This is a genomic window from Pseudomonas sp. S3_A09, assembly GCF_054668065.1.
In genome coordinates this window covers 1942501-2057179 of record NZ_CP162752.1, presented here as the reverse complement: position 1 = coordinate 2057179, position 114679 = coordinate 1942501, and the positions used below count along the sequence as shown (strand labels likewise).

Sequence of the window (114679 nt, the reverse complement as noted above, 5' to 3'; positions counted from 1 at the left end):
AGATCGCCGCGTTGCTCGGCGAGCCGGAAGTGGACTGCGCCGTCGACTGCGTAGGTTTTGAAGCCCGCGGCCACGGCCACGACGGCGTCAAGGCCGAAGCACCGGCCACCGTGCTCAATTCATTGATGGGCGTGGTGCGCGTGGCCGGCAAGATCGGTATCCCTGGCTTGTACGTCACCGAAGATCCAGGTGCTGTCGATGCCGCCGCGAAAATGGGCAGCCTGAGCATTCGTTTCGGCCTGGGCTGGGCCAAATCCCACAGCTTCCACACTGGGCAGACGCCAGTGATGAAGTACAACCGCCAGCTGATGCAGGCGATCATGTGGGACCGTATCAACATTGCCGAGATCGTCGGCGTGCAGGTGATCAGCCTGGATGACGCGCCACGTGGGTATGGCGAGTTTGATGCGGGTGTGCCGAAGAAATTTGTGATCGATCCGCATAAGTTGTTCAGCGCGGCATAAACCCCAGGCTATCGAAGATCCACCTGTGGGAGGGGGGCAAGCGCTCTCCCGCAGGGTTTTGTGGTATTTGAAGTATCAGCGGTAGGCCAGTGCGCCTTGGTACACCGTCGGGCCGGTGGGCTGCTTGCTCAACGACCCACCCTTAGTTTCCGAACTCACCATCAATTCCACCGGCTTGCGAATGCTGGCCTGCTGGCGCGGGTTCAATCCAATGATGCCCTTGCCATCCTCCGGTAACAGCCCCAGGGAAACCGGCGCGCTGCCTTCTGGCATGGCCCACAGTTCCAGGCTGCGGTCGGGTTCAGGTGCCGCCGTGGCAATGGGGTCGACTTCGAGGTAATCCTTGTGCGCCATGATCTGCGCTGCCGGCTGCTGGGTGGTGGTCACCAGGGTCGCGGCGGATTTGACGCTGTCCTGGGTATAAAGCGCACCGCCGAGCCCGGCGACGATGGCCACGCAGACGCCGATGAACACGCGCGGGCGGCTCCAGAATAGGGTTTTTTGTTCAATTACTGGGGGGCGGCTGGCACTCATAAGGCTGTTCCTGGCAAGTCTTGAAGTCATTTCATGGACCCTGGTATGCCGATTGGGTTCCTCGACCGACCCGGAACAATGTGCCGGATGCCCAGTCAAACGCCTGCTTTCACCCCTATACCCAGAGGTTGTTTCGATGAAGATTTCACGCGGTTTCGCCCTTTCCTGCCTGATGACCCTGGCAGCCGGCCCGGTGTTTGCCGCAGGCTTCAGCCTTGGTGACGCGGCCAATGCCATTTCCGGCATGCAGGGTGGCAACAACAAGGCCGCAGCTGCCGCACCGTCGTCCGAGACGGCTGGCTTGTTGAGCGCACTGACCTCACAACTGAACATCACCCCTGAACAAGCCGTCGGCGGCACGGGCGCGATGCTGGGCCTGGCCAAGAACAAGCTGAGCGGTAACGATTATTCGCAACTGGGCAATAGCGTGCCGGGCCTCGACCAATTGTCGGGCAACAACGCATTGGGCAGCCTCGGGGCCTTGAGCGGGATGCTCGGCCAGACCGGTGGCAGCAAGACCAGCGGCCTGGACGGCCTTTTGGGCAACGTGAAGAACACCAACGACCTGAACACTGCCTTCAGCGCTTTGGGCATGGACAGTGGCATGATTGGCCAATTTGCCCCGGTGATCCTGCAATACCTGGGCGGCCAGGGCGCCAGCAGCTCGGTGCTGGGCAAGCTGGCCCAGGCCTGGGGCACCGGCAGTTAAGAACGCTCTGCGCGCAGTTGCTCGATGCGTGCGTCCTTCTCCGTCCAGAGCTGGTTCACCCAGCTCTGGACGGTCTGGCGAAACGCCGGATCATTCTCGTAATCCCCTTGCCACAACGCCGGATCCAGCTCACGGGTGCGGATATCAATGATCACCTCTGGCACCGCGCCACTGATCAAATCCCAGAACCCTGGAATCTGCTGCTGCGGATAGACCACGGTCACGTCGAGCACGGCATCCAGCTGTTCACCCATCGCTGCCAGCACGAACGCCACGCCGCCCGCCTTGGGCTTGAGCAAGCGGGTAAAGGGTGAATCCTGCTGCTTGCGCTTGGTCTCGTTGAACCGCGTGCCTTCCAGGTAATTGACCACCGTCACCGGCTGGCGCTTGAACAGCTCACAGGCTTCCTTGGTGATCTTCAAGTCCTGCCCCGCAAGTTCCGGGTGCTTGGTCAAGAAGGCCTTGGTGTAGCGCTTCATGAAGGGGTAATCCAGTGCCCACCAGGCCAGGCCGAGGAAGGGCACCCAGATCAGCTCTTTTTTCAGGAAGAATTTGAAGAACGGTGTGCGGCGGTTGAGGGCCTGGATCAGCGCCGGGATATCCACCCAGGATTGGTGATTGCTGATCACCAGGTAGGACGTATCGCTGCGCAGGTCTTCACCGCCGCGAATGTCCCACCGGGTTGGGATGCACAGCGAGAAGATCAGCTTGTCGATCTCGGCCCAGGTCTCGGCGATCCACATCACCGCCCACGACATGTAGTCACGCAAGCGGCCCGGCGCCGCCAGCTTGAGCAGCGCGAACACCATCAACGGGCCGATCAGAATCAGCGTATTGAGCAATAGCAGCAGTGAAACAAAACAGCCGGTGAGCAGGCGGCGCATAAGCAACTCTTGGGATCTGGTGGGCGGGCCATGATAAGCAAGCTGAGTCTAGAGGCCAAATCACAAAGCGTCGGACGAATGTTTCACAATGTGCCTGCTAGGGTTGAACGCTAACTAAAGACGGCTTTTGCGGTCTAGAATCCGCCTACTTCTTTCCGAGGAAATCACTTCGTGAAACTGCTCCTTGCCTCTCTCGCCCTGGCTGCCCTGCCTGTCATGGCCGCCGAACCGACCCTCTACGGTCGCTACGAATACATCCAGTTGCCGGAGATCGGTGAAACCTTCAAGGCCAAGATGGACACCGGTGCGCTGACGGCTTCGCTGTCGGCCCGTGACATCGAGACCTTTACCCGTGACGGCGACGACTGGGTGCGCTTCCGCCTTGGCGGCAAGGATGCTTCCAACAAAGTCTACGAACACAAGGTGTCGCGCATCAGCAAGATCAAAAGCCGCGCCGACGAAGACGACGACAAGGATGAAGCCTCCGTGGCCAAACGCCCGGTGATCGACCTGGAAATGTGCCTGGGTAACGTCAAGCGCACCGTCGAGGTCAACCTCACCGACCGCAGCAGCTTTAACTACCCGCTGCTGATCGGCGCCAAGGCCTTGCGTGAATTCGGTGCAGCGGTGAACCCGGCGCGTCGTTACACTGCCGACAAACCGGACTGCTGACGGACCACCATGCCGCATATCCTGATTGTCGAAGACGAAGCGGCGATAGCCGACACGCTGATCTTCGCCCTGCAAGGGAGGGCTTCACCACCACCTGGCTGACCCTCGGTCAGGCGGCGCTTGAGCATCAGCGCCAGACGCCCGCCGACCTGATCATCCTCGACATCGGCCTGCCCGATATCACGGGTTTTGAAACCTGCAAGCAATTGCGCAGGTTCAGTGAAGTGCCGGTGATGTTCCTCAGTGCGCGGGATGGCGAGATCGACCGCGTGGTGGGGCTGGAGATCGGCGCCGACGATTATGTGGTCAAGCCCTTCAGCCCACGGGAAGTGACGGCGCGGGTCCGGGCGATCCTTAAACGCATTGGCCCAGGTGCTGCGCCGGCAGTGTTTCAGGTTGATCTGGAGCGCATGCAAATTGCATATCGCGGCCAGCCCTTGAGCCTGACGCGCCATGAGTTCCGCCTGCTGCAAAGCCTGCTGGAACAACCCGAGCGTGTGTTCAGTCGCGAGCAATTGCTGGATGCCGTCGGTGTGGCGGCGGATGCCGGCTACGAGCGCAATATCGATAGCCACATCAAAAGCCTGCGCAGCAAGTTGCGCAGCGTGGCCGCCGATGCCGAGCCGATCCAGACCCATCGCGGCCTCGGCTACAGCTACAGCCCGGGCAACAGCTGATGCGCCTGGGGCTGCGGATCTTCCTGGTGTATGCGCTGTTCATCGGCCTGACCGGCTACTTTGTGCTCAGCACGGTCATGAAGGAAATCCGTCCCGGTGTGCGTCAATCCACCGAAGAAACCCTGGTAGACACCGCCAACCTGCTGGCCGAGATCGTGCGTAATGACGTGAAGAACGGCACCCTCGGCCAAAGCCACTGGCCGGAACTGCTCAAGGCCTACGGCAACCGTCAGCCGGGGGCGACCATTTGGGGGTTGCCGAAGAATCAGGTCAACCACCGCATCTACGTGACTGATGCCAAGGGCACCGTGCTGCTCGACTCCACGGGCGAGGCGGTGGGGCAAGACTATTCCAAATGGAATGACGTGTACCTGACCCTGCGCGGTGAATACGGTGCGCGTTCCACCCGTAGCGAGCTGGATGACCCGACTTCGTCGGTGATGCACGTGGGCGCGCCGATCCGTGACAATGGCCAGATCATCGGCGTGGTCACCGTGGCCAAGCCGAACAGTTCATTGCAACCGTATGTGGACCGCACCGAGCGCCGCCTGCTGTGGTACGGCGCGGGCTTGGTGATTCTGGGCCTGCTGCTGGGTGCGCTGCTGTCGTGGTGGCTGAGCGTTGCGCTGCGCCGGCTGACCGCCTACGCCGAGGCCGTCAGCGAGGGGCGGCGTGCCGAGTTGCCCCATTACCGCGGGGGTGAACTCAAGCAACTGTCCTCCGCCGTGGAGCACATGCGCACGCAGTTGGAAGGCAAGGCCTACGTCGAACATTACGTACACACCCTGACCCACGAACTGAAAAGCCCATTGGCCGCGATTCGCGGCGCGGCGGAGCTGTTGCAGGGTGATATGAGCCGCGAGCAACAGCAGCGCTTCGTCGGCAATATCGACAGCGAAAGTGCGCGGCTGCAGCAGTTGATCGAACGCCTGCTGAACCTGGCGCAGGTCGAACAGCGCCAGGGCCTGGAAGAGCAGGCGAGTATCTCGTTGGCGGCCATGGTCGATGAGGTACTCAAGGCCCAATGCGCGCGGATCGAAGGCGCCGGGTTGCAGGTCGAGCAGTCGATTGCGGCGCAGGTGAAGGTGTACGGTGAACCCTTCCTGTTGCGTCAGGCCCTGGGCAACCTGCTGGAGAACGCCCTGGACTTCACGCCGCCTGGCGGCCTGTTGAGGTTCAGCGCGCAGACGCGACACAACGATGTGCAAGTATGCCTGTTCAACCAGGCCGCACCGATTCCCGACTACGCCCTGCCACGCCTGAGTGAGCGCTTTTACTCGCTGCCACGTCCGGCCAGTGGGCGCAAAAGCACCGGCCTGGGCCTCAACTTTGTCGAGGAGGTTGTGAAGTTGCACGGCGGCGCGTTGCAGATCGGCAATGTCGACGGCGGCGTGCTGGTGGTGCTGCATCTCCACACAGTCTCCACATTGCCCACATAAATCCCCCACACAGGCTGCCCAGACTCTTCCCATCAAAACAGGGAGAGACCCATGAACCGCAGCCTGCTTTTCAAACTTGGCGCGATTGCGCTGCTGATGCTGTTATTGCTCATTCCGTTGCTGATGATCAACGGCATCATTGCCGATCGCCAGTTCACTCGCGATAACGTCCTGGACGACATTGCTCGCAGTTCCAGCTACAGCCAGCGCCTCACCGGCCCGGTGATGGTGGTGCCGTATCGCAAGACCGTCCGCGAGTGGAAGCTCAATGAAAAGCTCAACAAACGTTACGAAGTCACCCGTGAAGAACGCGGTCGTCTGTATTTCCTGCCGGATCGATTTGAGCTCGACGGTAAGGTGCAGACCGAACTGCGCGCACGGGGCATTTACCAGGCGCGGTTGTTCCACGCCGACAACCGCATCAGCGGGCGTTTCGAGTTACCTGCGCAGTTGGGCATTGCTGAGAACTTTGCCGATTACCGTTTTGAGCCGGCGTTTCTGGCGGTGGGCATCAGCGATATTCGCGGCATCGAAAACGCGCTGAAACTGGAGCTGGGCAGCCAACAACTGGAGTTCGAACCGGGCTCCCAGGTGGACTGGCTGGGTGAAGGCGTGCACGTGACACTGCCGGAGCAGGACAGCAAAAAGCCCAACGTCGTGGACTTCGCTTTCGACCTGCGTCTGCAAGGCACCGAGCAACTGCAAGTGGTGCCGGTGGGCAAGACCAGCCAGGTATCGTTGGCTTCCAACTGGCCACACCCCAGCTTCATTGGCAACTTCCTGCCGGCACAACGCGAGATTACCGACACGGGTTTTACCGCCAACTGGCAGACGTCGTTCTTCTCCACCAACCTCGAACAAGCCCTGCAAACCTGCCTGGACAAACAGGGCTGTGATGATTTCAACAACCGCAGCTTCGGGGTGAACTTCATCGACCCGGTGGACCAGTACCTCAAGAGCGACCGTGCGATCAAATACGCACTGCTGTTCATTGCCCTGACCTTTGCCGGCTTCTTCCTGTTCGAGGTGCTCAAGAGTCTGGCGGTGCACCCGATCCAATACGCGTTGGTGGGGTTTGCGCTGGCGTTTTTCTACCTGTTGTTGCTGTCGTTGTCCGAGCACATAGGCTTCGCCCTGGCTTACCTCATCTCTGCCAGTGCCTGTGTGTTGTTGATTGGCTTCTATGTGTGCCATGTGCTGCGCAGCATCATCCACGGCCTGGGCTTCTCGGCGGGGTTGGCAGCATTGTATGGCTTGTTGTACGGGCTGTTGAGTGCCGAGGATTACGCGTTGCTGATGGGCTCGTTGCTGCTATTTGGACTGTTGGGCACGGTGATGGTGCTGACACGTAAGTTGGACTGGTATGGCGTGGGCAAGCGCAAGGCGGCCGAGCCTTTGGCATTTGACCTGGAGGCGGTGCAATGATCGGGTTGCGTGAGGATCAGCAGATCAAGGCGCGGTTGGTGGCAAGGATTAACCAACTGTTCCCGCTCTCCATAGGGGACCGTGTTACAGCCAGTCAAGCCGGTGGTTGTGTTTCCAGCATCGAAGGGCGCTGGCTGACGTCGGCGTACCAGGCGGCAAGCTGCGGATTATCCACGCGCCATTGCAGATCCGGATGACGGAAGTCGAGGTAACCCAAGGCGCAGGCCACGCTGATGGCGGCGATGTCGAAGTGGCTGGTCAGCTCGGCAATCGCGTCAGTCTCTAATTCAGCCAGGCTGCGGCGGATCTTTTTGCGCTGTTCGTCGAGCCACTGGTCCCACTGTTTTTCGACTGGACGCAGGGCGGTTTCGTAGCGCACCAATACGGCGGCATCCATGATGCCGTCGGCCATCGAAGCCAGGGTCAGGCGGCGCCAGCGGGCTGAGCCGTCGCGAGGGATCAGCGGGTTGCCGACGTGCTGGTGGTCGAAGTAATCGAGGATCACCCGGCTGTCGTGCAACACCGTGCCATCGGCCAGGCGCAGGGCCGGGATCTTGCCCACGGGGTTGCCTTGCACCACCTGCGCATCCGGGTTGACCGGGGTCGGCATGCAGCCATGCAGGGCTACGCGGCCCTGCTGGCCGGTTTCAGCCAGCAGCACGCGAACCTTACGAACGAACGGTGAAGCGGGGTTGTGAAACAAGGTCATGTTGGGAGCGGACATGGGCATTCCTCGGAAAGGGCTGTAGGGCCTGTGTTCAGTTGTTTTCTTGCGGGATGGCTTTCAAGTAGTTGTAAACCGTCGCTCGGGAGATCTCGAAGTACTCGCCGAAATAATCGACGAAGTTGCGGATGTCCAGCAGCCCATTGGCTCGCGCTTGTATGAGGACAAGCATGATTTCGGTGCGCCCGAAATCACCTCGCCGCACGCAGTGTTCGACGGAGATCTTTTCGACGATGTCGTTGAGTGTTTCCCGCCAGTCAGCGCTAAACAAGGGGGCGGGGCGCGCCTGGGGCTGCAGGCCCACAGCGAAACCACTCAGTAGCTTTTGCACCTGCGATAACGCCGTGACATCGAAGTTCAGGCACAGGAGTGCAACGATTTCGCCGCTCTCCGAGCGGGCAACGATAGAAATCGAACGTAGCGTACGGTTGTTGGGGCCGGCTTTCTCATACGGCCCGAGGACATCCAGCCCTGGGGCCAGGTCCGGAAGGTCACAAATCAGCGATGCGTCACCGACCTTGCGCTTGGAGAAACCATTGGCGATGTGCACGATCAAGCCGCTGCGGACATCGTGAACCACCGCTTCCAGGTCGGGGAAAAGCAGAGCAGCGATGCCGTCTGCCGCTGCGTTCATGAAGGCGATACTGGCCATGGCGATCCAAGCACAGGTAGGTGGAGGCAACGATTGTACGGAGTCGGCCACACCTTTGACAGGTGCGTTGGCGCGGCCCTCAGTGGTGGATCTGCGCCAGGAAAGCTTGAGCCCTGTCGCTCTTGGGGGCGGTAAAGAATTGCTCCGGGGGCAGGTCTTCGACAATACGTCCCGCATCGAGGAACAACACTCGCTCGGCAACCTGGCGCGCGAAGCCCATTTCGTGGGTAACGCACAGCATTGTCATGCCGGTGTCGGCCAACGTGACGATGACGTCCAGCACTTCCTTGACCATTTCCGGATCGAGTGCCGAGGTGGGTTCGTCGAACAGCATGATTTTTGGCTCCATGCACAACGCCCGGGCGATGGCCACGCGCTGCTGCTGCCCGCCTGAAAGTTGACTGGGGTACTTGTTCGCCTGGTTTTCGATACCGACCTTGTCCAGAAAGTGCCGTGCGTGCGCTTCAGCACGCTTGCGTGAGAAACGGCGAACCGACATCGGGGCCAGTGTGCAGTTTTGCAGGACCGTCATGTGAGGGAACAGGTTGAAGTTCTGGAACACCATGCCAATCTCGCGCAGCGCTTTATGTCGGGCTGGCGATGGTTTTCCGAGGTCGGCGTCCAAGGCGCGGATAACCCCGCTATCTGCGACTTCAAGGCGGCTGATGCAGCGAATCAAGGTCGATTTTCCTGAGCCGGATGGCCCGCACAGGACGATGCGTTCACCTTGGCTGACGGTGAGGTCAATGGCGTGAAGTACCTGGAAGTTGCCATACCATTTGTTCAATCCACTGATTTGCACCACGGACTCTCGCGTTGGCAGGGCTGGAACGCAGAGACTGTCTGGAGCGGTGATGCTCGAATTCATTGGCTTACCCTCTGGACCGCAGTGTTGGGAATGTTGAAGCCTGACTACCCGATGTGCTTGCTCAGTGACCGTTCAAGGCGTTTGAGCGTGCGTCTGACGACCTCGACGATCGCCAGGTACAACACCGCCGCCCAAAGGTAGATCTGGAAGTCGAAGCTGCGTGAGAACGCCAGTTTGGCCACGCCCATCAGGTCGTAGAGGGTCACCAGCGAGGCAATGGAACTGGCCTTGATCATCAGGATCAGCTCGTTGCCCAGCGGCCCGATGGCCACCAGTAACGACTGCGGCAGGATGACCTTTTGCAAGGTGGCCCAACGCGAAAGGCCAAGCATTTGCGCCGCTTCGCGTTGGCCTGGTGCGACGGCTGTCAGGGCGCCGCGCATGATCTCGGCTTGATAGGCTGCGGTATTGAGGGTGAAGGCCAGCAGCGTGCAGAGCCAGGCGTCGCGGAAGAACCACCAGAGGCCCACGTCTTGCCAGAAGCTTTTGAATGACCCCAGGCCGTAATACAGCATGAACAGTTGGGCGAGCAGCGGGGAGCCGCGAAAGAAGTACATATAGGTGCCAGTGAGGCCGCGCAGCCAACGGTTGCTCGACAATCGGCCCAGGGCAAGCAGCAGGCCCAAGAGTGCGCCGAGGCTAAAGGAGATGGCCACCAGTTTTGCGGTGACCAGCAAGCCGTCGATAAAACGCGGGGCGTAACGTTCGAACAGTTCCAGGTTGAGCAGCGCACTCAACAGGCTCTCGATATTCATGGCTTGGCACTCAGTTGGTGGCGGCTGAAATATCGTTCGAGAAAATTGAACACGCGGCCGGACAACGCCGAGAAAAACAGATAGCCGAAACAGGCCACGGCGTAGAACAGCATCGGTTCTTTGGTCACGCTGACCGCCAGGCTGGTCTGACGCATCAGGTCGACCAGGGAGATGGTTGAAACCAGGGACGTGTCCTTGAGCAGCGACAGCCAGTTATTCGACAGGCCGGGCAAGGCAATGCGCGTCAGTTGTGGCAGGACCACCTTGCGAAGGGTCGTACCCTTGGGCAAGCCCAGCATTGTCGCGGCCTCGAATTGCCCCTTGGACAGGGACTTGAAGGCACTCAACCAGACCTCGCTGGAAAACGCGGCAAACACCAGGCTGAAGGCAATCATGGCCGCGACGAAGGTGTTGATCGTGACTTCGCCTTGGTAGCCCATGGCTGCGAGCATGCTTTGTGCGGCAATCTGGCAGCCGTAATAAGTGATCAACAAGGTCAGTAGTTCGGGCAGCCCACGGAACACTGTGGAAAATACCGTCGCCCCCGTCCGTAGCCAGCGTCGCTTGGACCTCGCCGCCAGGGCTACTAACAGGCCCAATGGTAAACCGAGCGGGATGCAGGCGAGTGCCAGGGTGATGGTGACCAAGGCTCCGGCCAGAAGCGCCGAGCCCCAGCCGCCGTTGGCGAAAGATAACAGTGACAGTTGTTCGAGCATGCCAGAACCCTCTCGCGAAATTTGGCCTGCACGTGGGCCCGAAGCCAGCGCCCGGGCCCCGCAGGTCAATAGATATCGAAGGCGAAGTAGCGTCTGGAGATGTTCTTATAGGTGCCATCGGCGACGATTTCGTCCAGCGCCTTGTTTAGCCGCTCACGCAACTCGACGTCGCCCTGGCGCACCGCGATGGCCGCGTCAGTATTGGTACCGTCGATGTCCCCGAGAAATGTGCAGCAGTCCTTGCCTGCGCCTGCGACCCAGGCGAGCAAGGGGTATTTGTCGGCGATGACGCCGTCCAGGCGCCCGGCTGCCAAGTCACTGGCGGCCTCGTCCTGGGAGGGGTAGAGCTTCACCGTGGCGCCGGCCGCGGCGTAATGTTCTTCGGCGTAGATGGCTTGTGTCGAATAAGACTGGGCACCCACTGTCAGGCCTTTGAAGTTGGTCTGGGCGTCGCTGATGCCTGAGTCATTGGCCACGGCGACCGACAGCGGTGTGCGGTAGTAGCGGTTGGTGAAGGCGATCTTCTTTTTGCGCTCTTCGGTGACATTCATCGAGGCAACGATCGCATCGTATTTTTTCGCCAGCAGGGCGGGAATCATGCCCTCCCAGTCCTGGGTGACAAAGGTGCAGTTGACCTTCATTCGCTCACACAGGGCGTTGGCAATGTCGATATCGAAGCCGTGCAGCCTGTTGTTTGAATCCACGTAATTGAACGGCGGATAAGCCCCTTCACTGGCAATGCGCAGTGTTTCTGCGTGTGCCGCGCCCGCGACAGTGCAGAGCAGCCAGAGCGTGGCTGTGGTGATCGTACTCGTCAGCTTTTTCATGTGAATACCTACCCTATTGTTATTGTTTGTTCAGGCGTTGATTCGGACTGGTTGCAGGTAGCGGTGCTCGCATCGCCAGGCTTCATGGCCTGGACCAACCCGACCGCCAGGGTGGCGATGGCAATGTCCTGTGCGGCAAGGCCGGTCAGGTCGGCGACGGTGATGTCGTCAGCACCGAGGCGCCCCGGGAGGTTGCCGGCCAGCACTTGCCCCAGCGAGATGTCGGCGGTGTTGGCGATCAACCCGGCGCGAAGGGCATGGGCCAGTTCACCGCGTTCGGCGCATTGGCGGTGGTCGTCGGTCATGATGACCCGAGCCAAGGAGAGGATTTGCGGGTCAAGTTCCTGTTTGCCCAGGCTGTCCGAGCCCAGGGCGACGATGTGGGTTCCGGGTTTTACCGCAGACACTGGCACGATCGGCTGAGTGGACGGCGTGCAGGTAATGACGACATTGCAGTGCTCGAACACCTTCTCCACCGTTGCCGCCACGTAAACCGTCAAACCGTGATGCTCCAGTTTCTCTGCCAGTCGGGTGGCTCTGGTCGGGTCTCGTCCCCAGATGAATACTCGATCGGTCCCCAGCAGGTGTGCAGCCCACTGCGCCTGGTGTTCGGCCTGATGGCCGGTGCCGAGAATACCCAGTGCGGTGATGTGTGACGGTGCCCCGGCCTTCGCCGCCAAAGCCCCGGCCGCGGCGGTGCGCCAACTGGTCAACCAGCCTTGGTCGTTGAGAAGGGCAACGATCTTGCCGGTTTGTGAGCTGAAGACCAGCATTAGCCCGTTATTGGTTTCCAGCCCCTTGGAGGGGTTCTCATAGAACCCCATGGCCAGTTTGACCACGAAGGTTTGCCCTCCCCGAAAATAGCCAAGCCGGATATGGCAGTCCCCCGGAGGCTCCTGGAACATCAATTCGCCGGACTTGGCGCTGATGATGTTGTCTTGGGCATGCTGAATGCAGGCGTCGCGTACCACGCGCAGCATGTCGTCGCGCTTCAGCACCGTGCGCAACTCGGTAAGGCTATAGATGGGGAGAGTCATGGGTGTTGCCCCGCAGGTCGGCGGCACAGGATGTGTGACCTTGGGGCGAGATTAAGCCTGCTTGGACTGTTTGTGTAATTTATTATTAATGTCTAATTATTGCTGGGCACGATTTACAACGCTCACCGCTCATCGGCGCAGTACTCCCCACAGCGCAATGGCTGCCGGGATCCCAAGCCCCAGCCAACTCAGCGAATCCCACAACCCGTCTCCCAGCAACGCCGCGAACAACCCTGCCGCCGTGAACAGGCCGATCCCCAGCGGAATACCAAATACCTTCCAGAAATTCGATTGCCTAGGCTTCATGCCTTGCCCGCCTTGCGCCGCACGATCCACAAATAAACCCCGCTGCCGAGCACGATGATGGTCAGCACATCCAGCGTCGCCCACAGGATCTTCATCGGCATGCCGCCGTAGTCACCAAAGTGCAGCGGCTGGGACATGCCCATGGCGTCCATGTACCACGGTCGTTCAGCGATGGCGGTGACGGCGAGGGTGCTGGCGTCAATCAGCACGGGTGTGAGCAAGTGCGAGGTCAGGTGGGTGCTGCCCTTCATGAAGACCGCGTAATGGTGCTCACTGGAAAAGCGCGTGCCGGGGAAGGCGATAAAGTCCGGCTGCATGCCAGGTGCGGCTTTGGCGGCGATACTCAGGAGTTCGGTGGCCGGAGCGCGCTGGCTCAGGGGTGGAGCATGTTTGTACGGTTCGATCATCGCGCTGAGGCTGTCCTGGCGCCAGGCGGCGATGATCAGGTCGGCGCAGGCGCTGATCACACCGGTCACGCCGACGACCAGTGCCCAGGTCAGAGTGACCACGCCGATCAGGTTATGCAGGTCGAGCCAGCGCAGGCGGGTGGATTTGTCCTGGCGCACGGTGGCGAACTTCAAGCGACGCATGAATGGCAGGTACAGCACGGTGCCCGAGATAATCGCGACCACAAACAGAATGCCCATGAATGCCAGCAACAACTTGCCCGGCAGACCGGCAAACATGTCCACGTGCAGGCGCAGCAGAAACATCGTGAACCCGCCGTTGGCCGATGGCATCTCCACGGCTTCACCGGTGCGCGCATCGAGCATGAAGGTGTGCGACGAGTTGGGTTCGGTGCCAGCGGTGGCGGCCATGATCGCGATCACGCCGTTTTTGTCGTCTTCGTCCCAGGCCAGGTATTGCATGGCGTCGCCAGGGCGATGAGCCTGTGCGGCGCTGACCAGTTGCTCCAGGTTGAGCTGCGGCGTGTCGGCAGGCATGTGCGCCAATTCCGGCTCGTTGCCCAGCAGGTGGTCGATCTCATGGTGAAACACCAGCGGCAAGCCGGTAAGGGCGAGCAGCAGCAGGAATACCGTGCAGATCAGGCTGGTCCATGTGTGGATGAAGGACCAGCGGCGGATGGTTTTGCTTTTCATCACGGCTCCAAAGGCAAAAGGGCCGCGGTTCAGGCGGCCCTTCGTTGGCGGTTTTTACCGTCTTAGAATTTGTAATTTACGCTGGCCACCACGTTACGCTGGTCGCCGTAGTAGCAGTAGAAACCATCGCAGGTGGACAGGTAGTCCTTGTTAAAGATGTTCTTGGCGTCAACGGCTACGGTGACGCCCTTCATGGTGCTGTTCAAACGGCCAAGGTCATAATGTACCGAGGCGTCGTATACGGTATAGGAGCCCACGTGGCCCAGGTCGGTATTGGCAGCGTTGCCGTAGGTATCGCCGACGTAGCGCACACCCGCACCCACCCCGAAACCATCCAGCACGCCGCTGCGCCATGTGTAGTCGGCCCAGCCAGTGGCCTGGTTGCGCGGCAACTGGTTCATGCGATTGCCTTCTTCTCCGGTTGCGCCTTTGGTGATTTCGCTGTCGTTGTAGGTATATGAACCCACCAGCTTGAGACTTTCGGTGACGTCGGCGCTGGCTTCCAGTTCCAGGCCGCGAACGCGCACTTCACCGATTTGCCGGGTGATACTGCCTTCGGTCACCGAGGAGTTCTGCTGGGTCAGGTCGAACACAGCCGCTGTAAACAGGGCCTTGGTGCCTGCGGGCTGGTATTTGATCCCCGCCTCGTACTGTTTACCTTCGGTGGGTTTGAATGCCCCGGTGCTTCCCACTTGTGTGCCTGAGCCGGCCTGGAACGATTCGGCGTAGGACAGATAAGGCGTGATGCCATTGTCGAAGACGTAGCTCAGCGCCGCGTTGCCGCTAAAGTGCTTGTCACGCTGAGTGTTGGTGGCATCATTCAAGTTATGGAAGGTGGTGCCGGTATGCACCCAGTCTTCACGGCCACCGAGGGTCAGACGCCAGTTGTTGAGCGCCATCTGGTCCTGGATGTACAAGCCGGTTTGTTGGGTCTTTTGGGTGTAGTCGTACATGGTGAAATACTGGACGTTGGAAAAGTCCTGCCCGTATACCGGACGATTAAAGTTAATGGTGGGCACACCTGCAGAACCCCACAACCAGCGCGCATCGCTGGTGGACCGCTGATGATCGAGCCCCAGCAACAACGTGTGGCTTATCGCACCAGTCTGGAAGTCAGCCTGGAAGTTGTTATCTACGGCGAACTGACCTATGTTTTCATCGACCTTGCCGGCGGAGCGACTCACGTTGCCGTCTGCATCGACCGCAACTTCCGGACCATTCGGAAAGAATGCACCGCCAGCCGTAATGCCCTGGAACGACAGGTCGTTTTTGGTATAACGCAAGTTCTGGTGAAACTGCCACGTGTCATTCAAGCGAGTCTCGAAGGCGTAACCAAGCGCGTAGTAGGTGCGGTCGTAGAATTCCCAGTCAGGATCACCCAGATTCTTGTGGTGGGAAATTTTGCCTGCCGGAGAGCTCAGTTTGGTGCCTTGCAGCGGTAGGAACTGCCCAGTGATCCCCGTATCGTCGCGGGTAAACTGGGTGAGCAGCGTCAGCTTGGTGTCGTCGTTGATGTTCCAGGTCAAGCTTGGGGCGATGTTGTAGCGCTTGTCGGGGATGTGATCCACAGCGGTGTTGCTGTCGCGCACCACGCCGCTGACGCGATAAAGGAACTGCCCTTCGTCGTCGATCTTTCCGGTACTGTCGAAGTTGATCTGCTTGTGATTGTTACTGCCGGCCTGCACTTCGATTTCATTCGAACTTTCGGCCTGAGGACGGCGGCTGACCATGTCTAGCAAGCCGCCTGGTGGGGTTTGCCCGTAAACCGATGATGCCGGACCGCGCAGGACAGCGATGCGCTCCAGATTCCATGTGTCAATTTTCGGCGTAGCGTAGTTGCCCTTTGGCAATGGCAGGCCGTCGAGGAACTGAGTTGGTACAAAACCGCGTACCAGCAGCCAGTCACTGCGAGAATCCGAGCCGTAGCCGGAGCTCTGTACCCCGGCGGTGTAACGCAAAGCGTCATTGAGGTTGAGTACGGAGCGGTCTTCCATTTGCTCGCGGGTGATCACAGTCACCGAACGTGGCAGCTCGGCAATTGGCGTATCAGTCTTGGTGCCAGCGGCGGTGCGTGTTGCGACGTAACCGTCCACGGGCCCCCAGGCGCTTTCATAGCTGTCCTGGCCCGTGATGTTGGTGGTAGGCAATGCGAGTACCCCCTCCGGCACCGGCACCAACGAGTACGTCCCGGCACTGCTCTGCTCCAACTGCAACCCAGTCCCCCGCAACGCTTCACGCAGCGCAGCCGGCGCATCGAACTGGCCCTGGACCGGCGCCGAGGTCTTGCCTGACGCCAATGCCGGGCTGAGGGTCAGTGCCAGGCCGCCCTGGCTGGCGATCTGGTTCAGGGTGGTGGCCAGTGGTGCCGCCGGTAGGTTGTAGGTGCGCACGCTGGACGCCTGCTCGGCGGCAATCAGCGAGGTGCTGGCGAGCGGGGCGCTGAGGGCAATCGCCATGGCTAACAGGCTGGGGCGCAACAAGGTGTCTAGCGTGCGGGACATAGGGCGGCTCCTGAATGGAAATATTTCGCAATTGCCTAGGTGCCGAACGAAAAACGAAAAGTGATAGGGCCAAGTGAAAATAAATCTGTGAGTGTTCACAACTCTTCGCACTGCATGGCCCTGAAAGTTCAGGCTTGTGATGCGTTTCAGCCTTGCGCCCATTGCAGTTTCGCGGTCAAAGCGTCCGCGTAAGGTTCTGCACGGGCGATGGCCGCACGCGTCGCTTCACCGTGGCCGAAGGCATCGATCAACAGCAGGGCGTGGGGGGCCAGGAAGTCGCTCAGTCGATTGAGTTGTTCCTCCAGCGCACGGTAGCGAGTGCTGTCCATGAGGCCCTCGCTGATATACCAGGCCGCGTGTTTGTGCAGGTAGTCGAGTACGTAAAGGCCGCACAGTGCGTTCACCAGATCCTTTGCAAGCCCCGGCGGCAGGGAGTCGCCGGCCTTTACTGCGCTCTCGATGGCGAGGCGTTGGGCATGCGCTTCGCCTGCCCGTGCAACCACCATCAGCTTTGAATTCCAGACCTGCATGTCGTCCTCACCCAACGTCCGGCGTGCGGCGACATGGTCGGCCACCTCCTTGAGCAAACGGTATTCCAGGGTGCGGGCCATGCTCAGGCTGTACTCGGGATCGTCCAGTTCAGCCTGCGGGTCGGGTGGTGTGGGTTTGCTCAAGGGTTGGCCGATCAGGACCTTGGCGGCATCCAGCAGGATCATGCGGTTATTGCCGCCCGCGTCCTGGTAGATCTTGGCCATGCCTTCGTAGTCGGCGAAACGATTGAGGTTGAGCGCCCCGGCCACGCCGCAGCGCAATCGGCACTCGGTGGCCACCGCCTCGGCGGCGGGGGCGCAAAGGGCTTTGAGCAACGCCAATCTCTGGGAAATGGCGGCCCACGGTGTCCACGTCACCTCTCCCGCGCCGGTGTTGTCCAGTGATGACTGACTGGCCGTGCCCTCGATCCAGAGACACGCGCAGTCATTGGCGAAGCTTTTCATCACGTACGCGGTGGCCAGGCAGCCGAACAGTGCGCGGCGTTGGGTGCGAAAATCCAGCAGGCTTGTACCGTTGCCGATGCGTGCCTGGGTGGTGCGCCGGTTGGCATGCGTCAGGGCCAGTGTTGCACAGGCCAGCATGACGGAGCTCAAACCGGTGCCGACCATCGCCCACACGTTCTTGGGGGCGAAGAGTGAGCGGATCAGACGCCGATCGGTGTTGCCCAGTGGGTCGTGGAAGCGGTTGGAGTCATCAATGTGCGCCCCGTCACACAGCCATGCGTCAAAAGAGATGCGTACCTGATTAAAACGCAACACGCCGTAATCCAATGGCACTGCGCGAATTTCCGCTGGCGACGACATTTCAATGCCGGGGCACGGGCCCTGTGCATCACTTAATGGCAAGACAAAAGCGAAGACACCACAGCGTTGGTCCTGAACCGTCAACTCAGCAAACACTACGCCCATCTTATTCAGGTTATTGATACCGACATTGGCGAATTTCAGCGCGGCGTTGTTCGGTGTGTTCAACACAAACGTACGCGTGTCGGTATCGAATACCGCCTCCAGGCAGGGGGCCATATGCGAGTTGCTGCGGCCTATTTCAGTCAGCGCGTAGACCCCCAGGCTTTCGCCCGTTTCCAGTTCGCGCCGCCACCGGACGGCATGCGGGTGGTCCTGCTCGAACGCCAGCAGTGTGCCGATGCACAGACCCTGCTGAATCACGCATCCCATGAACAGCGATGGATCATTGATCGCCGCATGAGTGGCCACGGCCATCAACCATTCCGGTTGTTTGAACCCGTGGATGCCGTCGGGCAGTTGCTTGAGCAGATGCTGCAAGCGCCAATAGGTATGGCGGTGGCCGTCGTGGGCGCTCTGGTTGGTTTGCGAATGCAACTGCGGATCGCTGAACGTATAGGCCATGTGCGCGTGGGCTTGGGCAGAGACGGGCCCGTTGACCAGAGGGCGCAGGACGTTGAGCGTCTGTGAGTCGACCAGCAGTTGGCGAAGGGCATTGGGCGGCGCGGCCAGGGGTGTGTAGGTTTTGGCATCGCGCAGGCTTTTGAGGATGCACATCGACATGCCTCGGTTCACGCCCATGTCGATAAATAGGCGGCGGTGGTCGGGCGCTAATGTGGTGAGTGTCTTGGGCAGGTCGGTGGGGTGGGTCACGCCCCGCGTGAACAACTCGTGCAGGTCTTCCCCGTGCCGGTAGCAGCGTCTCAGCACGGTCGAATAGATGGGCATTCTGAACGGCTGTTGCTTCAGGGGCTGTAGCCGTGCATTCATCACTTCTGCGACATGCCGGTGCGCCGAGTAATGGGAGGCGTAGGCGATCGGCACCCAGCGCAATGGCGGGGTGTTGTCGCCGTAGCGTTCAAGCAGACCGTTCAGGCCGCTCATTTCGCCGCTGATGATGCATTGCTCAGGGGCATTGACCGAGCCCAACTCCAGCTTCAGTTCTGGCCACCTGTCGAGCAACGCTTGCGTCTTTTGCGGCGCCAGGTTGATCAGCAGCATGCCGCCGCGGCCCTCCTCACTGCGGTAGGCCGCATTGAGGGCGCAGACTGCAGCCACGCCCTGCTCAATGCTCAGTACGCCGGCGCATACCCGAGCGGCAATCTCACCAAAACTCTGCGCGAGAATCAGTGCCGGACGCACGCCTGCGTCGTGCAGCAACTGGTTGAGCACAACCGCAGCGCCATACAGGGCCAGTTGCATGACTCCGGAAGGCAGCGGCAGGGCATGCTGATGGGTCAGCAACACTTGAGTGACCAGGCCGGGCTGCAGGCCGGGCTCGTGCTGCGCCGCCTCGTGTTCGATGAGCGCCAGGGTGGACTCTATCGAGCCACGCAACTCCTCGGCGTGTTGGTGCAGGTCGGCCAAGGCACCGCAGGGGTCGTTGCCCTGACCGGGGAAGCAGAAGGTAAACGTGTGGCGGGTGATGTTTGGGAGCGTCGACATCGTTTCATCCTTAATAGAACAATTGAGATGTCTATTGAAGGACACGACGGTAAGGCTGAAACCTGTCAGGCATGACAGTTTTTTAGACGCGTTTGAAATGAGGGTTTGTTCATTTCTCGCTAAGTGATTCGGTGTTTTTCGCCGTGGCTTTCACCGTTACCCACCAGGGAGTGTGTTGCTCGATGTGCACCGGCAGTGTCGGCAGCAGCGCGTTGAGCGCCAGCGTGGTGTCGTGCAGTGGGAAGCTGCCGGTGATGCGCAGGTCAGCCACGTTTTTATCCACCCCCAGGTAACCGGTGCGGTAACGGCTGAGCTCCTCGACCACCTCGCCCAGGCGCGCGTTGTCGACCACCAGCATGCCGCGGGTCCAGGCATCGGTGGCGGGAGTGACGGCAAGCAGCGGGCCGAGGCCGTCGCTGCGCATCAGCACTTGTTGGCCTTCCTTGAAAACCTGTTCCTGGTGCAGCGCCTCGGGTTGGGCCGCCACGGCCGATTGCAGCACGCTCAAGCGTGTGGCGTCGTCTTCGCGCCTGACGATAAACCGTGTGCCCAGCGCCCGCAGGCTGCCATCGCGGGTTTGTACATAGAACGGGCGTTCATCGTTGTGGCCGGTTTCGACCAGGATTTCACCTTCCTGCAACACAACCAGCCGGCGTTTTTCATCGAAACGCACGTCGATGGCGCTGTGGGTATTGAGGTTGATCAGCGTACCGTCCGACAGCTTCAGCGTGCGCTGCTCACCCGTGGCGGTACGTTGGTCGGCCAGCCAATAGTGGATCGGCACATAGCGCTCACCGGCAAACAGCGCCAGGCCAATGACCAACGCGACACTTGCCAGGCCACTGCCCAGCTTGCGCACACGCTGGCGAATACCTTCACGCGATTGCAGCAATGCTGCCCGCGCCGGGCCTGAGGCTACGCTGAAACGCTGGTCGAGCATGCCCAACTGACGCCAGGCGCGGGCATGTTCTTCATCGCTGGCCAGCCATTTATCGAACTCTTCACGCTCGATTGCGCTGCCGTCACCCGAATCAAGGGACAACTGCCAGGCGATCGCCGCATCCAGCACGCGGGCCGACACCGGTCTGGAACTGATCACCGTCACTGCGGCTCGCCATACAGCGCGATGTAGCACTGGCGAATGCCTTGGGCCAGGTACTGGCGCACGCGGGGCACCGACACGCCGAGGCGCTGGGCGATTTCGGCGTGGCCCATGCCGTCGAGACGGTTATAAAGGAAGGCGGCGCGGGCCTTGCTCGACAGCTTGCCGAGCAGGCGGTCGATGGCCTTGAGGTCTTCGAGGATCAGGTGCTGTTCTTCCGGCGAAGGGTGTTCACTTTCCGGGATCAGCATCAGTTCGGTGAGGTAGGCCTGTTCCAGGGCGGCGCGACGGAAGTAATCGAACAGCAAGCCCTTGGCGATCGCCATCAGGAACGCACGGGGTTCGCGGGGCGCGCGCAACTCGTCACGGCCCAGCAGACGCATGAAGGTGTCCTGGCTCAGGTCTTCGGCGCGGCTCGGGCAGGCCACGTTGCGTCGAAGCCAGGCCAGCAGCCAGCCACGATGGTCGCGATACAACGCGCCAACAAGCTCACTGTGTGGATTCTGGATCGACGACAAGGCATCACCTGGTAAACGGGATGTTTAAACTAACGAGAATTATTCGCGATTGTGGCAGAGCCGTGGTGTAGGCGCAATTGGCGTTTGTCGGGAGATGACATTAAAACGATGGCGCGTGTTGACGCCGTTTCCATTGGCTCAAACGCTCTTGCAACGCCTGTGGCGTATCGATGTGCTGCTGGCGCGCGCGGCTGAACAGGATGAGCATCAGCTCCGCCGTGGCCAAAGCATCGGCGCTGGCGTGATGACGTTCGCCCACGTGCAGGTTGAAGTGATTGATCCAATCGTCCAGCCCGGCTTCGCGGATATGCGCCTCGGGGCACAATAGGGGAGCGATGTCTGCAACGTCGAGAAACGGATGGGTCAGGCGGTAACCCAGGCTGTCCTTGAGTGCCCGGCACAGCATGTGTTGATCGAACGGCGCATGGAAGGCGAGTAATGGGCTGTCACCGACAAAGTCCATGAAGTCCAACAACGCGTCCACCGGATCGCTGCCGGCCGCGATCGCACTGGGGCCGAGGCCGTGGATCAACACGCTGGGGCTGAGTTTGGTTTCAGCCCGTTGCAGGGTGCGTTCGAACAGTTGCGAGAAATCCACCGCACCGTCTTCGATCACGACCGCGCCGATGGACAGTACCTGATCACGATTGAGGTTGAGGCCGCTGGTTTCCAGGTCCACCACCACCCAGCGCTGGTTGCGCAGGGTGTTGTTGCCCAGTGGCGTGGGACTGCGCAGTTGCGCCAGGCGCTGTTGTTGCGCACTGTCGAGCCCCGGCTTTTTCTTACGCAGCCAGTTGAACAAACTCACAGCTGATACCGCAGCGTCAGGCTGCTTTGCAGACGTTGTGCCTGGCGCAGGGATTCACGCAGGATCCGACGGTCCAGATGGTTGAGGCTGTCAGGGTCGACACGGTTGGAGTACGGCTGGTTCTCGCGGGATTGCAACTGGTGCTGCTGCATGCGGGTCTGCTGGATAAAGTGGTAGGCCTCTTCATACGCGGCGCCGTCCAGGGGCTCAATCACCTCCTTCACCACCAGTTGGCGCAGACGCTCCAAGGTGTTGTTGGCGTGGATACCATTGGCCAGGGCCAGCAGGCGCGCGCCGTCGACGAAAGGGGTCAGGCCCTGCACCTTGAGGTCGAGGGTGGCTTTTTCGCCACCTTTACGGGTCAGTACAAATTCACGGAAACGTCCTACGGGCGGCCGCTGGCGCAACGCGTTTTCGGCCAGCATGCGTTGGAACAACCGGTTGTCCGCCACTTGGTCGAGAATGGTTTGGCGCAATTGCTCGCAGCCACGTTCATCGCCCCACACCACACGCAGATCGAAATAGATGCTGGAACCCAGCAGATTCTCCGGCGTCGCCTCGCGGATAAAAGCTGCAAACCGCCGCGCCCACTCCGCGCGCGACAGGCACAGCTCCGGGTTGCCGGCCATGATGTTGCCTTTGCACAGGCTGAACCCGCACAAGGCAAGATTCTGATTGATCTGCTGGGCGAGTGGCAGCAGCCGGCCACGGATCGCTGCTGCTTCGGCGGCGTCCTTGGCATCGAACAGAATGCCGTTGTCCTGATCGGTGTAAAGCGTCTGCTCGCGACGGCCTTCGCTGCCGAAGCACAACCAACTGAACGGTACGCCGGGGTCGCCTTTTTCGGCCAGGGTCAGCTCGATCACCCGGCACACGGTGTGATCGTTGAGCAGCGTAATGATGTGGGTGATCTGAGTGGACGAGGCCCCATGGGCCAGCATGCGTTCGACCAACTGGCCGATCTCGCCGCGAATCGCCACCAGGTTGTCCACCCGCGGTGCGTTGCGGATGGTGCGCGCCAGATGCACCAGGTCCACCCGTTGCAGTGAAAACAGGTCGCGTTCGGACACTACACCGCACAGGCGCTGGTCCTTGACCAGGCAGACGTGGGCGATATGCCGTTCGGTCATGGCGATTGCAGCGTCGAAGGCGCTGTGGTCAGGGGTCAGGAAGAAGGGCGCCTGGGTCATATGCCCTTCGATGGGTTGGCTGAAATCGCTGGTGCCATCGGCCACCACCTGGCGCAGGTCGCGCAGGGTGAAAATCCCCAGGGGCGCCTTGAGCTCATCGACGATGACGATGCTGCCCACCTGTTGCTCATGCATCAGCGTGACGGCTTCGCGCAGCGGTGTGGCTGGGCTGCACGTGACCGGATGGCGCATGGCCAATTCGCCGAGGCGCGTGTTCAGCGAGTACTGAGTGCCGAGGGTTTCCACGGCTTTTTGCTGCACTTGCTGATTGACCTGGTCCAACAGGCTGCTGACGCCACGCAGGGCAAAATCGCGAAACGGGCTGGACAGCGCGAAGAGCTTGATGAATGCCGGTTTGTTCAGTTGCAGGCAGAAGGTGTCTTCGGCGGCCTTGTGCTCGGTGCGGGTCGCCCGTTCGCCCAGCAACGCGGCCAGGGGGAAGCACTCGCCAGTGGTGATTTCGAAGGTGGTTTCGGCGCTGTCCGGTCGTTCACCCACAACCCGGCCCTGCTTGACGATATAAAAGTGTTCAACCGGCCCACCCGACGGTTTGAGGATGCTGTCGCCGGAGCCGTAAAAGCGTAACTGGCACTGTTCCACCAAAAACGCCAGGTGGGCGTTTTCCATCTGGTTGAACGGCGGGAAACGCTGCAGGAACTGCAGGGTGCCGTGAATATTCTGCAAAACAGCAGTTTTTCCCGCTTGCGCGAAAGCATCAGCTTTACTCATAACAGTGACCGCATTTTTTTGTCGTTATCGTCCTGCATGGTCGACTCCCGCGCGGCGGGTGCCCATTGGACGTAAGTCTAGGTCGATACAAACGGCACACACCTAGGGAAAAACCTTACATGACTATCGTCCAAAACCCGTAGAACGCCCACTAGGCAAACTTTCCGACGAAGTGCACATTGAACGCCCTTCCGCAGATGTCTGACGAGTGTGCTGGGAGATTGATTAGAACTGCTGAGAACCGTATGTCCGACCACGATATTTTGAGTGACGCTGAGCGCGAGGCGCTGAGCGCCGTGATGCTGGAGCCTGATTTACCGCCACAACGCGTGCTGATCGTCGACGACGACAAGGACGCACGCGAATTGCTGGCGGAAATCCTGGGACTGGACGGTATTCGCTGCATGACGGCTGACAGTGGTGAGGCGGCGTGGGATTTGTTGAAGTCGAGCAGCTCCATCGGTTTGCTGATCACCGATTTGCGCATGAACCCCGGCAACGGGCTGGAGTTGATCAAGCTAGTGCGAGATTCCACTCGCGCTGCGTTGCCCATCATCATCATGTCGGGGGACGCCGAAGCGCCAGATGTGATTGATGCGATGCACTTGAGCGTGGTGGATTTTTTGCTGAAGCCGATTGATAGCGTGAAGTTGGCGAAGATGGTCAAGCGGGAGTTGGGGATGGCGCAGTAGGGGCCGTTTGTCTGGAGTTACACCACACTGTCAATTCTGACAGTCGTTGCGGTGGGTGAAAGCATGTTCAATGGTTTGGGTGCTCTTGCCGAGCTTTTGGCCCATGACCTGAACAGGAATCTAAGTTATGCCCACTGCAGAAGATAACTGCCCTCAGGCTGACGCTGACCACGCGTTAGCGGAGTTTGAATACACCCTCAAAGGCAATCGTCTCAAATTAACCTCGCGGAGGATCATCAGGGACATTCAACGACTGATAATACCCACAGACGATGTGAACGGCTTAGGTATTAGCTTTACCTATTCTCCGAAAAGAGTCGAAGAGGGGAATAACGAATTCAACTTGTCGGAGATCTCGAAAGTAATATTTATGCTCAGTCCGTTTGAGGAATACGACCGAGCCCCCTCAGGAACGATAGAGGTCAAATATCAAATCATCCCCGAACCTACAGTAGATAGAGTCGAGCTCTCGGGCCTTGTGCGAGACGGCAAAGTCAGTAATAAAACGGGTGATGTACTTACGTTCAGCGGTACATTCAACTACGGGTTTAGTGTGCCTCTAAAGCGTTAATAAAAAGCCCTGATCTCACGATCAGGGCTTTTTCATTTACAGGCCGTTTTTATCCTTGAACTCCCGACGCCTGCGGTGCAACACCGGTTCGGTATACCCATTCGGCTGTTTGGTACCTTCAATCACCAACTCCACCGCCGCCTGGAACGCGATATTGCTGTCGAAATCCGGTGCGAGTGGGCGATACAGTTTATCCCCGGCATTTTGACGGTCCACCACTGGCGCCATGCGCTTGAGGCTTTCCATCACCTGGACTTCATTGACGATGCCGTGGCGCAGCCAGTTGGCGATGTGCTGGCTGGAGATACGCAGGGTGGCGCGGTCTTCCATCAGGCCCACATCGTTGATGTCCGGCACTTTCGAGCAGCCAACACCCTGGTCGATCCAGCGGACGACATAGCCGAGGATGCCCTGGGCGTTGTTGTCCAGCTCGTTGCGGATTTCTTCGTCGGACCAATTGGTGTTACTGGCCAAGGGAATGGTCAGAATGTCGTCCACCGACGCGCGCTCGCGCTTGGCCAGTTCGGCCTGGCGGGCGAATACGTCGACCTTGTGATAGTGCAACACGTGCAGGGCAGCCGCCGTGGGCGACGGTACCCAGGCGGTGTTGGCGCCGGCCAGTGGGTGGGCGATCTTCTGCTCGAGCATTGCGGCCATCAGGTCGGGCATGGCCCACATGCCTTTACCGATCTGCGCGCGACCTTGCAGGCCGGTGCTCAGGCCGATATCCACGTTCCAGTTCTCGTAGGCGCTGATCCATTTTTCCGCCTTCATGGCGGCCTTGCGCACCATCGCGCCGGCTTCCATGGAGGTGTGGATCTCGTCGCCGGTACGGTCGAGGAAGCCGGTGTTGATGAATACCACGCGCTCACTGGCCGCCTTGATGCAGGCCTTGAGGTTGACCGTGGTGCGGCGCTCCTCGTCCATGATCCCGACTTTGAGGGTGTTGCGCGGCAGGTTCAGCACGTCTTCGATGCGCCCGAACAGCTCATTGGTGAACGCCGCTTCTTCCGGGCCGTGCATCTTCGGTTTCACGATGTACACGGAACCCGTGCGGCTGTTTTTGCGGCTGCTGTTGCCGTTGAGGCTGTGGATCGCCGCCAGGCTGGTGATCAGCCCGTCGAGAATACCTTCCGGCACTTCGTTGCCGTCTTTGTCGAGGATCGCGTCGATGGTCATCAGGTGGCCAACGTTACGCACGAACAGCAGCGAACGGCCATGCAGGGTCACGTCCTGGCCATTCACGCCGGTGTAGACACGGTCGGCATTCATGGTGCGGGTGAAGGTCTTGCCGCCCTTGGCGACTTCTTCGGCCAGGTCGCCCTTCATCAGGCCGAGCCAGTTGCGGTAGATCACCACTTTGTCGTCGGCATCGACGGCGGCGACGGAGTCTTCGCAGTCCATGATGGTGGTCAGCGCGGCTTCCATCAGCACATCTTTGATGCCGGCGGCGTCGGTCTGGCCGACAGGGGTGCTGGCGTCGATCTGGATTTCGAAGTGCAGGCCGTTGTGTTTCAGCAGGATCGCAATCGGCTGCGCTGCAGGGCCCTGGAAACCGATCAACTGTGCGTCATCGCGCAGGCCGCTGTTGCTGCCGCCCTTGAGGCTGACGATCAGCTTGCCGTCGACGATCTTGTAGCCGGTCGAATCCACGTGGCTGCCGGCGCTGAGCGGTGCGGCCTCATCGAGGAAGGCGCGGGCGAAGGCGATGACCTTGTCGCCACGTACCTTGTTGTAGCCCTGGCCCTTTTCGGCGCCGTCGGCTTCGCTGATGGCATCGGTGCCATACAGCGCGTCATACAGAGAGCCCCAGCGCGCATTGGAGGCGTTGAGGGCGAAGCGGGCGTTCATCACCGGCACTACCAGCTGCGGGCCGGCCATGCGGGCGATCTCGTCATCGACGTTTTGGGTCGTGGCCTGGAAGTCTGCGGCTTCTGGCAGCAGGTATCCAATGTCTTGCAGGAAGGCTTTGTAAGCCACCGGGTCATGCGCCTGGCCGGCGTGGGTCTGGTGCCAGGTATCGATCCGCGTTTGGAAATCGTCGCGTTTGGCGAGTAGGGCTTTGTTCTTCGGTGCCAGGTCGTGGATGACCTTGTCGGCGCCGGCCCAGAACTGGTCGGCAGTAATGCCGGTGCCGGGAATGGCTTCGTTGTTCACGAAGTCGAACAGGACTTTGGCGACCTGCAGGCCACCGACTTGAACGTGTTCAGTCATTGCTTGCCTCACTCTGCGGAGCTTATGCGCTGTTTCAGATTTTCATTATGTAGTGCACGATTGGGCATACTACATGATGACTTGCGGTTGTGAAAATTAGACTAAATACGTCGTTTAGCGACCCACTTTGGTCGTACGGTCACAGCGGAGAACCGGATGTTCTCAAAAAACTAATGGATTGTTCCAGATAAATATAAAAATGGTACACGATTTGTTTTCAAGGGCTTGCGGGTCCACCTTGTAGATTGAATTCCAGAGGGCTTGGCCATGGACCATCTTGTACTCACAATTATCGCCGCCGACAAACCCGGGCTGGTTGAACGCATTGCGCAGAACATCGCCGCCCACGGCGGCAACTGGCTGGAAAGCCGCATGGCCCACATGGCCGGGCAGTTTGCCGGGATCCTGCGGGTCAGCGTTCCTGCAGAGCACCGTCAGGCGTTGGTCGGGGCGCTGGAGGATTTATCCACACATGGCATTCGCGTGCTGGTGGGCGAGGGCAGTAGCGGACAGGCCTCGGCCTCCAGATCGATCATGATGACGCTGGTGGGCAATGACCGTGCGGGCATTGTGCGCGAGATTACGGCGCTGCTGAGCAAGCAGAGTGTGAACCTGGAGAGCCTGAGTACCGATGTGCGCCCGGCACCCATGAGCGGCGATCCATTGTTTACCGCCGAGGCGTTGTTGCAGGTGCCAGCGGCGTTGTCCCTCGATACCTTGCAGTTATCTCTGGAAACCCTGGCCGATGACTTGATGGTGGAACTGCATCACGAGGAATAATCTGCCCACAGGGTTATGCATGGAAATCTTGCATGGGCCTGTGGATAACCTGTAGAGACCCGGCGCCAGGCCACGCCCGCCGGGCGCCTCCGTCATTTGAGCAAAAAACGAGCAATTTCAAAAGCTTGTGCACAAATGGCGGGGATCAGGTTGTGGATAACCTTGGGGTGGATGCCTGCAAGCCACGCCCGCTGTGGCTTGCAGAGGTTTGTACGTTATTTGATCAGCGTTTGCGTGCGCTGAGCCAGATATCAACGCTGTACACCACCAGGCCTGCCCAGATGAAGGCGAAGGCGGTCAGTGTGCTCGGTGCCAGGTGTTCACCGAACAGCAGCACGGCTTCCAGCAACACCAGCGTCGGTGCGACGTACTGCAAAAAGCCCAATGCGGTGTAGGGCAAATGCCGTGCGGCGGCGTTGAAACACACCAACGGGATCAGCGTCACCGGGCCGGCGGCCACCAGCCACCAGGCTTCGGACGTACTCCAGAACGCCATCTGGGCACTATGGGCGGTCGGGTTGAACAGCAACCAGGCCACTGCAATCGGCACCAGCATCCAGGTTTCCACCACAAGCCCCGGCAGCGCTTTAACGGGCGCCTGCTTGCGAATCAGCCCGTAGAAGCCAAAGGTCAACGCCAGCACCAGCGATACCCACGGCAAGCTGCCGACTTGCCACACCTGTTGCGCCACACCCACGGCGGCCAGCCCGACGGCCACCCACTGCAAGCGCCGCAGGCGTTCGCCCAGGATCAGCATGCCCAGCACCACATTCACCAGTGGGTTGATGTAGTAACCCAGGCTCGCTTCCAGCATGCGTCCGGTATTCACCGACCACACGTAAGTCAGCCAGTTGCCCGCAATCAACGAACCACTGAGGGCCAGGATCGCCAGGCGCTTGGGGTTGTCGCGCAATTCGCGGAACCAGCCGGGATGCTTCCACACCATCAACAGCAAACCGCCGAACAGCGCCGACCACAGCACGCGGTGTACGATGATCTCGGCAGCGGGTACGCTGGCGATGGCTTTGAAGTAGAGCGGGAACAGACCCCAGATGACATAGGCGCTCAGGCCCAGGATGTACCCCTTGCGGGGGTTGGCGGCTTGCATGCGGAATCCTTGCTTAGGCAGCTAACAAAGCGCAATTGTAAGGATATTTCTCAGGCAATGGGATCTGCTTTCTGTGGGAGCCGGTCTCCCACAGAACAGCCGTTAAAACAGTTTCAGGGGTTCTTCGTTCAAGGCCGAGAGTTGCTCGCGCAACGCCAGCACCTGATCGCCCCAATAACGCTCGCTGCCAAACCACGGGAAGCTGTGAGGGAACGCCGGGTCGTCCCAGCGCCGCGCCAGCCAGGCGCTGTAGTGCATCAGACGCAAGGCGCGCAGGGGTTCGATCAGCGCCAGTTCACGCGGGTCGAAGTCATGGAATTCCTGGTAGCCGTCCATCAATTCCGAGAGCTGGCCCAGACATTCCTGACGATCTCCGGCGAGCATCATCCACAGGTCCTGCACTGCCGGGCCCATGCGGCAGTCGTCCAGGTCGACGATGTGGAACATCTCGTCGCGACACATCATGTTGCCGGGGTGGCAATCGCCGTGCATGCGGATGTTCTTGTGCGGCGTGGCCTTGTACACCTCTTCCACACGCTTGAGCAGGTCGCGGGCCACGGACTCGTAGGCCGGCAGCAGGCTCTTGGGAATGAAATTGCCTTCGAGCAACGTGGTCAGGGAGTCGTGACCGAAGTTCTTCACGCCCAGGGCTTCCCGGTGTTCGAACGGGCGGGTGGAACCCACCGCATGCAAACGGCCGAGCAATTGCCCGAGGCGATACAGTTGATCGAGATTGCCCGGCTCCGGCGCGCGGCCGCCACGGCGCGGGAACAAGGTGAAGCGGAAGCCGGCGTGTTCGAACAGGCTTTCGCCGTTGTGGATCAGTGGCGCGACCATCGGGACTTCGCATTCGGCCAGTTCGAAGGTAAAGCGGTGTTCTTCGAGGATTGCTTCGTTGGTCCAACGCTGTGGACGATAGAACTTGGCGATCAGCGGTTCCGAGTCTTCGATACCCACTTGATAGACACGGTTTTCGTAGCTGTTGAGCGCCAGAACGCGAGCATCGCTGAGGAAACCGATGCTTTCGACCGCGTCGAGTACTAGGTCGGGCGTGAGTGTTTCAAACGGGTGGGCCATGCGAACTCCTGCGCGCAGCAGGGCGCCGCGTCCGGCCGGGTATGGTAACGCACACGAGCATAGATAGGTGGTGGCTGTGGGAACGCCTTCGCGAGCAAGCGCGCTCCCATATTTCACCGCGTATATCCTGTAGGAATGCGGTGGAATGTGGGAGCGGCGGTTCGACGCTTCGACTTGCTCGCGAAAGCGGTCTATCAGGCGCCGACGATACCGCCGTCATCCCGTCGAATCGCCATCACCGACGAGCGCGGCTTGCCATTCGGCAGATGCTCCGGCCAGGTCGAACCGCCGGTCTCCCCCGGATGCTGAATCCCCACAAAGAGCGTCTTCTGATCCGGCGAGAAGCTGATGCCTGTCACTTCACAGGCCACCGGCCCGACCATGAAACGGCGGATTTCCCCGGTGGCGGGGTCTGCACACAGCATCTGGTTATTGCCCATGCCTGCGAAATCTCCGGCGTTGCTGTAGTCCCCGTCTGTGAGGATCCACAAACGCCCGGCCTTGTCGAAGCCCAAGCCATCGGGGCTGTTGAACATGTTCTGCGGGTTGATGTTCGACGAGCCACCTTTTGGCGTGCCGGCGTGCACACCCGGGTTGCCGGCCACCACAAACAGGTCCCAGGTGAATGTCGAGGCACCGTGGTTATCGGCGTCGGCCTTCCAACGCAGGATCTGGCCGTAGACGTTTTTCTCACGTGGGTTGGGGCCGCCCACTGGCTGGCCCTCTTCACCCCGCTTGGCGTTATTGGTCAGGGTGCAATAGACCTGGCCATCGGTGGGGCTGACCACGATCCATTCCGGGCGGTCCATGCGTGTGGCTTTCACCACGCTGGCGGCCAGGCGGGCGTGGATCAGCACTTCGGCCTGGCTGGCAAAACCGGTGCTGGCGTCGATGCCGTTTTTGCCGTGGGTCAGCTCGACCCATTGGCCCTTGCCCTTGGGGTGGTCGGTGTTGCCGTCGCCCGCGTCGAAGATCGCCACATACAAGGTGCCGTGGTCGAGCAAGTCTTTGTTGGCCTTGGGGTTCTTGTGGTTGATCTTGTCGCGGCTGACGAACTTGTAGATGAACTCGCCGCGCTCATCGTCGCCCATGTACACCACGGCGCGGCCGTCGCGGGTTTCCGCCAAGGCCGCGTTTTCGTGCTTGAAGCGGCCCAGGGCGGTGCGTTTGGCCGGGGTGGATTGTGGGTCGAACGGGTCGATTTCCACGACCCAACCGTGGCGGTTGAGTTCGTTGGGGTTCTTGGCGATGTCGAAGCGTGGGTCGTGTTGGTGCCAGTTGATGTCTTTGCTGGCGGCGACCACGCCATAGCGTTTCTGCCCGGCGTCGAAGGTCTGTTGTGGGTTGCTGCTGCCGAAGCAGTCGGTGAAGTTCTCTTCGCACGTCAGATAAGTGCCCCACGGTGTCTTGCCGTTGGCGCAGTTCTGGAAGGTACCCAGGGCTTTTTTACCGGACTTGTCGGCGCTGGTTTTCAGCCAGTCGTGGCCGGCGGCGGGGCCGCTGAGGCGGATCGGCGAGTTGCCATGGATGCGGCGGTTGTAGCGCGAGTCCTGCACGAATTGCCAGGTGTCGCCCTTGCGGCGTACTTCGATCACTGACACACCTTCGCTGGCCTGGGCCTTGTGCACGTCTTCGGCCGACTGCGGCGCACCGCCGTGGGCGAAAAGGTAGCGATAGTTGGTGTATTCGTTGTTGATCGCCATCAGCGCGCGGTTGTCGTCACCGGGGAAGGCAAACAGGCTCATGCCGTCGTTGTTGTCGCCGAACTGTTGCTCCTGGGCCTTGGCCGTGCCGTTGCCGGACGGGTCGAAGGCCGGCGCGCTCTTGCTCAGCGGCTGGCCCCAACTGATCAGCACCGACGCGCTGTAGCCCGGCGGCAAGGTAATGGCGTCGCTGGTGGCAGCGGCGATGCTGGTGAAGCCCAGCAACGGGCTGGCGCTGGCGGCGTTGACGGCGAGAGCGCTGCGGGTCAGCAGGTTGCCGCCGAGGAACATCGCGGCGCCGCACAGGGCACCGGCACCGATGAAGCGGCGGCGGGTGAGGCCGACCATCTGCTCAAGGTCGGTGGCTTGGGTTTCTTCTAATAGGCTCATCTCAGGCTCCCTGCGGTTTTTGCAAACACCATAAGGAGCGGGCGTGACGAAATTGTTGCAGTTTAAATAGCGGGCCGCTTACACCGGTGTGCCGAGCAGCACATTGCTCGGTGCACATTGAACCCGGATCGCTTTACCTTCGGCCACGCACAGACCCTTGAGCGTGTCGGGCTGCGCCAGGGCGCATAAAACCTGGCCGTTGGGCAGGATGACACGCACTTCGCTGGGGCCGTCCTCGGCGTCGAGAATGGCGTCGACGATGCCGCTCATGCAATTGTTTCCAGTTGTTGCGAAGGCCCCGGGCGCCAGCAATTCCAGCCAGCCGGCCTTGATCAGTGCGACCACTTCCACGCCGATCTCCAGCTCTAGTCGCTGCGTGCTGTCGTGGGTGATCTGCGCAGCCAGGGTCAGCCCGCCAGCCAGTTGCAGACGGATCAGATCATTGCGGCCATGCTGCTCGATAGCGACGACCTGACCATGCAGTTGATTACGCGCGCTGGTGCGCAGCATCAAGCGGCCCAGCAGGTTGAAGTCACTGGCGGCTTCGTCAGAGCCCAGCACTTGGGCCTGCAATACTTGCAGGCGCTGATAAAGACGCAGCACGCGCTCACCTTCCGCCGTCAGCTTGGCGCCGCCGCCACCTTTCCCGCCGACGCTGCGTTCCACCAGCGGCTTTTGCGCCAGGTTGTTCAGCTCATCAATGGCATCCCACGCCGCCTTGTAACTCAACCCCGCGCTTTTCGCCGCGCGGGTGATAGAACCCTGCTCGGCGATATGCGCCAGCAGGGCAATGCGCTGGGGGCGGCGGATGATGTGTTGGCTGAGGGGCGTTGGCAGAGACATGGCAATACGCTTCGATGTGGTGGGCCGAACGTTGCGGGCAAGGTGGGACGGAGTCAAGTCAGCTGCCTGGTTTGGGCGTGCGCGCCAGGCAGTACACATCGACCTGCCGCGCCCCGGCGTTCATCAACAACCGCGCCAGGCTGTGGGCGGTGGCACCCGTGGTGAGTACGTCGTCCACCAGTACAAAGTGACGGCCTTGCACCTGGGCATCGGGCGCCAGGGCGAAAGCGCCGAGCAGGTTGCGTTTGCGGGTCTTGGCATCGAGGGCTTGTTGGGCGACGGTTTCATGGGGGCGTAACAACAAGTGTTCATCGTAGGCGATGTTTAAGGAGCTGCTGAGCCAGCGCGCCAGCATCAAGGCCTGGTTATAGCCGCGTTCACGCAGGCGCTTGCGCGCCAGGGGCACCGGTAGCAGGCAGTCGGGGCGCGTGAGTTCGGTGTTGTCGAAGCGGTGTTGCAGGTGCTGCGTCAACAACTGTGCAAGCATTTGTCCGAGGGGCCAGCGCGCCTGGTGCTTGAAGCGGCTGATCAGACAGTCGATCGGAAAGCTGTAAGTCCAGGGTGCGATCACCTGTTTGAAAGCCGGTGGATGCTGTTGGCATTGACCGCAGATCAAACCCTCCATCGGCAAGGGCAGGGCGCACAGGTTGCAGTGCGCCATCAACCAAGGCAGCTCGGTTTCGCAGGCGTTGCACACAGCATCGCAAGAGTCCGTTGCCTCATCGCAGATCAAACAGGTTTGTGTGTTTTTTGACCAGATGTAAACCTGGTGTTTGTAGTCTGGTTGACAGTGCATGAATCTTCCTTAAATATGCCGAGCATCCGTGTCGTGCCTGTGGGTATTGCCCTGCCCACAGCGCTTGCCAAAGCATAATCAAGGAATCGCCCATGAGCGCCAGCACCACCGCCACCTTGCGTCACGATTGGTCCCTCGCCGAAGTCAAAGCGCTGTTCGTGCAGCCGTTCAATGACCTGTTGTTCCAGGCGCAGACCGTGCACCGCGCGCATTTCGACGCTAACCGTGTGCAAGTGTCGACGCTGCTCTCGATCAAGACCGGGGCCTGCCCGGAAGATTGCAAATATTGTCCGCAGTCGGGCCACTACAACACGGGCCTGGAAAAAGAGAAGCTGATGGAAGTGCAGAAGGTCCTCGAAGAGGCTGCCCGCGCCAAGGCCATCGGTTCGACCCGTTTCTGCATGGGCGCCGCCTGGAAGCACCCGTCGGCCAAAGACATGCCTTACGTGCTGCAAATGGTCAAAGGCGTGAAGGCCATGGGCCTGGAAACCTGCATGACCCTCGGCCGCCTCAATCAGGACCAGACCGAGGCCCTGGCCCAGGCTGGCCTGGACTACTACAACCACAACCTTGATACGTCGCCGGAGTTTTACGGCTCGATCATCACCACCCGCACCTACAGCGAGCGTCTGCAAACCCTGGCTTACGTGCGGGAGTCGGGGATGAAGATCTGCTCGGGTGGCATCCTCGGCATGGGCGAGTCCCTTGATGACCGCGCCAATTTGCTGATCCAGCTGGCCAACCTGCCGGAGCATCCGGAGTCGGTGCCAATCAACATGTTGGTGAAGGTTGCCGGTACGCCGCTGGAAAACGCCGAAGACATCGACCCGTTCGACTTCATCCGCATGCTCGCCGTGGCGCGCATCCTGATGCCGCAGTCCCATGTACGGCTGTCGGCTGGTCGCGAGGCGATGAACGAGCAGATGCAGGCCCTGGCGTTTTTTGCCGGTGCCAACTCGATCTTCTACGGCGATAAGTTGCTGACCACTGCCAACCCGCAGGCCGACAAGGATATGCAACTGTTTTCGCGCCTGGGGATTCTGCCGGAAGCGCGCGAAGAGCATGCCGATGAAGTGCATCAGGCCGCGATCGAACAGGCGCTGGTGGAGCAAAAGAGCAGCGAGCAGTTCTATAACGCCGTTGTTTGATTGAAATGCCATCCCTGTAGGGGTGGCAAGCCAGCTCCCACATTGTTCACCTGATGTATCGAGGCCAGCATGTCTTTTGATCTCGCCGCGCGCCTCGCTGCCCGCCGTGCCGAACACCTTTATCGCCAACGCCCGCTACTGGACAGCCCCCAAGGTCCGGAAGTGGTGGTGGACGGCCAGCCGTTGCTGGCGTTCTGTAATAACGATTACCTGGGCCTGGCCAATCACCCTCAAGTGATCGAAGCCTGGCGCGCCGGTGCGTCCCGCTGGGGCGTGGGCGGTGGTGCTTCGCACCTGGTGGTCGGGCATGCGACACCGCACCATGAACTGGAACAAGCGCTGGCCGACTTCACCGGTCGCCCGCGCGCGCTGCTGTTTACCACCGGCTACATGGCTAACCTCGGCGCGGTCACGGCGTTGGTGGGGCAGGGCGATACGGTGCTGGAAGACCGACTCAACCATGCCTCGTTGCTGGATGCGGGCCTGCTATCGGGTGCGCGTTTCAATCGCTACTTGCATAACGACGCCGAAAGCCTGGCCAAGCGCCTGGAGAAAGCCACCGGCAATACGCTGGTGGTCACCGATGGCGTGTTCAGCATGGACGGCGATCTGGCGGACCTGCCAGCGCTGGCCCGTGAAACCAAAGCCAAAGGTGCCTGGCTGATGGTGGATGATGCCCACGGCTTCGGGCCATTGGGTGCCAACGGCGGAGGCATCGTCGAGCATTTCGGCCTTAGCCAGGAGGACGTGCCGGTATTGGTCGGCACCCTTGGCAAGGCGTTTGGCACGGCTGGGGCTTTTGTGGCGGGCAGTGAAGCGCTGATCGAAAGCCTGATCCAGTTCGCACGCCCGTACATCTACACCACCAGCCAACCGCCGGCCCTGGCCTGCGCCACCTTGAAAAGCCTGGAGCTGCTGCGCACCGAACATTGGCGGCGCGAGCACCTCAACAGCCTGATTCACCAGTTCCGCCAGGGCGCCGAGCAGCTTGGGCTGGACCTGATGGACAGCTTCACGCCGATCCAGCCGATCCTGATCGGTGACAGCGCCAAGGCCATGTGCCTGTCGCAGATGCTGCGCGAGCGCGGCCTGATGGTCACCGCCATTCGCCCACCCACCGTGCCGGCTGGCAGTGCCCGCTTGCGCGTGACCTTGACGGCGGCCCACACCGAGGCGCAGGTGCGGCTATTGTTAAACGCATTGGAAGCGTGTTTGCGCGTATCAAGCAGTTCGGAGCCCGACCATGCGTGACCGACTGATATTGCTGCCCGGCTGGGGCCTCGGCGTATCACCGCTGGAGCCTTTGGCTGCCGCACTGCAAGGCCTGGACGAACACCTGCAGGTGCAGATCGAGCCCTTGCCCGCGCTGGCTTCCAGCGACCTGAATGAATGGCTCGACGAACTCGATGCCACGCTGCCGGACAACGCATGGTTAGGCGGTTGGTCGTTGGGCGGCATGCTTGCCTCGGAATTGGCGGCGCGGCGCGGCGAACGCTGTTGCGGCTTGCTCACACTGGCGAGCAATCCGTGTTTTGTCGCCCATGACGGCTGGCCGAGCGCGATGCCCGCCGAGACGTTCGACGCGTTTCTCGCCGGTTGCCATGCCGACTCCCAGGTCACCCTCAAACGTTTTGGTTTGCTGTGCGCCAAAGGTGCCGAAGACCCGCGTGTGTTGTCACGCTTGCTGGTCAGTGGCGCACCGAATACGCCTTCCAGTGTGCTGATGCCCGGTCTTGAACTGCTCGCCCAACTCGACACCCGCGACGCTTTGCTGGCGTATCGCGGCCCACAGTTGCACCTGTTCGCTGGACTGGATGGGTTGGTGCCCGCCGAAGCCGCCAGCGATCTGCTGGCGCTGCTGCCCGATGTTGAAATCGGCCTGATTGAACAGGCCGGCCACGCTTTTCTTCTGGAAGACCCCCACGGTGTAGCGGGGGCCATCCAGGCTTTTTTGCATGAGTGCGTCGATGACTGATTTATCCCACGCCCCGCTGCCGGGGGCCTTGCCGGACAAGCGCCAGGTGGCGGCATCCTTTTCCCGTGCAGCCGCCAGTTACGACAGCGTTGCTGAGTTGCAGCGGGCAGTGGGCAGCCAATTGCTGATGCGCCTGCCGACCGATATCACCCCGCAACGCTGGCTGGATATGGGCTGCGGCACCGGCTATTTCAGCCGCATGCTGGGTGAGCGGCTGCCTGCCAGCCAAGGCATCGCACTGGATATCGCCGAAGGAATGCTCAACCACGCGCGCCCTTTGGGTGGCGCCGAGCAGTTCATCGCGGGTGATGCGGAGCGTTTGCCGCTTAAAGCGGACAGCGTGGAGCTGATCTTCTCCTCTCTCGCGGTGCAGTGGTGCGCGAACTTCGAAGCGGTGCTCAGCGAGGCCTATCGCGTGTTGCAACCGGGTGGTGTGCTTGCCTTTACCAGCCTCTGCGTGGGCACCCTGGAAGAACTGCGCGAAAGCTGGCGCGCGGCGGATGGCTTGGTTCACGTCAACCGCTTCCGTACTTTCGAGGGTTATCAGCAACTGTGCGCAGCCAGCGGCCTGCGGGTGGTGAGCCTGGAGCAGCGTCCCCATGTACTGCATTACCCGGATGTGCGCAGCCTTACCCATGAGTTGAAGGCCTTGGGCGCCCATAACCTCAACCCCGGCCGCCCGGGAGGGTTGACGGGGCGCGCGCGGATTGTTGCACTGGTGCAGGCGTATGAGCGGTTCCGCCAGGCCCCGGGCCTGCCGGCGACTTACCAAGTGGTGTATGCCGTACTGGAGAAACCTCTATGACCGCTGCCTACTTTATTACCGGTACCGACACCGATGTCGGCAAAACGACTGTCGCTGCCGGCCTGCTCCACGCAGCGCGACAAGCCGGCAGAAGCACCGCCGCCGGCAAGCCCGTAGCGTCCGGCTGCCAGGTTACGCCCAAAGGCTTGCGCAACGCCGATGCATTGGCGTTGTTGGCCGAATGTTCGTTGCCCTTGAGTTATGCCGAGGTCAACCCGGTGGCCTTCGAACCGGCCATTGCACCGCATCTGGCGGCGCGGGAGGCGGGTGTGTCGCTGACGGTGCAATCCTTGCTCAAGCCCATGCAGCAGATGCTGGCGCGAGAAGCGGATTTCACCTTGATCGAAGGCGCAGGCGGTTGGCGGGTGCCACTGGCTGATCAGGCGAACCTGTCGGATTTGGCCATGGCGCTCAAGCTGCCGGTGATCCTGGTGGTGGGCGTGCGCCTGGGTTGCATCAGCCATGCCTTGCTGACCGCCGAAGCCATCGCCCGCGACGGTTTGCAGTTGGCCGGGTGGGTGGCAAATATCATCGACCCCAAGACCTCCCGTCTGGAAGAAAACCTCGCCACCCTGGCCGAACGCCTGCCCGCGCCGTGCCTGGGCCGTGTGCCGAAACTCAAGCACGCCGGGGCTGAGGCCGTGGCGGAGTACCTGCAATTGGACCTGCTTGACTGATTTTGGCTATCGATAAGGCATTATGCCATTAGTGTTTTTGACGGGCGTTTTGCGGGCGACTCTGCTTCAATCAAGGTTCACGATTCTCTAAAGGCAGGCTTACGCCATGGAAATCTCTGGAAGCAGCGCGTTTTATTCGGGCCTGAGCAGCATTCAGGCCGGGCAAAACCGTGTCGACCAGGCCGCCGGTAAAATTGCCAGCGCCGCGACGACCCAGCCCTCGGATGCGCAAAGTGACCGTCTGCAAGCCAATGACCGCGCCCAGCCGTCCAACTCGGCCAGCAACATGGTCGAAATGGCCCAAGGCAAATTCCAAGTGGAGCTCGGTGCAAAAGTCGCCAAGGCTTCGGATGAAATGCTCGGCACCCTGATCGACACCTACGCTTAACCCCCTTCTGTCTTATCCGGTCACTGCAGGAGCGAGCTTGCTCGCTCCTACAAAAACTCCCCATCTCTCCTAAAGTCATGTGTGGCGACCCGCCGCAGGCTTCGCCGTGCGCGCCTTTGATTCATGTCATGACAAACGGCATCCGGACGGCGCTTGACATCCCCAGGTGGTAAACGTATGTTTCAAACACCTGTTTGACCGCCACAACACATCCACGCGGTTGTTCATTCCAGATACATCAGCAGAGGTTTATCGCTATGCCTGACTACAAGGCCCCCTTGCGTGATATTCGCTTCGTTCGTGACGAACTGCTTGGCTATGAAGCGCACTATCAGAGCCTGCCGGCTTGCCAGGACGCTACCCCGGACATGGTTGACGCCATCCTTGAAGAAGGCGCCAAGTTCTGTGAGCAAGTGCTGGCACCGCTGAACCGCGTGGGTGACATCGAAGGCTGCACCTGGAGTGAGTCGGGCGTTAAAACCCCAACCGGTTTCAAAGAAGCCTACAAACAATTCGTCGAAGGTGGCTGGCCAAGCCTGGCCCACGACGTGGAGCACGGTGGCCAAGGCCTGCCGGAATCCCTGGGCCTGGCTGTCAGCGAAATGGTCGGCGAAGCCAACTGGTCGTGGGGCATGTACCCAGGCCTGTCCCATGGCGCGATGAACACCATCTCCGAGCACGGCACCCCCGAGCAGCAAGAGGCCTACCTGACCAAGCTGGTGTCGGGCGAGTGGACCGGCACCATGTGCTTGACCGAGCCACACTGCGGCACCGACCTGGGCATGCTGCGCACCAAGGCCGAACCTCAGGCCGACGGTACCTATAAAGTTTCCGGCACCAAGATCTTCATCTCGGCCGGCGAACACGACATGGCCGATAACATCGTCCACATCGTACTGGCTCGCCTGCCGGACGCACCGGCTGGCACCAAAGGTATTTCGCTGTTTATCGTGCCGAAGTTCCTGCCGAACGCCGACGGTTCCATCGGTGCGCGCAACGCGGTGACCTGTGGTTCCCTGGAACACAAGATGGGCATCCACGGTAACGCCACCTGCGTGATGAACTTCGACGCGGCCACCGGTTTCCTGATTGGCCCGGCGAACAAAGGCCTGAACTGCATGTTCACCTTTATGAACACCGCTCGCCTGGGCACCGCGCTGCAAGGCCTGGCCCACGCTGAAATCGGCTTCCAGGGCGGCCTGAAATATGCGCGTGACCGCCTGCAAATGCGTTCCCTGACCGGCCCGAAAGCGCCGGATAAGGCCGCCGACCCGATTATCGTGCACCCTGATGTGCGCCGCATGCTGCTGACCATGAAAGCCTTCGCCGAAGGCAACCGTGCGATGGTGTACTTCACCGCCAAGCAAGTGGACATCGTCAAATACGGCACCGACGACGAAGCCAAGAAACAGGCCGATGGCCTGCTGGCATTCATGACCCCGATCGCCAAGGCGTTCATGACCGAAGTCGGTTTTGAATCCGCCAACCACGGCGTGCAGATCTACGGCGGTCACGGCTTCATCGCTGAGTGGGGCATGGAGCAGAACGTTCGCGACAGCCGCATTTCGATGCTGTACGAAGGCACCACCGGCATCCAGGCGCTGGACCTGCTGGGTCGTAAGGTGCTGATGACCCAAGGCGAAGCGCTCAAGGGCTTCACCAAGATCGTGCACAAGTTCTGCCAGGCCAACGAAGGCAACGAAGCGGTCAAAGAGTTCGTTGCACCGCTGGCTGCGCTGAACAAAGAGTGGGGCGAGTTGACCATGAAGGTCGGCATGGCCGCGATGAAAGACCGTGAAGAAGTGGGGGCCGCCTCGGTGGACTACCTGATGTATTCCGGTTACGCGTGCCTGGCTTACTTCTGGGCCGACATGGCGCGCCTGGCTGCCGAGAAACTGGCTGCCGGCACCACCGAAGAGGCGTTCTACACCGCCAAGTTGCAGACCGCGCGCTTCTACTTCCAGCGTATCCTGCCGCGTACTCGCACTCACGTGGCCACCATGCTGTCGGGCGCCAACAACCTGATGGACATGAAAGAAGAAGACTTCGGCCTGGCTTACTAAGCCTTACCGGGTTCACTTCAAGAGCCGCTGCTCCCTCCCGGGAGCGGCGGCTTTTTTCGTTTCTGCGTAGGAGCGAGCCCGCTCGCGAAAAAACACAGCGGGCACGCCAGCCCCGACAGAAAGCATTGCAACAAAAAGCTCAGGGAATGCCAGTGGCTGCCGTTACAGTAATGGCAATGTGATATATGCGTGTCAGTTTGTGCTTAACTGTCAACGTAAAGGCACAGTGCCATCATTTTTTGCGGGTCGGAGTTTTACCCTTGTCACGCGTGTCCGCTGTGCGTTTCAATCATTTCCTACCTTCGTTGCTGCTCTTGCTGGCCGGGCTCTCGGCTGCGTACGTCAAGGAGCTCAACGTCTTCTTCACCTCACTGTTCAATGTGTTGCCGACCCTGGTGTTGCTGCTCGGCGGTTCGTATTGCGCGGTGTACCGTCGTCAGCGTGAACTGTTTCTGATGATCACGGTGTACATCGCCTACTTCCTGCTGGATACCCAGACAGACTTCTATCGCGATCACGGTCGCGTGCGTGAAGACGCAGCCGTGGTGTTTCACCTGTGCTGCCTGCTGCTGCCGTTGTTGTTCAGCATCTACGCGCTGTGGCAGGAGAAGACCCACCTGTTCCGTGACTTCGTCGCGCGTGGCGCGGTGTTGCTGGCGATCGGCAGCGTGGCCTTGGCGCTCGAGCAGAGTTATCCCCAGGCGGTGCTGAACTGGTTGGCGGAGATTCGCTGGCCGGCGCTGCATGGCAGTTGGATGAGCCTGATCCAACTGTCGTACCCGATGTTCCTGATCGGCTTCCTGACCCTGGCGGCGCAGTACTGGTACCAGCCGCGCCCGCTGCATGCGGCGCAACTGGTGGGGCTGCTGGGCATGTTCTGGATGTTGCCGCAGACGTTCATCCTGCCGTTCACCCTGAACATCATGTGCAGCCAGGTGATGCTGATGATTGCCGCTGGTGTGGCCCATGAGGCTTATCAAATGGCCTTTCGCGATGAGCTGACCGGCTTGCCGGGGCGCCGCGCACTGAACGAGCGCATGCAGCGGCTGGGACGCAACTACGTGCTGGCGATGAGCGACGTCGACCATTTCAAGCGTTTCAACGACACCCATGGTCATGACGTCGGCGACCAGGTGCTGCGCCTGGTGGCGAGCAAGTTATCCAAGGTCAACGGCGGCGGGCGCGCTTATCGCTATGGGGGTGAAGAGTTCGCCGTGGTGTTCGCCGGCAAGACGGTGGAAGAATGCTTGCCGCACCTGGAGGAAATCCGCGGGATCATCGCCGATTACGATATCAAGCTGCGTAATTCGGACCGCCCTCAGGACGATCATCAAGGCCGTCAGCGCCGTTCCGGCAGTGGCGCATCGAGTGTTTCGGTGACCATCAGCATTGGCGTGGCTGAGCGCCAGGCCGAGCAGCGCACGCCGGAAGAAGTGCTTAAATCCGCGGACCAGGCGCTGTACGCCGCGAAGGGCGCCGGGCGCAACTGCGTGGTGGCCGCCGGGCAAACCCGGCGTGGCGCAGTGCGTATGGAGAGCGCTGCCGGTTGAGTGATGGCGCTGTATTCAGCAGCGCTACAGTGATTGTCCGCGGCAATGCCCGGCAGTAGGTTGAAACCATCTGCTGACGGAGACATTGCCATGCCTGAATACAAAGCGCCCCTACGCGACATGCGTTTTCTGATCGACAACGTGTTTGATTTCCACGGCCATTACGCCGCCTTGGGCGCGACTGACGCCAGCCCGGACATGGTCAGCGCGATTCTCGAAGAAGGCGCAAAATTCTGCGAAAACGTACTCGCACCGCTTAACCGCAGCGGCGACGAAGAAGGCTGCCATTTCGAAAATGGCGTGGTCACTACGCCCAAGGGCTTCAAGGAGGCCTTCGCCCAATACGTGGAAGGCGGCTGGCACGGTGTGGCCGCGGACCCGGCCTACGGTGGCCAGGGCCTGCCGCAGTCACTGGGCCTGGTGCTCAGCGAGATGATCGGCTCCAGCAACACATCCTGGGGCATGTACCCAGGGCTGACCCACGGCGCGATGTCGGCGATCCACGCCCACGGCACCGCCGAGCAGAAAGACACGTTTCTCAGCAAACTCACTGCCGGCGAATGGACCGGCACCATGTGCCTCACGGAAGCCCACTGCGGCACCGACCTGGGCCTGATCAAAACCCGCGCCGTGCCCCAGGCGGACGGCAGTTATGCGGTCACCGGCAGCAAAATCTTCATCTCGGCCGGCGAACACGACATGAGCGCCAACATCATCCACTTGGTATTGGCCAAACTGCCGGACGCACCGGCGGGCACCAAGGGTATTTCACTGTTTATCGTGCCCAAGTTCCATGCGGACTCCGGCGAGCGTAACGCGGTGCACTGCGGCTCGATCGAACACAAGATGGGCATCAAGGGCTCCGCCACGTGCGTGCTGAACTTCGATGGTGCCAAGGGATTCCTGATCGGTGAGGCGAACAAAGGCCTCAACTGCATGTTCACCATGATGAACCATGCGCGGCTGGGCACCGGTATGCAGGGCCTGTGTAACGGCGAAGCAAGCTTCCAGGGCGCGATCAAATACGCCAACGACCGCCTGCAGATGCGCTCACTGACCGGCGCCAAGGCTCCGGATAAAGCCGCCGACCCGATCATCGTGCACCCCGATGTGCGCCGGATGCTGCTGACCATGAAGGCCTTCAACGAAGGCAACCGCGCACTGACCTACTTCACCGCACAGTTGCTCGACACCGCACACCTGAGTAGCGATGCCACCCAGCGCCAGGACGCCGAAGACCTGCTGGCGTTCCTCACCCCGATCTGCAAAGCCTTCATGACCGACACCGGCCTTGAGGTGACCAACCACGGCATGCAGGTTTTCGGCGGTCACGGTTACATCCGCGAATGGGGCATGGAGCAGCTGGCCCGCGACGCACGGATTGCGCCGATTTATGAAGGTACCAACGGCATCCAGGCTCTCGACCTGCTGGGGCGCAAGGTGCTAGGCAGCCAAGGCAAGTTGCTGCGTGGGTTTACCAAGATCGTGCATAAGTTCTGCGCAGCGCATGCCGAGCATCCGCAACTCAAGGCCTATGTGGCGCAGCTCAATCAGTTGAATGGGGAGTGGGGCGAGTTGACCACCAAGGTCGGCATGGCCGCGATGAAGAATCCCGATGAAGTGGGCGCGGCGGCGGTGGATTACCTGATGTACAGCGGCTACGTGGTGCTCGCTTACCTGTGGCTGCGCATGGCGATCGCTGCCGCTGAACAACCGGATACTGATTTTGCCAAAGCCAAGCTCGCGACCTGCGACTTCTACTTCAAGCGTCTGCTGCCACGTACCGCCACCCACCGCGCGGCGGTGGAAGCGGGCAGCGAATGCCTGATGAGTCTGCCTGCGGAGGCCTTTGCGCTGTGATGACTTAAAAATACCGATCAGTCACAAGTGGACCCTATGTGTCTGAAAAGTTGTTCGGGTACACTCTGAGCCTGTAAAACCGACTCTCACCGAATCACTTTTCACGTTCTCACGAGGTTTGCCATGGCTGATTACAAAGCGCCGCTGCGTGATATGCGCTTCGTCCTCAACGAAGTCTTTGAGGTCGCCACCACTTGGGCCCAATTGCCGGCATTGGCAGACACCGTTGACGCCGAAACCGTAGAGGCCATCCTCGAAGAAGCCGGCAAGGTCACCGCCAAATCCATCGCCCCGCTCAGCCGCGGTGGCGATGAACAGGGTTGCCGCTGGGACAACACCGCGGTGTTCACGCCGGATGGCTTTCCACAGGCCTACGCGACCTATGCGCAAGGCGGCTGGGTTGGGGTTGGCGGTGATCCGATCTTCGGCGGCATGGGGATGCCCAAGGCGGTGTCCGCCCAGGTTGAAGAGATGATCAACTCATCGAGCCTGGCGTTCGGTTTGTACCCGATGCTGACATCCGGCGCCTGCGTGTCAATCAACACCCACGCCAGCGAAGCACTCAAGGCGACTTATCTGCCGAAGATGTATTCCGGTGAATGGTCCGGCTCCATGTGCCTGACCGAGGCCCATGCCGGTACCGACCTGGGGATTATCCGCACCAAGGCCGAGCCACAGGCGGACGGTTCCTACAAAGTCAGCGGCACCAAGATCTTTATCACCGGTGGCGAACACGACCTCACCGACAACATCATCCACCTGGTGCTGGCCAAACTGCCGGATGCGCCGGCCGGTCCCAAGGGGATTTCGCTGTTCCTGGTGCCGAAGTTCATGGTCAATGCCGATGGCAGCCTGGGCGCGCGTAACACGGTGAGCTGTGGGTCCATCGAGCACAAGATGGGGATCCAGGCGTCGGCGACCTGCGTGATGAACTTCGACGACGCCGTGGGTTACCTGGTAGGCGAGCCGAACCGCGGTCTGGCGGCAATGTTCACCATGATGAACTACGAGCGTCTGGGTGTCGGTATCCAGGGACTGGCGTCCGGCGAGCGTTCCTACCAGAACGCGATCGAATATGCCCGCGACCGCCTGCAAAGCCGTGCACCGACGGGCGCTCAGGCGCAAGACAAAATGGCCGACCCGATCATCGTGCACCCGGACGTGCGGCGCATGCTGCTGACCATGAAAGCCGCGAACGAAGGTGGCCGGGCGTTCTCCACCTACGTGGCGACGCAGCTGGACATCGCCAAATTCAGCGACGACGCCGCTGCCCGCGAGCGTGCGGATAACCTGGTGGCATTGCTGACGCCGGTGGCCAAGGCTTTCCTGAGCGACCTGGGGCTGGAAACCACTGTGCTGGGCCAGCAAGTATTTGGCGGCCACGGTTACATTCGCGAGTGGGGCCAGGAGCAACTGGTGCGCGATGTGCGCATCACCCAGATCTACGAAGGCACCAACGGCATCCAGGCCCTGGACCTGATGGGACGCAAGATCGTCGGCAGTGGCGGGGCGTTCTATACCTTGTTCGCTGACGAAATCCGTGGGTTCATTGCCTCGTCGGGGACCGAGCTGGCCGAATTCACCAAACCGCTGAGCGCGGCGGTGGATAACCTGGATGAGTTGACCGCCTGGGTGCTGGACCGCGCCAAGACCAACCCGAACGAAATCGGCGCGGCGTCGGTGGAATACCTGCATGCCTTTGGCTACATGGCTTATGCCTACATGTGGGCACGCATGGCCAAGGCTGCGCTGGGCAAGGAATCGGAAGAAAACTTCTACGCCAGCAAGCTGGGTACTGCACGCTTCTACTTTGCGCGTCTATTGCCGCGTATTCATTCGTTGAGTGCGTCGGTAAAAGCCGGCAGCGAATCGCTGTTCTTGCTGGATGAAGCACTGTTTTAAGGGATTGGAGAGTGTGTAAGCATTCTCTTACATGACGTGCTGCTATTCGTCCTCTATCGCCAGATTGGATCCACGGATAATCTACTTCACATGGACGTCGCGCAGGAAGCGCAAAGCAACAACACGGACACGTAGGATTCTGCCAGGAAGGCGGAGTGAAATGGATGTCAGGGAAACAGTCTGCAAAGCCCCGCTTCGGCGGGGTTTTCTTTTGCCCGTGAAAAAGTCAGGCCGGTGCCTGCGGGGCATTCATCACGTCTTCCAGCAAGGTGCGCAGCAACGCCATCGTCGCCTGCTGACGCTGCACATCGCGGCACACCAAGCCGACTTTCAGCGGCACCCTGGGTTCACTCAGCGGTTTCCATAACAGTGACTGGCTGTTGTGTTCGTCCTGGGAACGCCCCGGCAGCACCGTCGCCAACTTCGTGTGGGGCAAGCTGTCGAGAATCCCCACCATGGTGTTCAGCTCCGCCTGTACTTGCGGGCGTCGTCCGAGGTTGGACAATTGGCCCTGCCAGATCTGCCTGACTTGAAACTCTTCCCCCAACAGCAACATGGGCAACTCGGCCGCCTGCTTCAGCGAGACTTTCTTGAATGCCCGCAAGGGATGGTCCTCGGGGATGACCACCTTTAACTCATCTTCATACAACAACACGCCGTGCAGCCCCGGCTGGCGTGGCGGCAGGTAGCTGATGCCAATATCCAGCGAGCCGTTGAGCAGTCGTCGCTCGATCTCAAGCCCCGTCAATTCGTAAATCTGCACCACCAGATGTGGCTGGGCCTTGCGCACACGCTCCAGCATCTGCGGCACCAGGCTGGTGTGCACGGTTTGCAGGACACCGATGGCCAAGGTGCGCATCGCCTGCCCCTTGAAGTTACGCAGTGCTTCAACCGCCTGTTGCATGCCATCGATCAGCGGCAGGGCATGGTTGTACAGTGTGTGCGCCGCCAGTGTCGGCAGCAGGCGCTTGCTGCTGCGCTCGAACAGGCTCACATCCAGGTTCTGTTCCAACTGGCGTATCTGCTGAGACAGCGCCGGTTGGGAGATCGACAGGCGCTCGGCGGCACGGCCTACGTGGCCTTCCTCATACACCGCGACGAAATAACGCAGTTGCTTGAAATCCATAAGGCTTACTTATCGAAAAAGCTGGAAAAACGAAATGGCTGTTGGCCGCTGAGGCGCCTAGTCTAGCGCCTATTCGCAGGGCTTACAGGGCCGAATCGAGCAATGAACAGCGTTTATGTTGATAGGGTTTACATAGGCAAGGCAAAAAACCTCAGGGCCGTTCTGGCGTGCCGCACCGACCAAGGTCCGGTTGCTATTGGAGGTGAGCTATGAATCTGTTCCGTCGCGCTGCGCCGAGCCTGGACGATTTGCTTCTCGAGGCGCCCAGCGAGACGTCTTCCAGCGAGTCCCTGATGCCCTGCGTCGCCCGCCCGCCGCACGTGTTCGTGCGCGGCCAGGGCTCGTGGCTGTGGGACAGCGACGACCGTGCCTACCTGGATTTCAGTCAGGGCAACGCAGCCAACAGCCTCGGCCACAGCCCCCAGGTGTTGATCAAGGCGCTGGCTGACCAGACCCAGGCGCTGATCAACCCCGGCAACGGCCTGCACAACCGCGCTCAACTCAACCTCGCTGAGCGCCTGTGCCATCGCACCGGTAGCGATCAGGCTTACCTGCTCAACAGCGGCGCGGAAGCCGTCGAAGCCGCGATCAAGTTGGCGCGCAAATGGGGCCAGCTGCATCGCGGCGGGGCCTACCGCATTATCAGTGCCAGCGCGGGTAGCCATGGTCGCAGTTTCGCCGCGATGTCGGCATCGGCGGGTGGCCCGGAAAACCGTTTCGAACCGCAGTTGCCCGGCTTCAGCCATGTGCCCTTCAACGACCTGCCGGCGCTGCATGCGGCAGTCGATGCGCAAACCGTCGCCATCCTGCTCGAACCGATCCAGGGCGAAGCGGGCGTCATTCCTGCGACCGAGCATTACCTCAAAGGCGTTGAGCGCTTGTGCCGTGAACTGGGGATCCTGCTGATTCTCGACGAAGTGCAAACTGGCATCGGCCGCTGCGGTACCTTGCTCGCCGAGCAGCAATACGGCGTGCGTGCCGACATCATCACCCTCGGCAAAGGCCTGGGCGGCGGTGTGCCCCTCGCAGCACTACTGGCGCGTGGTAAAGCCTGTTGTTTCGAGGTGGGCGAGTTGGAAGGTACTCACCACGGTAATGCGCTGATGGCGTCGGCCGGCCTGGCGGTACTCGAGGCGGTGCTGGAGCACGGCTTTATGGACCACGTGCGTGAGTCCGGCTTGTACCTGGGCGAGGGGCTGGCCCGTCTGGCCTACCGCTACGACCACGGTCAATTGCGTGGTCACGGCCTGATGTGGGGCCTGACGTTGTCGGATGATTCTGCGGATGCTGTTGTAAAAGCTGCCCTGCACGAAGGCCTGATCATCAACGCCCCGCAACCAAACTGCTTGCGCTTCACCCCGGCCCTGACCGTGAGCAAAAGCAACATCGACGAAATGCTCCTGCGCCTGGCCCGTGCCTTCTCCCGCGTGCGCACCGCACAACTGCAATGCCGCAAGGGCGTCGCCGTTTAACCTCTTCCTGAACCGTCTCGCGGTCTACGCGGCGCCTCCGGCCTGATTCTTTTGGTTGGGGGCGTTTTTTTGCCTGGATGGCCCAACGCCAGATCCCACTGAACCCTCACGAATGGCCAAGGTCGATTAGCTACACGGCTCACACGAGCCGATTTTTGGAGCTTACCCATGGACATCATTCGTATCATCATTGCCATTCTGCTGCCGCCACTGGGTGTGTTCCTGCAAGTGGGTTTCGCCGGTGCGTTCTGGCTTAACATCCTGCTGACCCTGTGCGGTTACTTCCCCGGCATCATCCACGCGGTGTACATCATCGCCAAGCGCTAAGGCCGTCAGCCTTTTGCGATGAGCCGTGAGTTGCGCTCGTTGCGAAAGGCCAATTGCTCGATGGTCTGGGTCGCGTGTTCGGCTTCTTCCCGCGCTTGCAGGATGATGCCGTGCTGCTCGGACTTGCTGCACACCGGGTCGGCATTGCTCGCGTCTCCCGTGAGCATGAAGGCCTGGCACCGGCAGCCGCCGAAGTCCTTTTCCTTCTCGTCGCAGGAACGGCATGGCTCGGGCATCCAGTCGTAACCGCGAAAGCGGTTGAAGCCGAATGAGTCGTACCAGATGTGCTGCATGCTGTGGTCGCGCACGTTGGGAAATTGCACCGGCATCTGTCGGGCGCCGTGGCAGGGCAGGGCGGTGCCGTCTGGCGTTACTGTCAGAAAGATACTGCCCCAGCCGTTCATGCAGGCTTTAGGGCGCTCCTCGTAGTAATCCGGCGTTACGAAGATCAGCTTGCACGGGTGCCCTTCGGCCTCAAGCTTGGCGCGGTATTCGTTGGTGATGCGTTCGGCGCGCACCAGCTGTTCCCGGGTCGGCAACAACCCCACCCGATTGAGCTGCGCCCAACCGTAGAACTGGCAGGTGGCGAGTTCGACGAAGTCCGCCTCCAATGCAATACACAGCTCGATGATGCGATCGATCTTGTCGATATTGTGCCGATGGGTCACGAAGTTCAGCACCATCGGATAACCGTGGGCCTTCACCGCGCGGGCCATTTCCAGTTTTTGCGCGAAGGCTTTTTTCGAGCCGGCCAGCAGGTTGTTCACCTGTTCGTCGCTGGCCTGGAAGCTGATCTGGATATGGTCCAGGCCGGCTTTCTTGAAATCGCTGATCTTCTGTTCGGTCAGGCCGATGCCGGAGGTGATCAGGTTGGTATAGAACCCCAGCCTGCGCGCCTCGGCGATCAGCTCGGCGAGGTCTTGACGGACCAACGGCTCGCCGCCGGAAAACCCCAGCTGTGCCGCGCCCATCTCGCGGGCTTCGCGAAACACCTTGAACCACTGCTCGGTGCTCAGCTCTTTGCCCTGCTCGGCAAAATCCAGCGGGTTGGAGCAGTACGGGCACTGCAGCGGGCAGCGATAGGTCAGCTCGGCCAGTAACCATAGCGGCAAGCCAATCGGCGGTTTTTCAGGCAAGGGTGATCCAGTGCTCTGCACGGGCGACCTCCATGAATTGCTCGATGTCTTCGCCGAGCTCAGGCACGCCGGGGAACTGTTTATCCAGCTCGGCGATGATCGTCGCCACGTCGCGCTCACCGTCGATCAAACCGCCGATCAGCGCAGCGCTGTCATTGAGCTTGATCATGCCTTCGGGGTAGAGCAACACATGGCCCTTTTGCGCGGGCTCGTACTGGAAGCGATAGCCTTGGCGCCAGGTGGGTTTCTTGCTGCGATCAAAGCTCATAGGGTGATCCCTTTATGCCACACACGCTGCTCGGTCACGCTGTGATACGGCGGGCGGTTGAGTTCGTAAGCCATGCTCATGGCATCCAGCATGCTCCACAGGATATCCAGTTTGAACTGGAGAATTTCCAGCATGCGCTCCTGGCCTTCACGGGTGGTGTAGTGCTGCAGGGTGATCGCCAAACCATGTTCCACGTCGCGCCGGGCCTGGCCGAGACGGGTGCGGAAGTATTCATACCCGGCCGGGTCGATCCACGGGTAATGCTGCGGCCAGCTGTCGAGGCGCGATTGGTGGATCTGCGGCGCGAACAGCTCGGTCAGCGAGCTGCTGGCGGCTTCCTGCCAACTGGCGCGGCGGGCGAAGTTGACGTAGGCATCCACCGCAAACCGCACGCCTGGCAACACCAGTTCCTGAGAGCGTAGTTGGTCGGGGTCCAGTCCAACGGCCTGGCCGAGGCGCAGCCAGGCTTCGATGCCGCCGTCCTCACCGGGGGCGCCATCGTGGTCGAGCAAGCGCTGGATCCACTCGCGGCGGATCTCACGGTCTGGGCAATTTGCCAGGATAGCGGCGTCTTTCAGGGGGATGTTCACCTGATAGTAGAAGCGGTTGGCGACCCAGCCCTGGATCTGCTCGCGGGTTGCGCGGCCTTCGTACATCGCCACGTGGTACGGGTGGTGGATATGGTAGAAGGCGCCTTTGGCACGCAGGGCGGCTTCGAATTCAGCGGTGGTCAATGGCGTGTCGGTCATTTCGATCGCTCCTACAGTTCAATGCTCATGCCGTCGTAAGCCACTTCGACATTGCGCCGCACCAGCTCCGCTCGCTCGGGGGAGTCTTCATCAAGGATCGGGTTGGTGTTGTTGATGTGAATAAGCACTTTGCGCTGTTTAGGCAATTGCTCCAGCACTTCCAGCATGCCGCCGGGGCCGTTCTGCGCCAGGTGGCCCATCTCGCGGCCGGTGCGGGTGCCGACGCCACGGCGCTGCATTTCGTCGTCATCCCACATTGTGCCGTCCACCAGCAGGCAGTCGCTGCCGGCCATGATCTCCAGCAACGGCGCGTCGACCTTGCCCAGCCCTGGCGCGTAGAACAGTTTGCCGCCGGTGCGCAGGTCTTCGACGATCAGGCCGATGTTGTCGCCGGGGTGCGGGTCGAAGCGGTGCGGCGAGTAGGGCGGCGCGGCACTGCGCAGTGGCAGCGGGGTGAAGCGCAGGTTCGGGCAGGCCGGGATGGTGAAGCTGGCGTCCAGCTCGATGCGGTTCCAGGCCAGGCCGCCGTTCCAGTGGGTGAGCATAGTGAACAGCGGGAAGCCGGTGCTCAGGTCTTCATGGACCATGTCGGTGCACCACACCTGGTGCGGGCAACCTTCACGCAGGCTCAGCAGGCCGGTGGTGTGGTCGATCTGGCTGTCCATCAGGATGATCGCGCTGATGCCGGTGTCGCGCAGGGCGCGGCCAGGTTGCATCGGTGCAAAGCCCTGGAGTTGCGCACGGATATCCGGCGAGGCATTGCACAGCACCCAGTTCACCCCATCGTCGGAGATCGCGATGGACGACTGGGTACGCGCCTGGGCCCGCAGGCTGCCATCACGAAAACCCGCGCAGTTCACGCAGTTGCAGTTCCACTGCGGGAAACCACCGCCGGCGGCGGAACCTAGAATCTGGACAAACATGGCAGCTCCATCAAGCTCAAAACAAAAACGCCCCGGGCGAACCGAGGCGTTGTATTACCCAGCGGGTTAACGGCTGGCGAAGTACATGGTGACTTCGAAACCGATGCGCAGATCAGTGTAAGCAGGTTTGGACCAGGTCATATTCTTACTCCTACGAAGGGATGGGACGTTTACTACCAAGTAATACATATAGTCCACCTCCAATCGGAGATGTTCAGATGTGTGCGTGGGAATGTTACGCAATTCTTTTCAAGTTAGCGCTGTCTTGATGGAAAAAGCCTTTTGCAGGGGCGGCAATGATCAGCCAGCCGCTTGCCAGGTAGCCGAGCTGCACGGGCCGTTGGCCACGCAGCGCCAGCCGCCTGTGGCGTCATTCAATTGCTGGGCGGCGAGCTGCAACGCTTCGCGGGTACAGGCTTGGATGTGGGATTGCAGTTGATCCAGATAACCCGACGGATGACCTGCCAGATGGGCGTGCCACAGCAGTTCGGCGGCTTGGGCGTTGGGCAGTGTCTGTGCTGAGAACTGCTGTGCCAGGGCCAGGTTGCCCAGGTCGTCGCTGCTATCGATCAGTGCCGGCAGTTGTTGGAGGAAGGCTTGCAGGTGATCAGCGATGCCCTCCAGGGACACGCGGGGGGATTGCACGCCGAATAGCAGGCCGGTCTGGCCGTTTATCTGTCGGATGCCGCTGAACACGGCGTAGCCGATTTGCAGCTCGACGCGCAGGCGCTGGTAGAACGGCCCTTGGACCAGATGGCCCAGCAGTCGCCATGCGGCTTCATCCGCCAGGGACTGGCTTGGCGCCTGGCAAAACAGCAGCAGTGCAGCTTCGTCCGAGTCGGTTTTTAGCGTGTGCCATAGGCGCTGACCGCTGAGGGAAGGACGTGCTTGATCAAGCCGCGCGGGTTGCCCTGGCAGCCGGGCCGCTGCGGTTTTGATCGCGGCTTCATGGGCGGCGGAAAAGCCCAGGCCCAGGCCTTGCCAACGTGCGGTGGCCCAGGCTGTCGATTCAGCGTTGTGACCGTTGCAGCAAGCGGGCAGCGCCTTGAGCAATTCACGGATGGCAATCATCTGTGGCAAGACGGGTTGAGCTTCCTGCGCTTGATTCAGGCTTTGCGCCAACCGGTCCAACACGGCTGGCATGGGCTCCTGCAGCCCGACCATCTTCACCAGCCCGTCCTGCCCCAGGTTTTCGAATGACAATTCGACGCCTGCCTGACGGGCATTCTCACGCAACGGCTGCAAAGCACTTTCAAGGCCGCAAGGCGCTGACCGCCATTGCAGATACAGCGCGCCTTCGTCGCCGTCGTCTGCCAATGCTTGACTGAATGTCAGCGCCGACACTTCCTTGCGGCCACGGGAACGATCCTGGGCAAAGGTGCGTAAGCCTCGGTGGGCGCTGGTCTGGCCGCGAATCAGGCCGGCGCGTTCTTCCTTGATCGGAGGGCGCAGGAATGGGTTGTTCGGTGGCAGTTGCCACGTGTGTCCGGAGGGCGGTAGGTGCAGTGAATCCAGTAGGGTCTTGAGGGCGGCCACACTCTGTTCCGAGAGATCCTGGCTGTGGTTTTTTGCCAATGCCAGGGCGCCTTGGACCTGCCGTTGCCGAGCGGCCAACAGTGCGAATTCTTCCCGCAGTGAAGTCCAGTCGCTGTGTGCGAAAAAGCTCAGCCAGTCGAGCAGCAATGCCTCTATTTGGCTAGCCGATTCGCCTCGGGTGGTGAAGTCGATATCCAGCACAGCCTGCCCAGCGTAGTCATAAAGCACTGACGCCTGCAGTGCACTGGCCAGTTGTCGCGTCTTCAGTTCAGCCAGCAATCCGCCGGGCGCCGAGGTGTTAAGCCAAGTGCAAAGAAACTCCAGCGCTGGCCGGGGCGCGTCGCAGGTAATGACGTGATGCAGGTGATGATTGGCGATGTGCTGATAGCCCCGCGCCTGGCCCGGCATCAATGCCGGTGGGGCGGATTGTGGGCGCAGAGGCCCAGAAGTCAGCTGTTCACTGAACGACTGTGCCAGGCCTTGCAGCGCCTCCAGTGATTGCGGGCCCGCCAGGCTCAAGGTCATCTGTCCGCTCTGATAGAACTGCGCGTGAAATTCGCGCAACGCCTGCTGAAATGCCTCACGTTCTACCGGCAAGCTGTCGCGGTTGCCTGCATGGAAACCCCGCAGTGGATGATCCGCCGCCAGTCCTTCAAGCAACGCGACCTGCTGCTGAGCCTTGGCATCCTGGGACCAGGCGACGAATTCCGCGTGCACTACCTCGCGCTCGCGCAATTGATCCTCCAGGGCCAGGCGCGGGTGGGTGAGCATGTCACCCAAGCGCTCCAACCCACCGGCAAATGTTGCAACCGGCAATTCAAAGAAAAAATCCGTGGTGCGCTCGCGGGTGCTGGCATTGACCTGACCGCCATGGCGTTGCACGTAGGCCATCAACCCTTCACTCGTGGGAAAGCGCTCTGTGCCGAGGAACAGCAAATGCTCCAGGAAATGCGCCAACCCCGGCCAAGCCAGTGGCACATCATGGCTGCCTGCCGCTACGCGCAAAACGGCGGCGCAACGTTTCAAACGCGGCGCATGCTGCAAGGCAACCTGCAGGCCATTGGCCAGGGTCAGTTGAAGGGGATGAGGGTGGGCCGGCGCAGGCATGGGCACTTCCGAAACGTAGAATGTGCCCATGTTAGCAAACCGACTGGATCAGGGCTTGTGCAGCGCCCCGTACAACTCGGGGCGACGGTCCTGCAAGTAGTGATTGGCGGCGCGGGCGTCGAGGATCGACTGGCGATCCAGCTCCCCGACGATCAAGGCTTCATCCAGACCCGCCTGGGCAATGCGCTGGCCATTCGGTGCGGCGATGCTGCTTTGCCCGCAGTACTGGATCTCGCCTTCACGCCCACAGTAATTGGCGTAGGCCACATAACACTGGTTTTCGAAGGCCCGCGCCCGCACGGTGACGTCGGCGACAAAGTCGAACGGCACCATGTTGGCGGTGGGCACCAGGATCAGTTCGGCACCGGCCAGGGCTAGGCGCCGGGTGTTTTCCGGGAACTCCAGGTCGTAACAGATCAGAAAACCAAGCGTCCAGCCGTTGAGCTCCACCAGAGGGAAATTATCCTCGCCGGCGCTGAACATCGAGTGGTCCAGGTCGCCAAACAGATGGGTCTTGCGGTAGTTGCACCGGCACTGGCCGTGGGCGTCGATCAACTGCACGGCGTTGTAGATCTGGCCATCCTCGGCCCGTTCCGGGTAACCGTACAGAATTGCCAGACCGGCGCTTTTGGCCAGTTCGGCAATCGCCTGTGCCGACGGCCCATCCTGCGCCTCGGCCAGCGCGCCAACGGCCTCGGCGCCGATGTTGTAGCCGGTGAGAAACATCTCCGGCAGCACCAGCACATCGGCACTGGAGGCCTCATGCGCCAAAGCGTGCAGGCGCTTGAGGTTGCCGCTTACATCCAGCGGCTGCGGTGGGCATTGGTACAGGGCGACGCGCATGTTCAACTCCTTAATCGGCCAGGGCGATCGGCCCGATTTCATCGAATACGTCACCCGGTCCTGGGTTCTCCGGGTGAGTGCTGCCACCGAAGTGGGTCATGATGCCCCACACCGCGTTCAGCGAGGTTTGCACGGCGCCTTCGACCCAGGCAGGCGTCCAGGACACATCATCACCGGCTATAAAGATCCCACGTTGCTCGGCGGGCATGTCCTTCTGCATGAAGTGTGCATACATGCGTTGGTTGTAGCGATAGTGGCCCGGCAGCGCGCCTTTGAAGGCACCGAGGAAATGCGGGTCGGCTTCCCATGACACGGTGATCGGGTCGCCGATGATGCGCGCCTTGATATCGACTTTCGGGTAGATCTTTTTCAGGGCGTCGAGGGCCAGTTTTACGCGCTTGTCGATGGGCTGCGGCAGCATTTTCAGGGCGTCGCTCATCCACGAGTACGACAGGCAGATCACACCCGGCTTGTCGTCGCCGTTATCGAACAGATACGTGCCACGGGTCAGGCGATCGGTGAGGGTCATGCTCATCAGGTCACGGCCGGTCTCCGGGTCTTTGTCTTTCCAGAACGGGCGGTCGACCATCACGAAGGTTTTCGACGATTGCATGTAGCGCGTGCGGTCCAGGGCCATCCACATCTTTTGCGAGAACAGGGTTTCGTCGCATTCGATCTGGGTGGTCAGCAGCCAGCTTTGGCAGGTGGTCAGTACAGCAGCGTATTCGCGAGTGTCGCCATAGTTGTCGGTGACGGCGAAACGACCATCCGCGGCATGAGCAATGCGTTTCACCCCTGCCCTTGGCGCACCGCGGTGCAGCGAACTCAGGCTGGTGCCCGCCGGCCAGTGGGCGCAACGCTCCGGTACATGGCGCCAGATGCCCATCGGCACCTGTGCCACGCCGCCGACCACCAGGTGTTGGTGGTCATCGCAGTTGGTCATTACCACGCGGAAGATTTCCAGCATCGAGTTGGGGAAGTCCGAGTCCCAGCCGCCGGTGCCAAAGCCGACCTGGCCGAACACTTCGCGGTGATGGAAGGACAACTTGGCGAAGGCCTTGGAGGTGGCGACAAAGTCGTAGAAGGTGCGGTCATCCCACAGTGGCACCAGCTTGTTCCACAGCTCCTTGAGGCGCGGCACGTCGCGGTCGCGGATGGCTTGCTGGATATCGCCGAACTGCGAACCCGCTTCCAGGGCGTCGGCCCAGGCGTCCGCCACTTCCTGGAACAGGACCGGCAAGTCGGAGAGTTTTTGCGCGTAGTGGGTCTGGCCTTCAAGGTCAATGACCGTACTGCCGGACGCCGGCGTCAGTGGGTTGGGGAAGGGTTTGGTTTCCAGCCCCAGCTTGTCGACATAGTGATAGAACGCGGTGGACGACACCGGAAAGCGCATGCCACCCAGCTCGGCGATGATGCCTTCGGCCCCTTCGAAGGCTTGGGAGCGCAGGCGGCCGCCCATTTTAGAGGCTTCGTACACCACCGGCTTGAGGCCCAGTTTCATCAGCTCGTAGGCGGCCACCAGGCCCGCGATCCCGGCGCCGACAATCGCCACTTCGGCACCGTGGTTGGCGGTGGGGATGCTGCCCAGGCCTGCGGGGTGTTCGATCCAGTCATCAAAGGCAAACGGAAAGTCCGGACCGAAGATGGTGATGGGTTTCTTGCCGTCGGCGGGGTGGCGATTGGTCTTGCTGATGGTGCTGGACGGAATGCTCATGGCTGACCCTTACTGGCGACCTGGCGGGCGTGACCCGCTGAGTATAGGAAAAGATGGCAGCCAGTTTAGGGAGCGTGGCGTTCGTTAATAAGGCGCAAAGTGTCGTCGGATTGATCTGTTTTTAGTCAGAATGACGAACCTGTTGATCAGATTGGCTGTCCGCGATCCAATTTGTTACTGAGGATGATCGACGTTGTGGTTTTCTCCACCCCATCCACACTGCCGATCTGGTCCAGCAATTGGTCCAACTGCTCGGGCGAATCCGTGCGCAGCCAAGCGACGTAATCGAACTCACCACTCACCGCGCACAACTGTTGCACCTGGGCCATCGCACTCAACCTACGCAGCACTTCCTTGCCCGAGCGCGCTTGCACGGTGATCCCGACGTAAGCCTGCAAACCACCATCGACGACACGCTGCCCGAGGCGCACGCCATAACCGGTGATCACCTGGGTTTTCTCCAGGCGTGCCAGGCGCGACGTCACCGTGGTGCGTGCGATGCCCAACTGCCGGGCGAGCATGGCCACACTTTCGCGGGCGTTGATCTGCAGGGCGGCGATCAGTTGGCGATCAATTTCGTCTAGGGCGGGCAAGGCGAGGGCTCCGATACGGGGGGGGCAATGTGCTGGCATCTTACAGGCTGGCGTCGGCGAGGAGGCAGCGGGTAAACAGTTGCGGCACGGGGAGATGCTGTTGGCTGTGGCGACTGAGCAGGATGATTTCGCGGTAAAACGTCAGGCCGCCCAATGGGATGATTCGCACCTTGGGCGAGCGCTCCAGCCACAACCCCGCCTGAGGAATCAACGACACGCCCAGGCCACACTCGACCATCTTGACGATGGCTTCCAGCTCATCCAACTCCAGCGCCATCTGTACATCCAGCTTCTGTTCACGCAGGAAGCGGCTGACCAACCGTCCGCCAAACGAAGCACGGTCGTAACGTACATGGGGCTGTGTCGCGAGCACGTGCAAAGGGTCATCGCCCGTCAGCGCATGAGGCACGACCAGTACAAACGGCTCCTTGCGCAGGACCTGTACGTGCAACTCCTTGGGCAAATCAAAGGGCGGACGAATGATGATGGCCGAATCCAATTCGCCGGCGTCCACCCGACTCAACAGCTCCAGGGACACACCGGGTATCAGTTTGCACTCCACCGTCGGCGCCGCCTGGCGCAAACGCACCAGTGCCTGGGGCAGCAGACCGGTTTGCGCGGTGGTGATGGCGCCCACTTTCAGCTCGCCTCGGTACTCGTTGGCACCCACCGGCACGGCCATGCGATTGAAGGTTTCCAGGATCTCCCTGGCCAACGGCAAGGCGCGCAAACCGGCCGCATTCAACGTGGCCTGGCGCCCGGTACGGTCGAACAACTGCACGCCGAGCGTCTGTTCCAGTTGACGAATCTGCGCACTGACCGCCGACTGCGTCAGCCCGATATGCATGCCTGCCGCCGCGAACGTGCCGTGACGGGTTACCGCAATAAAGGTCTTCAATTCGCGCAACATGGGCGTCTCGATTGATCAAAATAATTTGAGCTCGGCGCAAAAACTATCGTCTTTTCATCGTCAGGAGCAAGGCTAAACTCGGGGCACTTAATACCCACAGAGGTTTGACCTGATGACACTCGCACCTTTTCACCTGGCAATTCCGGTCTATGACCTCGCCGCTGCGCGGCATTTCTACGGTCAAGTCTTTGGCCTTGAAGAGGGGCGTTCCAGCGAACACTGGGTCGACTTCAACTTCTTCGGGCATCAGTTGGTCATTCACGAACACCCGAAAACCGCCTCACAGGAATCCGCCCACACCAACGCAGTCGACGGCCACAACGTGCCCGTGCCGCATTTCGGCGTGGTACTGGGCTGGGAAGAGTGGCAGGCGTTGGCGGAGCGCCTGCAGGCGCAGCAAACCCGGTTCGTGCTGGAACCGCACATTCGTTTCAAGGGCCAAGTGGGGGAGCAGGCGACGTTGTTTCTGTTTGACCCCTGCGGGAACGCACTGGAGTTCAAGGCATTCAGGGATATCGGGCAGTTGTTTGCGAAGTGAGGCTGCCAGACACACAAAAGCCGCGCAATGCGCGGCTTTCTTGTTTGGTGGGCCCACACGGACTTGAACCGTGGACCAAAGGATTATGAGTCCTCTGCTCTGACCAACTGAGCTATAGGCCCTGTAACAGGTCGCGGATTATAACGATGGTTTCTCCGCTGTGCCATCCGAAAAGTCCTCAATCCTCATACGAAGAAACGTCGCGGCAAAAAGCGCCGGCGGTAGCGGCAGGCTGACGATGTAGCCTTGCATCTGTTCGCAGCCTTCGGCAGCCAGGAAGGCTTGCTGTGCGGGGTTCTCCACGCCTTCGGCGATGATGGTGAATTGCATGCTGTGGCCCAAGGCGATGATGGCGCGCACGATGGCGGCGTCGTGGGGGTCGTCGGGCAGGCCGCGGACGAAGGATTGGTCGATCTTGAGGAAGTCCAGCGGCAGGCGTTTGAGGTAGCTGAGGGATGAATAGCCGGTGCCAAAGTCGTCAATGGCGAGCTGTACGCCGAGGTCTTTGAGCTGGTGCAGGACATCCAGCGCTTCTTCGGCCTGGCTCATGATGAAGTTTTCGGTGATTTCCAGTTGCAGGCGGCCGGGATCGAGCTGGTAGTCATGCAGCAGCTGTTTGATACGGCCCAATAAGCCGGGGTGGCGCAATTGTGCGCCGGCCAGGTTGACCGACAGCGGGCCGAAATCGTCGAAGTGGCCTTGCCAGGCGTGCATTTGCCGGCAGGCCTGTTCCAGCACCCAGTCGCCAATCTGCAGGATCATGCCATTCTCTTCGGCGAGGGCAATAAAGTGTTCGGGCGGTACGTCGCCAAACGTGGGGTGATGCCAGCGGATCAGCGCTTCGGCACCGATCAGTTCATGGGTCGCGAGGCTCAGTTTGGGCTGGTAGTAGAGGCTCAGCTCATCGCGCTCGATGGCGCGGCGCAGTTCGTGTTCGAGTGCCACGCGTTCGTTGGCCTGGGCGGTGAGGTCGCGAGTATAGCTTTCAACCCGGTTGCGCCCCTTGGCCTTGGAGCGGTACATCGCGGCGTCGGCGTTCTTGACCAGCGTGGCGACGTCGGTGCCGTCCTCCGGGTATAGGCTGGTGCCGATGCTCGCGCTGATAAAGAACTCATGCTCACCCGCCTGGAACGGTGGTGTGAAGCAGGCCAGCAGTTTGTTGGCCAGGTACTGGGCGTCGCTGGCGTGCTGCAAGCCGGGGAGCAGGATGATGAACTCGTCGCCGCCCAGGCGGGCGACGGTGTCGATGTCTCGCAACTGCTCCTTGAGGCGCACGGCGATGTCTTTGAGCAGCAGGTCGCCGATCGGGTGGCCGAGGCTGTCGTTGATGTGTTTGAAGCGGTCCAGGTCGAGAAACAGTACGGCGCCTTGTTGACCGGTTTCCTGATGGCCGTTGAGGGCCGCTTGCAGCCGGCTTTCGAAGAGTGTGCGGTTGGGCAGGCCGGTCAAGGGGTCGTGATGCGCCTGGTAGTCGAGGCGCGCCTGGGCAAGTTTGAGGCTGGAGATGTCGGCAAACACCGCGACGAAGTGTGTGATCAACTGCTCGCGGTTGCGCACGGCGCTGATGGTCAGCCAACTGGGGTAAAGCTCACCGTTCTTGCGACGGTTGGAGATCTCGCCCTGCCAGTGCCCTTGGGCGGTCAATTGGTGCCACATCGCCGCATAAAATGCGCTGTCATGCAGCCCGGAAGCGAGTAAGCGGGGGGTGTTGCCGAGGGCTTCGGCCTCGCTGTAGCCGGTGATTTCACTGAAGGCACGGTTGACGGCACTGATGTTCTGCCGGGTGTCGGTGATCAATACACCTTCGGCCGTGCTCTCGAACACGGTGGCAGCTTGTTGCAGTTTTTCCTGCATCAGTTGGCGTTCGGTGATGTCTCGCGCGATGGTCAGCATGCAATCGTCGTCGCCGATAGGCAGCGGGCGGCTGGATAACTCGCACAGGCGGATCTGGCCATCGCTGCGGCGTATATGGCAGATGAAGTCGCGCACAAAGCCATCGCGCTGCATCAGCTCCAGCATGTGTTTGCGTTCGTTGAGGTCGACCCAGATGCCCAGGTCCAAGGTCGATTGGTCGAGGGACGTGGCGCTGGTGAAACCAGTGATTCGGCTGAAACCGTCGTTCACTTCAATCAGCAGACCATCGCGCTGTCGGCTCAGCAGCAAACCGTCAGGGGAGGCGTGAAAGGCCTTGGCGAATTTCTCTTCGGAGGTCTGCAGTTGTTGCTGGGTTTCCTTGAGCTGGGTGATGTCGCGCACCACCACCACAATGGCTTCAATGGTGTCGAGTTGAAACGGTTCGGCGGAGATCAACCCGGTGAAGGCTTGGCCATTGCTGCGCAGAAAGGGCATTTCCAGGTTGCGAATGCTGGTGGTCTGCACCCGTTGCAGCAGGTCCGGCCCCACGCCCTGAATGCCCCAGATATTCAGTTCGGTGGCGGTTTTACCCACCACGTGTTCGGCCTTCAGGCCTATTTGGTCTTCGAATGCCTTGTTGACCTCCAGCAGGCAGCCATCGGAGAGACGAGCAATCACCAACATGTCCGGGCATTGCTGGAACACCGAGGCGAATTTCTGCTCGGACAGCTGCAAGGCTTCCTCGGTGCGCTTGGCCTCGCTGATATCGATCATCAGGCCGCGCAGTACCGGCTCATGCCCGTGTTCTATCAGGCTGACGATGTCACGCACCCACAGGCAACGGCCGTCGGCGGTGATCACGCGGTAATCGATGCTGTGATCGCGGTTAGCGCGGGTTTCACGGTAGCAATAGGCTTCGGCGCGCGTCAGGTCAGCGGGGTGAATGATGTTGCGCCAGAAGCCCGGAATCAGCCAGTGTGCGCGGGGATAACCGAGTAATTCCTCGGCATGCGGTGACACGTAGCTGTAGGTGAAGTCGGTGACACTGGCTTCCCAGGCGATGGCGGACAGGCTCTCCACCAGGCCGCGATAGTGGTATTCGCTGCTGCGCAGTTCCTGTTCGAGGGCGACGCGGCGGGCAATTTCCGAACTGAGCCGGCGATTGATCCGGATCACCACGGCCAATACGGTGCTCAATAACAGCACGGCGGGCAGGCCATAGATCAGCAGGTCCTTCCAGAACGTGCGATGGTCGGTAACGCTGCCGACCCAATGTTGCTGGATCGCGTCGGTTTCTTCCGGGCTGAGGTCAGCCAGCACCTTGTCGAGGATGCCCACGAGCATTTTGTTGTCGCGCGGTACGCCCATCGCCAATTGGTAACGGTAGGGGGTTTCGCCGCTGACGTACAAGCCGTCGAGCTTGAGTTGGCGAAGGCTCCAGACGCTTGAGGCGAGGTCGCCGACCACCGCATCCACTTCATCGGTGGCCAGGGCCTGCAGCGTCGAGCTGACGTTCGGCATGGCCACCAGGTTGAGGTCGGGATGATGGGTGCGCAGCAGTTCATGAGGGGCGTAGTTTTCTACCACGGCAATCTTCAAGCCGTAGAGGTCCTTCAGGGTGCGCGGTTTGGCGCCGCCTTCATGGGCCAGGATGACGATGGGGAAGTCCAGGTACGGGCGAGTGAATGCCATGTAGCCCTGGCGCTCGGGTGTGGACATGATGCCGGGCAGCAGGTCGAGCTGGTTGTTGCGGGCCTGCTCCAGCACGGCGCTCCAGTTCTCCGGCTCGATCAGCTTGACGCGCACGCCCAGGCGGTCCTGGATCAGGCGCACGTAGTCGGCCGCCAAACCTTGGTAGCGGCCCTCGTCGTCACGGTATTCAAAGGGTGGCCACGACGCATCCACCCCCAAGCGCAACTCCTGATGGTCCGCCAGCCAGCCACGCTCATCATCGCTAAGAGTCAACGCGCCAGCCGTTGCGGTCCAGGTCAGCAGCGACAGCAGTAACACGGCCGGCAGTCTGGGCATAACGGTCTCGTTATGGCACGGGGAATATTTCGAGTGTAGACGGGCATTGCGAGGGAGGGGTGTTGCTTGGGATTTTATCTGTAGAAAGCAAAACCCCCGGCCTGGGCCGGGGGTTCTGGTATCACTCGTCGAGGAAGGAGCGCAGATGCTCGCTTCGCGTCGGGTGGCGCAACTTGCGCAACGCCTTGGCTTCGATCTGACGGATCCGCTCACGCGTCACGTCAAACTGCTTACCGACTTCCTCAAGGGTGTGGTCGGTATTCATGTCGATGCCGAAACGCATGCGCAGTACCTTGGCTTCACGGGCAGTGAGGCCGGACAGTACGTCGCGAGTCGCTTCTTTCAAGCTCTCAACGGTGGCGACATCGATTGGCGACTGCATGGTCGAGTCTTCGATGAAGTCACCCAGATGGGAGTCTTCGTCATCACCAATCGGGGTTTCCATGGAGATCGGCTCTTTAGCGATCTTCAACACCTTGCGGATTTTATCCTCAGGCATTTCCATGCGTTCGCCCAGCTCTTCCGGGGTCGGTTCGCGACCCATTTCCTGCAACATCTGCCGGGAAATACGGTTGAGCTTGTTGATCGTCTCGATCATGTGCACCGGAATACGGATGGTGCGGGCCTGGTCGGCGATCGAGCGAGTGATCGCCTGACGGATCCACCAGGTGGCATAAGTCGAGAACTTGTAGCCGCGACGGTATTCGAACTTGTCCACAGCCTTCATCAAGCCGATGTTGCCTTCCTGGATCAGGTCGAGGAATTGCAGGCCACGGTTGGTGTACTTCTTGGCGATGGAGATCACCAGACGCAAGTTCGCTTCAACCATCTCTTTCTTCGCGCGGCGGGCCTTGGCCTCACCGATCGACATGCGACGGTTGATGTCCTTGATCTCGGCAATCGTCAGACCGGTTTCGGTCTCAAGCGCGGTCAGCTTCTGCTGGCAACGGATGATGTCCGGTTGCAGGCGACCAATGGCTTCAGCGTATTTCGCCTTGCCCTTGGCCAGTGCGTCGGTCCAGCTTTCATCTACTTCGTTGCCCGGGAACTGGCGCAGGAAGTCGGCACGCGGCATACGGGCATCACGCACACACAGCTGCATGATTGCGCGTTCTTGGGCACGCAGACGCTCCAGGGCGCTGCGGACACGCTCAACCAGGCCTTCGAATTGCTTCGGCACCAGCTTGATCGGCATGAACAGCTCAGCCAGGGCCACCAGCTCGGCAATCGCCTGCTTGTTGGCGCGACCGTGCTTTTTCAGGGCCTTGCGGGTGATTTCCATTTGATCGGAAACCGCACCGAAACGCTGGGCAGCGATGATCGGGTCTGGACCGCTTTCAACTTCATCTTCGTCGTCGCCGCTGGCTTCAGCGTCGTCGTCTTCGGTGTCGTCGTCCGCTTTCGCAGCCTTGGCATCAACAGGCGGCGGCACTTCGGCGGCAGGCGGCGCGATGCCGTCGTCCGGATCGATGTAGCCACTCAGGACGTCAGACAGGCGGCCACCTTCGGTGGTGACGCGGGTGTACTCGGAGAGAATGTGGTCAACCGTGCCAGGGAAGTGCGCAATTGCGCCCATCACTTCACGGATACCCTCTTCGATACGCTTGGCGATTTCGATTTCGCCTTCGCGTGTCAGCAGCTCGACGGTACCCATTTCACGCATATACATGCGCACAGGGTCGGTGGTACGACCGATATCGGTCTCCACAGCGGCCAGCGCGGCAGCAGCTTCTTCAGCGGCAGCCTCGTCGGTATCGGCGTCCGCCAGCATAAGGGAATCCTTATCTGGCGCAGCTTCGAATACGTTGATCCCCATGTCGTTAATCATGCGGATGATGTCTTCCACCTGCTCTGGATCTGAAATATCCTCAGGCAGGTGGTCGTTGACCTCCGCGTAAGTCAGGTAACCCTGCTCACGACCGAGAACGATCAACTCTTTGATACGAGACTGCTGTTGCGCTTTTCCGGACATAACACCCTATCCACTGAAGGTCTTGGCGGGCAAAAAACAAGCCGAGGATTATACCCGAGCTATGACCTCACACGCCAGCTGAGGTCGGGTTTGATGCGGAAACATTCTGTTTTAAGAGGTCGCGCATCTGTTTTGCTATCTGAATTTGCTCTTCAGCCGATAATCCCGGCTGCCTTGCTTTCTTGATCAGTTCATCGAGGGTCTGCGTATGCTGGCCCGCGGATAACCTAGTAATGGTGTCTAAAAACTGTTGTTCAAGGTTATCGCCGTCAATTAGCCACTCCTTTTCCGCAAGGGCTTTCAACAGTCGGCCCTGTTCGGTGCCGTGCCAGCGCGCCATCAACTGAATTGAGTTTAGCTTAGGATTTTTCTGTACCGCCTCGATCAAGGCGATCAGTACCTGGGCGTAAGTGTTGCTCGCGTTGGCAAAGTGATCGGCGCTCTCGACCTTTTCCGCCAGTTGCGGATGGTGGATGAGCGTGCGCAGGGCAATGAGCGTTGGCGCTTCTACGGCGACAGGCGTCCGCGGGGCATACGCCTCATCGCGATCACCGCGCTTGCCGTTCTTGCTCCAGGGTTTCTTTTCCCATTTCTTGCCGTCGTTGCCGGACTTTTTCGGTGTCCACTCCTGCTGGGGGGCGTAGGCCTCCTGAGGTTGATGGAAGTCGGAATAGTCCGGCATGGCGTCGTAATCCATGCCTGGGTCATAGGCCGGTGGCGGCGCATCATGCGGCGTGTTGTGCACCAGCTGGCTGACGGCTTCGCCGCTTAACCCGGTGATTTCCTGCAGGCGCATGCGCATCAATGACTTCAGGTTGGCGCCGGGGACTTTGTCGATCAGCGGCGCCGCAAGGGTGGCCATGTGGGCCTTGCCTTCGAGGGAGCGTGGGTCGGCTTCTTCGGTCAGTTGCTGGAAGAAGTAGTCCGCCAGTGGCTGTGCATGCTGGTTGATGCGCGCGCGGAACGCGTCGGTGCCTTCGGAGCGCACCAGGGTGTCCGGGTCTTCGCCTTCGGGCAGGAACAGGAAGCGTGCGCGACGCCCGTCCTGCAGGCTCGACAGCGTGGCTTCGAGTGCGCGCCAGGCTGCATTGCGGCCGGCCTGGTCGCCGTCGAAGCAGAACAACACGCTGGGCACCACGCGAAACAGGCGTTTCATGTGTTCTTCGCTGGTGGCGGTGCCCAGGGTGGCGACCGCGTTGCGCAAGCCTTGTTGGGCGAGCGCGATGACGTCCATATAACCTTCAACCACGATAATCTCATCGAGGTTGCGGTTGTGCTTGCGCGCTTCGAACAGGCCATAGAGTTCCTGGCCCTTATGAAAAACCGGGGTTTCCGGGGAGTTCAGGTACTTGGGCTTGTCGTCCCCCAGCACGCGGCCACCAAAGGCGATGATCCGACCCCGGCTGTCGCGGATCGGGAACATGACGCGATCGCGGAAGCGGTCATAGCGTTTGCCGGTCTCGGCGTTCTCCACCAGCAGGCCGGCGTCGATCATGGCCTTTTGTTGGAGAGTGTCGCTGCTCAAGTGCTTGTACAGGTTGTCCCAGCCGGGCGGCGCGAACCCCAGGCCGAAGTCGCGGGCGATCTCACCCGTGAGGCCGCGACCTTTCAGGTAGTCGACGGCGGCCTTGCGCTGCGGATGGCTTTTAAGCGCCTGACGGTAAAAGTCGGCAGCGGCCGTCAGCAGCGGGTACAGCGGCGAATCGGTGGGTTGGCGCGGCTTGTGCGGACGGCTGCTTTCCTCGCGTGGGACTTCCATGCCAGCGGCTTTGGCCAGGTCCTCGATAGCCTGGGGGAAGTCCAGGTTGTCGTGGTCCATGAGAAAACCCAAGGCGTTGCCGCCTGCGCCGCAGCCGAAGCAGTAATAGAACTGCTTGTCGGGGCTGACACTGAACGACGGGGTCTTCTCTTTATGGAACGGGCAGCAGGCGGTGTAGTTCTTGCCAGCTTTTTTCAGTTGCACGCGCGAGCTGACAACATCGACGATGTCGGTGCGGTTCAGAAGGTCGTCAATAAAGCTCTGGGGAATCAGCCCGGCCATGGCGTTCTCGTCATCACTGCGTGTCAATGAGGGCCCATTGATTGTTCAAGCGCACGCATTGCGCGGCTCGATCATCAGGTGTCTGCTTGGGCATTCAGGAAGTGTATCTGCCGTTCATTCACTGACGTTAGTTTCAATCAGGTTTTTGGCATGGAAATGTTGCCCCGGCATCCGGTCTTGGCCAATGGCGGCCTCGGAAGCTCATTGTCGGGCACAGTCGATACAGTTGATCGTCTGCTTGAAAAATAAGTGTGCTCGTCAGTAGCCTTGATAGGCTCGTCAGAAGAGACGTGCACCGCTGGCAAAAGAGCCAGTCCTGACGTGTGAAGCAGTTGTATCGGTCGCGTGTGCGACGTCAACAGTGAAGCATCAAGCGATATCCGCAAATGCCATTAGCCCGGCTGAGGGCCGGGCTTGGCAGAAGCTTGCTACGAACGTCTGTGTATTAGTACAGACGAACGGCGCGGCGCTGTTCGCGCTGAACTTTCTTGGCGTGACGCTTAACAGCGGCTGCTGCTTTACGCTTACGCTCAGAAGTTGGCTTCTCGTAAAATTCGCGGCTACGAACTTCAGCCAGTACACCGGCTTTTTCGCAGGAGCGCTTGAAACGACGCAGAGCTACGTCGAAGGGTTCGTTCTCTTTAACTTTGACGGCTGGCATCCAGAGCTACCTTCTTTCATTACCGGGATCAACGTTCTCGTCGCAAAAAATTCGCGGCTGAGGTCGTCGGTTTTTAAGGGTTGCGGATGTTAACCCCTCATTGCCCGGAATGCAAAGCCTCTGATCGAAAACCGCTAGTCGGGAGGGGGAGTGGCGACTATTATGCGCGCCTTCGAATTCAGCCTCTACAAGGCGCAAACCCATGCTAGTACTGGGACTTGAAACCTCCTGCGACGAAACCGGTGTCGCACTTTACGACAGTGAACGCGGGCTCTTGGCCGATGCGCTGTTCAGTCAGATCGACCTGCACCGCGCCTACGGTGGCGTGGTGCCGGAGCTGGCCAGCCGTGATCACGTCAAACGCATGCTACCCCTGATCCGTCAGGTGTTGGATGAGGCCGGCTGCGTGCCGACCGAGATCGACGCCATCGCCTACACCGCTGGCCCCGGATTGGTCGGAGCCCTGCTGGTTGGGGCCTCTTGCGCCCAGGCGCTGGCGTTTGCCTGGGGCATTCCAGCCCTCGGCGTGCACCATATGGAAGGCCATTTATTGGCGCCGATGCTGGAAAAAACACCGCCAGAGTTCCCGTTCGTCGCATTGTTGGTTTCCGGTGGTCATACGCAGTTGGTTCAGGTGGACGGAATCGGCCAATACACCCTTTTGGGTGAATCCCTGGACGACGCTGCCGGTGAAGCCTTCGACAAGACCGCGAAGATGATGGGCCTCAATTATCCCGGTGGCCCGGAAATCGCCCGTCTCGCCGAAAAAGGCGTTGCCGGTCGCTACACCTTCCCGCGGCCGATGTGCGATCGCCCGGGCCTGATGTTCAGCTTCAGCGGCTTGAAAACCTCTGCGCTGAACGCCTGGCAGCAAAGCGTCAGCGCCGGAGACGACAGTGAGCAAGCCCGTTGCGACATCGCTCTGGCGTTCCAGCAGGCCGTGGTGGAGACTTTGACCATCAAGTGCAAGCGCGCTCTGAAACAGGCGGGCATGAAGCGCCTGGTGATCGCAGGCGGCGTCAGCGCCAACAAGGCCTTGCGCAGTTCGCTGGAAAAAATGCTCGGCGACATGAAGGGCGACGTGTTCTACGCGCGCCCCGAGTTCTGCACCGACAACGGCGCGATGATCGCCTATGCCGGTTGCCAGCGCTTGCAGGCGGGGCAGCACGAAAGCCTGGCTATCAGCGTGCAGGCGCGCTGGCCGATGGAGCAGTTGTCGCCGCTGTAACGACGCAGGTGGGCCGGGCTCATCGACGGTATTTAAAAATGCCGTTCGCGCCCGGCAAACAGGTCGCGTAAATTGCCCCGGTGGCGCCAGACGATCAGCAGTGTCAGCACGCTCATCGGCAGCAGTGCCGCCGGTTCTTGCCAGGCCAGTAGCGGCAGGGTGAGTGGGGTGGCGATCAGCGCGGCGAGTGAGCTGGTGCGAGTCAGGTAGAACGTCAGCAGCCAGGCGAGCACGGCCAGCAAAGCCGCCGGCGGGTAGATCCCCAGCAACATTCCGGCTGCCGTGGCGACGCCTTTGCCGCCGCGAAAGCGGAAGTACAGGGGAAACAGATGGCCGAGAACGGCACATACGCCGATCCAGGCCTGCTGTTGCAGGGTCAGGCCGGCGAGGCTGGCGATCAGCACGGGCAACAAACCCTTGCACAGGTCGCCCAGCAGCGTCAGAACGGCGAGTTTCTTGCCGGCCAGGCGCAACATATTGGTGGCGCCGGCATTGCCTGAGCCACTCATTCGCGGGTCGGGATTTCCCGTCAGGCGGCTGAGCAAAATGGCGAAGGACAGTGAGCCGAGCAGGTAGGCGATAATCGCCAGTGACCAAAACATGCTAACTATTCCGGGCGAGGACGCCCTGATTCTAACGGGGCATCGCGCCCTTGTCGTGCTGCGGAGAAAAGTGCTTGGACAGAGTGTTTATCGAAGGCCTGGAAGTCGACACCGTTATCGGGGCCTACGACTGGGAGCGCGGAATCCGTCAGTGCCTGCGCTTGGACCTGAGCTTTGCCTGGGATAACCGCCCGGCTGCGGCCGGTGACGACCTGACATTGGCGCTGGATTACGCCAGTGTGTCCGCGCGTATCCAGGCCTTTGCCGAAAAGTCCCAGTACCAGTTGGTGGAAACCTTTGCCGAACGCCTGGCCGAAGTGCTGATGAGTGAATTCCAGATTCCCTGGTTGCACCTCAAATTGACCAAGCCAGGCGCAGTTCCGGCTGCCAAGGGTGTGGGTGTGGAGATCGAGCGCGGATGCCGCTAACTCAGGTTTACCTAGGCCTAGGCAGCAATATCGAGCGCGAGCGGCATCTACGCGCCGGTCTGGACGCGTTGGCGAGTTTCCTGACGGATGTGCGTTGCTCGGCGGTGTTCGAAAGCCAGCCGGTGGGTATCAAGAGCGGGCCGTTCTTCAACCTGGTGGTGTCGGCTTACACCGATCTGCCGTTGATGGAGCTGGATCGCCGATTGAAGCTCATCGAGGCCGACAATGGCCGCTACGCGCCGGATCGCAAGGGGCTGCCGTTGGACATCGACGTGCTGCTGTATGGCGACCTGGTGGGCAATTTCGATGGATTGGTTCTGCCGCGAGCGGAAATCCTGAAGAACGCGTTTGTGCTGTGGCCACTGTCGTTGATGGCGCCGGCGCGGGTCCACCCTGAAGTGGGCAAGACCCTGGCCGAGCTGTGGCGCGACGCGCAGATTGACCAGCTTCTGGCGCCTGTCGCGTTCGAGTGGCAGGGCCAGCAACTCACGCCGAACCATCTCCTGTAGGCGACGGCTCGACAAGCCGGACGCCTAGAGGACGTGATGTTCCTTGTAGATTTTTAATGCCTTGAGCCGTTCGCGCTTAAGTGCCTCGCCCAGCTCCGGGCCTTTGAAGCCTTTCTCCAGCAGTGGCGCAACGGCGACTTCGCGCGCGGCCTTCGCTGCGCCGCGCAAGTAGGCCGCCTGTGGGTAACTTCTCTGCTCCAGGCCCTTGCGGCCCCGTGCATCCATCTCGCAGGCAACCACGAACTCCTCAAAGCGCTGCGGTCGACGGTAAACGTCGAAATTGTGCAGCAACTCCAGCAATGTCGAGGCTTTCAACTCCAGCGCACGATGACCGTGGGTGTGATATTCGCCCACCAGCAACGCCAGCTCCTGGCAATCCCTGGGTACTTTGAAGCGTTCATTGACGGCCTTGATCAGTTTCAAGCCCCGGTGTTCATGGGCGATGTGCTGCGGCAACTTATCCACAGGCGTCGTGCCCTTGCCCAGGTCATGAAGCAGGCAGGCCCAGCGCACAGTCAGCGGCTGCTGGTGCAGAGCGGCCTGCTCCAACACGCTCAAGGTGTGCACGCCGGTGTCGATTTCCGGGTGATGGGCTGCGGGTTGCGGCACGCCGAAGAGTGCATCGACCTCAGGCATCAAGGTTTTCAGCGCATCGCATTCGCGCAGTACCTGAATAAACACTTGGGGTTGGTCTTCCATCAGCGCGCGGGAGATTTCTTTCCAGCTGCGCTCAGGCGTCAGGGCCTCTAGTTCGCCGGATTCGCTGAGTTGGCGCATCAGTTCAAGTGTTTCTGGCGCAACGGTAAAACCCAGGTGCGCATAACGTGCAGCAAAGCGCGCAACGCGCAGCACTCGCAGAGGATCTTCGGCGAACGCCGGAGAAACATGGCGTAGAATGCGACCTTCAAGATCACGCTGGCCGTGGTAAGGGTCGGTCAAGTTGCCGTCATCGTCTTCCGCCATGGCGTTGATCGTCAGGTCACGGCGGATCAGGTCTTCTTCCAGCGTCACCTCGGGGCTGGCGTGAAACACAAAGCCGCCATAACCCCGACCGCTTTTGCGTTCCGTACGGGCCAGGGCGTACTCGTCGCCGTTCCTGGGGTCGAGGAACACTGGGAAGTCAGCACCCACCGGCTTGTAGCCCTTGGCGAGCATCTCTTCGGCAGACGCGCCCACGACAACGCGGTCGATATCGGTGACCGGGATACCCAAAAGGCGATCCCGCACCGCACCGCCGACTTTGTAGATTTTCATGAAAAAGCCTCCATTAGCGGCACAGGATACCGCCTGTGCCTGGCCAATGGAGGCTTTGCTGTTTCAGAGATGCACGACGGCCAGGTCCAGGCGGCCGTAGTCGTTGTCGTTGTGATCAGTGCGCGGTGGCACGTGGTGGGTTTTCATCACCTGGTCGCCCTGCAGGGTTTCGAGGTGAATATCGAAGCCCCACAGCCGATGCAGGTGCTTGAGCACTTCCTCGGTGGATTCACCCAGGGGTTTGCGGTCGTGTTGCTGGTGACGCAAGGTCAGCGAGCGGTCGCCGCGCACATCGATACTGTAGATCTGCACGTTGGGCTCGCGGTTGCCCAGGTTGTACTGCGCTGCCAGTGTTTCGCGGATGGTGCGGTAGCCGGGCTCATCGTGGATGGCCGGCACCACCAGGTCATCCTTGAGATCGTCATCGAGAATGCTGAACAGTTTCAGGTCCCGAATGACCTGCGGCGACAGGTACTGCAGGATAAAACTCTCATCCTTGAAGCTGCTCATGGCGAACTTGATGGTGGACAGCCAATCGCTGCCGGCGATTTCCGGGAACCAGCGGCGGTCCTCCTCGGTGGGGTGTTCACACATGCGCCGGATGTCGCGGTACATGGCAAAGCCCAGCGCGTAGGGGTTGATGCCGTTGTAGTACGGGCTGTCGAAGCCTGGCTGGAACACCACGCTGGTGTGGGAGGTGAGGAATTCCATCATGAAACCGTCGGTGACCAGGCCCTCGTCGTACAGGTCGTTCATCAGGGTGTAGTGCCAGAACGTGGCCCAGCCTTCGTTCATGACCTGGGTCTGGCGCTGTGGATAAAAGTACTGGGCGATCTTGCGCACGATACGCACGATTTCCCGTTGCCAGGGTTCCAGCAGCGGCGCGTGTTTTTCCAGGAAATAGAGGATGTTTTCCTGCGGTTCGGCGGGGAAGCGTGCATTGTCCTTGTCGCTGTTCTTGCCGGCGCGTTTGGGGATGGTGCGCCACAGGTCGTTGATCTGTTTCTGCAGGTGCTCCTCACGTTCCTTCTGGCGCAGGCGTTCTTCCTCGGCGGAAATCGGATACGGGCGTTTGTAGCGGTCGACGCCGTAGTTCATCAGCGCATGGCAGGAGTCGAGCAGGTCTTCCACCGCATCGATGCCGTGGCGCTCCTCGCATTGCATGATGTACTGCTTGGCGAACACCAGGTAATCGATGATCGAACTGGCGTCGGTCCACGTGCGGAACAGGTAGTTGCCCTTGAAGAAACTGTTATGCCCATAGCAGGCATGCGCCACCACCAACGCCTGCATGCAGATGGTGTTCTCTTCCATCAGGTAGGCGATGCACGGGTCGGAGTTGATCACGATTTCGTAGGCCAGGCCCATCTGACCTCGGGTGTAGGACTTTTCGGTGCTAAGGAAGTGTTTGCCGTAGGACCAATGGTGATAACCCAGCGGCATGCCCACCGAGGCGTAGGCGTCCATCATTTGTTCGGCGGTGATCACTTCGATCTGGTTGGGATAGGTGTCCAGGGCATAACCCGCCGCAATGCGGCTGATTTCCCGGTCATAGGCCTGGATCAGTTCAAAGGTCCACTCGGAACCCGTGGAAATCGGTTGGCGTTTTTGCTCTTTTTTGGCGGTCATGTCACTAACCTGCGCTGGAAGAGTTCACGGAAGACCGGGTAAATATCGCCGGCCGAGACCAGTTGCTGCTGTGCGAACGTGTCGGCAAAGGCTTCGCCGATGCGCTCGTATTCGAACCACAGGGCCTGGTGCTCACGGGGGGTGATTTCAACGTAAGTGTAGTACTGCACGAAAGGCATGATCTGGTTGATGAGGATGTCGCGGCAGATCGGCGAGTCATCGTTCCAGTTGTCGCCGTCCGAGGCCTGGGCGGCGTAGATGTTCCATTCGTTGGCCGGGTAACGCTCGGCCATGATCTCCTGCATCAGCTTCAAGGCGCTGGAAACGATGGTGCCGCCGGTTTCCCGCGAGTAGAAGAATTCCTCTTCGTCGACTTCGCGAGCGCTGGTGTGATGGCGGATGAAGACGACGTCAATCTTGTCGTAGTTTCGCTTCAGGAACAGGTACAAGAGGATGAAGAAGCGCTTGGCAATGTCCTTGGTCGCTTGGGTCATGGAGCCCGACACGTCCATCAGGCAGAACATCACCGCCTTGGAGCTGGGGTTGGGTTGTTTGACCAGCAGGTTGTATTTCAAGTCAAAGGTATCGAGGAAAGGCACGCGGTGAATTCGCGCGCTGAGTTTCTCGATTTCCGCCTCCATTTCCTGGATATCGCCGAAGTTGTCCGGCTCTTCACGCTTCAGGCGCGCCAACTCTTCCTTGGCTTCCCTCAACTTGGCGCGACTGCTGCCCGACAGGGCAATACGTCGGGCATGGGCCGAGCGCAGGGTGCGGATGATGTTGATACGGGACGGGTTGCCCTCGTTGCTGATCCCGGCGCGCACCGTCTTGAAGGTGTCGGTGCCGGTCAGGTTACGCTTGACCAGGTTGGGCAGCTCCAGGTCTTCGAACATGAATTCGAGGAATTCTTCCTGGGTGATCTGGAATACGAACTCATCCATGCCTTCGCCGGAATTGCCCGCCTTGCCCGGCCCTCTACCGCCGCCACCCCCTTGGGGGCGTTGGATATGTTCGCCGGTCGTGAATTCCTTGTTGCCGGGGTGCACAACAGTCTGTTTGCCGCCGCGGCCGTGGTGCAGCACCGGCTCGTCGATGTCCCGTCCGGGAATGCTGATTTGCTCGCCATGTTCCATGTCCGTGATGGAACGGCGGCTGACGGCCTCTTCGACGGCCTTTTTGATGTGGTCACGGTAACGCCGCAGGAAACGCTGACGGTTTACCGTGCTCTTGTTCTTGCCATTGAGGCGTCGGTCGATCACATAGCTCATGGGGAGCCCTCCGGGCAGCTTCACGTTACAAGCTTCAAGCCGCGAGCTGGAAGCTTAGAGACAAGCGGTCAGCTGCCAGGCCAGTGGCCCGGCAGTTCACGCCTGTCGCTGCCTTACTGCGATTTACGAACCCGCAGATACCACTCGGAGAGCAGCCGTACCTGTTTGTCGGTGTAGCCGCGCTCGACCATTCGTGTGACGAAGTCGTTGTGTTTTTGCTGATCCTCCTTGCTGGCCTTGGCGTTGAAGCTGATGACGGGCAGCAGGTCCTCGGTGTTGGAGAACATTTTCTTCTCGATGACCACCCGCAGCTTCTCGTAGCTGAGCCAGGTAGGGTTCTTGCCGTTGTTGTTGGCGCGGGCGCGCAGCACGAAGTTGACGATTTCGTTGCGGAAATCCTTCGGATTGCTGATGCCGGCCGGTTTCTCGATTTTTTCCAGCTCCTCGTTGAGGGCCACGCGGTTGAGGATCTCGCCGGTTTCCGGGTCGCGGTACTCCTGGTCCTGGATCCAGAAGTCGGCGTACAGCACGTAGCGGTCGAAGATGTTCTGGCCGTACTCGCTGTAGGACTCGAGGTACGCGGTCTGGATTTCCTTGCCGATGAATTCGATGTAGCGCGGCGCCAGGTATTCCTTGAGGAAACGCAGGTAGCGTTCGCGGGTTTCCGCCTGGAACTGCTCCTGTTCGATCTGTTGCTCCAGCACGTAGAGCAGGTGCACCGGGTTGGCCGCAATTTCGTGCGGGTCGAAGTTGAAGACCTTGGACAAGATCTTGAACGCGAAGCGCGTCGAGAGGCCGTTCATGCCTTCGTCCACACCAGCGGTGTCGCGGTACTCCTGGATTGACTTGGCCTTGGGGTCGGTGTCCTTGAGGTTTTCGCCGTCGTACACGCGCATCTTCGAATAGATGTTCGAGTTTTCCGGCTCTTTGAGGCGCGACAGCACGGTGAACTGGGCGAGCATCTTCAGGGTGTCGGGTGCGCAATGAGCCTTGGACAGCGAGCTGTTGAACAGCAGCTTGTCGTAGATCTTGATCTCATCACTGACCCGCAGGCAGTACGGCACCTTGACGATGTAGATCCGGTCGATGAAGGCTTCGTTGTTCTTGTTGTTGCGGAAGGTGTGCCACTCCGATTCGTTGGAGTGGGCCAGCAGGATCCCGGTGAACGGAATCGCGCCCAGGCCTTCGGTACTGTTGTAGTTGCCTTCCTGGGTCGCGGTGAGCAGTGGGTGCAGCACCTTGATCGGTGCCTTGAACATTTCCACGAACTCCATCAGGCCCTGGTTGGCCCGGCACAGCGCGCCCGAGTAGCTGTAGGCGTCGGCGTCGTTCTGTGGGAATTCTTCAAGCTTGCGAATATCGACCTTGCCCACCAGCGCCGAGATGTCCTGGTTGTTCTCGTCGCCTGGTTCGGTCTTGGCCACGCCGATCTGGTTGAGGATGGACGGGTAGAGCTTCACCACGCGGAACTGGCTGATGTCACCGCCGAACTCGGCCAGGCGCTTGGTGGCCCAGGGCGACATGATGGTGTTGAGGTAGCGGCGCGGGATGCCGAAGTCTTCTTCGAGGATCGCGCCATCTTCCGTGGCGTTGAACAGGCCCAGGGGCGACTCGAAGACCGGTGAGCCCTTGATGGCGTAGAAGGGCACTTTTTCGATCAGTTGTTTGAGCTTTTCGGCCAGCGACGATTTACCGCCACCGACGGGGCCGAGCAGGTAGAGGATCTGTTTCTTCTCTTCCAGACCTTGGGCGGCATGGCGGAAGTAGGAGACGATCTGGTCAATGCATTCTTCCATGCCGTGGAAGTCTTCAAAGGCCGGATAACGACGGATCACCTTGTTGGAGAATATTCGCGACAGCCGCGAATTGTTCGAGGTGTCTATCAGCTCCGGCTCGCCAATCGCCAGCAGCAGACGTTCGGCGGCAGACGCGTAGGTGCTGCGATCCTGTTTGCACAGCTCGAGATACTCTTGCAGCGTGAGTTCTTCCTGCTGTGTGGATGCGAAGCGTTGTTGGAAGTGGCTAAAGATACTCATGACGTCGTCACCTCGCTCGATACGTGGAGCCGACGCCGGATCAATCAGTCGATGCTGGCAGACATTGGCAGACGCCAATGGCTGTTTTCCCCCCAAACACCCTGAAACGCTACCGATGACCCGCACGCCGGTGTACCGGCTCTCCCCTGATTCGGATGGCCTGCGCTTAAGGATAGTTCGGAATCGGAGAGGTCAAGGTGCGATGCGCAATTAGTTTGGCTGCGCCGTTCGTCAGAAACGGCGCGAGCCCAAGCGTCACGCGGGGTAGCGGGGTGTGAAAAAAATTATTGCGAATTGCCGGAAGAAATTTCCGCAGGATAAGTCGTACGCCACAGTTCAAAGCCGCCATCCAGGCTATAGACGTCGGAGAAACCCTGGCTGATCAGATAAGCCGCTGCACTCTGGCTGGAATTGCCGTGATAGCAGGCCACGATCACAGGTGCATCGAGGTCGGCGGCGCGGATGAAATCGGCGATGTTGACGTTGTCCAGGTGCTGGGCGCCAGTGATGTGGCCAGCCGCATACGTTGGCTGGTCACGGATGTCGACCACCACGGCACCTTGCTCGCGCAGCGCCTGGGCTTGTTCGGGGGGGATACGTTTGAATTCGCTCATGGCGGGCTCCTATGGCTTGGCAGTAGCCGGCAGTGTAACGGGAAGAGGGGATTCGCACTGGCAGCTATGACGCTCGCCGGTGTCGATGTTCATCAGGGTCATGGCGCCGCCCCACACGCAGCCGGTGTCGAGGGCGAATACGCCGGGCTCATTGCACTTGCCCTCAAGGGCCGCCCAGTGGCCGAAAATGATCGGGGTGTCGCGGGTCTTGCGCTCCTTGTGAGCAAACCAGGGCTTGTAGCCCGGCAGCGCGGTGTCCGCGCCTTCCTTGCTCTTGAGGTCGAGCTTGCCCTCGGCAGTACAGAAGCGCATGCGCGTGAAGTAGTTGGTGATGACCCGCAGGCGCGTGACGCCGGTGAGGTCGTTGTCCCACTTCACTGGCTCGTTGCCGTACATGCCGTCAAGGTAGGCGGTATAGAGGGTGTCATCGGCCAGGGCGCTTTCGACTTCGGCGGCGCACTTGAGGGCTTTCTTCAGCGTCCACTGGGGCGGGATGCCAGCATGGACAAGGGCCATGTTGCGGCCTTCGTCGTAATGCATGATTTTTTGCCGGCGCAGCCAGTCGAGTAGTTCGGCGCGATCCGGTGCTTCGAGGATTTCCCGCAGGGTGTCGCCCTTTTTCAGGCGCTCAATGTTATTGCCGGCTGCCAGCAGATGCAGGTCGTGATTACCCAATACGCACACCAGGGAGTCGCGCAGGCGATATAAATAGCGCAGCGTCTCCAGGGATTGCGGGCCGCGGTTGACCAGATCACCGACCAGCCACAGGCGATCGTTGGCTGGGTCGAAGGCCACGCGCTCAAGCAGGCACTTGAGGGGTTCCAGGCAGCCTTGCAGATCACCGACCGCGTACGTCGCCATCAGTGCAGGGCTCCCGGCACGGCGAGGCGGAAGGGCGCGATGATGGCGTCGAACAATTGGCCATCGGTGGCTTTCATCTGATACGAGCCCTGCATGGTGCCGACTTTGGAGGTCATCACCGTGCCGCTGCTATAGGTATGGCTGGCGCCGCTGTCGATCAACGGTTGCTGGCCAACCACGCCGGCGCCGCGAACTTCTTCGACCTGACCGTCACCGTCGGTGATCACCCAGTGGCGCGACAGCAGCTTGGCCGGCACCAGCCCGTTGTTTTTCACCGTGATGGTGTAGGCAAAGGCAAAGCGGTTCTGTTCAGGTTGGGATTGGTCCGCCAGGAAGCGGGTGACGACGCTGACGTCGATCTGGTAGCGAGGATCGGACATGCAAGAGGCCTTAAAAGCGGAAGACAGCAGATGCGGTTCAGTCTAGGCCAAGAGGAGGGCACTAGGCCAGACATGTGTCTAGCCTAGCTCGGTGCTGTCAGTCCGCGGCTGGTGCAGGCTGAATGGCCAGTTGGTCGGCCAGGCGCACGAATGCGGCCAGGTCCAGTTGCTCCGGGCGCAGGCCGCCATCGACGCCGGCAGCTTCGATCTCGGCATTGCTCAACAGTGCCTTGAGCGTGTTGCGCAGGGTCTTGCGACGCTGGTTGAACGCTTCGCGTACGACACGCTCCAGCAGTTTGTGGTCCTTGGCCGGGTGTGGCAACACGGCGTGGGGCACCAGGCGTACGATGGCCGAGTCGACCTTTGGCGGCGGATTGAACGCGCCAGGGCCCACGTTGAACAGGTGTTCGACGCGGCAGTGGTACTGAACCATGATCGACAGGCGGCCCCAATCACCACCCCCAGGACCTGCGGCCAGACGTTCTACCACTTCCTTTTGCAGCATGAAGTGCATGTCGCGGATGATCCCGGCGTTGTTCAGCAGGTGGAAAATCAGCGGCGTGGAGATGTTGTACGGCAGGTTGCCCACCACGCGCAGGCTGTTGGGCGCGGCGTTGAGGGTGTTGAAGTCGAACTTCAGTGCATCGCCCTGATGCAGGTTGAAGTTGGGCTTGCCGGCGAACTGCTGGTTGAGGATCGGGATCAGGTCCTTGTCCAACTCAACCACGTCCAGTTGGCCGCCACTGGCCAGCAGGCCTTGGGTCAATGCGCCCTGGCCCGGGCCGATTTCCAGCAGGCGGTCTTCAGGCTTGGCATGGATGGAGCGCAGGATGCGGTCGATCACGCCAGCGTCATGCAGGAAGTTTTGCCCGAAGCGCTTGCGCGCCCGGTGTTGGTAATGCTCGGTCATATACGGGTCTCGGCCATCTGATAGGCGGTTTCCAGGGCCACGTGCAGGCTGCCGGTATCGATCTTGCCGCTGCCCGCCAGGTCCAGGGCGGTGCCATGGTCGACGGAGGTGCGGATGATCGGCAGGCCCAGTGTCACGTTGACGGCGGCGCCGAAGCCTTTGTATTTAAGCACCGGCAGCCCCTGGTCGTGGTACATCGCCAGCACTGCGTCGCAGTGCTCCAGATATTTGGGGGTAAACAGAGTGTCCGCAGGCAGTGGGCCGCGCAGGTCCATGCCTTCTTGGCGCAGACGCTCCAGGGTGGGTTCGATGATGTCGATTTCTTCATGGCCCAAGTGGCCGCCTTCGCCGGCGTGGGGGTTGAGCCCACAGACCAGGATGCGCGGTCGGGCGATGCCGAACTTCTGTTGCAGGTCGGCATGCAGGATGCGCGTCACGCGCTCCAGTCGCTCGACGGTGATGGCGTCGGCAATCTCACGCAGCGGTAGGTGCGTGGTCACTAGCGCGACCCGCAGGCCGCGCGTCGCCAGCATCATCACCACTTGTTCGGTGTGGGTCAGCTCGGCGAGAAATTCGGTGTGGCCGGAAAAGACGATGCCGGATTCGTTGATCACGCCTTTGTGTACTGGCGCGGTGATCATGCCGGCGAAGTCACCGTCGATGCAGCCTTGCCCGGCGCGCGTCAGGGTTTCCAGCACGAACGCGGCGTTGGCCTTGTCCAGTTGGCCGGCAACCACCTTGGCCTGCAGCGGGGTGTCCCACACGTACAGGCTGCCGGCAGGGGCGGGCAGGTCGGGCCAGTTGCCTGGCTCCACCTCCAGCAAGTTGACAGCCACACCCAGCTGCGCGGCCCGCTCAAGGAGCAGGTCGCGGCTGGTAATGGCAATCAGGGGGTGTGGCTGGGGTTGCGAGGCGAGCAGCAGGCACAGGTCAGGACCAATGCCGGCCGGCTCGCCGGGTGTCACCGCGAAACGCTGGGGTTTCACTGAACTGCCTGGTCGGTGCCTGTCTGGGCGCCTGGCAGCTTGTTCTCAACGTAGGCTTCGTCGCGGATCTGACGCAGCCAGGTTTGCAGCTCTTCGTCGTATTTGCGGTTACGCAGTACGTTCAGTGCTTGTTGCTCGCGGGCTTGATTGGTGTTGTCGGTGGCGCGACGGCCAAGGACTTCCAGCACATGCCAGCCATATTGGGTCTTGAATGGCTTGGACAGTACGCCTTGCGGGGTGTCGGCCATGACTTGCTGGAACTCCGGCACCAAGGCTTTCGGGTCGATCCAGTTCAGGTCGCCGCCGTTGAGGGCCGATCCCGGGTCTTCCGAGAAGCTCTTGGCCAAGGTGGCGAAGTCTTCACCGCTTTCGATGCGGTCATAGATCTTCTGGGCCAGTTCCTTGGTCTGGGCTTCGGTGCGGATTTCGCTTGGTTTGACCAGGATGTGGCGAACGTGCACCTCATCCTTGAGCGACGTTTCGCCGCCGCGTTTTTCCAGGAGCTTCAGGATGATGAAACCACCCGGTGTACGCGCAGGTTGGGTGATGCCACCCACTTCCATTGCGCTCAGCTCGCGGTCGAACGGCGGAGGCAATTGAGCCGCTTTACGCCAGCCCATGTCGCCGCCTTCCAGTGCGTTGTCGCTGCCGGACTGGGCGATCGCCATTTGCGCGAAGTCGGCACCTGCCTTCAGGCGCTCGTAGATAGCCTGGGTCTTGGCGGCGGCTGCATTGAGCTGCTCGGAGTTGGCGCTGTCCGGTGTCGGGATCAGGATGTTGGCCAGGTGCAGCTCTTCGGAAAGCTGCATCTTGCCCAGGTCCGACGCCAGGAAATTCTTCACTTCCTGCTCGGACACCTGAACCCGCTCGGCCACACGGCGCTGACGTACACGGCTGATGATCATTTCACGGCGGATCTGGTCACGGGCGTCCTCATAGGACAAACCGTCGTGGGCCAGGGCTGCACGGAACTGGTCGATGCTCATGTTGTTGCGCTGGGCAATGGTGCCCACGGCCTGGTTCAGTTCCTCGTCAGAAATACGGATGCCGGAGCGATCGCCGATCTGCAGTTGCAGGTTCTCGACGATCAAACGCTCCAGTACCTGCTGGTCCAGAACGCTGGTCGGTGGCACGCCACCGCCACGCTTGGCGATGGTTTGCTGGACTTCCTTGACGCGCTGGTCCAGTTGGCTCTGCATGATCACGTCGTTATCGACGATGGCCACGACCTTATCCAGTTCTTGAACCGCAGCGTGCGCCGATGCGGTACCCAGGAACAGCGCGCCCAGCACTAGCGGGCGCAGACAATCAGAAAGCTTGGTCTTCACGTTCACGATAACCTTCAATGCCTTTGTCGAGGAAGCTCTCTACCTTGGCGCCAGTCAGGCCGCCGAGTCCTTTGAGGACGATCTGGAAGAAGAGCCCGTGGTCACCCTTTTCGTTAAGCGGGGCGATCTGGCTGTATTCGTCGTTGGAAACCCAGTAACGGTTGATGACGCGCAGTTTCCAGCAGCAGTTGTCGTACTCGAAACCACCGAAGGCTTCCAGGGTACGGTTGCGAGCGTAGTCATACTGCCAGCGGGTGATCAGGTTCCACTGTGGAATGATCGGCCACATCATAGAGAAGTCGTGTTGTTGGATTTTGTAGTAATCCTTCACGTAGTTCTCTTGACCAGGCGTACCGTAGTCGCCACCGAACTGCCATTTGCCGGTCAGCTGGTTGTAGACGACCTGGTCGTTACGATAGCGATAGCCGACGTTGATGATCTTGTTCGGGTTGTCTTCCGGCTGGTAGTGAAGCATCGCGCTGCCGGAACGAGGGCTGTGTTCCTCGGTGTCCCAGTTGTAGTCGGCAGTGGCGCGCCAGTCACGGTTGAAGCGGAACTCGTAGTCCAGAGCTACCGGCGAAACATCGGACTGTGCATCGGCACGGTCAGCCGCGAGGATGCCTGGCAGTTGCACTTCACGATCCTTGAAGTACACCGCCTGGCCCACGGATACGCGCTGACGCTCGAAGCCGTTTTCTTCGATCCAGCGGCTGGTCAAGCCCAGGGACAGTTTGTTCTCGTCGCCGATCCGGTCAGAGCCGCTGAAGCGGTTGTCGCGGAACAGCGAGGCGTAGCTGAACGAGTATTCGCTGGTATCAAAGACCGGGATGTCGCTCTGGTCCTTGTTTGGCACATACAGGTAGAACGCACGCGGCTCGAGAGTCTGGCGATAGTCTTTGCCGAACCAGTTGGTGTTGCGGTCGAAATAGAGGCCGCTGTCGACGCTGGCGACTGGCACAGCGCGGTCTTGCGAGCTCTTGAAATCGCCACCGGCGTACGGGTTGGCCGCAGTGGCCGCCGCTTGCTGGGCGATGATCTGGTTCTTGCCGATGCTGTCGAGGTCAAGATCGTACTTGGTGTAAACGTACTTGAGCTTCGGTGTGATAAACCCGTAGGTCCAGTTCATCGGGTAGTCGACGGCTGGTGCAACGTTCAAACGTGTGCCGTTGGCGCGGGTGAGGCCGGTGACGTAGGTGTCCAGGCGAGGCGATACAAGTCCGTCCTGATCGGTGAACGTGCCTTTTTCAAGGCTGCGTTCAAAGCGAACAGCTTCGGTCTCATAGGTAAAGTTCAGCCCGCCCGGATGGTACGGCAGCGCACCATTGAAGGTGATTTGCGGCAACCGGTCATACGGCGTGATCTGGGAGATCGTCGCCAACTGGTAAGCCTGGACGTTCAGGCGCGCCTGGTAAGAGTCGCCCCGGTAGGTCACGGAACCCTGTTGATTGAGGGCATCCCGGCTTTCAACGCCTTCCTGGAACGACTTCAGATCCTGGAAGTAGTAAGGATCGCTGATCCGGGTGTAATCCACCTGGGTCGCCAGACGCGAATCCAACCCGCCGCGATGCTGCCAATTGAGCATGTAACGGGTTTTTTCGTAATCGGTCTGCTTGCTGCGCTCGTCGTTGTCGTCGTTCAGGTACGCGCCGCCGAACTGGCCTTCGCTGGATTTGGTGAGGTAGCGGAATTCGCCTTCCATCAACAAACCGCGCTTGGTCATGTATTGCGGGTACAACGTGGCGTCGTAGTTGGGCGCCAGGTTGAAATAGTACGGCGTAACCAGGGTGAAGCCGGTTTCGCTGCCAGTGCTGAAGCTCGGCGGCAGGAAGCCGGATTGACGACGGTCGTCGATCGGGAAATAGATGTAAGGGGTATAGAGGATCGGGATGTTCTTGATCCGCAACGTCGCGTTGGTCGCCGTACCGAAACCGGTAGCCGGGTTCAACGTGATGTTGTTGCCCCTGAGCTGCCAGGCGTTGCTGTCTGGCTCGCAGGTGGTGTACGTACCGTCCTTGAGACGGATGATCGCGTTTTCAGCACGCTTGGCGTACAGCGCGTTACCGCGGATGCGCGACTTGTGCAGCACGTATTCGGCGTTGTCGATCTGGGCCGCGCCGGTATCGAGTTGCACTTCGGCATGGTCGCCCACGATCAGTGCACCGTTGTCGCGCAGACGGACTTTGCCGTTCAACTCGCCACGGTTCTCGGCCTGGTACAGGCTGGCTTCCTCAGATTCCAACTGCATGCTGCCCTGGCGCATGACGACGTCACCGGCCAGGGTTGCGACTTGTTGTTCCTGCTCATAACGCGAAGCCTTGGCGCCGATGAAGGTGGGCGCATCGCTCTTGTTCGTCTTGTCGTTCATGCCAGGACGAGTCGGCTCGATGTACGCACCCCCGCAGTACGGGCCGGTTTCGGCCAACTGCGCGGCGGTCAGCTTCTCGCGTGGTACCCAGTCCAGGTGGCTGTAGTCGGCGCTGCGCGAGCGCAGGCCACGGCCTTTGGATTCGGTGACCAGTGCGGTCTTGGGCTCGGCCTCGGCTTTGCCGCCAGCATCGGTCTGCGCCGTGCTGTTGGCGGAGCTGATGGCTGCGCCATCATGCACCGGGCGCGGTGGTAGAGGGGCTGCGGCGGTTTTCGGCGCGCAATCCCAGGCACCCGAAGCAGAGACTGAGCAGTCATACTGTTCCGCGGCGACCACGAATGAGGTGGCGAAGGGTTGCAAGGCCAGCAGACTGCCGGTTACCAGCAACGGAAATTTTCTACGAAACGCGGGGGATTTCAATGCCATCTTATTAGTCCGGGCTTCCTGCGTGCCATCTGCCCGCGGTTTGGGCCGCACGCCTCTCGATGGTCTGAAAAAGATGCGTGATAATAAAGCATGCCCCGCTTGACGGCTAGCGCCGTCGGAGACCCTTGTAATGCCCGAGCAAGATCTACGTTTACAACAGCTGGAAGTCTGGCTGGATGAGCAGTTGCCGATCCTTTTCAACGCTCAAGGCTGGGGTGTCGTACCCCCGGCCACATTGACCGCGGCCAGCAGCGACGCGAGTTTCAGGCGCTATTTCCGTTGGGAAGGCGGTGGCCGTACCTTCGTGGTCATGGACGCTCCACCCCCCCAGGAAAACTGCAAACCATTCGTCGATATCGCTCATTTGCTGGCGAAGTCAGGGATAAATGTTCCAAAAATTTACGCAGAAGATTTGCCGCGCGGCTTTCTTTTGCTCAATGACCTGGGCAGAAAAACCTATCTGGACGTGATTGACGACAAAAATGCCGACCCATTGTTTGCCGATGCCATCGACACCTTGCTGGCTTTCCAGCAATTGCCGATGGACGCGCCGCTGCCCAGCTATGACCTCGCCTTGCTGCGCCGCGAGCTGGAATTGTTTCCGGAGTGGTACGTGCGCCGTCACCTGGGTATCGAACTGGATGCGCAGCAGCAAGCGCTATGGCAGCGCGTCAGTGACCACCTGATCGACAGTGCCCTGGCGCAGCCGAAAGTGCTGGTGCATCGCGACTATATGCCGCGCAACCTGATGATCAGCGAACCCAACCCTGGCGTGCTGGATTTCCAGGATGCGGTCTACGGGCCGGTTACCTATGACATCACCTGCCTGTTCAAGGACGCCTTCCTCAGCTGGCCCAAGGCCCGCGTGCAGGAATGGCTGCGTGGGTATTGGGAGCGTGCGCGGCAACTGAACATTCCGGTGCAGGCGGATTTCGACGATTTCCTGCGCGCCAGCGAACTGATGGGCGTGCAGCGCCACCTCAAGGTCATCGGTATCTTCGCGCGCATTTGCCATCGTGACGGCAAGCCACGCTATCTGGCCGACGTGCCGCGCTTCTTTGCTTATATAGAAGCCGTGCTGGCCGACCGTCCGGAGTTGAGCGAGTTGGGTGAATTGCTCGCCAGCCTGCGCCAACCCGCCGAGGCCAATGTATGAAGGCGATGATCCTGGCCGCCGGCAAGGGCGAGCGGATGCGCCCACTCACCTTGCACACGCCCAAGCCACTGGTGCAGGCCGGCGGCAAGCGTCTGATCGAGTATCACCTGGAAGCGCTGGCCAAGGCCGGCTTCACCGATATCGTGATCAACCATGCCTGGCTCGGCCAGCAGATCGAAAACTACCTGGGGGATGGCGCGCAATTTGGCTTGCGCATCCGTTACTCCCCCGAGGGCGAGCCGCTGGAAACCGGCGGCGGGATCTTCCAGGCATTGCCCTTGCTGGGGGACGAACCTTTCCTGGTGGTCAATGGCGATATCTGGACCGACTACGACTTCACCCAACTCAAACGGCCGCTCAAGGGCCTGGCTCATCTGGTGATGGTCGATAACCCGGCCCATCACCCTTCGGGCGGTGATTTCTACCTTGATCAAGGTTTGCTTCATGATGCCGCGCCCGGTGCCGATAACCTGACCTTCAGTGGCATTTCCGTGCTCGACCCCAAGTTGTTCGAGGGGTGCAGCGCGGGTGCCTTCAAGCTGGCACCGCTGCTGCGGGCGGCGATGGCCAAGGGACTGGTGACGGGGGAGCACATGATAGGACGCTGGATTGATGTCGGTACGCTGGAGCGCCTGGCGCAGGTCGAAACCCTGCTGACAGCGGGGCAGTAACATGCTGTGGCCAGGGACGCTGATCGGCGCCGGGGCTGGCTTTGCCATTGCCAGTATTCCGGGGGCCATGCTGGGCGCACTGTTGGGGCAGGCACTCGACCGCCGCCTGCAACTGCACAGTTGGGCGCAGTTGCGCGAGCGCCTGGGCGGGCGCCCGGCGTTGCGCAATGACGAGCTGTTATTCGTGTTGCTGGGGCGTTTGGCCAAGAGCAACGGTCGGGTCGCCGATGGTCATATCCAACAAGCGCGCCAGGAAATGCGCTCGCTGGAGATGACCGACTCGGCCCAACGTCGCGCGATTGCGGCCTTCAATCGCGGCAAGTCCGGCTCCGACCGGGTGCGCAGTTATCTACGTGTGCTCAAGGCCCAACCCCATGCCGCGGAAGGCTTATTGCGCGCATGCTGGCGCATGGTCTGGGCGGACGGACGGGCGGATGACGCCGAACGTGACTTGATTGACCTGTGGGGCAAATGGCTGGGGTGGACGCCGCAGCAGCTGCAGGCGCTGGCAGCCGACTACAAGCCGGAGCGCAAGCCGCTGGTCAGTCGCGGTGTTACCTATCAGGACGCGTTGCGCTTGCTGGGTGTGACGGCCACCACCGAGCCATCTGTGATCAAGCGGGCTTATCGTCGACTGCTCAGCCGCCACCACCCGGACAAGATCGCCGGCACCGGCGCCAGCCCCGCACAAGTGCGTGAGGCAACCGAGCGTACTCGCGAGTTGCATAACGCCTATGCGTTGATTCGCGAGCGTCGGGATTTCCGTTAGTGTGCCCAACCCCCCTCTGTAGGAGCTGGCAAGCCAGCGCCTACAGTTTGATCGGGTTCACAGTCAGCGATCAGTCAGCCGTCGCCTGCGGGCTCAACCAGCCGCGGATCCTGCGATACAACTGCTCCTGCTCGGCAGCGCTGTTGCCGGGCAAGGCTGTCAAGGACACCTGTTTGTAACCTTCATTTTTCAAACGCTTGGCCGCCTGCGCGCGGGCCAGGGCGTTTTTGCGTGATTGGGCGTTGTCTTGATAGAAGACATCGGCGGTCGGCAACTTCAGGCCAGGGGCCAGTTGTTGTACATCCGGATGACGTCCGCTGGGCGTCTGTGCCGCCACCATCACAAACTTCTGCACTTGGGACGGTTGTTTCTCGCTCAAATAACGTGCGGCCCACCAGGCACCGGTGCCATGGCCGAGCAGTACCACGCTGCGCGCGCTTTGTGTTTGGGCGAACGCCACGGCGGCGTCGATGCGGTCGAAGATGCGCGAGGCGTCGGACTTGTCCTGCTCATCGGCACCGGGCACCACCGCCGGGTCGGTGCCTTCGGCTTCGGCGCTGGCGGCTTGCTCGATGGGTTTGTCGGCGGTGCTCGCTTCCTTGCTGCTGGTGTCGACAGTCGCCTTGGGCGCTTCCATTACACGTGGTGGCAGCGTATCCACGCTCACGTCCGGCAACGACAGGCTGAGGCTGCCCCAATTGGCGTCCGGGAATTTGTGCCGCAACGGGCTGATTGCTTGCGGCCAGTCAGCATTTTCGCCGGCACCCGGTACGATAATCACCACGCCTTCGGGCTCGGCGCTGTTGGCCGGTTTCCACAGGGCGAGGAAGGAATCGCTGCCGGCCTGCAATTGTTGCTGTTCCTGCTGCGGGATCTTGCGCTCCAGGGCGCTGGCTTCTGCCTGGCTGCGCTCGGGCAAGGGTTGGCGCTCGACCGGTTTTTCCGCGGCAGGTTCGGGCGCGTCTGCGGCTCGTACAGAAAAGGCGCTGGTAAAAAGCAGCGACAGGCACAATGCTGGCAGTGCTGAACGGTGAAAAAAGGGCATCGTAAATTCCCGGCCAGAAGTGATTCCAGCAGCCTAATGGGTTGGTCAGTATTTGTCAGTGATGTGAGACGTGGATCATGGGTTTTCGCTGTCTGCTGGTTATCGGCTGTTTGTGCCTTGCCTTGATGGCAAATGCCGCCCCTGCGCCCGTCGCGCCCCAGGCGCAACTCAATGCGCAACAACGCGAATGGCTGGCCCAGCACCCGGAACTGCGGGTGGGCCTGGTGTTACAGGCGCCGTTCGCGCAATACGACCGGCGTTTGCAGCGGCTGTCCGGGGCCAACGTCGAGCTGATGCAGTGGTTGGCCAAAGCGTTGAACATCGAATTGACCTGGCGCAACTTCCCAAACCAGGAGCAGTTGGAAGCGGCCCTGAGCGACGGCGAGGTGGATATCGCTCCCGGCCTGCAACAAACGCCGGCCGGTTTGCGCCTGTGGTTGTTCAGCGACCCCTATATGCGCGTGCCGCAACACATCGTTGGCATCCGTGATGGCGGCGGGGCGGTGGAGTTGGAGAAACTCGATGAGCAATCCCGCGTCGCCGTGCGCATGCCCAGCGCCGTGGCCGATTACCTGCGCAGCACCTATCCCGGCCTGAACCTGCAAGGCGTGCCCATGGAGCGACAGGCCCTGCAATTACTGGTAAGCCAGCAAGCGCGTTATGCGGTGGTGGATGAAGCGCAATTGAGCCGTTTGTCCGGCGAGGCGGAGTTCGCCGGGCTGGCGGTGGTGGGCGATATCGGCCTGCCGCAATTGCTGCGGGTGGCCACGCGCCGGGAATGGCCGGAACTGGCCAGCATCATGGAAAGCGCCCTGCGCGCCATTCCCGCCCGCGATCTGGACCAACTGCACAGCCGCTGGCTGCAACCTAAATACCCACGCCTGACGGAATCCCCGGGCCTGTGGCAAAACCTCAGCCTGTTGCTCGGCCTGTTGCTGCTCGCGAGCCTGGCCACCGTATTCTGGCTGCGCCGGCAACAACGGGTGCTGGAGCACAACCTTTTGGCTGCGCGCGAAGAAAGCGCCGCCCGCGCCGCCGGTGCCGAAGCCTTGCGGCTGACTCAGTTTTCCATCGACCAAAGCACCGTCGGCATCCTTTGGGTCAACTGGGACAGCCACGTGCGCTACGCCAACCGTGCGGCCGAAAGCATGCTCGGCTACGGCCCCGGCGCACTGATCGAGCGGCCACTGGTCGACCTTGATCCGAGCCTGGACATGGACCGCTGGCTCAACCTATGGAAACGCGCGCGGGCCAGCGAAGACGGGCCGCAGAACTTCGCCACCGATTGCCGGCGCGCAGATGGCAGCATCCTGCCAACCAATGTGTCCTTGAGCTTTCTGCGGTTTGCCGAGGCTGAATACCTGGTGGTTTACCTCAATGACGTCACCGAGCTGCGCCGCACCCTGGCGGCATTGCTGCAAAGTGAAGCACAGCTGCGCGAACTGTCCGCTCACCTGGAAACCGTTCGCGAAGAAGAGAAGGCACGCATCGCCCGTGAGGTGCACGACGAACTCGGGCAAATGCTCACGGTGCTCAAGCTCGAGACCTCAATGTGTGAGTTGGCCTACGCGCAACTTGACCCCGGTTTGCACGAGCGCTTGAACAGCATGAAGCGCTTGATCGCCCAGCTATTCCAGTTGGTGCGGGACGTAGCGACGGCGCTGCGTCCGCCGATTCTGGATGCGGGTATCGCGTCAGCCATCGAGTGGCAGGCGCGGCGCTTTGAAGCGCGTACGCAAATTCCCTGTTTGGTGCAGGTGCCGGATAACCTGCCGACACTCAGTGATGCCAAGGCCATTGGCTTGTTTCGGATCCTGCAGGAGGCGCTGACCAATGTGATGCGCCATGCCCAGGCGCATACTGTTGAACTGACCCTGGCCCTGGAGGGCACGGATTTGCGCTTGACCATCAGCGACGATGGCGTCGGTTTCGTCCAGGCCCAGGGCCGCCCGGTGTCGTTTGGCCTGGTGGGCATGCGCGAGCGCGTGCTGATCATGGGGGGGCAATTGAGCCTGGACAGCGAGTTGGGGGAGGGCACCACCCTGAGCGTCACGGTGCCGTTGGATGCATAACACCAAGAGGAAGCCCTTGTGATCCGCGTATTGGTAGCCGAAGACCACACCATCGTTCGTGAAGGCATCAAGCAATTGATCGGCCTGGCCAAAGACCTGTTGGTGGTTGGAGAAGCCAGCAATGGCGAGCAATTGCTGGAGGCGCTGCGCCACGTGCCCTGCGAAGTGGTGTTGCTGGACATCTCGATGCCCGGCGTCAATGGCCTGGAAGCGATTGCGCGCATCCGTGCGCTGAACAATCCGCCGGCAATCCTGGTGCTGTCGATGCACGACGAAGCGCAAATGGCCGCCCGCGCCTTGAAGGTGGGCGCGGCCGGTTACGCCACCAAGGACAGCGACCCGGCGCTGTTGCTCACGGCAATTCGCAAAGTGGCGGCGGGTGGGCGTTATATCGACCCGGACCTGGCCGACCGGATGGTCTTCGAAGTCGGCCTCACCGATGCCCGCCCGTTGCATTCACTCCTGTCGGAGCGTGAGTTCTCGGTGTTCGAGCGCCTGGCCCAGGGCGCGAACGTCAACGACATCGCCCAACAACTGGCGTTGAGCAGCAAGACTATCAGCACCCACAAGGCGCGGCTGATGCAAAAGCTCAATATCACCTCCCTGGCGGAACTGGTGAAGTACGCCATGGAACACAAGTTGCTGTAACAACATGCCTGTTTACGACCACCTGTAAGCCGCGCTGATCCCATTCCCGGTGCACGGCAGCGTGGCACTGTCCCATCCCCGCCATCCGTGTAGGGCGATCCCTACCCCAAACCTTCCATCCGGCTGATGTGATTCTCTCCTGGCCCCCGATTTTCGGGGTCTCGCGCCTGGACTACGCTTGTCTCACAGCAGTCCAAAACAAAAAGGTGTTGGTATGAGCGAGGTGGATTCAAATGATGTGCTGGTCAGCTTTCGTGGCGTGCAGAAGAGCTACGACGGCGAGAACCTGATCGTCAAAGACCTCAACCTGGAGATTCGCAAGGGCGAGTTCCTCACCCTGCTCGGGCCTTCCGGTTCGGGCAAGACCACCAGCCTGATGATGCTCGCCGGCTTTGAAACGCCGACCGCCGGCGAAATCCAGCTGGCCGGGCGCTCCATCAACAATGTGCCGCCGCATAAGCGCGACATCGGCATGGTGTTTCAGAACTACGCGCTGTTTCCGCACATGACGGTCGCCGAGAACCTGGCGTTCCCGCTGTCGGTGCGAGCTTTAAGCAAGACCGATATCAGCGAGCGGGTCAAACGCGTGCTGAGCATGGTCCAACTCGACGCGTTCGCCCAGCGCTATCCCGCGCAACTCTCCGGTGGCCAGCAACAGCGCGTGGCCTTGGCCCGAGCGCTGGTGTTCGAACCGCAATTGGTGCTGATGGACGAACCCCTCGGCGCCCTCGACAAGCAACTGCGCGAACACATGCAGATGGAGATCAAGCACCTGCACCAGCGCCTCGGCGTGACGGTGGTGTACGTGACCCACGACCAGGGCGAAGCCTTGACCATGTCTGATCGGGTGGCCGTGTTCCACCAGGGCGAGATCCAGCAGATCGCTGCACCGCGCACCTTGTATGAAGAACCGAAGAACACCTTTGTCGCCAACTTTATCGGCGAGAACAACCGCCTCAATGGCCGCCTGCACAGCCATAGCGGCGAGCGCTGCGTGGTGGAGCTGGCGCGTGGCGAGAAGGTCGAGGCGCTGGCGGTCAACGTCGGCCAGGTGGGTGGCCCGGTGACGCTGTCGGTACGCCCTGAACGCGTCAGCCTCAATGGCTCCAGCGAATCTTGCGTCAACCGCTTTTCCGGGCGGGTGGCGGAATTCATCTACCTGGGCGACCACGTACGTGTGCGCCTGGAAGTCTGCGGCAAGGCCGATTTTTTTGTGAAACAACCGATTGCCGAGCTGGATCCAGCCCTGGCGGTCGGCGACGTGGTACCGATTGGCTGGCAAGTCGAGCACGTTCGCGCACTCGACCCACTTTTAGAGGCGAATTGATCGCCCCCTGGCTTCACCAACCCTGCACGTGGAGAGAACAACAATGTTGAGTTCCTTGAAGTATTCCGTTTTGGCATTGAGCTTGATGGGTGCGACACAGGCCATGGCAGGCCCGGATCTGACGGTCGTGTCCTTTGGCGGCGCGAACAAGGCGGCCCAGGTCAAGGCCTTCTATGCACCGTGGGAAAGCGCGGGCAACGGCAAGATCGTCGCCGGCGAGTACAACGGTGAAATGGCCAAGGTCAAAGCCATGGTCGACACCAAGAGCGTGTCCTGGGACCTGGTGGAAGTGGAGTCGCCGGAACTGTCCCGTGGCTGCGATGAAGACATGTTCGAGCCACTGGATCCGAAACTGTTCGGCAACACGGCTGACTACGTGAAGGGTGCGATCCAGCCGTGTGGCGTGGGCTTCTTCGTGTGGTCGACGGTGCTCGCCTACAACGCCGACAAGCTGGCATCCGCGCCAACCAGCTGGGCGGATTTCTGGGACACCAAGAAATTCCCTGGCAAGCGTGGCCTGCGCAAAGGCGCCAAGTACACCCTGGAATTCGCCTTGATGGCTGACGGCGTTGCACCGAAAGACGTGTACAAAGTGCTGGCCGGCAAAGACGGCCAGGACCGCGCGTTCAAGAAACTCGACGAGCTCAAGCCGTCGATCCAGTGGTGGGAAGCCGGCGCACAACCGCCGCAGTACCTGGCCTCGGGTGACGTGGTGATGAGCTCGGCCTACAACGGCCGCATTGCCGCCGTGCAGAAAGAAAGCAACCTGAAAGTGGTGTGGAACGGCGGCATCTACGACTTCGACGCCTGGGCCATCCCTAAAGGCCTGGCCAAGGATCGTGCCGAAGCTGCGAAAAAATTCATCGCCTTCTCGGTGCAGCCACAGCAACAGAAGACCTACTCGGAAAACATCGCCTACGGCCCGGCCAATACCCAAGCCGTACCGTTGCTGGCCAAGGACGTGCTGAAGGACATGCCGACCACTCCGGAAAACATCGCCAACCAGGTGCAGATCGATGTGAGCTTCTGGGCGGATAACGGCGAGCAGCTGGAGCAGCGCTTCAACTCCTGGGCTGCCAAGTAACACTGCATAACCCTGTGGGAGGGGGCTTGCCCCCGATGACGGCGGTCCAGTCGATATATGTGTTGACTGAAAGTCTGCCATCGGGGGCAAGCCCCCTCCCACAAGGGATTTCTTGTGTGTGAAAGGTTGCATTCATTTTCAAGATTCGGAGTCAGCCATGGCCATCGCCGTTCCCTCGAACGAGGTCAACAGCCCCACCCTCAAGCAGCGCCTGGCGCGTGCCGAGCGGCTCAATCGCTGGAAGGCCCAGGCCTTGATTGCGCCGCTGGTGCTGTTTTTGCTGCTGGTGTTCCTGGTGCCGATTGTTGCGCTGCTGTTTAAAAGCGTCGGCAACCCGGAAGTGGTGGGCGGTTTGCCGCGTACCGTGGTGGCGGTGACGGCCTGGGACGGTCGTGGTCTGCCGGGTGAGCCGGTGTACCAGGCCCTAAGTGAAGACCTGGGCGAGGCGCGTAAAAACCAGACCCTGGGCGATCTGTCCAAGCGCTTGAACATGGAACTGGCCGGCTACCGCAGCCTGCTGACCAAAACCGCGCGGGCGCTGCCGTTCAGTGAAGCGCCGGCCTCCTATAAAGAAGCGCTGGAAAGCCTCGATGAACGCTGGGGTGACCCGGCGTACTGGCAGGCGATCCGGCGCAATACCAGTAGCCTGACGCCGTTCTATCTGCTGGCGGCTGTCGATCACCGCATCGACGACCTCGGTGAAGTGGCACCGGCCACGCCGGACCAGGCGATTTACCTGGACATCTTCGCCCGTACTTTCTGGATGGGCCTGGTGATCACGGCGGTCTGCCTGCTGTTGGCTTATCCCCTGGCGTACCTGCTGGCCAATCTGCCTGCACGCCAAAGCAACTTGTTGATGATCCTGGTGTTGCTGCCATTCTGGACCTCGATCCTGGTGCGCGTGGCGGCCTGGATCGTACTGCTGCAGTCCGGCGGCCTGATCAACAGCGCACTGATGGGTATGGGGCTGATCGATAAGCCGTTGGAGCTGGTGTTCAACCGTACCGGCGTCTACATCTCCATGGTGCACATCTTGCTGCCGTTCATGATCCTGCCGATCTACAGCGTGATGAAGGGCATTTCGCCCACCTATATGCGTGCGGCCATTTCCCTGGGCTGCCATCCGTTCACCAGCTTCTGGCGGGTGTACTTCCCGCAGACCTACGCCGGTGTCGGCGCCGGTTGCCTGTTGGTGTTCATTCTGGCGATTGGTTACTACATCACCCCGGCGTTGCTGGGCAGCCCGAACGACCAGATGGTCAGTTACTTCGTGGCGTTCTACACCAACACCAGCATCAACTGGGGCATGGCAACGGCGTTGGGCGGCTTGCTGCTGCTGGCCACCGTGGTGCTGTATTTGATCTATAACCGGCTGGTAGGCGCCAGCCGCCTGCGCCTGAGCTGAGGAGACCTTTCGATGCTGAGCCCTTATATGTCGCCCGTCGAGCGGGTGTGGTTCTACAGCTTGCGGATCCTCTGCGGCTTGATCCTGTTGTTTTTGATTCTGCCGGTGCTGGTGATCATCCCGCTGTCATTCAACAGTGGCAGTTTTCTGGTGTACCCGTTGCAGGGTTTCTCGCTGCACTGGTACCAGGATTTCTTCGCCTCCGCCGAATGGATGCGTGCTCTCAAGAACAGCGTCATTGTCGCCCCGGCGGCCACGGTGCTGGCCATGGTGTTCGGTACCTTGGCGGCGATTGGTCTGACTCGCGGCAACTTCCCTGGCAAGGCGCTGGTCATGGCGCTGGTGATTTCGCCGATGGTGGTGCCGGTGGTGATCATTGGCGTGGCCAGTTATCTGTTCTTCGCGCCACTGGGCCTGGGCAACAGTTTTTTCTCGCTGATCGTGGTGCATGCGGTGCTGGGCGTGCCGTTTGTGATCATCACCGTGTCGGCGACGTTGCAGGGTTTCAACCACAACCTGGTGCGGGCGGCGGCCAGCCTGGGTGCTTCGCCACTCACTGCGTTTCGCCGGGTGACCTTGCCGTTGATTGCACCAGGCGTGATTTCCGGGGCGCTGTTTGCCTTCTCCACGTCGTTTGATGAGGTGGTGGTAACGCTGTTTCTCGCCGGCCCCGAGCAAGCGACCCTGCCGCGTCAGATGTTCAGCGGCATCCGCGAAAACCTCAGCCCGACGATTGCCGCCGCCGCGACCTTGCTGATTGCCTTCTCGGTGTTGTTGTTGCTGACCCTGGAGTGGTTGCGCGGGCGTAGCGAGAAACTGCGCACCGCACAGGTTTAACTATCAGATGAAGATCACAATGTGGGAGCGGGCTTGCTCGCGAATGCGGTCTATCAGTAACACGTGCACTGGCTGACCCACCGCCTTCGCGAGCAAGCCCGCTCCCACATGGGGCCTGTGTTGAACCAGAAATTGCCATTCAGCCGCTGAATGCTAGGCAACCCAGATTCCCCAGCTATTCTTGTGCCAGCCCATCTCCGAATAAGAGGCCGCGCACATGAGTACTTCCTCATTCAAGATCGCCCATAAACTGCTGACCGGCGCGGGCGCCATCGAACAACTGGCCGCCGAGCTGACGCGCCTGGATGTGGATAACCCGCTGATCGTCACCGACGCCGCGCTGGTCAAGTCCGGTACCGTGGCGCTGGCCCTCGAACACCTGGGCGAACGCAGCTACGAAATTTTCGACCGCGTACTGCCTGACCCCGAAATCGCCATTGTCGAAGACTGCATGCGCGTCTACCGCGAGGGTGGGCATGACGGTTTGATCGGCCTGGGCGGCGGCAGCGCCATCGACATTGCCAAAAGCGTTGCCGCCTATGCCGGTTACCACGGCGCCCTGGCGGACTTGTTCGGCGTCGACCAGGTGCCGCGCAAGGGCCCGCCGCTGATCGCCATTCCCACCACGGCGGGTACTGGTTCGGAGGTGACCAATGTGGCGATCCTCTCCGACAAGGCCGCGCAGCTGAAAAAAGGCATCGTCAGCGACTACCTGCTGCCGGACGTCGCACTGATCAGCCCGCAAATGACCCTGACCTGCCCGCGCAGCGTCACCGCCGCCAGTGGCGTGGATGCGTTGGTGCATGCTATCGAATCCTACCTGTCGCTGAACGCCTCGCCGATCACCGACGCCCTGGCGATTGGCGCGATCAAGCTGATCACCCATGCATTGCCCAAGGCCTACGCCAACCCAGCCAACCTGCAGGCCCGTGACGACATGGCCACCGCCAGCCTGATGGCCGGCATGGCGTTCGGGAATGCGGGAGTCGGCGCGGTGCACGCGTTGGCGTATCCACTGGGGGGGCGTTTCAATATCGCCCATGGCGTGAGCAATGCGCTGTTGCTGCCCTATGTGATGCACTGGAACAAATTGGCCTGCGTTGAGCGCATGCAGGACATTGCGCAGGCCATGGGGGTGAATGTCACCGGCCTGAGCGTCAACGATGCCGCCGACCAGGCGGTGGAAGCGATGACGCGACTGTGCGCTGCGGTGGAGATCCCGGCAGGGCTGCACAGTTTCGGGGTGCCCGAGGACGCGATCCCCGCGATGGCGGTGGAGGCGGCGGGCATTGAGCGGCTGATGCGCAACAACCCGCGCAAGCTCAGCGCGGCCGATATCGAGAAAATCTACCGGGCCGCTTACTAACCGTTGAGTTAGGTCACGGTGCGCGCGGCAAAGCATGAGGTATACAATGCGCGCCATCGTGATTTAGCTCAAAAAAGGTGCGTCATGCAGCCCTTCGTCATTGCTCCATCGATTCTCTCTGCCGACTTCGCCCGCCTGGGTGAGGAAGTGGACAAAGTGTTGGCCGCCGGTGCCGACTTCGTGCACTTCGATGTCATGGACAACCACTACGTACCCAATCTGACCATCGGCCCGATGGTCTGCGCCGCGCTGCGTAAGTACGGCATCACTGCGCCGATCGATGCACACCTGATGGTCAGCCCCGTGGATCGCATCATTGGCGACTTCGTGGAAGCTGGCGCAACCTACATCACCTTCCACCCGGAAGCCTCGCTGCACGTCGACCGCACGCTGCAGCTGATCCACGAAGGTGGCTGCAAGGCGGGCCTGGTGTTCAACCCGGCCACTCCGTTGAGCGTGCTTGAGTACGTGATGGACAAGGTCGACATGATCCTGTTGATGAGCGTCAACCCCGGTTTCGGCGGCCAGAAGTTCATCCCTGGCACGCTGAACAAGCTGCGCGAAGCCCGTGCGTTGATCGATGCGTCCGGCCGCGATATCCGCCTGGAAATCGACGGTGGGGTCAACGTCAACAACATCCGCGAAATCGCCGCCGCTGGCGCCGACACCTTTGTGGCCGGCTCGGCGATCTTCAACGCGCCGGACTACCAGGAAGTCATCGATAAGATGCGTGCCGAGCTGGCGCTGGCGCGTCCATGAGCGGCTTTGAGCAGCTGTTCCCCGGCAAATTGCCACGGCTGGTGATGTTCGATCTGGACGGCACCTTGATCGACTCGGTGCCCGACCTGGCGGCGGCGGTGGACGAAATGCTGCTCAAGCTAGGGCGTAAGCCGGCCGGGATCGAGTCGGTGCGCGAATGGGTCGGCAACGGCGTGCAGATGCTGGTGCGCCGGGCCTTGGCCAACAACATCGATGCTGAAGGTGTCGATGAAGTCGAAGCCGAGCACGCCCTGGAATTGTTCAACGCCGCCTATGAAGACGGCCACGAGTTGACCGTGGTTTACCCCGGCGTGCGCGACACCCTCAAGTGGCTGAGCAAGCAGGGCGTGGAAATGGCCCTGATCACCAACAAGCCGGAGCGCTTCGTCGCGCCGCTGTTGGACCAGATGAAAATCGGCCGGTATTTCCGCTGGATCATCGGTGGCGATACCCTGCCGCAGAAAAAACCCGACCCGGCGGCGCTGTTTTTCGTGATGAAAATGGCCAATATCCCGGCCTCGCAGTCGTTGTTTGTCGGCGATTCGCGCAGTGATGTGCAGGCGGCAAAGGCGGCGGGTGTGCAGTGCGTAGCTCTCAGTTACGGCTATAACCATGGTCGGCCGATCGCCGAAGAGTCGCCTTCACTGGTGATTGATGACCTGCGCCTGTTAATCCCCGGTTGCTTGGGAGCTGGCGCTGAGATAACGTTGCCCGATACCGATCCGTCCCCTTCTGGAAATTCCATCGTGGTGGTCACTCGCAAACTCTGGATGAAAGTCATTAAGGCCCTGGCCCGCTGGCGTTGGCGCGCCTGACTGTTCCTGGCCGCGCTCTGCGGCACGTTTGCATACCTGACTGTTAGACCCTCAAGCCACGAGGCATATCATGACCCGCGAAGAATTCCTGCGTTTGGCTGCTGCCGGCTATAACCGCATCCCCCTGGCCTGCGAAACCCTGGCCGACTTCGACACGCCGCTGTCGATCTACCTGAAACTGGCCGACGAGCCTAACTCCTACCTGCTTGAGTCCGTACAGGGCGGCGAGAAGTGGGGGCGTTACTCGATCATCGGCTTGCCGTGCCGCACGGTACTGCGTGTACACGACCATCACGTGAGCATTACCCATGATGGCGTCGAGATCGAAAGCCACGATGTCGACGACCCGCTGGCGTTCGTCGAAGTGTTCAAGGCGCGCTACAACGTGCCGACCATTGCCGGCCTGCCGCGTTTCAACGGCGGTCTGGTGGGTTACTTCGGTTATGACTGCGTGCGTTATGTGGAAAAACGCTTGGGCAAATGCCCGAACCCGGATCCGCTGGGTGTGCCGGACATTCTGCTGATGGTTTCCGATGCGGTCGTCGTATTCGACAACCTGGCCGGCAAGATGCACGCGATCGTGCTCGCCGACCCGTCCCAGGCCGACGCCTTCGAACAAGGCCAGGCCAGCCTCGAAGCCCTGCTGGAAAAACTGCGTCAGCCGATCACCCCGCGTCGCGGCCTGGACCTCAGCCGTCCACCGGCCGCCGACCCGGTGTTCCGCTCCAGCTTTACCCAGGATGACTACGAGCGTGCCGTCGACACCATCAAGGAATATATCCTCGCCGGTGACTGCATGCAGGTGGTGCCATCGCAACGCATGTCCATCGACTTCAAGGCCGCGCCGATCGATCTGTATCGCGCATTGCGCTGCTTCAATCCGACGCCGTACATGTACTTCTTCAACTTTGGTGACTTCCACGTGGTGGGCAGTTCGCCGGAAGTGCTTGTGCGTGTCGAAGACAACTTGATCACCGTGCGCCCGATCGCCGGTACGCGCCCGCGTGGTGCGACCGAAGAGGCCGACCTGGCGCTGGAAGAAGACCTGCTGAGCGACGACAAGGAAATCGCCGAACACCTGATGCTGATTGACTTGGGTCGCAATGACACCGGGCGTGTCTCGGAAATCGGTTCGGTGAAACTCACCGAGAAGATGGTGATCGAGCGTTATTCGAATGTGATGCACATTGTGTCCAACGTCACCGGCGAGCTGAAAGCCGGCTTGACTGCGATGGACGCACTGCGCGCGATTCTGCCGGCGGGCACCTTGTCGGGTGCGCCGAAGATCCGCGCGATGGAAATCATCGACGAGCTGGAACCGGTGAAACGTGGTGTCTACGGCGGCGCCGTGGGTTATTTCGCCTGGAACGGCAACATGGACACGGCCATTGCGATTCGTACGGCCGTGATCAAGGACGGGGAGCTGCACGTGCAGGCCGGTGGCGGGATTGTCGCCGACTCGGTGCCGGCCCTCGAGTGGGAAGAAACCCTGAACAAGCGCCGCGCGATGTTCCGCGCCGTTGCGCTGGCTGAACAGACCCCTAATTCTTGAGGTTTCCCCCATGTTGCTGATGATTGATAACTACGACTCCTTTACCTACAACGTTGTGCAGTACCTGGGCGAGTTGGGTGCCGAGGTCAAGGTGGTGCGCAACGACGAACTGACCGTGGCCGAGATCGCAGCCCTGAACCCGGAGCGCATCGTGGTTTCGCCAGGCCCGTGCACGCCGACCGAGGCGGGTATTTCCCTGGAAGCGATCCAGTATTTCGCCGGCAAGCTGCCGATCCTGGGCGTGTGCCTGGGCCACCAATCCATTGGCCAGGCTTTTGGCGGCGACGTAGTGCGCGCGCGCCAGGTGATGCACGGCAAGACCAGCCCGGTGTTCCATAAAGATGTAGGCGTGTTTCATGGCCTCAACCTTCCGGTGACGGTGACCCGCTACCACTCGCTGGTGGTCAAGCGCGAAACCCTGCCGGAATGCCTGGAGCTGACCGCCTGGACCCAACTGGAAGACGGCTCGGTCGACGAGATCATGGGCCTGCGCCACAAGACACTGAATATCGAAGGGGTGCAATTTCACCCCGAGTCGATCCTGACCGAGCAGGGCTACGAGCTGTTCGCCAACTTTCTCAAGCAGAGCGGCGGCACGCGCTAAGGACTTTCCATGGATATCAAGACTGCCCTGAGCCGTATCGTCGGCCACCTGGACCTGAGCACCGCTGAAATGAGCGATGTGATGCGCGAAATCATGACCGGCCAATGCACGGACGCGCAGATCGGCGCGTTCATGATGGCCATGCGCATGAAGAGCGAAAGCATTGACGAGATCGTCGGCGCCGTATCGGTGATGCGCGAGCTGGCGGACAAGGTCGAGCTCAAGACCCTCGATGGCGTGGTGGATGTGGTCGGCACCGGCGGTGACGGTGCGAACATCTTCAACGTGTCGACGGCTTCTTCGTTTGTGGTCGCGGCTGCAGGTTGCACCGTGGCCAAGCACGGTAACCGTGCGGTGTCCGGCAAGAGCGGCAGCGCCGATTTGCTGGAAGCGGCCGGGATCTACCTGAACCTGACGCCGGTACAAGTGGCGCGCTGCATCGACAGCGTCGGCATCGGCTTCATGTTTGCCCAATCCCACCATGGCGCGATGAAGCACGCCGCGGGTCCGCGCAAGGACCTCGGCCTGCGCACCCTGTTCAACATGCTCGGCCCGCTTACGAATCCGGCCGGTGTGAAACACCAGGTGGTGGGCGTATTCAGCCAGGCACTGTGCCGGCCATTAGCCGAAGTGCTGCAGCGTCTGGGCAGCAAGCATGTGCTGGTGGTGCATTCCAAGGACGGCCTGGACGAATTCAGCCTGGCGGCTCCGACCTTCGTGGCGGAACTGAAGAACGACCAGGTCACCGAATATTGGGTCGAGCCGGAAGATTTGGGCATGAAGAGCCAGAGCCTGCACGGCCTGGCGGTGGAAAGCCCGGCGGCGTCCCTGGAACTGATTCGCGATGCCTTGGGGCGTCGCAAGACCGAGAATGGTCAAAAAGCGGCAGAAATGATTGTTCTGAATGCCGGTGCGGCGCTGTATGCCGCCGATCACGCCTACAGTCTTAAAGAGGGCGTAGCCCTTGCTCATGATGCGTTGCACACCGGGCTCGCGCGCGAGAAGCTTGAAGAACTGGGTGCCTTTACTGCGGTGTTCAAGATGGAGAATGAAGGATGAGTGTGCCGACCGTTCTGGAAAAGATCCTGGCTCGCAAGGCTGAAGAAGTGGCTGAGCGCCGTGCCCGCGTCAGTCTCGCTGAGCTGGAAGCCCAGGCGAAAACCGCCGATGCACCGCGTGGCTTTGCCAATGCGCTGATCAAGCAGGCCAAGGAAAAGCAGCCTGCCGTCATTGCGGAAATCAAGAAGGCCTCGCCTAGCAAGGGTGTGATACGCGAGAACTTCGTGCCGTCGGAAATCGCCGTCAGTTATGAGAAGGGCGGGGCCACGTGCCTGTCCGTGCTGACCGATATCGACTATTTCCAGGGTTCCGACCTGTTCTTGCAGCAAGCCCGCGCCGCGTGCAAGTTGCCGGTGATCCGCAAGGATTTCATGGTCGATCCGTATCAGATCGTCGAAGCCCGTGCCCTGGGCGCCGACTGTGTGCTGTTGATCGTTTCCGCGCTGGATGACGTGAAGATGGCCGAGCTGGCAGCCGTGGCCAAAAGCGTCGGTCTGGACGTGCTGGTGGAAGTGCACGACGGCGATGAGCTGGAACGCGCACTGAAAACCCTCGACACACCGCTGGTGGGGGTCAACAACCGTAACCTGCACACCTTCGAGGTCAGCCTGGAAAACACCCTCGACCTGCTGCCGCGCATTCCGCGTGACCGTCTGGTGATCACCGAGAGCGGCATCGTCAACCGTGCCGATGTGGAGCTGATGGAGATCAGTGGGGTGTATTCGTTCCTGGTGGGCGAGACCTTCATGCGGGCCGAGAACCCAGGGGCTGAACTGCAGCGCCTGTTCTTCCCGGAGCGGGGCGTGGCGGTCAGCGGTTCGACACTAGACTGACGTAAAACCCGGTCAACATTTAAAATACAGTCTAAATGTAAGAGCGGGCTTGCTCGCGAATGCGGTGTATCAGTCATTGCGCTTTTTACTGACAGACCGCATTCGCGAGCAAGCCCGCTCCCACATCTGGGTTTGTGTCTATTCAGATAGGTAGGTGTTTGATGGCTAAGCCGGTGTCGATGACGGTTGAAGCTGGGCTGGCCGCCGAGCAAGCCTTGCTGGCAGCCGTCTGCGCGGGTGATCAGGCGTTTGGCCTGCTGTTCTGGCAACCCAACGATCAAGCCTTGGTGATGCCCCGCCGTTTGAGTCGGCTGCCGGCGTTCGAAACCGCCAGCCAAGTCTCGGCTGACGCCGGTTGGCCGGTATTGCTGCGTGAAACCGGCGGAGAACCGGTGCCGCAGTCGAATGCCACGGTCAACATCGCCCTGGTCTACGCCCCACCGCGCAGTGAAGGTGACCAGAATCGTATCGAAACCGGTTACCTGCGCTTATGCCAACCGATCTGCGATTTGCTGATCGAGTTGGGCGGTGATGCCTCGGTTGGTGAAATCGATGGGGCGTTTTGCGATGGCCGTTACAACGTCAACCTCAACGGTCGAAAAATGGTCGGCACTGCCCAGCGCTGGCGCCAAAGTGGTGGCCGCCCGGTAGGGTTGGTGCACGGTGCCTTGTTGCTGGAGAACGATCGCGAGGCGTTGATCGCGGCGGTCAATCGGTTCAATGAAGCGTGTGGTCTCGACCAGCGGGTTCGTGCAGACAGCCATATCGCCTTGCACGAAGCTTTCCCCGCGCCGGATGCGATCAGCCGGCTGGATACCTTGTACCGTCAAATGTTGGCCAGCTTCCTGCCGGTTTAACGGGTACCGAACACCACCATCGTCTTGCCTTTGACATGCACCAGGTTGCGCTCTTCCAGATCCTTGAGCACGCGACCGACCATCTCCCGTGAACAGCCGACAATGCGCCCGATTTCCTGGCGCGTGACCTTGATCTGCATGCCGTCGGGGTGCGTCATGGCGTCGGGCTGCTTGCACAGGTCCAGCAGGCAACGCGCGACTCGGCCGGTGACGTCAAAGAACGCGAGGTCGCCGACCTTGCGGGTGGTGTCCCGCAGGCGCTGGGCAATCTGGCCGCTCAGGGCGTAGAGAATGTCGGGATCGTGCTGGGACAGTTCGCGGAACTTGGCGTAGCTGATCTCGGCCACTTCGCATTCGACCTTGGTGCGCACCCAGGCGCTGCGTTCCTGTTCCTTGCCGGCTTGTTCGAACAGCCCCAACTCCCCAAAGAAATCCCCGGTGTTCAGGTAAGCAATGATCATTTCGCGACCGTCGTCATCCTCGATCAGGATGGTGACCGAGCCTTTGATGATGAAGAACAGCGTTTCGGAGCGTTCGCCGGCGCAGATGATGTTGTGCTTGGCCGGGTGACGACGGCGCTGGCAATGCATCAACAGTTTGTCGAGATTCTTGATTTTGGGTATGGGAGTAAGGGCAACCATGGTTGTATCCCGAAAAGACTGCGCTAAATAGTTTGAGTTGTTGTATTCATCGGGTATCGGCACTGATACGCACTGCATAAAGGGTGGCATTACGCCATCGATTTGGCGTCAGCTTAACAGACACATTCTGACTCGATTAGCCAATTTTCTGCGCAAACCCTGCTATTGATCGCTTTTGTTGGAAACACTGACGCAGGCGGGCCCTGTGCTAAGCTGGCGACCCTTTTTTAGCAGTGGAGTCTGGGCGATGAAGGCACGCATCCAATGGGCGGGCGAAGCCATGTTCCTCGGTGAGTCGGGCAGTGGCCATGTGGTGGTCATGGACGGTCCGCCGGAAGCGGGTGGCCGTAACCTGGGCGTACGCCCGATGGAAATGCTCCTGCTGGGCGTGGGCGGTTGCAGCAATTTCGACGTGGTCAGCATCCTCAAGAAATCCCGCCAGGCAGTGGAAAGCTGTGAAGCTTTTCTGGAGGCTGAGCGAGCCACTGAAGACCCCAAGGTATTCACCAAGATCCACATGCATTTCGTGGTGAAGGGGCGGGCGCTTAAAGAAGCCCAGGTCAAGCGTGCGATTGAGTTGTCGGCTGAGAAGTACTGCTCGGCGTCGATCATGCTCGGCGCGGCCGGTGTGGCCATCACCCACGATTACGAAATCATCGAGTTGGGTTGATCGACCGCAGCCCCCCCATGAGTGAGCTCGCCACCGCAAGCTCGCTCCTGCGGGTGACGCTTCAGATACGGTAGGTGCTTTTGGTCATGACCTTGGCCAACAGGCTCATGCCAAACCTTACCGGCGCAGGGAAGCGGAAGCCGCCAGCATCCAGTGCGCTTTCCGCGTGATGCTCTTCATCAACACGCATCTGCTCCAGAATGGCCCGGGATTTTTCGTCTTCGGCCGGCAGTTGCTCCAAATGTTCATCCAGGTGTTTGCACACCTGATGTTCGGTCGCCGCGACAAACCCCAGGCTGACTTTATCGCTGATCAGGCCGGCAGCGGCGCCAATCCCGAACGACAAACCATAAAACAGCGGGTTCAGCACACTCGGGTGACTGCCCAATTGGCGAATGCGTTGCTCGCACCAGGCCAGGTGATCGATTTCTTCTTCGGCGGCATGTTCCATGGCCGCGCGTACCTGGGGCAGCTTGGCGGTCAAGGCCTGGCCCTGGTACAGCGCCTGGGCACAAACTTCGCCGGTATGGTTGATGCGCATCAGGCCGGCGACGTGACGGGTCTCGGTCTCGCTCATCTGGGCGTCGGGCTGCACGATGGCGGGCGAGGGGCGATACGGCTGGCCGCTGAACGGCAGCAGCGTGCGCATGGCCATGTCGGCTTGCAGCAACAGACGGTCAATCGGCGAGTAGTGACGTTGGGTAGTCATGCTGACCTCCGGGAAGAATCTCGGCGGCCAGTTTACCGCAAGAGAGGGGGAAGCGTTTGCGCTGCGTCAAGGGCATGGGGTCGCAGCCTGGGCCGCGCCCTGTGCCTAAGGGCTGATCAGCCCGGTGGCCAGTTCATCTGGCGCTGACCCAGCACATGCATATGGATGTGATAAACGGTCTGCCCACCTTTCGGGTTGCAGTTCATGACCACCCGGAAACCCTCTTCACACCCCTGTTCCACGGCCAAACGCTGGGCGGTGAACAGAATATGACCGGCCAGGGCTTTATCTTCTTCGGTCAGGTCGTTGAGGGTGGGGATGTGTTTCTTGGGAATGACCAGGAAGTGCACTGGCGCCGCTGGGTGGATGTCCTTGAACGCCAGGACTTGATCATCTTCGTAGATGATATCCGCAGGTATTTCTCTGTTGATGATCTTGGTGAACAGAGTATCCACAGCTGTTTCTCCATTATGAATGTGCAGGGTGAGTGTACTCAGCCAGTCAGCGCGGGCAATAGGCCTTGTTGATGGCGCCGGCGATCTTGCGGGTCAGCCAGCGTGGGCTGAAACGCGGGCTGAAGGCGAGCCAGCGGTTACGTCGGCCGGGAATGATGATGGCCTTGTTCTTTTCCAGGGCGCGCACGGTATAGAGCGCCACCTCTTCGGGGCTCATCAGTTGTTGGCTGCGGTCGAGTTTGGCGGTGTCCATTTGTGCCGTGCCGAAGAATGCGGTACGTGTCGGGCCGGGGCAGAGCACCGAGACCTTGATGCCGCAGGTTTTCAGTTCTTCGCGCAGGCCTTCGGAGAAGTGCAGCACATAGGCCTTGCTGGCGTAATAGGTGCTCATCCACGGGCCAGGCTGGAATGCCGCGACGGAGGCCACATTGAGAATCTGGCCGCCGCCGTGCAGCGCCATGGTGTTGCCAAGGGCGTGGCACATGCGGGTCAGGGCGAGGATGTTGACCTCCATGAGGTCTTGTTCGGTCATCCAGTCCTGGGCCAGGAATGGCCCGCTGGTGCCGATGCCGGCGCAGTTCACCAGCAGGTCGATCTGCCGTTCGCCTTCTTCAAGCTCCAGCAGGAACCCGGATAAGCGCAGCGGCTCGCCCAGATCGCAGGCCCGGAACAGCACCTCGACGCCAAAGCGTTGGGTCAATTCGATTGCAATGTTTTCCAACTGGTCACGCTGGCGGGCCACCAGAATCAAGCTGCGGCCGCGACGGGCCAGCGCTTCGGCCAAGGCCAGGCCGATGCCGCTGGAGGCGCCGGTGATCAGAGCGTAACGGGTCATGCCTTTCTCCATCGCAACGCCACCGCGCCTGTGACAAAGGCATCACAGGCTGGGGGCGTTTCTTCACTGTTCTGGAGAGTCTACAGGTTCGTCCGCTTCGTCAGCACTCTGCGCTTCGTCTTCTTCGACGGTCGCGGCTTGGTCGGCATCTTCATCGGAGGTGATGGAGCTGCTTTCGTAGCTGCTGTCCATATTGGCTTCGAGCTGGTTCAGGTAACCGTTCATACCCAGGGTCACCACGATGGCAAGCATGACCGGGATAAACGCCAGCCACAGGGTGGCCAGGACTTTTACCGCCGTGGAGTTGCGTGGTGGTGGCGCACCGTACTGGTTGGCGCCTGCATTGCCCGGCAATACCAGCAGCAGGATCGGGAAGACGCTGTTCACCAGCGGCACCAGGTTGAGAAAGTACAACCAGCCCGACCAACCCAGGTCGTGCAGGCGCTGCACACCAATTTGTACACTGACCCAGACCAGCGCGACAAACAACGCGAGGCCCAGCAATACGCCGAGGATAGTGCCCGCGGTTGGCGAAGCGGTCGCTACGGCAAAGCTAACGGTGCTGATGATGCCACCCGCCACCAACAGCGCCAGAGTCAACACCAGGGTCCAGGCGAGGTACCGCAAGCGCCCGATGCGCCCGTGGATGGTGAACACCTTGAGGGTGGCGTATTCCGGCAGGTCATCACCCACAGCGGAGCGCGGTGGTGCGTAAGGTGAGGCCGCAGTGCGCGAGAAGCTGCCGGAATCCGTTTCGTGCGTCTCGGCGAGGCTGAAGGCGACAGGCTGTTCAGCTTCGATGCGTGCATCGACCCCGGCGTTTTTCAGTGCGGTGAGGTAGGTTTCTGCATCCGGGCGCGACAGGTCACGCTTGAGCGCGACCGGGCGACCGGTGAAGAGCTTCTCGATGGCTTCGACGTCGCTCTTGAACAGCTCGGCCAGGTTCAGCTTGGCCGTGGTGCTTTCGACACCCGGGAGCAAGGCTCCATCAAACACAATCTTGAAACGGTTGTCGCTCATGCGGGCTTCCTTGTCACTTGATTCAGGGAGGTAGTGCAGGCCGGCTCAAGTGGCAGGCCTTGCGGTGGGGTCAGCGCGGCCAGCGCAACTGAGCTGCCTGTTCGCGGGCTTTGCGATATTCGGCATCCAGACGGGCAACCAGTTCATCGACGCTGGGCAAATCATCAATTTCACCGACACCTTGGCCGGCCGACCATACAGTTTTCCACGCCTTGGCCTCGTCGCTCAACGGCTTGAGCTTGGAACCGAAGTTCACTTCGCCTTTGCCTTGCAGGGCGGCCAGGTCGAAACCGGCGTTTTCCAGGCTCTGGCGCATAAAGCTGGCGGGCACGCCGGAGACAGCGGGAGTGTGCACGATGTCGGCGGCGCGCGATGTGAGCAGCATCTCTTTATACGCATCCGGGGCATGGCTTTCGGTGGTGGCAATAAAGCGTGTGCCGAAATAGGCCAGGTCGGCCCCCAGTAACTGGGCGGCGAGAATCTCGTGCCCGTGGTTGAGGCAGCCGGCCAGCAGCAGGGTTTTGTCGAAGAACTGGCGGATTTCGGCAATCAGCGAGAACGGGCTCCAGGTGCCGGCGTGGCCGCCAGCGCCGGCCGCCACGGCGATCAAGCCATCCACGCCGGCTTCGGCAGCCTTCTCGGCATGACGTCGGGTGGTGACGTCATGGAACACCAGGCCGCCGTAGCTGTGTACGGCGTCTACCAATTCCTTCACAGCGCCCAGGCTGGTAATGACGATCGGCACTTTGTGTTCGACGCAAATCGCCAGGTCCGCCTCCAGTCGCGGGTTGCTGTTGTGCACGATCAGATTGACGGCGTAAGGCGCAGGGTTGTCCAACTGCGCCAGGCCCGCTTCGATTTCCTCCAGCCAGGCCTTGAACCCGCTGCTTTCGCGTTGGTTGAGCGCCGGGAAGCTTCCGACGACCCCATTGCGGCAGCACGCCAGGACCAGTTGCGGGTTGGAAATCAGGAACATCGGTGCCGCCACGACGGGCAGGCGCAGACGTTGTTCAAGCAGAGCGGGCAGTGACATTGGAGGTACCCCGAGTAATTGAAGTTAGAACGGTTTGACCACGACCAAAATTACGATAGCCAGCAATATCAGAACGGGTACTTCATTGAACCAGCGATAAAAGACATGGCTGCGGGTGTTTTCGCCACGGGCGAAGCGTTTTACTTGCGCGCCGCACATATGGTGGTAACCGATGAGCAGTACGACGAGGGTCAGTTTGGCGTGGATCCAGGCGCCCGAATGAAAGATGCTCGGGTTCAGGTAGATCAGCCAGCCGCCGAAAATCAGCGTGGCAACCATCGCCGGCCCCATGATGCCGCGGTACAACTTGCGCTCCATGACGCTGAAGCGCTCCTTGCTGACGGTATCCTCGCTTTGGGCGTGGTAGACGAACAGGCGTGGCAGGTAGAACAGCCCGGCAAACCAGCAGACGATGCTGACGATGTGGAAGGCTTTGATCCATAGATAGAGCATTTCTAGTTATTCCCAGGTTCACGGTAACTGAAGATAGTAGTGGCTCATGCGCCCGTACGTCACGTTGACGGTTGTCGCAGGACGATACGGCCCCTATTATCGACGGCTTTCCAGTGGGTTCGTTGAGGGCAGGTTTATGGTCAAGGTCGGTATCGTCGGCGGCACGGGTTACACCGGTGTCGAATTGCTGCGTCTGTTGGCACAGCATCCGCAAGCTGAGGTGGTGGTCATCACTTCCCGATCCGAGGCCGGGCTGGCCGTGGCCGATATGTACCCGAACCTGCGAGGCCACTATGACGGCCTGGCGTTCAGCGTTCCGGACATCAAGACCCTGGGCGCGTGCGATGTGGTGTTCTTCGCCACGCCTCACGGTGTTGCCCACGCATTGGCTGGTGAGCTGCTGGCCGCTGGCACCAAGGTGATCGACTTGTCCGCGGACTTCCGTCTGCAAGACGCCGATGAGTGGGCCAAGTGGTACGGCCAGCCGCACGGTGCGCCAGAGTTGCTGGAGGAGGCGGTGTACGGCCTGCCGGAAGTCAATCGTGAGCAGATCAAGCAAGCGCGCCTGATCGCGGTGCCAGGTTGCTATCCAACGGCAACACAACTGGGTTTCCTGCCATTGCTGGAAGCCGGGTTGGCTGATGCGTCGCGCCTGATCGCAGACTGCAAGTCGGGTGTGAGTGGCGCCGGTCGTGGTGCGGCGGTGGGTTCGCTGTACTCCGAGACATCGGAAAGCATGAAGGCCTACGCGGTAAAAGGGCATCGTCACTTGCCGGAAATCCGCCAGGGCCTGCGTCGTGCAGCCGGTAAAGACGTGGGCCTGACCTTCGTACCACACCTGACCCCGATGATCCGCGGCATTCATTCCACGCTCTACGCCACTGTGGCTGACCGTTCGGTTGACCTGCAGGCGCTGTTCGAAAAGCGTTATGCCAACGAACCGTTCGTCGACGTGATGCCAGCCGGCAGCCATCCAGAAACCCGCAGCGTGCGCGGCGCCAATGTGTGCCGGATTGCCGTGCACCGCCCTCAGGATGGCGACCTCGTCGTGGTGTTGTCGGTGATCGATAACCTGGTCAAGGGCGCGTCGGGCCAGGCGGTACAGAACATGAACATCCTGTTTGGCCTGGATGAGAAGCTGGGCTTGTCCCACGCGGGCATGCTGCCTTAAGACGCTCAGGTGGTTGCGCAAAAGGCCCGTTGAACGGGCCTTTTGTGTTTTTAATGGCTGCTATGGAGATTGATATACCGTAACAATAGTTGACCGCTTTTCTAGGAGAAGCGGATAATACCGGCCATTACGCATATGGCGGCGCTACGCCGGGAGATTATCAGCATGAGCGTTGAATCCTTCACCCCCACGGCTTTGCAATTCACCCACGGTGCTGCGCACAAGGTGAAGAGCCTGGTCGATGAAGAGGGTAATGATCGCTTGAAGCTGCGCGTATTCGTTACGGGCGGCGGTTGTTCAGGGTTTCAGTACGGTTTTACCTTCGATGAAGATGTGGCCGATGATGACACCATCGTTGAGCGCGAAGGCGTGAGCCTGGTCGTGGACCCGATGAGCTTCCAATACCTGGCAGGTGCCGAGGTGGATTACCAGGAAGGTTTGGAAGGGTCGCGTTTCGTGATCAAGAACCCTAATGCCACCACTACCTGTGGTTGCGGGTCTTCGTTCTCGATCTGATCTGCAGAGCATACAAAAACGCCGCTTGGCTGTGATAGGCCAAGCGGCGTTTTGCTGTCTGCTGATTGCGGGGCGAATCAGGCGGGGTAGATGGCGCCCAGTACCCGAAGCCCACGTGCGCCGGTGACGCTCGGCCGGTTGGCGGCAATGCCCTCAAGGCAGCAGTGGGCCAGCCAGGCGAAGGCCATGGCTTCGACCCAGTCGGGGTGCACGCCGTAGGTGGCGGTGCTGCTGACGTGGGTTGACGGTAGCAGAGCGGCCAGACGACTCATGAGCGTGGAATTGTGAGCGCCGCCGCCGCAGACCAGCAATGTTTTTGTATGGGGTTGGGCTGACTGTAAGGACTCAACGATCGTCAGGGCGGTCAGCTCAAGCAGCGTTGCCTGCACATTCTGGGGCTCAAATGCAGGCAAGAGGCCAAGGTGTTGGTGCAGCCATTCCAGGTTGAACACTTCGCGCCCAGTGCTCTTGGGGCCTTTGGTCACGAAGAAGGGGTCGCTGAGCAGGGCGTTGAGCAACTGGGGCTCGACCTTTCCGCTGGCGGCCCACTGACCATCGCGATCAAAACGTTCGCCGTGTAGTTGATGAATCCATGCATCCAATAGGACGTTGCCCGGGCCGCAATCGAAGCCGGCTACAGGCTTGCCGGTTTCAATCAGGCTGAGGTTACTGAAACCTCCTACATTCAATACCGCACGGTTACCGGTGTGCTCGCCAAACAGCGCTTCGTGGAAGGCGGGCACCAGCGGCGCGCCCTGGCCACCGGCGGCCACATCACGGCTGCGGAAATCGCTGACCACGGTGATATTTGTCAGCTCGGTGAGCAAGGCCGGGTTACCGATTTGCACGGTAAAGCCTCGGGCGGGCTCATGGCGGATGGTCTGGCCATGGCTGCCGATCGCACGAATGTCCTGGGGCTTGAGGTTTTGCTGATCGAGCAGCGCGTGAATACCGTGTGCGGCCAGCTTCACCCAGTTCTGCTGGGCCATGGCGGAGCGGGCGATTTCATCCGGCCCGCTGGCGCACAAGGCAAGCAGTTCGGCACGTAAGGTATCTGGCATGGGGATGTAGTGCGAGGCGATCAACTTGATCGCCGGGCCTTGCTCGATCACGGCGATGTCCAGGCCATCGAGGCTGGTCCCGGACATCACACCTACATAAAGAGGCATGCCTTAACGCTTCGCCGAAGCCAGCAAGGTGGAGCGTTCCTGATCCATGCGTGCCATCAATGGCTGGCTCTGTTGCATGAAGCGGGCGCGTTCAGCCTTGGCGATCGGGTCGGCCATTGGCAGCTTTTGACCCAGCGGGTCAACGTGCACGCCATTGACCTGGAACTCATAGTGCAAATGCGGGCCAGTGGACAGGCCGGTAGTGCCGATATAGCCGATCACCTGGCCTTGCTTCACAGTGCCGCCGGTTTTCACGCCCTTGGCGAAGCCTTGCATGTGGCCGTATAGCGTACGGTAGGTGTTGCCGTGCTGGATGATCACGGTGTTGCCGTAGCCACCACGACGCCCGGCCAGTAAGACTTTGCCGTCACCTGCCGCTTTGATCGGTGTGCCACGCGGAGCCGCATAGTCCACGCCTTTGTGGGCGCGGATTTTGTTCAGAATTGGATGCTTGCGACCCATGGAGAAACGCGAGCTAATACGAGCGAAGTCCACCGGGGTGCGGATGAAGGCCTTGCGCATGCTATTGCCATCGGCGGTGTAGTAGCTGCTGTTGCCTTGTTTGTTGGTGTAACGCACGGCGGTGTAGGTCTTGCCGCGGTTGGTAAAGCGCGCAGAGAGAATGTTGCCGGTGCCGACGACCTTGCCGTTGGCGACTTTTTGCTCGTAGATCACGTCGAATTCGTCGCCTTGGCGGATGTCCTGGGCGAAGTCGATGTCGTAGCCAAACACGCTGGCCATGTCCATGGTCAAGCTGTGGGACAGGCCGGCGCGGGCAGCCGACTGCGACAGAGAGCTATTGATGACGCCGTGGACATAGGCGGAGCGCATCACGGGTTTGGTGGTGATGCGGTTGAAGGCAAAACCCTTGGCGCCTTTGGTCAGGGTGATGCTCTCGAGATCGCTGACATTGCTGTGCAGGTTGTGCAACTGGCCGTCGGGCGTCAGTTCGAACTCAAGTTTCTGGCCGTGTTTGAGCTGGGTGAATTGCTTGGCCTGCTTGTCGCTGGCCAGCACTTCATTGACGGTGGCTGCAGGGAGACCGACTTTCTCGAACAGGGTCGACAATGTGTCGCCCCTGGCCACGACCACTTCTCGGTGTTGTGGATTTTTGGCGGCTTCGGCGGCCGGCGCGGGCGGCTCTTGGGCGGCTTGCTGGGTATCTTCAGGGCCGCTTTCTATCTGCGCGAACGGTGATTCGGTGGGTGCATTTGTGGCTTGTTGCGCGTCGGAAGCGTCTTGATCTTGTGTCAGTTGTTCAACTGGACTTTCCAGGTCAAGGCTCAGGGATGTTCGTTTGGCTTCTACGTCACTGGAAGGGAATACCAGGAGTGCCAGGCTGAGAAGGGCGGCGATACCACTTGCGGCGAGCAGGTGGGTCTTCGGGTAAAGCGGCGGCGCTTTAGACGGTTCAGTGGTCATAGGTAATTTTGACTTTGAAGATGAAATGGAAAAGATGAATGACATGATGAAGATGAAATAACTGTATAAAATATAACCAAATCATCTGTGGCGCAAGCTCGCGAACGCTGGGCTTGCTGAACGGTGTCCGTTCGCAGGGCAAAACTTGTAATTAGTCCCTGATCTTGTATGGTTGGTTCCCTTTTGAATCTGAGCCTTGCGGGTCTGTTATGAAGTCGGTTGAAGAGCAGCTAGCGCTGATAAAACGTGGTGCGGAAGAACTGTTGGTCGAAGCTGAGCTGATCGAAAAGCTCAAGCGTGGTCAGCCCCTGCGTATTAAGGCTGGCTTTGATCCGACTGCGCCGGATCTGCACCTGGGTCATACCGTGCTTATTAATAAGCTGCGCCAGTTCCAGGAATTGGGGCATCAGGTCATCTTCCTTATAGGTGACTTCACCGGGATGATCGGTGATCCGAGCGGCAAGAGCGCCACGCGCCCGCCACTGACGCGTGAGCAGGTTCTCGATAATGCCGAGACCTACAAGACTCAGGTGTTCAAGATTCTCGATCCGGCCAAGACCGAAGTGGCATTCAACTCCACCTGGATGGATCAGATGGGGCCGGCGGATTTCATCCGCCTGACTTCCCAGTACACCGTTGCGCGCATGCTTGAGCGTGATGACTTCGACAAGCGCTACTCCACCAATCAGCCGATCGCCATTCATGAGTTCCTCTACCCGCTGGTTCAGGGGTACGACTCGGTAGCCTTGCGCGCGGATGTTGAGCTGGGCGGTACCGACCAGAAGTTCAACCTGTTGATGGGGCGTGAGTTGCAGCGCGCATACGGGCAAGAGGCCCAGTGCATTCTGACCATGCCTTTGCTGGAGGGCTTGGATGGCGTCAAGAAGATGTCCAAGTCTCTAGGCAACTATGTCGGTATCCAAGAAGCGCCGGGCGTGATGTACGGCAAGCTGGTTTCGATTCCT

105 protein-coding genes, 1 tRNA gene and 1 pseudogene (2 of these 107 running past the window's edge) are annotated in these 114679 nt (G+C 60.5%); 46 read left to right on the top strand and 61 right to left on the bottom strand.

Annotated elements, in window-relative coordinates; genetic code table 11:
- A protein-coding gene (fdhA, locus tag AB4N92_RS09800; protein ID WP_010207077.1) for a formaldehyde dehydrogenase, glutathione-independent crosses the window boundary here: on the top strand, positions 1-464 show its 3' end. Its footprint begins 736 nt before the window's first position; 464 of the gene's 1200 nt are visible here — the last part of the coding sequence; its start codon lies beyond the left edge, outside the window; it ends in the stop codon at positions 462-464.
- Between the two features lie 75 nt (positions 465-539).
- Here fdhA and AB4N92_RS09795 read toward each other — a convergent pair whose 3' ends face one another.
- Positions 540-998: an anti-sigma factor domain-containing protein gene (locus tag AB4N92_RS09795; protein ID WP_413469066.1), complete on the bottom strand. Its 459-nt coding sequence runs from the start codon at positions 996-998 to the stop codon at positions 540-542.
- Between the two features lie 136 nt (positions 999-1134).
- Here AB4N92_RS09795 and AB4N92_RS09790 point away from each other — a divergent pair, with 136 nt between their 5' ends.
- Entirely contained in the window at positions 1135-1707 is a 573-nt protein-coding gene (locus AB4N92_RS09790; RefSeq protein WP_010207073.1) for a DUF2780 domain-containing protein, read from the top strand.
- On the opposite strand, the gene AB4N92_RS09785 is transcribed toward AB4N92_RS09790, so the two are convergent.
- A complete protein-coding gene (locus AB4N92_RS09785; RefSeq protein WP_236266817.1) occupies positions 1704-2591 on the bottom strand; it encodes an acyltransferase in 888 nt (295 codons plus the stop codon). The two genes, AB4N92_RS09790 and AB4N92_RS09785, sit on opposite strands and share 4 nt — an antisense overlap.
- A gap of 171 nt (positions 2592-2762) precedes the next feature.
- On the opposite strand from AB4N92_RS09785, the gene rloA2 reads away from it, so the two are divergent.
- The 4 genes and pseudogenes from rloA2 (at position 2763) to creD (ending at position 6804) form a co-directional block, all read left to right on the top strand.
- The gene (gene rloA2, locus AB4N92_RS09780; RefSeq protein ID WP_010207070.1) at positions 2763-3263 is read left to right on the top strand and encodes a retropepsin-like aspartic peptidase RloA2; all 501 of its coding nucleotides are present in this window, start codon (positions 2763-2765) and stop codon (positions 3261-3263) included.
- Positions 3264-3272: 9 nt separating this feature from the next.
- Positions 3273-3940 (top strand): annotated as a pseudogene (gene creB, locus AB4N92_RS09775) (two-component system response regulator CreB).
- The gene (gene creC, locus AB4N92_RS09770) at positions 3940-5379 is read left to right on the top strand and encodes a two-component system sensor histidine kinase CreC (protein WP_236266818.1); all 1440 of its coding nucleotides are present in this window, start codon (positions 3940-3942) and stop codon (positions 5377-5379) included. The pseudogene creB and the gene creC overlap by 1 nt, the downstream one beginning before the upstream one ends.
- Before the next feature lie 51 nt (positions 5380-5430).
- The gene (gene creD / locus AB4N92_RS09765; RefSeq protein WP_010207064.1) at positions 5431-6804 is read left to right on the top strand and encodes a cell envelope integrity protein CreD; all 1374 of its coding nucleotides are present in this window, start codon (positions 5431-5433) and stop codon (positions 6802-6804) included.
- Positions 6805-6898: 94 nt separating this feature from the next.
- Here creD and AB4N92_RS09760 read toward each other — a convergent pair whose 3' ends face one another.
- From AB4N92_RS09760 to AB4N92_RS09690, 15 genes are all read right to left on the bottom strand, one after another.
- Positions 6899-7528, bottom strand: coding sequence for a glutathione S-transferase N-terminal domain-containing protein (locus AB4N92_RS09760; protein ID WP_187517187.1), 630 nt, complete (start codon positions 7526-7528; stop codon positions 6899-6901).
- A gap of 34 nt (positions 7529-7562) precedes the next feature.
- The gene (locus tag AB4N92_RS09755; protein WP_010207061.1) at positions 7563-8180 is read right to left on the bottom strand and encodes a helix-turn-helix transcriptional regulator; all 618 of its coding nucleotides are present in this window, start codon (positions 8178-8180) and stop codon (positions 7563-7565) included.
- Between the two features lie 79 nt (positions 8181-8259).
- Positions 8260-8985, bottom strand: a complete 726-nt coding sequence (locus tag AB4N92_RS09750) for an amino acid ABC transporter ATP-binding protein (protein ID WP_042571451.1) — start codon at positions 8983-8985, stop codon at positions 8260-8262.
- A gap of 107 nt (positions 8986-9092) precedes the next feature.
- Positions 9093-9803, bottom strand: coding sequence for an ABC transporter permease (locus AB4N92_RS09745; protein ID WP_042571452.1), 711 nt, complete (start codon positions 9801-9803; stop codon positions 9093-9095).
- On the bottom strand, positions 9800-10519 hold the full coding sequence (locus tag AB4N92_RS09740; protein WP_236266819.1) for an ABC transporter permease: 720 nt from the start codon (positions 10517-10519) through the stop codon (positions 9800-9802). Before AB4N92_RS09740 ends, AB4N92_RS09745 begins: the two co-directional genes overlap by 4 nt.
- Positions 10520-10584: 65 nt before the next feature.
- Positions 10585-11346: a transporter substrate-binding domain-containing protein gene (locus AB4N92_RS09735; RefSeq protein ID WP_042571453.1), complete on the bottom strand. Its 762-nt coding sequence runs from the start codon at positions 11344-11346 to the stop codon at positions 10585-10587.
- Positions 11347-11354: 8 nt separating this feature from the next.
- On the bottom strand, positions 11355-12383 hold the full coding sequence (locus AB4N92_RS09730; protein WP_042571454.1) for a Rossmann-fold NAD(P)-binding domain-containing protein: 1029 nt from the start codon (positions 12381-12383) through the stop codon (positions 11355-11357).
- 129 nt (positions 12384-12512) lie between these two features.
- Positions 12513-12689, bottom strand: coding sequence for a hypothetical protein (locus tag AB4N92_RS09725; RefSeq protein WP_010207054.1), 177 nt, complete (start codon positions 12687-12689; stop codon positions 12513-12515).
- On the bottom strand, positions 12686-13789 hold the full coding sequence (locus tag AB4N92_RS09720; RefSeq protein ID WP_044287990.1) for a PepSY-associated TM helix domain-containing protein: 1104 nt from the start codon (positions 13787-13789) through the stop codon (positions 12686-12688). The genes AB4N92_RS09725 and AB4N92_RS09720 overlap by 4 nt, the downstream gene beginning before the upstream one ends.
- A 62-nt stretch (positions 13790-13851) precedes the next feature.
- On the bottom strand, positions 13852-16290 hold the full coding sequence (locus AB4N92_RS09715) for a TonB-dependent siderophore receptor (protein WP_047542576.1): 2439 nt from the start codon (positions 16288-16290) through the stop codon (positions 13852-13854).
- Positions 16291-16436: 146 nt separating this feature from the next.
- On the bottom strand, positions 16437-19250 hold the full coding sequence (locus tag AB4N92_RS09710; protein ID WP_106119471.1) for an acyltransferase domain-containing protein: 2814 nt from the start codon (positions 19248-19250) through the stop codon (positions 16437-16439).
- Positions 19251-19359: 109 nt separating this feature from the next.
- Positions 19360-20355, bottom strand: a complete 996-nt coding sequence (locus AB4N92_RS09705; RefSeq protein WP_042571456.1) for a FecR domain-containing protein — start codon at positions 20353-20355, stop codon at positions 19360-19362.
- Positions 20352-20870, bottom strand: a complete 519-nt coding sequence (locus AB4N92_RS09700) for an RNA polymerase sigma factor (RefSeq protein WP_042571457.1) — start codon at positions 20868-20870, stop codon at positions 20352-20354. Before AB4N92_RS09700 ends, AB4N92_RS09705 begins: the two co-directional genes overlap by 4 nt.
- A 100-nt stretch (positions 20871-20970) precedes the next feature.
- Complete coding sequence (locus tag AB4N92_RS09695) at positions 20971-21678, bottom strand: 3'-5' exonuclease (protein ID WP_042571458.1); 708 nt, start codon at positions 21676-21678, stop codon at positions 20971-20973.
- Positions 21675-23597, bottom strand: a complete 1923-nt coding sequence (locus AB4N92_RS09690; protein ID WP_045791561.1) for a putative nucleotidyltransferase substrate binding domain-containing protein — start codon at positions 23595-23597, stop codon at positions 21675-21677. The genes AB4N92_RS09695 and AB4N92_RS09690 overlap by 4 nt, the downstream gene beginning before the upstream one ends.
- Before the next feature lie 245 nt (positions 23598-23842).
- On the opposite strand from AB4N92_RS09690, the gene AB4N92_RS09685 reads away from it, so the two are divergent.
- Entirely contained in the window at positions 23843-24289 is a 447-nt protein-coding gene (locus AB4N92_RS09685; protein ID WP_010207040.1) for a response regulator, read from the top strand.
- Between the two features lie 127 nt (positions 24290-24416).
- On the top strand, positions 24417-24860 hold the full coding sequence (locus AB4N92_RS09680) for a hypothetical protein (protein ID WP_198831494.1): 444 nt from the start codon (positions 24417-24419) through the stop codon (positions 24858-24860).
- A gap of 36 nt (positions 24861-24896) precedes the next feature.
- On the opposite strand, the gene AB4N92_RS09675 is transcribed toward AB4N92_RS09680, so the two are convergent.
- Positions 24897-27074, bottom strand: a complete 2178-nt coding sequence (locus tag AB4N92_RS09675; RefSeq protein ID WP_236266820.1) for a malate synthase G — start codon at positions 27072-27074, stop codon at positions 24897-24899.
- Between the two features lie 267 nt (positions 27075-27341).
- On the opposite strand from AB4N92_RS09675, the gene AB4N92_RS09670 reads away from it, so the two are divergent.
- The gene (locus AB4N92_RS09670; protein WP_045791562.1) at positions 27342-27854 is read left to right on the top strand and encodes a glycine cleavage system transcriptional repressor; all 513 of its coding nucleotides are present in this window, start codon (positions 27342-27344) and stop codon (positions 27852-27854) included.
- Positions 27855-28077: 223 nt separating this feature from the next.
- Here AB4N92_RS09670 and rarD read toward each other — a convergent pair whose 3' ends face one another.
- The 5 genes from rarD to AB4N92_RS09645 form a co-directional block, all read right to left on the bottom strand.
- Positions 28078-28962, bottom strand: coding sequence for an EamA family transporter RarD (rarD, locus tag AB4N92_RS09665; RefSeq protein WP_010207032.1), 885 nt, complete (start codon positions 28960-28962; stop codon positions 28078-28080).
- 102 nt (positions 28963-29064) lie between these two features.
- Positions 29065-30039, bottom strand: coding sequence for a serine/threonine protein kinase (locus AB4N92_RS09660; protein WP_236266821.1), 975 nt, complete (start codon positions 30037-30039; stop codon positions 29065-29067).
- A 194-nt stretch (positions 30040-30233) separates the two neighbouring features.
- Positions 30234-32132, bottom strand: coding sequence for a PhoX family protein (locus AB4N92_RS09655; RefSeq protein ID WP_236266822.1), 1899 nt, complete (start codon positions 32130-32132; stop codon positions 30234-30236).
- A 78-nt stretch (positions 32133-32210) separates the two neighbouring features.
- A complete protein-coding gene (locus tag AB4N92_RS09650) occupies positions 32211-32975 on the bottom strand; it encodes a TOBE domain-containing protein (RefSeq protein WP_236266823.1) in 765 nt (254 codons plus the stop codon).
- Between the two features lie 58 nt (positions 32976-33033).
- A complete protein-coding gene (locus AB4N92_RS09645) occupies positions 33034-33771 on the bottom strand; it encodes a ComF family protein (protein WP_236266824.1) in 738 nt (245 codons plus the stop codon).
- A gap of 92 nt (positions 33772-33863) precedes the next feature.
- Between AB4N92_RS09645 and bioB the strand changes: the two genes are divergently transcribed.
- From bioB to AB4N92_RS09595, 10 genes are all read left to right on the top strand, one after another.
- Complete coding sequence (gene bioB / locus AB4N92_RS09640; protein WP_236266825.1) at positions 33864-34919, top strand: biotin synthase BioB; 1056 nt, start codon at positions 33864-33866, stop codon at positions 34917-34919.
- A gap of 69 nt (positions 34920-34988) precedes the next feature.
- Positions 34989-36170, top strand: coding sequence for an 8-amino-7-oxononanoate synthase (bioF, locus tag AB4N92_RS09635; RefSeq protein WP_236266826.1), 1182 nt, complete (start codon positions 34989-34991; stop codon positions 36168-36170).
- The gene (locus AB4N92_RS09630) at positions 36163-36894 is read left to right on the top strand and encodes an alpha/beta fold hydrolase (protein WP_236266827.1); all 732 of its coding nucleotides are present in this window, start codon (positions 36163-36165) and stop codon (positions 36892-36894) included. The genes bioF and AB4N92_RS09630 overlap by 8 nt, the downstream gene beginning before the upstream one ends.
- Complete coding sequence (bioC, locus tag AB4N92_RS09625) at positions 36887-37699, top strand: malonyl-ACP O-methyltransferase BioC (RefSeq protein ID WP_010207019.1); 813 nt, start codon at positions 36887-36889, stop codon at positions 37697-37699. The genes AB4N92_RS09630 and bioC overlap by 8 nt, the downstream gene beginning before the upstream one ends.
- Positions 37696-38376, top strand: a complete 681-nt coding sequence (gene bioD / locus AB4N92_RS09620; protein ID WP_010207018.1) for a dethiobiotin synthase — start codon at positions 37696-37698, stop codon at positions 38374-38376. Before bioC ends, bioD begins: the two co-directional genes overlap by 4 nt.
- A gap of 106 nt (positions 38377-38482) precedes the next feature.
- Positions 38483-38764: a hypothetical protein gene (locus AB4N92_RS09615; protein WP_010207017.1), complete on the top strand. Its 282-nt coding sequence runs from the start codon at positions 38483-38485 to the stop codon at positions 38762-38764.
- Positions 38765-39021: 257 nt separating this feature from the next.
- The gene (locus AB4N92_RS09610) at positions 39022-40827 is read left to right on the top strand and encodes a phenylacyl-CoA dehydrogenase (protein WP_010207016.1); all 1806 of its coding nucleotides are present in this window, start codon (positions 39022-39024) and stop codon (positions 40825-40827) included.
- Between the two features lie 260 nt (positions 40828-41087).
- Positions 41088-42377, top strand: a complete 1290-nt coding sequence (locus AB4N92_RS09605) for a GGDEF domain-containing protein (protein WP_010207015.1) — start codon at positions 41088-41090, stop codon at positions 42375-42377.
- A gap of 90 nt (positions 42378-42467) precedes the next feature.
- The gene (locus AB4N92_RS09600) at positions 42468-44237 is read left to right on the top strand and encodes an acyl-CoA dehydrogenase C-terminal domain-containing protein (RefSeq protein ID WP_010207014.1); all 1770 of its coding nucleotides are present in this window, start codon (positions 42468-42470) and stop codon (positions 44235-44237) included.
- A gap of 123 nt (positions 44238-44360) precedes the next feature.
- A complete protein-coding gene (locus AB4N92_RS09595) occupies positions 44361-46139 on the top strand; it encodes an acyl-CoA dehydrogenase C-terminal domain-containing protein (protein WP_236266828.1) in 1779 nt (592 codons plus the stop codon).
- 226 nt (positions 46140-46365) lie between these two features.
- Here the strand turns inward: AB4N92_RS09595 and AB4N92_RS09590 are convergent, their stop codons facing one another.
- Positions 46366-47265, bottom strand: coding sequence for a LysR family transcriptional regulator (locus AB4N92_RS09590; RefSeq protein WP_010207012.1), 900 nt, complete (start codon positions 47263-47265; stop codon positions 46366-46368).
- A 209-nt stretch (positions 47266-47474) separates the two neighbouring features.
- Between AB4N92_RS09590 and AB4N92_RS09585 the strand changes: the two genes are divergently transcribed.
- Together AB4N92_RS09585 and AB4N92_RS09580 are read left to right on the top strand one after the other, a co-directional pair.
- Positions 47475-48737, top strand: coding sequence for an aspartate aminotransferase family protein (locus AB4N92_RS09585; protein WP_236266829.1), 1263 nt, complete (start codon positions 47475-47477; stop codon positions 48735-48737).
- A gap of 168 nt (positions 48738-48905) precedes the next feature.
- On the top strand, positions 48906-49064 hold the full coding sequence (locus AB4N92_RS09580; RefSeq protein ID WP_010207008.1) for a YqaE/Pmp3 family membrane protein: 159 nt from the start codon (positions 48906-48908) through the stop codon (positions 49062-49064).
- A 5-nt stretch (positions 49065-49069) separates the two neighbouring features.
- Here the strand turns inward: AB4N92_RS09580 and pqqE are convergent, their stop codons facing one another.
- The 10 genes from pqqE to AB4N92_RS09530 all read right to left on the bottom strand — a co-directional run bounded on the left by pqqE (position 49070) and on the right by AB4N92_RS09530 (position 58843).
- Positions 49070-50200, bottom strand: a complete 1131-nt coding sequence (gene pqqE, locus AB4N92_RS09575; RefSeq protein ID WP_010207007.1) for a pyrroloquinoline quinone biosynthesis protein PqqE — start codon at positions 50198-50200, stop codon at positions 49070-49072.
- Complete coding sequence (pqqD, locus tag AB4N92_RS09570) at positions 50193-50468, bottom strand: pyrroloquinoline quinone biosynthesis peptide chaperone PqqD (protein WP_069672914.1); 276 nt, start codon at positions 50466-50468, stop codon at positions 50193-50195. The genes pqqE and pqqD overlap by 8 nt, the downstream gene beginning before the upstream one ends.
- On the bottom strand, positions 50465-51217 hold the full coding sequence (gene pqqC, locus AB4N92_RS09565; protein WP_010207005.1) for a pyrroloquinoline-quinone synthase PqqC: 753 nt from the start codon (positions 51215-51217) through the stop codon (positions 50465-50467). The genes pqqD and pqqC overlap by 4 nt, the downstream gene beginning before the upstream one ends.
- 11 nt (positions 51218-51228) lie before the next feature.
- On the bottom strand, positions 51229-52140 hold the full coding sequence (gene pqqB / locus AB4N92_RS09560; RefSeq protein WP_010207003.1) for a pyrroloquinoline quinone biosynthesis protein PqqB: 912 nt from the start codon (positions 52138-52140) through the stop codon (positions 51229-51231).
- A gap of 66 nt (positions 52141-52206) precedes the next feature.
- Positions 52207-52281 carry a pyrroloquinoline quinone precursor peptide PqqA gene (gene pqqA / locus AB4N92_RS09555; RefSeq protein WP_003194766.1) on the bottom strand — a complete coding sequence of 25 codons (75 nt, stop codon included), beginning with the start codon at positions 52279-52281 and terminating at the stop codon, positions 52207-52209.
- A gap of 159 nt (positions 52282-52440) precedes the next feature.
- Entirely contained in the window at positions 52441-54783 is a 2343-nt protein-coding gene (pqqF, locus tag AB4N92_RS09550; protein WP_236266833.1) for a pyrroloquinoline quinone biosynthesis protein PqqF, read from the bottom strand.
- 48 nt (positions 54784-54831) lie between these two features.
- Complete coding sequence (locus AB4N92_RS09545) at positions 54832-55626, bottom strand: carbon-nitrogen hydrolase family protein (RefSeq protein ID WP_010206999.1); 795 nt, start codon at positions 55624-55626, stop codon at positions 54832-54834.
- A 10-nt stretch (positions 55627-55636) separates the two neighbouring features.
- A complete protein-coding gene (locus tag AB4N92_RS09540; RefSeq protein ID WP_029529016.1) occupies positions 55637-57319 on the bottom strand; it encodes a flavin monoamine oxidase family protein in 1683 nt (560 codons plus the stop codon).
- A gap of 167 nt (positions 57320-57486) precedes the next feature.
- A complete protein-coding gene (locus tag AB4N92_RS09535; RefSeq protein ID WP_010206997.1) occupies positions 57487-57933 on the bottom strand; it encodes an Lrp/AsnC family transcriptional regulator in 447 nt (148 codons plus the stop codon).
- Between the two features lie 40 nt (positions 57934-57973).
- Positions 57974-58843: a LysR family transcriptional regulator gene (locus AB4N92_RS09530; protein WP_010206996.1), complete on the bottom strand. Its 870-nt coding sequence runs from the start codon at positions 58841-58843 to the stop codon at positions 57974-57976.
- Between the two features lie 112 nt (positions 58844-58955).
- Here AB4N92_RS09530 and AB4N92_RS09525 point away from each other — a divergent pair, with 112 nt between their 5' ends.
- Complete coding sequence (locus tag AB4N92_RS09525) at positions 58956-59381, top strand: VOC family protein (RefSeq protein WP_010206994.1); 426 nt, start codon at positions 58956-58958, stop codon at positions 59379-59381.
- Between the two features lie 45 nt (positions 59382-59426).
- On the opposite strand, the gene AB4N92_RS09520 is transcribed toward AB4N92_RS09525, so the two are convergent.
- The 5 genes from AB4N92_RS09520 to rpsU all read right to left on the bottom strand — a co-directional run bounded on the left by AB4N92_RS09520 (position 59427) and on the right by rpsU (position 67937).
- Positions 59427-59503: transfer RNA gene (locus AB4N92_RS09520), tRNA-Ile, on the bottom strand.
- A 16-nt stretch (positions 59504-59519) separates the two neighbouring features.
- Positions 59520-63263, bottom strand: coding sequence for an EAL domain-containing protein (locus tag AB4N92_RS09515; RefSeq protein ID WP_137205764.1), 3744 nt, complete (start codon positions 63261-63263; stop codon positions 59520-59522).
- Between the two features lie 121 nt (positions 63264-63384).
- A complete protein-coding gene (gene rpoD / locus AB4N92_RS09510; RefSeq protein ID WP_010206992.1) occupies positions 63385-65235 on the bottom strand; it encodes an RNA polymerase sigma factor RpoD in 1851 nt (616 codons plus the stop codon).
- Positions 65236-65302: 67 nt separating this feature from the next.
- A complete protein-coding gene (gene dnaG / locus AB4N92_RS09505; protein WP_205518048.1) occupies positions 65303-67276 on the bottom strand; it encodes a DNA primase in 1974 nt (657 codons plus the stop codon).
- 445 nt (positions 67277-67721) lie between these two features.
- Complete coding sequence (gene rpsU, locus AB4N92_RS09500; RefSeq protein ID WP_002551877.1) at positions 67722-67937, bottom strand: 30S ribosomal protein S21; 216 nt, start codon at positions 67935-67937, stop codon at positions 67722-67724.
- Positions 67938-68139: 202 nt separating this feature from the next.
- On the opposite strand from rpsU, the gene tsaD reads away from it, so the two are divergent.
- On the top strand, positions 68140-69165 hold the full coding sequence (tsaD, locus tag AB4N92_RS09495; protein ID WP_137205763.1) for a tRNA (adenosine(37)-N6)-threonylcarbamoyltransferase complex transferase subunit TsaD: 1026 nt from the start codon (positions 68140-68142) through the stop codon (positions 69163-69165).
- Between the two features lie 32 nt (positions 69166-69197).
- Here tsaD and plsY read toward each other — a convergent pair whose 3' ends face one another.
- The gene (gene plsY / locus AB4N92_RS09490) at positions 69198-69767 is read right to left on the bottom strand and encodes a glycerol-3-phosphate 1-O-acyltransferase PlsY (protein WP_044287978.1); all 570 of its coding nucleotides are present in this window, start codon (positions 69765-69767) and stop codon (positions 69198-69200) included.
- 74 nt (positions 69768-69841) lie between these two features.
- Between plsY and folB the strand changes: the two genes are divergently transcribed.
- Positions 69842-70195, top strand: coding sequence for a dihydroneopterin aldolase (gene folB / locus AB4N92_RS09485; protein ID WP_010206987.1), 354 nt, complete (start codon positions 69842-69844; stop codon positions 70193-70195).
- On the top strand, positions 70186-70704 hold the full coding sequence (folK, locus tag AB4N92_RS09480; RefSeq protein ID WP_010206986.1) for a 2-amino-4-hydroxy-6-hydroxymethyldihydropteridine diphosphokinase: 519 nt from the start codon (positions 70186-70188) through the stop codon (positions 70702-70704). Before folB ends, folK begins: the two co-directional genes overlap by 10 nt.
- Before the next feature lie 24 nt (positions 70705-70728).
- Here the strand turns inward: folK and AB4N92_RS09475 are convergent, their stop codons facing one another.
- From AB4N92_RS09475 to AB4N92_RS09425, 11 genes are all read right to left on the bottom strand, one after another.
- Positions 70729-71958: a multifunctional CCA addition/repair protein gene (locus tag AB4N92_RS09475; RefSeq protein ID WP_236266830.1), complete on the bottom strand. Its 1230-nt coding sequence runs from the start codon at positions 71956-71958 to the stop codon at positions 70729-70731.
- A 63-nt stretch (positions 71959-72021) separates the two neighbouring features.
- The gene (locus AB4N92_RS09470) at positions 72022-73587 is read right to left on the bottom strand and encodes a SpoVR family protein (protein ID WP_010206982.1); all 1566 of its coding nucleotides are present in this window, start codon (positions 73585-73587) and stop codon (positions 72022-72024) included.
- On the bottom strand, positions 73584-74855 hold the full coding sequence (locus AB4N92_RS09465; RefSeq protein WP_021491368.1) for a YeaH/YhbH family protein: 1272 nt from the start codon (positions 74853-74855) through the stop codon (positions 73584-73586). Before AB4N92_RS09465 ends, AB4N92_RS09470 begins: the two co-directional genes overlap by 4 nt.
- Positions 74856-74968: 113 nt before the next feature.
- Positions 74969-76891, bottom strand: a complete 1923-nt coding sequence (locus AB4N92_RS09460; protein ID WP_010206976.1) for a PrkA family serine protein kinase — start codon at positions 76889-76891, stop codon at positions 74969-74971.
- Positions 76892-77175: 284 nt separating this feature from the next.
- Positions 77176-77505, bottom strand: coding sequence for a thiosulfate sulfurtransferase GlpE (glpE, locus tag AB4N92_RS09455; protein WP_010206975.1), 330 nt, complete (start codon positions 77503-77505; stop codon positions 77176-77178).
- 9 nt (positions 77506-77514) lie between these two features.
- Positions 77515-78366, bottom strand: a complete 852-nt coding sequence (locus tag AB4N92_RS09450; protein WP_021491369.1) for a symmetrical bis(5'-nucleosyl)-tetraphosphatase — start codon at positions 78364-78366, stop codon at positions 77515-77517.
- Complete coding sequence (gene apaG, locus AB4N92_RS09445; RefSeq protein ID WP_010206973.1) at positions 78366-78746, bottom strand: Co2+/Mg2+ efflux protein ApaG; 381 nt, start codon at positions 78744-78746, stop codon at positions 78366-78368. Before apaG ends, AB4N92_RS09450 begins: the two co-directional genes overlap by 1 nt.
- A gap of 97 nt (positions 78747-78843) precedes the next feature.
- The gene (gene rsmA / locus AB4N92_RS09440) at positions 78844-79656 is read right to left on the bottom strand and encodes a 16S rRNA (adenine(1518)-N(6)/adenine(1519)-N(6))-dimethyltransferase RsmA (RefSeq protein ID WP_016977876.1); all 813 of its coding nucleotides are present in this window, start codon (positions 79654-79656) and stop codon (positions 78844-78846) included.
- Positions 79653-80642, bottom strand: a complete 990-nt coding sequence (pdxA, locus tag AB4N92_RS09435) for a 4-hydroxythreonine-4-phosphate dehydrogenase PdxA (protein ID WP_137205760.1) — start codon at positions 80640-80642, stop codon at positions 79653-79655. The genes rsmA and pdxA overlap by 4 nt, the downstream gene beginning before the upstream one ends.
- The gene (locus AB4N92_RS09430) at positions 80639-81976 is read right to left on the bottom strand and encodes a peptidylprolyl isomerase (protein WP_021491372.1); all 1338 of its coding nucleotides are present in this window, start codon (positions 81974-81976) and stop codon (positions 80639-80641) included. Before AB4N92_RS09430 ends, pdxA begins: the two co-directional genes overlap by 4 nt.
- A complete protein-coding gene (locus tag AB4N92_RS09425) occupies positions 81951-84761 on the bottom strand; it encodes an LPS-assembly protein LptD (protein WP_047542622.1) in 2811 nt (936 codons plus the stop codon). Before AB4N92_RS09425 ends, AB4N92_RS09430 begins: the two co-directional genes overlap by 26 nt.
- 130 nt (positions 84762-84891) lie before the next feature.
- Between AB4N92_RS09425 and AB4N92_RS09420 the strand changes: the two genes are divergently transcribed.
- From AB4N92_RS09420 to AB4N92_RS09410, 3 genes are read left to right on the top strand one after another with little or no spacing between them, the layout of a single operon-like run.
- On the top strand, positions 84892-85917 hold the full coding sequence (locus AB4N92_RS09420) for an aminoglycoside phosphotransferase family protein (protein ID WP_047542627.1): 1026 nt from the start codon (positions 84892-84894) through the stop codon (positions 85915-85917).
- Positions 85914-86588 carry an N-acetylmuramate alpha-1-phosphate uridylyltransferase MurU gene (murU, locus tag AB4N92_RS09415; RefSeq protein WP_021491374.1) on the top strand — a complete coding sequence of 225 codons (675 nt, stop codon included), beginning with the start codon at positions 85914-85916 and terminating at the stop codon, positions 86586-86588. The genes AB4N92_RS09420 and murU overlap by 4 nt, the downstream gene beginning before the upstream one ends.
- Position 86589: 1 nt before the next feature.
- Positions 86590-87357 (top strand): TerB family tellurite resistance protein, encoded by a 768-nt coding sequence (locus tag AB4N92_RS09410; RefSeq protein WP_010206963.1) that lies wholly within the window; start codon positions 86590-86592, stop codon positions 87355-87357.
- A gap of 70 nt (positions 87358-87427) precedes the next feature.
- On the opposite strand, the gene AB4N92_RS09405 is transcribed toward AB4N92_RS09410, so the two are convergent.
- The gene (locus AB4N92_RS09405; protein ID WP_021491375.1) at positions 87428-88402 is read right to left on the bottom strand and encodes an alpha/beta hydrolase family protein; all 975 of its coding nucleotides are present in this window, start codon (positions 88400-88402) and stop codon (positions 87428-87430) included.
- Positions 88403-88479: 77 nt separating this feature from the next.
- Here AB4N92_RS09405 and AB4N92_RS09400 point away from each other — a divergent pair, with 77 nt between their 5' ends.
- The 14 genes from AB4N92_RS09400 to AB4N92_RS09335 all read left to right on the top strand — a co-directional run bounded on the left by AB4N92_RS09400 (position 88480) and on the right by AB4N92_RS09335 (position 103620).
- Positions 88480-90474 carry a PAS domain-containing sensor histidine kinase gene (locus tag AB4N92_RS09400; RefSeq protein ID WP_045791576.1) on the top strand — a complete coding sequence of 665 codons (1995 nt, stop codon included), beginning with the start codon at positions 88480-88482 and terminating at the stop codon, positions 90472-90474.
- 18 nt (positions 90475-90492) lie between these two features.
- Positions 90493-91122, top strand: a complete 630-nt coding sequence (locus tag AB4N92_RS09395) for a response regulator (RefSeq protein ID WP_010206959.1) — start codon at positions 90493-90495, stop codon at positions 91120-91122.
- 214 nt (positions 91123-91336) lie between these two features.
- Positions 91337-92449: an ABC transporter ATP-binding protein gene (locus AB4N92_RS09390; protein WP_010206958.1), complete on the top strand. Its 1113-nt coding sequence runs from the start codon at positions 91337-91339 to the stop codon at positions 92447-92449.
- Between the two features lie 43 nt (positions 92450-92492).
- Positions 92493-93533 (top strand): ABC transporter substrate-binding protein, encoded by a 1041-nt coding sequence (locus tag AB4N92_RS09385; RefSeq protein ID WP_010206957.1) that lies wholly within the window; start codon positions 92493-92495, stop codon positions 93531-93533.
- A 157-nt stretch (positions 93534-93690) separates the two neighbouring features.
- Positions 93691-94938: an ABC transporter permease gene (locus AB4N92_RS09380; RefSeq protein ID WP_137205757.1), complete on the top strand. Its 1248-nt coding sequence runs from the start codon at positions 93691-93693 to the stop codon at positions 94936-94938.
- A 12-nt stretch (positions 94939-94950) separates the two neighbouring features.
- The gene (locus AB4N92_RS09375; protein WP_010206955.1) at positions 94951-95775 is read left to right on the top strand and encodes an ABC transporter permease; all 825 of its coding nucleotides are present in this window, start codon (positions 94951-94953) and stop codon (positions 95773-95775) included.
- A gap of 217 nt (positions 95776-95992) precedes the next feature.
- On the top strand, positions 95993-97141 hold the full coding sequence (locus AB4N92_RS09370) for an iron-containing alcohol dehydrogenase (protein WP_236266831.1): 1149 nt from the start codon (positions 95993-95995) through the stop codon (positions 97139-97141).
- A gap of 84 nt (positions 97142-97225) precedes the next feature.
- Entirely contained in the window at positions 97226-97900 is a 675-nt protein-coding gene (gene rpe / locus AB4N92_RS09365; RefSeq protein WP_010206952.1) for a ribulose-phosphate 3-epimerase, read from the top strand.
- On the top strand, positions 97897-98715 hold the full coding sequence (locus tag AB4N92_RS09360) for a phosphoglycolate phosphatase (protein WP_042571474.1): 819 nt from the start codon (positions 97897-97899) through the stop codon (positions 98713-98715). The genes rpe and AB4N92_RS09360 overlap by 4 nt, the downstream gene beginning before the upstream one ends.
- Before the next feature lie 70 nt (positions 98716-98785).
- The gene (gene trpE / locus AB4N92_RS09355; protein ID WP_069672891.1) at positions 98786-100267 is read left to right on the top strand and encodes an anthranilate synthase component I; all 1482 of its coding nucleotides are present in this window, start codon (positions 98786-98788) and stop codon (positions 100265-100267) included.
- 10 nt (positions 100268-100277) lie between these two features.
- Positions 100278-100871 (top strand): aminodeoxychorismate/anthranilate synthase component II, encoded by a 594-nt coding sequence (locus tag AB4N92_RS09350; RefSeq protein WP_010206949.1) that lies wholly within the window; start codon positions 100278-100280, stop codon positions 100869-100871.
- Positions 100872-100880: 9 nt separating this feature from the next.
- Entirely contained in the window at positions 100881-101930 is a 1050-nt protein-coding gene (gene trpD / locus AB4N92_RS09345; protein WP_010206948.1) for an anthranilate phosphoribosyltransferase, read from the top strand.
- Positions 101927-102763 carry an indole-3-glycerol phosphate synthase TrpC gene (gene trpC / locus AB4N92_RS09340; RefSeq protein WP_010206947.1) on the top strand — a complete coding sequence of 279 codons (837 nt, stop codon included), beginning with the start codon at positions 101927-101929 and terminating at the stop codon, positions 102761-102763. Before trpD ends, trpC begins: the two co-directional genes overlap by 4 nt.
- A 161-nt stretch (positions 102764-102924) precedes the next feature.
- Complete coding sequence (locus tag AB4N92_RS09335; RefSeq protein WP_010206946.1) at positions 102925-103620, top strand: lipoate--protein ligase family protein; 696 nt, start codon at positions 102925-102927, stop codon at positions 103618-103620.
- Here AB4N92_RS09335 and crp read toward each other — a convergent pair.
- Entirely contained in the window at positions 103617-104261 is a 645-nt protein-coding gene (gene crp / locus AB4N92_RS09330; protein ID WP_010206944.1) for a cAMP-activated global transcriptional regulator CRP, read from the bottom strand. The genes AB4N92_RS09335 and crp overlap by 4 nt on opposite strands.
- Positions 104262-104508: 247 nt before the next feature.
- Here crp and AB4N92_RS09325 point away from each other — a divergent pair, with 247 nt between their 5' ends.
- Positions 104509-104931 carry an OsmC family protein gene (locus AB4N92_RS09325; protein ID WP_005792019.1) on the top strand — a complete coding sequence of 141 codons (423 nt, stop codon included), beginning with the start codon at positions 104509-104511 and terminating at the stop codon, positions 104929-104931.
- A 61-nt stretch (positions 104932-104992) separates the two neighbouring features.
- On the opposite strand, the gene coq7 is transcribed toward AB4N92_RS09325, so the two are convergent.
- From coq7 to hemJ, 6 genes are all read right to left on the bottom strand, one after another.
- Entirely contained in the window at positions 104993-105640 is a 648-nt protein-coding gene (gene coq7, locus AB4N92_RS09320; protein ID WP_021491380.1) for a 2-polyprenyl-3-methyl-6-methoxy-1,4-benzoquinone monooxygenase, read from the bottom strand.
- Positions 105641-105756: 116 nt separating this feature from the next.
- Positions 105757-106095 (bottom strand): histidine triad nucleotide-binding protein, encoded by a 339-nt coding sequence (locus AB4N92_RS09315; protein WP_010206940.1) that lies wholly within the window; start codon positions 106093-106095, stop codon positions 105757-105759.
- 46 nt (positions 106096-106141) lie between these two features.
- Positions 106142-106930: an SDR family NAD(P)-dependent oxidoreductase gene (locus AB4N92_RS09310; protein WP_010206939.1), complete on the bottom strand. Its 789-nt coding sequence runs from the start codon at positions 106928-106930 to the stop codon at positions 106142-106144.
- A gap of 63 nt (positions 106931-106993) precedes the next feature.
- On the bottom strand, positions 106994-107950 hold the full coding sequence (locus AB4N92_RS09305; RefSeq protein WP_010206938.1) for a DUF805 domain-containing protein: 957 nt from the start codon (positions 107948-107950) through the stop codon (positions 106994-106996).
- A gap of 70 nt (positions 107951-108020) precedes the next feature.
- Positions 108021-108983 carry an NAD(P)H-dependent flavin oxidoreductase gene (locus tag AB4N92_RS09300; protein ID WP_010206937.1) on the bottom strand — a complete coding sequence of 321 codons (963 nt, stop codon included), beginning with the start codon at positions 108981-108983 and terminating at the stop codon, positions 108021-108023.
- 24 nt (positions 108984-109007) lie between these two features.
- Positions 109008-109436, bottom strand: a complete 429-nt coding sequence (gene hemJ / locus AB4N92_RS09295; RefSeq protein ID WP_042571475.1) for a protoporphyrinogen oxidase HemJ — start codon at positions 109434-109436, stop codon at positions 109008-109010.
- 136 nt (positions 109437-109572) lie between these two features.
- Between hemJ and argC the strand changes: the two genes are divergently transcribed.
- Both argC and erpA read left to right on the top strand, forming a co-directional pair.
- Positions 109573-110607 (top strand): N-acetyl-gamma-glutamyl-phosphate reductase, encoded by a 1035-nt coding sequence (argC, locus tag AB4N92_RS09290; protein ID WP_042571476.1) that lies wholly within the window; start codon positions 109573-109575, stop codon positions 110605-110607.
- 165 nt (positions 110608-110772) lie between these two features.
- The gene (gene erpA, locus AB4N92_RS09285; protein ID WP_003176443.1) at positions 110773-111123 is read left to right on the top strand and encodes an iron-sulfur cluster insertion protein ErpA; all 351 of its coding nucleotides are present in this window, start codon (positions 110773-110775) and stop codon (positions 111121-111123) included.
- Positions 111124-111200: 77 nt separating this feature from the next.
- Here the strand turns inward: erpA and AB4N92_RS09280 are convergent, their stop codons facing one another.
- Together AB4N92_RS09280 and AB4N92_RS09275 are read right to left on the bottom strand one after the other, a co-directional pair.
- On the bottom strand, positions 111201-112292 hold the full coding sequence (locus AB4N92_RS09280) for an anhydro-N-acetylmuramic acid kinase (RefSeq protein WP_236266832.1): 1092 nt from the start codon (positions 112290-112292) through the stop codon (positions 111201-111203).
- A 3-nt stretch (positions 112293-112295) separates the two neighbouring features.
- Positions 112296-113714 (bottom strand): peptidoglycan DD-metalloendopeptidase family protein, encoded by a 1419-nt coding sequence (locus tag AB4N92_RS09275; protein ID WP_010206933.1) that lies wholly within the window; start codon positions 113712-113714, stop codon positions 112296-112298.
- A 209-nt stretch (positions 113715-113923) separates the two neighbouring features.
- On the opposite strand from AB4N92_RS09275, the gene tyrS reads away from it, so the two are divergent.
- Positions 113924-114679, top strand: the 5' portion of a protein-coding gene (tyrS, locus tag AB4N92_RS09270; protein WP_010206932.1) for a tyrosine--tRNA ligase. 444 nt of this gene lie beyond the right edge of the window; the window shows 756 of its 1200 coding nt (coding positions 1-756); its start codon is at positions 113924-113926; its stop codon lies off the right edge, out of view.

Bases quoted from the DNA above. Each gene is read 5' to 3' on its own strand.
- AB4N92_RS09740 (WP_236266819.1), bottom strand. From the start codon at position 10,519: ATGCTCGAACAACTGTCACTGTTATCTTTCGCCAACGGCGGCTGGGGC.
- trpC (WP_010206947.1), top strand. From the start codon at position 101,927: ATGAGTGTGCCGACCGTTCTGGAAAAGATCCTGGCTCGCAAGGCTGAA.
- AB4N92_RS09690 (WP_045791561.1), bottom strand. From the start codon at position 23,597: ATGAGTAAAGCTGATGCTTTCGCGCAAGCGGGAAAAACTGCTGTTTTG.
- AB4N92_RS09680 (WP_198831494.1), top strand. From the start codon at position 24,417: ATGCCCACTGCAGAAGATAACTGCCCTCAGGCTGACGCTGACCACGCG.
- crp (WP_010206944.1), bottom strand. From the start codon at position 104,261: ATGGTTGCCCTTACTCCCATACCCAAAATCAAGAATCTCGACAAACTG.
- AB4N92_RS09300 (WP_010206937.1), bottom strand. From the start codon at position 108,983: ATGTCACTGCCCGCTCTGCTTGAACAACGTCTGCGCCTGCCCGTCGTG.
- AB4N92_RS09580 (WP_010207008.1), top strand. From the start codon at position 48,906: ATGGACATCATTCGTATCATCATTGCCATTCTGCTGCCGCCACTGGGT.
- AB4N92_RS09275 (WP_010206933.1), bottom strand. From the start codon at position 113,714: ATGACCACTGAACCGTCTAAAGCGCCGCCGCTTTACCCGAAGACCCAC.
- trpE (WP_069672891.1), top strand. From the start codon at position 98,786: ATGACCCGCGAAGAATTCCTGCGTTTGGCTGCTGCCGGCTATAACCGC.
- AB4N92_RS09785 (WP_236266817.1), bottom strand. From the start codon at position 2,591: ATGCGCCGCCTGCTCACCGGCTGTTTTGTTTCACTGCTGCTATTGCTC.
- apaG (WP_010206973.1), bottom strand. From the start codon at position 78,746: ATGTCCGATCCTCGCTACCAGATCGACGTCAGCGTCGTCACCCGCTTC.
- AB4N92_RS09595 (WP_236266828.1), top strand. From the start codon at position 44,361: ATGGCTGATTACAAAGCGCCGCTGCGTGATATGCGCTTCGTCCTCAAC.
- AB4N92_RS09380 (WP_137205757.1), top strand. From the start codon at position 93,691: ATGGCCATCGCCGTTCCCTCGAACGAGGTCAACAGCCCCACCCTCAAG.
- AB4N92_RS09615 (WP_010207017.1), top strand. From the start codon at position 38,483: ATGGAAATCTCTGGAAGCAGCGCGTTTTATTCGGGCCTGAGCAGCATT.
- AB4N92_RS09400 (WP_045791576.1), top strand. From the start codon at position 88,480: ATGGGTTTTCGCTGTCTGCTGGTTATCGGCTGTTTGTGCCTTGCCTTG.
- AB4N92_RS09405 (WP_021491375.1), bottom strand. From the start codon at position 88,402: ATGCCCTTTTTTCACCGTTCAGCACTGCCAGCATTGTGCCTGTCGCTG.
- erpA (WP_003176443.1), top strand. From the start codon at position 110,773: ATGAGCGTTGAATCCTTCACCCCCACGGCTTTGCAATTCACCCACGGT.
- AB4N92_RS09450 (WP_021491369.1), bottom strand. From the start codon at position 78,366: ATGGCGACGTACGCGGTCGGTGATCTGCAAGGCTGCCTGGAACCCCTC.
- AB4N92_RS09280 (WP_236266832.1), bottom strand. From the start codon at position 112,292: ATGCCTCTTTATGTAGGTGTGATGTCCGGGACCAGCCTCGATGGCCTG.
- tsaD (WP_137205763.1), top strand. From the start codon at position 68,140: ATGCTAGTACTGGGACTTGAAACCTCCTGCGACGAAACCGGTGTCGCA.
- creC (WP_236266818.1), top strand. From the start codon at position 3,940: ATGCGCCTGGGGCTGCGGATCTTCCTGGTGTATGCGCTGTTCATCGGC.
- AB4N92_RS09390 (WP_010206958.1), top strand. From the start codon at position 91,337: ATGAGCGAGGTGGATTCAAATGATGTGCTGGTCAGCTTTCGTGGCGTG.
- rpsU (WP_002551877.1), bottom strand. From the start codon at position 67,937: ATGCCAGCCGTCAAAGTTAAAGAGAACGAACCCTTCGACGTAGCTCTG.
- pqqC (WP_010207005.1), bottom strand. From the start codon at position 51,217: ATGACCGACACGCCATTGACCACCGCTGAATTCGAAGCCGCCCTGCGT.
- creD (WP_010207064.1), top strand. From the start codon at position 5,431: ATGAACCGCAGCCTGCTTTTCAAACTTGGCGCGATTGCGCTGCTGATG.
- dnaG (WP_205518048.1), bottom strand. From the start codon at position 67,276: ATGGCCGGGCTGATTCCCCAGAGCTTTATTGACGACCTTCTGAACCGC.
- AB4N92_RS09790 (WP_010207073.1), top strand. From the start codon at position 1,135: ATGAAGATTTCACGCGGTTTCGCCCTTTCCTGCCTGATGACCCTGGCA.
- AB4N92_RS09475 (WP_236266830.1), bottom strand. From the start codon at position 71,958: ATGAAAATCTACAAAGTCGGCGGTGCGGTGCGGGATCGCCTTTTGGGT.
- AB4N92_RS09410 (WP_010206963.1), top strand. From the start codon at position 86,590: ATGCTGTGGCCAGGGACGCTGATCGGCGCCGGGGCTGGCTTTGCCATT.
- AB4N92_RS09425 (WP_047542622.1), bottom strand. From the start codon at position 84,761: ATGGCATTGAAATCCCCCGCGTTTCGTAGAAAATTTCCGTTGCTGGTA.
- AB4N92_RS09675 (WP_236266820.1), bottom strand. From the start codon at position 27,074: ATGACTGAACACGTTCAAGTCGGTGGCCTGCAGGTCGCCAAAGTCCTG.
- AB4N92_RS09465 (WP_021491368.1), bottom strand. From the start codon at position 74,855: ATGAGCTATGTGATCGACCGACGCCTCAATGGCAAGAACAAGAGCACG.
- AB4N92_RS09720 (WP_044287990.1), bottom strand. From the start codon at position 13,789: ATGAAAAGCAAAACCATCCGCCGCTGGTCCTTCATCCACACATGGACC.
- folK (WP_010206986.1), top strand. From the start codon at position 70,186: ATGCCGCTAACTCAGGTTTACCTAGGCCTAGGCAGCAATATCGAGCGC.
- rpe (WP_010206952.1), top strand. From the start codon at position 97,226: ATGCAGCCCTTCGTCATTGCTCCATCGATTCTCTCTGCCGACTTCGCC.
- AB4N92_RS09525 (WP_010206994.1), top strand. From the start codon at position 58,956: ATGACACTCGCACCTTTTCACCTGGCAATTCCGGTCTATGACCTCGCC.
- hemJ (WP_042571475.1), bottom strand. From the start codon at position 109,436: ATGCTCTATCTATGGATCAAAGCCTTCCACATCGTCAGCATCGTCTGC.
- AB4N92_RS09360 (WP_042571474.1), top strand. From the start codon at position 97,897: ATGAGCGGCTTTGAGCAGCTGTTCCCCGGCAAATTGCCACGGCTGGTG.
- bioC (WP_010207019.1), top strand. From the start codon at position 36,887: ATGACTGATTTATCCCACGCCCCGCTGCCGGGGGCCTTGCCGGACAAG.
- AB4N92_RS09660 (WP_236266821.1), bottom strand. From the start codon at position 30,039: ATGGCCCACCCGTTTGAAACACTCACGCCCGACCTAGTACTCGACGCG.
- trpD (WP_010206948.1), top strand. From the start codon at position 100,881: ATGGATATCAAGACTGCCCTGAGCCGTATCGTCGGCCACCTGGACCTG.
- AB4N92_RS09735 (WP_042571453.1), bottom strand. From the start codon at position 11,346: ATGAAAAAGCTGACGAGTACGATCACCACAGCCACGCTCTGGCTGCTC.
- AB4N92_RS09530 (WP_010206996.1), bottom strand. From the start codon at position 58,843: ATGTTGCGCGAATTGAAGACCTTTATTGCGGTAACCCGTCACGGCACG.
- AB4N92_RS09325 (WP_005792019.1), top strand. From the start codon at position 104,509: ATGAAGGCACGCATCCAATGGGCGGGCGAAGCCATGTTCCTCGGTGAG.
- AB4N92_RS09755 (WP_010207061.1), bottom strand. From the start codon at position 8,180: ATGGCCAGTATCGCCTTCATGAACGCAGCGGCAGACGGCATCGCTGCT.
- bioD (WP_010207018.1), top strand. From the start codon at position 37,696: ATGACCGCTGCCTACTTTATTACCGGTACCGACACCGATGTCGGCAAA.
- AB4N92_RS09645 (WP_236266824.1), bottom strand. From the start codon at position 33,771: ATGCACTGTCAACCAGACTACAAACACCAGGTTTACATCTGGTCAAAA.
- AB4N92_RS09375 (WP_010206955.1), top strand. From the start codon at position 94,951: ATGCTGAGCCCTTATATGTCGCCCGTCGAGCGGGTGTGGTTCTACAGC.
- AB4N92_RS09730 (WP_042571454.1), bottom strand. From the start codon at position 12,383: ATGACTCTCCCCATCTATAGCCTTACCGAGTTGCGCACGGTGCTGAAG.
- AB4N92_RS09725 (WP_010207054.1), bottom strand. From the start codon at position 12,689: ATGAAGCCTAGGCAATCGAATTTCTGGAAGGTATTTGGTATTCCGCTG.
- AB4N92_RS09460 (WP_010206976.1), bottom strand. From the start codon at position 76,891: ATGAGTATCTTTAGCCACTTCCAACAACGCTTCGCATCCACACAGCAG.
- AB4N92_RS09545 (WP_010206999.1), bottom strand. From the start codon at position 55,626: ATGCGCGTCGCCCTGTACCAATGCCCACCGCAGCCGCTGGATGTAAGC.
- AB4N92_RS09655 (WP_236266822.1), bottom strand. From the start codon at position 32,132: ATGAGCCTATTAGAAGAAACCCAAGCCACCGACCTTGAGCAGATGGTC.
- bioB (WP_236266825.1), top strand. From the start codon at position 33,864: ATGAGCGCCAGCACCACCGCCACCTTGCGTCACGATTGGTCCCTCGCC.
- AB4N92_RS09305 (WP_010206938.1), bottom strand. From the start codon at position 107,950: ATGAGCGACAACCGTTTCAAGATTGTGTTTGATGGAGCCTTGCTCCCG.
- AB4N92_RS09470 (WP_010206982.1), bottom strand. From the start codon at position 73,587: ATGACCGCCAAAAAAGAGCAAAAACGCCAACCGATTTCCACGGGTTCC.
- plsY (WP_044287978.1), bottom strand. From the start codon at position 69,767: ATGTTTTGGTCACTGGCGATTATCGCCTACCTGCTCGGCTCACTGTCC.
- glpE (WP_010206975.1), bottom strand. From the start codon at position 77,505: ATGAGCGAATTCAAACGTATCCCCCCCGAACAAGCCCAGGCGCTGCGC.
- rpoD (WP_010206992.1), bottom strand. From the start codon at position 65,235: ATGTCCGGAAAAGCGCAACAGCAGTCTCGTATCAAAGAGTTGATCGTT.
- AB4N92_RS09630 (WP_236266827.1), top strand. From the start codon at position 36,163: ATGCGTGACCGACTGATATTGCTGCCCGGCTGGGGCCTCGGCGTATCA.
- bioF (WP_236266826.1), top strand. From the start codon at position 34,989: ATGTCTTTTGATCTCGCCGCGCGCCTCGCTGCCCGCCGTGCCGAACAC.
- AB4N92_RS09715 (WP_047542576.1), bottom strand. From the start codon at position 16,290: ATGTCCCGCACGCTAGACACCTTGTTGCGCCCCAGCCTGTTAGCCATG.
- AB4N92_RS09350 (WP_010206949.1), top strand. From the start codon at position 100,278: ATGTTGCTGATGATTGATAACTACGACTCCTTTACCTACAACGTTGTG.
- rsmA (WP_016977876.1), bottom strand. From the start codon at position 79,656: ATGACCGAGCATTACCAACACCGGGCGCGCAAGCGCTTCGGGCAAAAC.
- rarD (WP_010207032.1), bottom strand. From the start codon at position 28,962: ATGCAAGCCGCCAACCCCCGCAAGGGGTACATCCTGGGCCTGAGCGCC.
- AB4N92_RS09710 (WP_106119471.1), bottom strand. From the start codon at position 19,250: ATGTCGACGCTCCCAAACATCACCCGCCACACGTTTACCTTCTGCTTC.
- argC (WP_042571476.1), top strand. From the start codon at position 109,573: ATGGTCAAGGTCGGTATCGTCGGCGGCACGGGTTACACCGGTGTCGAA.
- AB4N92_RS09335 (WP_010206946.1), top strand. From the start codon at position 102,925: ATGGCTAAGCCGGTGTCGATGACGGTTGAAGCTGGGCTGGCCGCCGAG.
- AB4N92_RS09310 (WP_010206939.1), bottom strand. From the start codon at position 106,930: ATGACCCGTTACGCTCTGATCACCGGCGCCTCCAGCGGCATCGGCCTG.
- pqqF (WP_236266833.1), bottom strand. From the start codon at position 54,783: ATGCCTGCGCCGGCCCACCCTCATCCCCTTCAACTGACCCTGGCCAAT.
- pqqB (WP_010207003.1), bottom strand. From the start codon at position 52,140: ATGTTTGTCCAGATTCTAGGTTCCGCCGCCGGCGGTGGTTTCCCGCAG.
- AB4N92_RS09385 (WP_010206957.1), top strand. From the start codon at position 92,493: ATGTTGAGTTCCTTGAAGTATTCCGTTTTGGCATTGAGCTTGATGGGT.
- AB4N92_RS09610 (WP_010207016.1), top strand. From the start codon at position 39,022: ATGCCTGACTACAAGGCCCCCTTGCGTGATATTCGCTTCGTTCGTGAC.
- coq7 (WP_021491380.1), bottom strand. From the start codon at position 105,640: ATGACTACCCAACGTCACTACTCGCCGATTGACCGTCTGTTGCTGCAA.
- AB4N92_RS09670 (WP_045791562.1), top strand. From the start codon at position 27,342: ATGGACCATCTTGTACTCACAATTATCGCCGCCGACAAACCCGGGCTG.
- AB4N92_RS09795 (WP_413469066.1), bottom strand. From the start codon at position 998: ATGAGTGCCAGCCGCCCCCCAGTAATTGAACAAAAAACCCTATTCTGG.
- murU (WP_021491374.1), top strand. From the start codon at position 85,914: ATGAAGGCGATGATCCTGGCCGCCGGCAAGGGCGAGCGGATGCGCCCA.
- AB4N92_RS09685 (WP_010207040.1), top strand. From the start codon at position 23,843: ATGTCCGACCACGATATTTTGAGTGACGCTGAGCGCGAGGCGCTGAGC.
- AB4N92_RS09515 (WP_137205764.1), bottom strand. From the start codon at position 63,263: ATGCCCAGACTGCCGGCCGTGTTACTGCTGTCGCTGCTGACCTGGACC.
- AB4N92_RS09760 (WP_187517187.1), bottom strand. From the start codon at position 7,528: ATGTCCGCTCCCAACATGACCTTGTTTCACAACCCCGCTTCACCGTTC.
- AB4N92_RS09420 (WP_047542627.1), top strand. From the start codon at position 84,892: ATGCCCGAGCAAGATCTACGTTTACAACAGCTGGAAGTCTGGCTGGAT.
- AB4N92_RS09650 (WP_236266823.1), bottom strand. From the start codon at position 32,975: ATGTCTCTGCCAACGCCCCTCAGCCAACACATCATCCGCCGCCCCCAG.
- pqqD (WP_069672914.1), bottom strand. From the start codon at position 50,468: ATGAGCTTTGATCGCAGCAAGAAACCCACCTGGCGCCAAGGCTATCGC.
- AB4N92_RS09370 (WP_236266831.1), top strand. From the start codon at position 95,993: ATGAGTACTTCCTCATTCAAGATCGCCCATAAACTGCTGACCGGCGCG.
- AB4N92_RS09600 (WP_010207014.1), top strand. From the start codon at position 42,468: ATGCCTGAATACAAAGCGCCCCTACGCGACATGCGTTTTCTGATCGAC.
- AB4N92_RS09585 (WP_236266829.1), top strand. From the start codon at position 47,475: ATGAATCTGTTCCGTCGCGCTGCGCCGAGCCTGGACGATTTGCTTCTC.
- AB4N92_RS09745 (WP_042571452.1), bottom strand. From the start codon at position 9,803: ATGAATATCGAGAGCCTGTTGAGTGCGCTGCTCAACCTGGAACTGTTC.
- AB4N92_RS09590 (WP_010207012.1), bottom strand. From the start codon at position 47,265: ATGGATTTCAAGCAACTGCGTTATTTCGTCGCGGTGTATGAGGAAGGC.